Raw genomic sequence first — 115,343 nt, 5'->3', positions numbered from 1 at the left:
CAGAACGAGACCGGCAGCGCTTCCGCCTGGGTGCCCCAGCCATTCTCCGGCGCGGTGCTGCCCAAGGCGAAGGCGATGGTGCCGCCGCGCTGCAGCTGCGCCCAGTCCAGCCACACCGGCGCATGCGCGCGGCCATCGACCTGGACGTTCTGGACGTACTGCAGCTGACGGCCATCGGCGCCCGGCGCCTTCAGGGTCAGGGTCTTGCCCTGGCCCAGGTCGATCTCGGCGCGGGCGAAGCGCGGCGTGTGCAGCAGGAACTCGCCACTGCCGGGCACCGCCGGGTACAGGCCCAGCGCACTGAACAGGTACCAGGCGGACATCGTGCCCAGGTCATCGTTGCCGGTGACGCCGTTGGGCGCGTTGGTGAACAGCTGCTGCGCGGCGCGCACCACGGTGGCGGTCTTCCACGGCTGGCCGATCAGCGTGTACATCCACGGCGCGTGCAGGTCCGGCTCGTTGTTGGGGTTGTAGCGGAACTGGTTGTAATAGCTGTACGGCCCGACCACCCATTCCTTGCGCGCGGCGGTCAGCGGCGATGTCAGCAGGGCGTCGTAAGCGAAGAAGGTGTCCAGGCGGCGCGCGGCCTGTTCGCGGCCGTGCATGGCCTGGACCAGGCCCGGCACGTCCTGCTGCGCCAGCCACTGGTACTGCCACGCGGTGCCTTCATGGAACCCGTGGTGCGAGCGCGGGCTGTACTTGCCATCGGCCGGCAGGTACCACGCACCATCCTCCATGCGCGGCCGCGGGAAGCCGTTGAAGTCGCCCTCCTCGTCACGCACCGACGGGTCCCACACCTTGTGCCAGTTGCGGCCGCGCTCGCGCAGCACACCGGCATCGGCAGCATGACCCAGGCCATCGGCCATCTGCGCCAGCGCGCAGTCGGCCAGTGCGTACTCCAGCGTTGCCGAGCCCCCGTGGTGCGGGTCCACGTCCATGCCCTTGGAGGGGAACGCACGGTCGTACTGCACATAGCCGTTGGCCAGGTAGTTCGGGTTGCCCGAACGGCCGGCATGACGCGAGTTCATCGGCGGCACGTCGAAGGCGTTCTTGCGCAGCGCGGTGTAGGCCTCACCCTCACGGCCGGCCAGTGCGCCGAAGCGCCACAGGTCCACCAGGAATGGCGTGACCGGGTCGCCGGTCATGATGTTGGTTTCGAAATTGGCGTAGCCCCAGCGCGGCAGCCAGCCGCCCTGCGCCTCGATGGCCAGCAGGGTCCGGCCGATGTCGCGCGCGACTTCGGGCTTGGTCAGTGCCAGCCACTGGTTCTGCGCACGGTAGGTGTCCCACAGCGAGAAATACTCGTAGTAGGTCCAGCCATCGGCGCGATGGATGTTGTCGTCGTAGCCACGGTAGCGGCCATCGGCGTCGCTGCCGGTCAGCGGCTGCAGCAGCGCGTGGTACAGCGCGGTGTACAGCACGGTGCGGTCGTCATTGCTGCCGCCCTGCACGCGCACGGCCGCCAATTCCTTGCGCCACTGCTGCTGGGCCATCTGGCGCATCTGATCGAAGCCGAGCAGGCGATCGCCCTGCATGCCATCGCTGCGCAGGTTGGCGCGCGCGCCTTCGGCATCCACGTGCGAAATCGCGGTGACCGCGGTCACCGCGCGGCCCTTGGCCAGATCGAAGCTGAGCCAGGCACCGCTGGGCTTGAGCTCGCCTTCCATGCCGTGCCGTGCACCGGGCAGGCCACCGCCCTCGCCCCAGGTGCCGAACGCCTTGAACGGACGGTCGAATTCGATGCGGAACCAGGTGGTGTACTGATGCCCACCGCAGAAGCTCTTGGTGACCAGCTTGCCTTCGACGGCACGGTCGCCGACCACGTCGACCACGCTGCCGATCACCGAATGGCGCTCGTTGGCCTGGCCGAGGTTGACCAGCACATGCCCGGTGCCGGCATCGGCGGCAAAGGTGTAGCGCTCGGCGGCCGCGCGGGTCCGCGCGGTGGCCTCGGCATCGATGCCGCCGTAGTTGGTCAGGCGCACCTTGTAATAGCCCGCCTGACCGACTTCGCCGTCGTGGGTGTAGCTGGAGGCGTAGCGCTTGTGGTCGAAGCTCTTGGCATCGTCGGTATTGAAGTCACCGCCCGGGCCGATGCTGCCGGTCACCGGCAGGACCGAGACCTGGCCGCCCTGTTCCCAGCAGCCGGCACCGGACAGGAACGAATGCCCGAAACCGCGGATCTTGGGGTCGTCATAGCGCCAGCCGGCGTAGTGCTCGCCGATCGGGCTGACCTGGATCAGGCCGAACGGGGCCGAGGCGCCCGGGAACGTATTGCCATCATCCTTGCTGCCGATGAAGGTGTTGACCTCGCGCTCCAGCGCGGCGGGCGCGGCCTGCAGCAACAGGGGTGCACAGCTCAGCGCCAGCAGGCAGGCCAGACCAGCGAGCGGGCGGCGGCGGACCGGACGAGCGCCGGCAGTAGCAACAACAGCAACATGGTGGGAAAAACGGGTCACGGACACGGGCTCCTTGTCGGACGTGGCGGCAGCGAGAACCAACGGCGACGGGGGCCGACGGCTCCTTGTACTGGGGTACCCAATCCACACCCCGGTGAATTTAGATCGATTTAAGTAAAGCACGGAGATTTCGCGGGATGCATTCTGCGCTGCAACATGGCTCGTGCTGCCTCCTGCCCACGCCTCTGGAGCCGTGCTGCGCACTCTCCCTCCCCCGATGCGCTCCCGCGTCAGCGGTCACTGCAGTTGCGGCGACGCCTGGTTCCGAGGCGATGCCGCGCCGCACCGCGCTCACGCGCAGGCCCTGAGGACGTTCGGCCCCGTTCCATATTGCGGAGCAGCATGCTTCCCGGCGCGGGGCGTGTTAAAAATTCGCCGCCAATCGTTTAGATCGATCCAACTAAAAACGGTCACGATTGCCGGAAGTGGGGAGCCGGGGGACTGCCCCACGCGATGCATGCGGGACGCGCCAGGCAACTCGACGCCCGAGATGATTCGCCTTCAACATTAGATCGATTCAAAGAATTCGTATCGCCACCGTGTCAATCCAGGAGAGGGAGAGAGTGGAATGAAGATGTCACGCATGCACCGCCGCGTCAGGTTGTCCGCGGCCATTGCCAGTGCCTTGGCCACCGCTGTTGTGCCGGCCAGCGCCTTCGCGCAGCAGGCCAGCCCGGCAACCGGCACCCCCGATGCAACCACGCTGGACAGCGTGACCGTCACCGGCTACCGCTACGCCATCGAAAAGAGCCTGCAGCAGAAGCGCGATGCCAATGCGGTGGTCGAAGTGATCACCGCCGAGGACGTCGGCAAGTTCCCCGACAAGAACGTCGCCGATGCGCTGCAGCGCGTGCCCGGCGTGGTGATCACGCGCAGCGGCGGCGAAGGCAAGAGCGTCAGCGTGCGCGGTCTCGCGCCTGACCTCACCCTCACCCAGTTGAACGGCAACTACGTCGCCACCTCGGAAACCAACAACGAGGCCTCGCGTTCGTTCAATTACACCCTGCTGCCGTCGAACATGCTGTCCAGTGCGGAGCTGTTCAAATCTCCCGAAGCGCGCATCGACGAAGGCGGCATCGGCGGCACGGTGATCCTGCATACCCGTCGTCCGCTCGACATGGAAGCCAACTCGGGTTACGTGAACCTGGAAGGCACCTCATCGGACACCAGCCACGACATCGATCCGCAGGCCTCGGCGCTCTACTCCTGGCACAGCAAGGACGAACGCTTCGGCGTGCTGGTGGGCGTGACGCAGCAGAAGCGCACCAGCCGCACCATGGAAGCCAGTACCGAGGATTACCAGTGGTATGGCGCCGGTGACGCGCGCGATGCCAACGGCAATGTACTGGCGCAGGATGGCATCCACTACTGGTGGGGGCAGTCCGGTTTCAACAACCAGACCGGCGGCAACTACAGCGATTTCTTCATGCCGACCTCGGTCAACTTCGCGGTGAAGGAAGAAAAGCGCGAGCGCAAGGGCGGCCAGCTGACCTTCCAGTTCAAGCCGCTCGACAACCTGACCCTGACCGCCAACTACTTCCGCTTCGAGCTGCAGGGTGATTACACCCAGAACATGCTCAAGGTGCCGGAGTGGAGCATGGCCCGCTTCAACGGCGACGGTAACTGGGCCGGCGGCCGGCTGCTCAACGGGCTCGATTTCGATCCCAGCGGCACCATCGTGACCGGCGCGCAGTTCGAGAAGCTGCCGGGCAAGGCCTACATCTGCAGCGAAGAACAGGCCGCAGCGGCCGGCCTTGCGCCGGGCGGCTGGGGTCCGGACGACTGCACCCTGCCCACTCCGCAGCTGACCGGTGGCTACAGCAAGGAGAAAGCGCTTTCCCAGACCGCCGATCTGGCCGTCGAATGGGACATCAGCCCGCTGTGGAAGGCGTCCTTCACCGGTGGCCGTACGTGGTCCGAAGGTGGCCCGTCGATGAACTTCCGGATGTCGGCCAAGCCGCGCCGCAAGGTCGGCGCGGACTATCTGTCGGGCAACCAGTACACCGCGTGGGACCTGACCGGTACGCCGTCGGTGCAGTTCTCCCCGGACCTGCAGGACCAGTTGATGGCCGGCATTGCCGAGGTCGACACCGGCTCGACCGACTCGTCGTGGATGCAGACCGAGGTTGAACAGAACTACTTCCAGGCCGACTTCACCAAGCTGTTCGAAGCCGGCTGGCTGGACTCAATCCAGTTCGGCACCAAGTACCGTGACGGCAAGGTCCACCGCAACACCGGCAACACCTACTGGGTCTGCCAGGGCCTGGATCCGGCCGACTATGACAACAATCGTTACCAGGCAGGCTGCGATTCCACCGCCGGTGATGCCCAGCCGGGCTTCTTCCTGTCCAGCCCGATCAGCAACATCGCCGGCGGCTTCAACGCCAACGTGTTCCCGGGCGTCAACTACCCGGCCTACATCAATTACCTCAACCAGACCTACGGCGGCTCGCACAACCGGACCGAAGAAGACTTCGTCTACGACGTCAACGAGAAGATCTACTCCGGTTACTTCCAGGCCAACTTCCGCACCGAACGCGTCCGCGGCAACGTCGGCGTGCGTGTGGTGCGCACGCAGCAGTTCGCCCAGTCCAGCGATTCTGTCGAGCGTTTCAACGACTACTTCGTGGACAACGCCAACGGCTCGCCGATGAGCTGCGATGATCCGGCGGCCGATCCGACCCTGCGCTGCCAGGGCGGCTTCGTGCGCCTGCCGGACAACCAGGTCCGCGACAAGGTGTATACCCTCAGCTCGCTGGACAAGACCTATACCGATTTCCTGCCGAGCTTCAACATTGCCTGGGACATCACCGACAGCCTGGTGCTGCGCGGCGCCGCATCGAAGGTCATCGCACGTCCGGGCTACACCAGCATCGCCTACCCGGGTGGTCTGAGCTACATCAGCGAGGAGTACAGCAACGACCGCCGTGTCGCTGGCGGTACCGACACCCCCGGCTGGTACGGCTCGGGCAGCAACAAGAACCTGGAACCGTTCGAAGCCGTCCAGTTCGACCTGGGCCTGGAGTGGTACTTCAAGCCGGGCTCCGCCGCAGGCGTGGCCCTGTTCCGCAAGAACGTGGACAACTTCACGGTGCCGGTGGTGCGCGATCAGCAGATGACGGTCGGCGGCCAGACGGTCACCGTGCAGAAGTACGCCACGGAAGCCAACGGCCGTGACGGCGTTTCGCAGGGCGTGGAGGTGTACGGTCAGTACACGTTCGACATGGGCTTTGGCGTCCAGGCCAACTACACCTACAACGACACCAACCTCGCCTCGATCGTGCTGGATGGCGAAGAAATCGGTGCCTCGCCGCTGGTGGGCAGCGCCAAGAACCAGGCCAACGTCACGATCTTCTACGAGAACGACAAGATCCTGGCCCGCGCCTCGTACAACCGCCGTGGCGAAGTGGTCGGTGGCCTGAACAACGGCCTGACCACCTACACCAAGCCGTACGACCAGCTCGACCTCAACGTGGCCTACAACATCACCCCGGACTGGACGGTGACCGCTTCGGTGCTCAACGCCACCAAGTCCGAACTGAAGAGCTACATCGGCGGTGACAGCGAAGCCCGCCTGCTGTCCAACATCTATGCCGGCCGCCAGCTGTACTTCGGCGTGAACTGGAAGTTCTAAGCCTCACCCGTCCCCGCCTTCGGGCGGGGCAATGGTCCTCCACGGCAGCTGCGCTTCTACAGGCGGCTGCCGTTTCTTTTAACGTTATCCCAGCGCCGCGCGAAGTGCGCTGACCTGCGCCACGTCGGTGGCGGTCCAGTCCGGTGACAGTCCAAGCAGGGCCGGATTGTGGTGGCGCATTGCCGAACGCTGCGTCGCCTTTGCCGAGGCGTGCAGTTCGATGCACCCACTGCGTTCGGCGACCTCCATGATGTTGGCTGCCGTGATTCCCGCACCGGCCATCATCGCGATCCGATCGCCTGCCTGCGCCACCAGTGCGGCCAGCGTATCGGCCCCGGCCAGCGCGCTGGCCTGCCCGCCCGAACTCAGGATGCGCTGGCAGCCAAGCGCCACGATCTGCTCCAGCGCCTCCGGCAGATCACGTGCGGCATCGAACGCGCGATGGAAGGTGATGCCCAGCGGGCCTGCGGCGGACACCAGTTCCCCGCACAACACCGTGTCGATACCGCCGTCGGCCTCCAGAGCACCGATGACCACGCCATCGCAGCCAAGCGCACGGCAGTACGCGATATCGCGCAGCATGACCTCGGTCTCCAGCGCGGTGTACAGGAAATCGCCCGGACGCGGCCGGATCAGCACGAACAGCGGAATCTGCAGGCGATCACGGGCGACCGCAATGCTGCCCTGCGATGGCGTGGTGCCGCCCTCGGCCAGGTTGTCGAACAGTTCGATCCGGTCCGCACCGCCCTGCTGCGCGGCCAAGGCAGAGGCTACCGAATTCGATGCAATCTCCAACACCCGGCGCGGGGTACTCACGTCTGCTCGCTCGTATACACCGAGACGGAATCGCGTAGCTCGTCCTGCCGGTCCTTGTCGCAGACCGCGTAAACGAAGCCGCGATGCAACGCATACGCCCCGACCTCACCGTGCTTGTTCAACGCGAGGAAACACACCTGCAGGGTCTTGCTTGCCTCGGGACGCTTGCGCACCACCCGCGCGATCGCCTCGCGGCAGGCGTCGGCAGGTGAGCGGCCCTGACGCATCAGCTCGACCACCAGGAACGAGGCCGCATTGCGGATCATTTCCTCGCCAACACCCGAGGCGGTTGCTGCCCCGACCTCGTTGTCCACGTACAGGCCGGCCCCGATGATCGGGCTGTCGCCGACGCGGCCATGCATCTTCCAGGCCATGCCACTGGTGGTGCAGGCACCGGCCAGACGCCCCTGGGCATCGATGGCGAGCATGCCCAGCGTGTCATGGTTGCTGCTGTCGCCGGGGCGGCTGCGCCGTTCGGCATTGATCTCGGGCGTGTACTGCGCGGTCTTGAGCCACTCGCGCCAGGCTTTTTCAGCTTCCGGTGTAAGCAGCTTCCTGCGTTCGAAGCCCTGCTGCACCGCGAACTGCTGCGCGCCCTCCCCGACCAGCATCACGTGCGGGGTCTTTTCCATCACCTGCCGCGCCACCGAGACCGGATGCGCGATATCGCTCAGTGCGGCCACCGACCCACAGCGGCCATCGCCGTCCATGATGCTGGCGTCCAGGCTCAGCACGCCATCACGGTCCGGATTGCCGCAGCGCCCGACCGTGGGATTGCATAGATCACTCTCGGCCCAGCGCGCACCGGCCTCGACCGCGTCAAGCGCGGAGCCACCAGCCGACAGGGTTTTCCACGCGACCTGGTTGGCACCCGCGCCGAAATCCCAGGTGGACACGACCCGTGCGCCGGGTGCGCTCCGCGCGTGCAGCGTTGGCAATGCCAGCGCACCGGCGGCCAACGCGCTCGCCTGAAGGAATCGTCTGCGGTCATTCATCGGTGCACCTCCAGAGGATCGACAACGAAGGAACTACGCAGCGGACCGGCGATGCTCCACATGCCAGACCGCTGCCCCAAGCACGCCGAGCTCGCCATGGTCCACGCGCCAGATCGGCACCTGGCGCAGCACGTCGCGCATCACCCCCTTGGCCAGGAAGCGATCGCGGAAGCGGCCGTCGCGCAGGAAGCGGTCCACCCGCGTGGAGATGCCGCCGGCCAGATAGACCGAGCGCGCACCAAACGTCGTGGCCAGGTCGCCGGCCAGACTGCCGAGCCAGGCGCAGAACACCTCCAGCGTCTCCACTGCCAGCGGATCGTCGCCCTCATGCGCGGCCGCTATCAGTGCTTCGGTGCTGGTCCACTGCGGCGCAACTCCCCGGATCTCGCACAGGGAGGGATAGAGGTTCATCAGGCCGCCGCCGGACAGCACGCGTTCGTTGTCCACGTGCTCCCAACGCTGCAGCAGGCGTGACAGCACGTCCAGCTCCAACACATTGCAGGCAGTCAACGCCGCATGACCGGCTTCGCTGGCCAACACCGGCCGCTCGCCACCTTCAAAGCGCAGGGCCGCCCCCAGTCCGGTGCCCGGGCCGAGCACCAGCGCCGGCCAGCGCGGGGCAGCATCCGTATCTCCGTTGAGGGCCACCAGCGTGTCCGGCGCCACATGCGGAATCGCATAGGCAACCGCTTCGAAATCATTGATCAGCGCCAGCGATGCCAGCCCGGAATCCTGACGGGTCTGCGCGACCGAGACCGGCCACGGCAGGTTGGTGTTGACCAGATGGTCGCCGTCGAGCAGCCCCGCGATGGCGACCACCGCATTGGCCGGCGGCGCGGGCAAGGTGCGCACGAAATCGGCCAGGATCGCGGCCAGGCTGGCGTGGTCGGCGCAGGCATAGCGACGCAGGCCGCTCAGCACCGGCGCAATGCCCAGCTGCACGGTGGCAAGCGCAACGCGCGCGAAGGTGCCGCCCACATCGGCCACGATCAGCGTTTCTTTCTCAGTATCCCGGTGGGCCGCATAGGGCGACATCTCAGGTTGGGCCGGAACCGGTACCGCTGCGCTCACTCGCTTGCCTTGATTGAATCAATTGAATCCCGGCGATTCTCAGGCATCACCGGGGGATTGCAAAGCCGCGCCCGCCATACAGTGGCGTACTGAAGGGCGCGCAGGCAGATCAGGGCTTGGCGGTCTGCAGACGGTAGCTCGTGCTGGCCGTCGCGGTCGGGCCATCGCCATGCACCGCACGCACCTCCACCTTGTGCTCACCCACCGCCAGGTTGGTTGGCAGTGCGCCGCGCCACAGGTGCGGCGACGGCGTGGCTTCCGGCGAGCGGTCGAAACCGCGCAGGCGCTCGGCGGTGTCATCGGCGACGTTCTCCAGCAGCAGGCGCGGGTCCGGCTGTTCGACACGCTTCATCGGCTGCCAGGCACCGTCGTCCACGCGATATTCCACCAGCGAATCGGCCTGACCCATGAACACGTTGGCGTACACGCCCCAGGCCGGGTACGCGCCCTGCCGCAGCACCTTCGGCGCATGCAGAGCGATCTGGTAGTCGTCCGGCGCACGCGCCACGTAATAGCGCAGCCCGTACTCGCCGCCGGGCTTGACCGACAGCACCGCGTAGCCGTTCGGCGTGCCGTCACTCATGGTCGCGTCCGGAATGCCGTTGCTGTCCTTCACCCCCGACCAGAACGCGCCGCAGGCCGCGCCCACGTTGTATTCGTGCAGCGGCTTGCTGCCCTGCCAACCTTCGGCGGCACCGTGGTAGTAGTGCTGCTGGGTGTGGCTGTGGCCGCTCAGCACCAGCACGTTCGGGAAGTCCTTGAGCAGCGCGAACAGGCGGGTGCGGTCCGCATGGCGGAAGGTCTCCCGGCCCGGCGCGGCATCGAACAGGGGAATGTGCATGCCCAGCACGATCAGGCGATCACGCTGCAGGCCCTTGAGGTAGTTGGCGAGAAAGGTGAACTGATCCGCACGCAGGCCGCCGACGTAGCTCGGCTTGGCCTTGGGGTCGTAGACCACGTCATCGAGGAACACGAAGCTCGCCCCGCCCTCTTCCACCGCATAGGTATCCGGGCCGTACACGGCGCGCCAGCTGTCGAGCGAGTGCGCATCGTTGCCGGCGTCCATATCCAGGTCGTGGTTGCCCGGCACGTGGAACCACGGCACCTGCAGCTGCGCGGTGACCTTGTTGATGTCCGGATACAGGCTCAGGTCGTCATTGACGATGTCGCCCAGGGTGGTGCCCAGCCGCGCCGGGTGCTTGCCGATGATCGGCTCGACGATGGCGCGCTGGTAATAGCCGATGTCCTGACGGCTGGCGGTCTGCGAGTCACTGAACACCAGCATCTCGAAACCGTTGCGTGCGGCATCGGTGCCCTTGGCCGGTTCCAGCGCGAAATCCCAGTTGCGGGTGGCGCCGCCGGTGGCGCGGATGCCGTCGTATTTCAGCTTCGGCGACCCCTGCGGCGCGTAGTGGCGCCAGTAGGAGGGCAGCCCATTGGCGGCGGCCGGGAAACGGTACTCGTCCGGCTTGATCACGAAGACGGTCTGGCCCTCGCGCACCGGCAGGCTGTAGCTGCCATCGGCGGCGGTGCGCACGATCACATCCCCGTTGGAGACCTGCACGCCGGCCAAGCCGGGATCGGTCGGGCCACGCCCCGGCTTGCCGTCGCGCTCCTGATACACCTTGCCGGTGACCGTCGTTTCAGCAGCCCAGGCAGGCGAAATCATCAACAGCAGGCAAGCCAGCCAGGCGGCAGTACGGGTCATCGGGGGCGGTCCGGTCGGGGGTGGGGAAGTGTAGAGCCGCACATCATCGCCTGCACCGCGTTTCACCGACGTTAAACGATGTGCAGCCCGTGCTTACCCGGCGTGGCGCGCCGCCAACACCGCGACCGCATCGTCCAGCGACAGCCCACGCGCACGCAGCAGTACGGTCAGATGGAACAGCAGATCGGCCGACTCGCCCAGCAGCGCGTCATCGTCCTGCACCACCCCTGCCAGCGCGGTCTCCACGCCCTCCTCGCCCACTTTCTGCGCGATGCGGCGGATGTCGCCGTCGAACAGCGACGTGGTGTAGCTGCCGGCCGGGCGCTGCTGCTCGCGTTCGCGCACCACGGTATCCAGCCGGCCCAGGAAGTTGCCCGGTGCCTGCGGGAAGCAGCTCTCGCTGCCGGTATGGCAGGTCGGCCCGGCCGGGCGGGCGCTCACCAACAGGGTGTCGTTATCGCAATCGATCCGCACGGCGGTCACCGCCAGCACGTTGCCGGAGGACTCGCCCTTGGTCCACAAGCGCTGCTTGCTGCGGCTGTAGAAAGTCATGTGGCCCGTGGCCAGGGTGTGCTCCAGCGACGCCGCATTGGCATAGCCCAGCATCAGCACGCGCAGCGTGTCCGCGTCCTGGACCACCACCGGCAACAGGCCATCGCCCTTGCCCCAGTCCAGCTGCGCCAGCGCTTCGCGCGACGGCTGCACGTCAATGGAACTTACCTCAATAGACATCTCGAACCTCGATCTGCTGCTCGCGCAGGAACTGCTTGAGCGCGGGAATGGCAATGGCGCCACTGTGGAACACGCTGGCGGCCAGCGCACCGTCAACGTCGGCCTGGTCGAACACATCGGCAAAGTGCTGCATCTCGCCCGCACCGCCGGATGCGATCAGCGGCACCTGGCACAGCGCACGCGCCTGGCGCAGCTGGGCCACGTCGTAGCCGCGGCGCACGCCATCGCTGTCCATGCAGTTGAGCACGATCTCGCCGGCACCCCGGCGCTGCGCCTCCACCACCCAGTCCAGCGTGCGTACCGCCACTGCCTGGGTCTTGTCTGGATCGCCGCTGAAGCGGCGCACGCGCCATTCGCCGTCCGCTTCGCGCACCGAGTCGATACCGACCACGACGCACTGGACGCCGAAGGCATCGGCAAGTTCTTCAATCAGCTCGGGCCGACCCAAGGCGGGCGAGTTGATCGAAATCTTGTCGGCACCGGCATGCAGCACCCGCCGCGCGGTCTCGACATCGCTGATGCCACCGGCCACGCAGAACGGAATGTCGATCAGGCGCGCAATGCGCTCGATCCAGGCCACGTCCACGGCGCGCCCTTCCGGGCTGGCACCGATGTCGTAGAACACGAGTTCATCCGCACCCTGGTCGCGGTAGCGCATCGCCAGTTCGGCGATATCGCCCATGTCCACGTGATCGCGGAAGCGCACGCCCTTGACCACGCGGCCATCGCGCACATCCAGGCACGGAATCAGGCGGCGGCTCAGCATGCCAGCGCTCCTTCCAGGGTCATGCGCCCTTCCAGCAATGCCTTGCCAAGGATCGCCCCGCCACAGCCAACGGCCTTGGCCTGGGCCACATCGTCGGCATCGCGCACGCCACCGGAGGCCTGCACCGCCACGCCGGGAAGCAGTGCGGCCAGATGCTGGTAGAGGTCGATGTTCGGCCCGGACAGCATGCCGTCGCGCGCGATATCGGTGCACAGCAGGTGCTGCATGCCGGCCTCGGCGTAGCGCTGGGCCAGTACGTCCAGCGTGTCCTCGGCGGTCTCGGTCCAGCCATGCACCGGCAACAGCCAGCGGCCATCCTCGGCCTGGCGCGCGTCCAGCGCGATGGTCAGCCGGTCCGGACCGAACTCGCGCAGCCAGCGGATCACCGTCTCCGGTTCGCGCACCGACACCGAGCCGACCACCACACGGGTGGCACCGGCGTCGAGGATGCGCGCGACGTCATCGCGCGAGCGCACGCCGCCGCCGGTCTGCACCTTCAGGCTGGTCTGAGATGCGATTGAGGAGAGCAGCGGTGCCAGCGTGTAACCGCCGGCACGGGCTGCGTCCAGATCCACGAGGTGCATCCAGCTCGCGCCCGCCGCGGCAAACGCCTGCGCGCGCGGCAGCGGGTCATCGCCATAGGTGGTCTGCTGCGCGTAGTCGCCCTGCAGCAGCCGCACCACGCGGCCTTCGCGGATATCCAGGGCGGGATAGACGATGAAACTCATGTCGGTTCGTTCTCGATGAAATTACGCAGGATGCGCGCGCCGGTATCGGCCGAACGCTCCGGGTGGAACTGGGCGCCACTGTGCCGGCCGCGCTGCACGACGGCCGCGAACAGCCCGCCGTGATCGCAGGCCGCGACAGTGTCTTCGCCCAGGGGGGCGGCGTAGCTGTGGACGAAGTACGCGCTGGCCCGGGCCGGCACGCCGGCCAGCAGCGGCGACTCGCGCAGCGGCAGCAGCCGGTTCCAGCCCATGTGCGGCACACGGATGCCGGTGGCGGGACGCAGGTGGCGCACGACCCCGGGCAACAGGCCCAGGCATTCGACGTGGCCTTCTTCAGAACCATCGAACAGCAGCTGCATGCCCAGGCAGATCCCGAGCAGCGGCACCTGCAGCTCGCGCAGCGGCTGCACCAGACCCTGCGCATGCAGACGTGCCATGCCGTGCGGGGCCGCGCCGACGCCGGGCAGGATCACCCGCGACACGCCCTCCAGCCCCTGCGCATCGCGCACCAGCCGCACCTGCACGCCCAGCCGTTCCAGCGCATAGCGGACCGAGCCGAGGTTGGCGCCACCCGCATCGATCAGCGCAACCTCGGTCACAGCGCCCCCTTGGTGCTTGGCAGCGCGGTGCCCTGCCGCGGCAAGGCCTGGCGCAGCGCGCGCGCCAGCGCCTTGAAGCAGGCCTCGACCTTGTGGTGGTCGTTGTCGCCGCGCACGCTCAGGTGCAGATTCAACCCGGCCGCATCGCACAGCGAGCGGAAGAAGTGCGGCACCAGCTCGGTCGGCATGTCGCCCACGCGCTCGCGTTTGAACTCACCTTCGAAGACGAAGTACGGGCGGCCGCTGAAATCCAGCGCGGCACTGGCCAGCGTTTCGTCCATCGGCAGAGTGAAACCGTAGCGACCGATGCCGCGCTTGTCGCCGAGTGCCTCACGCAGGGCCTGCCCCAGCGCCAGGCCGGTGTCTTCAATGGTGTGGTGCTCATCAATGTGCAGGTCGCCCTCGGCCTGCACGCTCAGCGCGAAACCGCCGTGCTTGCCGATCTGCTCCAGCATGTGATCGAAGAACGGCAGCCCGGTGTGGGTCTGCGGCTCGGCGGTGCGATCCAGATCAACCTCGACCCGGATCTTCGTTTCCTTGGTATTGCGCTGCACGGTGGCCCGGCGCGGCGCATCGGCCAGCTCATGCGCGATCGAGATCCACTCCCAGTCGCCGCCGAACTGCTCTGTGCGCAGCTGGAAGCCGCGGATCTTCATGTTCTCGGCGAACTGGATATCGGTCAGGCGGTCACCCACCATCGCCGAGCGCGACCAGTCGATGCTGCGGTCCTGCAGGTACGGCAACATCAGGCCGATACCCGGCTTGCGCGTCGGCGCGTTGTCCTGCGGCCAGGTGCCGTCGATCAGCACGTCACGGAAGGTGATGCCCTGGCTGGCGAAGATCTGCAGCATCAGGTCGTTGGGGCCATCGAAGCTGGCCTGCGGATAGCCTTCGGTGCCCAGGCCATCCTGGTTGCTGACGATCACGAACTGATAGCCCGCATCGCGCAGCTTGAGCATCGCCGGGATCACATCGCGCACGAAGCGCAGCTTCTCGTAGGCGTCGATCTGGAAATCGGCGGGCTCTTCGATGAGGGTGCCGTCGCGGTCGACGAACAGAATCGGGGTCATGCGGCAGCCCTCCGGGCCATCAGGGCGGCGAGTACGCGGTCGTTCTGGTCCGGGCTGCCGAGGGTGATGCGCAGTGCATCCCCCAGTTGCGGCGCGGCACGCTGGTCACGCACCACCACACCGGCGGCGAGCAGCGCATCGAATGCGCCCTGTGCGTCGGCAAAGCGGGCCAACAGGTAGTTGCCCTGCGAGGGATAGACACGCACCACGCCGGGCAGCGCGGCCAGGCCGGACTGCAGCCGGGCACGTTCGGCCTTGATCTGCGCGATGCGCTGGGTGGTCACGGCCAGGCTCTCCGCGCCGAGACCGGCCAACGCCAACTCGGCACAGGGCGCGGGCACCGGGTACGGCGCCTGGCAGCGGCGCAGCAGCTGGATCAGGGCAGCATCGGCGATCAGACTGCCAATGCGGGCGGCGGCCAGCGCATGCGCCTTGGACAGCGTGCGCAGCACGGCGATGTTCTCATAACGGCTCAACAACGTGGTCGCGGACGGCTGCTCGGCATATTCGCCGTAGGCCTCATCCACCACCACCAGCGCCCTGCCCTGCAACGCGATGGCCACCCGCTCGATCTCGGCCAACGGGATCACGCTGCCGGCGGGATTGGACGGCGAGCACAGGAACACCAGCTTGGCATTACCACCCAGCGCAGCGGCGATCACCGCATCGATATCGGCGGCCAGCGCATCGCCCTGATCGACCAGCGGTACCTCGATCAACGGCGCGTTCTGCAGGCGGGCGCAGACGGCGTACATGCCGAATACCGGCGGCGTGGTCAGCACCGCATCACGGCCCGGCTCGCACAGCGCGCGCACCAGCAGATCGATGGCCTCGTCACTGCCACGGCCGATCAGCAGTTGTTCGGCGGAGCAGCCGTACAGCTCGGCCAGCCGATCGCGCAGTGCTGCCGGCTGCGGGTCGGGATAGCGGCGCGCGCCACCGGCAACGTCGGCCGGATTGGCCCAGGCCGATTCATTCGCGTTGAGCCAGACATCACCGGTCAGCGCGCTGCTGCGCGCCGAGGAATACCCGGCAAACGCCTGCAGGTCGGCACGGGCCAGGGAGAGGATGGAGGCAGCACTCATGCGGCCGCCTCCATGCGCAGCGTCACCGCGTTCTCGTGGGCGTCCAGGCCCTCAGCGCGCGCCAGCACGCGGGCACATTCGCCGATCGCCGCGATACCGGCGGCCGTGGCCGACTGCACGCTGATCAGGTTCTGGAAGCTGGCCACGCTGACGCCGCTGTAGGCGCGGGCGGCACCGGCGGTGGGCAGCACATGGTTGGTGCCACTGCAGTAATCGCCCAGCGCTTCGGGGGTGTAGTCGCCAAGGAATACCGAACCGGCCGCTTCCACCTTGTCCAACCACGCGCGCGGCTCGCGCAGCGCCAGAATCAAGTGCTCCGGCGCATACCGGTTGCTGATCGCGAAGGCGTCGTCCAGCGACTCGACCAGGATCAAGCGCGAGGACGCCAGCGCCTGCGCCGCAATTTCCGCACGCGACAACTGCGCCAGCTGCGCCTCCACCGCCGCTTCAACCTGATCCACCATCCGCGCATCGTCGGTCAGCAGCAGCACCTGCGAGTCCGGGCCGTGCTCGGCCTGCGAGAGCAGATCGGCGGCAACGAATGCCGGAGTGGCACCGGCATCGGCAATCACCAGCACTTCGGACGGCCCGGCCGGCATGTCGATCGCCGCGGCACCGTCCTGGGCAACCTGTTGCTTGGCTTCGGTCACGTAACTATTGCCCGGGCCATACAGCTTGTCGCAGGCCGGCACGCTGTCAGTGCCATAGGCCATCGCCGCGATCGCCTGGGCGCCGCCCAGCTTGAACACGCGGTGCACGCCGGTCAGGCGCGCGGCCACCAGCACGGCAGGATCGGCGCTGCCGTCCTTGCGCGGCGGCGTGCACAGTACGACTTCCCGGCAGCCGGCCAGCTGTGCGGGCACGCCCAGCATCAACGCGGTGGACGGCAACGGCGCACTGCCAGCCGGCACATACAGACCCACCCGACCGATCGGGCGCACCACGCGTTCGCAACGCACGCCGGGCGCGGTCTCGACCGCATAGCCCTGGCTCATGCCGGCCTGGTGGAAGGTACGGATACGTGCGGCGGCATCGATCATCGCCTGGCGCAGTTCGGCCGAGACGGCCTGCTCGGCGGCGGCGAACTCCGCCTCGCTGACCTCGAAGGTCTCCGGTGCCACCCCGTCGAAGCGCAGGGTGATCTCGCGCAGTGCGGCATCACCGCCCTCGCGCACCGCTGCGATCAATGCGGCGACGGACTCGCGGGTACGCGCCGCCACGGCCTGGACGGGGCGTTGCAGCGCCTGCGTCTGGGCACCGGCATCCAATTGGGACCACGTCAAACGATTCATGCCAGCGACCGCTCCACACTCAGCACCATCAATCCCTGCGCGCCCGCGCGCTCCAGGTCCTCCAACCGCTGCCAGGTCAATGCACCGTGGCACATGGTCTGCAAACGCAGGTGGCCGCCATCATCGGGCAGCTGCACCAGCGGATCGGCATCGGGCAGCAGGCGGGTCAACTCGGAGACGCGGTCCAGCGCGGCGCGGAACATCAGCAGCTTGCTGTCCTGCACCTTCACCACGCCATCAAGACGACGCAGCAGCATGGCCATCAGACCGGCGCGAGCGTCATCGGGTGTACGGACCGGGCCAGCCAGCACCGCTTCGCTTTCCAGCAGGGTTTCGACCGGCTTGAGCTGGTTGGCGGCCAAGGTGGCGCCGCTGGACACCAGATCGCAGATCAGATCGGCGGTGCCCAGGCGCGGGGCGATTTCGACCGAGCCGGACAGTTCGACCACCTGGGCATCCACGCCGCGCTCGGCCAGCCAGTCGGCCAGGATCGCGGGATAGCTGGTGGCGATGCGCTTGCCGGCCAGCTGCTCCACGCCCGTCCATTCCCACTCCTCCGGCACCGCCAGCATCAAGCGGCACTGGCCGAAGTTGAGCCCGCGCAGCGCCTGGTAGGCATCCGGCAGGCCGATCCGGCGGCGGGCGGCGCCCTGTTCGTCGAGCTCGTTGCGGCCGACGATGCCGAAGTCGCACACGCCATCGGCGATCAGGCCGGGGATATCGTCGTCGCGGACCAGCAGCAGATCCACCGGCAGCGATTCGCCGTAGCAGAACAGCTTGTCGCGGCTCTGCCGCCAGCTCAGCCCGCAGGCGGTCAACAGGCTGCGGGCGGGCTCGGCCAGCCGCCCGTTCTTCTGGATGGCGATACGCAGCCGGTCACGTGCCGGGGCGGTCTGGGTTGCACTCATGGGGGAGGTCTCTACTCGGATTCGGGGAAGGTCGGCGTGGCGGCGATGGCGGCGGCGTAACCGCCGTGGCCGTGGTCCAGCGAGCGCGCCACGCGCCCGGTGGTGGTCACGCTGACCCCGGTCAGCTCATGGATCTCGCGATACGGCACGCCCTGCTGCAGCAGCGGCACGACCTTCCAGCGATCGGACAGCGCTTCCAGCTCGGCGGGGGTGCACAGATCGCGCAGGAACGCGGTCACCGCGTCCGGATCGGACAGCGCAGCAAAGGCACGCGCCAACGAGGTCAGATCAGCCTGGGCATCTTTTTCGCGGGGGACGGGACGTAGTTTCATCGTATCAATGTAATAGCGTGCTATTACATTAGCGCAAATGACGGCGCACGGTCAAACCGCCGCCGCAGGTGGACTGGGCCTGTTCAGGGTCTGGAAACGAACAACGCCCGCGTTGGCGGGCGTTGGATGGGTATCCACGGAGAAGCGTGCCGACCAGCGGTCGGCACCTACCGGCAGCGGACCTCGGCACGCAGGGCACCGCTGCGCAGGCATTCGCCCAACAGGCTACCTTGGCGGCTGGGGAGCGACTCCAGGGCTTCCAAAGCCCCAGCGCCACCGGGGCACTGCCGGTCGGCCAGCTCGCCCAGGTCGCGTTCGAGCTGCTGGTGATCGATCACATGGCAGCGGTCTACCGTCAACCAGTAATGCCCGGGGCCGATCCGCTTGCTGTGACGCACCGGATCGCTCTGGCAGGCGGCGAGCAGGAGCACCATCAGCGCCCCTGCCCCGACCCGCTTCATGCCATGGCCTTGGCCTGCTCCAGCTCGACCTGCAGTGCGCTGGCCAGCTCGTCGCGGGCGACCTCGAACTGCTGCTCGCGCAGCAGATCCTTGACCGCCACCACGCCACGCGCCAGCTCATCTTCACCGGCCAGCACGACGAAACGGATGCCGGCCTTGGCGGCGTACTGGAACTGCTTGCCGATCTTCTTCGGCTCCATCTGCACTTCGGCATTGATGCCACCCACGCGCAGGCGACGGGCGATGTCCAGCGACTCGGGCAGGCCGTTGTCGTCCATCAGGGCCACCAGCGCATGCACGCTGCTGTCCTCGATCCCGGCGATCAGGCCCGCTTCGCGCAGCTGCCAGAACAGGCGGGTCAGACCGATGGAGATGCCCACGCCCGGCAGCTTGGATTTGCTGTAGTGGCTGGCCAGGTCTTCGTAACGGCCGCCGGAGCAGATCGAGCCGATCTGCGGATGGTCGGTCAGCGTGGTCTCGTAGACGGTACCGGTGTAGTAATCCAGACCGCGCGCGATCGAGAAGTTCAGGCAGTACGCGGTTTCCGGCACGCCCAGCGCCTTGACCAGCTGCAGCACTTCGCGCAACTCGGCCACGCCCTGCTTGAGCGTCTCGCTGGCGCCGCCGTCGACCAGCAGCGCATCCAGCTGCGCCAGTGCATCGGCATGGCTGCTCGAACGTACCGCCACGAAGGCCAGGATGCGCTCGACCTGCTCGGCCGGAATGGCAAAGCCCTCGCCCACCAGCGTCTCGCGCACGTAGTCGGCGCCGCGCTTGTCGAGCTTGTCCACTTCGCGCAGCACGGCCAGCTGGCGTTCGCCATCGGCCACACCCAGGCTTTCGAAGAAGCCACGCATCAGCTTGCGGTTGTTGAGCTGCACCGAGAAATCACCGATGCGCAGCTCGGCGAACACCGCATGGATGACCGCCAGCACTTCGGCGTCATAGCGGGTGCTCAGCGCGTCCTTGCCGATCACATCGATGTCGCACTGATAGAACTCACGGAAGCGGCCACGCTGGGCACGCTCGCCGCGGTACACGCGCTGCATCTGGTAACGGCGGAACGGGAAGGTCAGGTCGTGTTCGTGCTCGGCCACGTAGCGCGCCAGCGGCACGGTCAGGTCGAAGCGCAGGGCCAGCTCGGGCAGCGCCTTCTCTTCGGCTTCGGCGGCGTTGGCCAGCGCGCCGGTGGACTGCACGAAATACACCTGGCGCTCGGTCTCGCCACCGGATTTGGTCAGCAGCACATCGGACAGCTCGAACACCGGGGTTTCCACCGGCAGGAACCCGAACCGCTCGTAGTTGCGGCGGATGACGTCCAGCATGCGCTGGAACGCGATCTGCTCACGCGGCAGCAATTCCATGATGCCGGGCGGCGTACGGGGCTTGATCACTTGCGGGACTCCTGCGGAAACGGGGGGATGAGCGAGCGGCATATTCTAGCCGCAGCCGGCGCAACGAGCCGCATCCGGGCGTCGGGGCCGGGCCAATGACGGCATGACGTATCATAGGCAGGCCCCTCTTGCTGACCTGACATGACCCGGCCTCACTCCGGTACCGCGCTTTCCGCTGTTGAAGACCCTGCCGCCCCCGGTTGCTCGCCCCTGCGCGACTGCCTGCATTGCTCGGTACGGCACCTGGCGGTCTGCTCGGCGCTGTCGCCGGACGAAGTGCAGGCGCTGGAGCGGGTCACCGTGTCCCAACCGCTGCCGCTGGGGTCCACCTTGGCCCGTGCCGGTGAGCCGCGCCAACATGTCTATACGATTACCGCCGGTGCACTGCGCCTGGTCCGCACATTGGCAGACGGCCGTCGCCAGATCAGCGGGTTCGTGCTGCCTGGCGACTTCCTGGGGTTGAGCGGCAGCGATCATCACCGCTACGACATCGAAGCGATCGCCGACAGTCGCGTCTGCCGCGTCTCCCTGCCGCAGATGAAGGACCTGCGCTCGCGCTTCCCGCACCTGGAACGCAAGCTGCTGCAGCGCGCCTGCCAGGAACTGGACGCCGCGCAGGATGCCGCGATGGCACTGGGCCGGTTGCAGCCGGCCGAGAAGGTCGCCGATTTCCTGCTGCGTCTGGCCGCGCGCGAAGCGTTGCTCGGTGAGCCGGTGCTGCGCGTGACCCTGCCGATGGGCCGCGGTGACATCGCCGACCATCTCGGCCTGACCATGGAAACCGTCAGCCGCACCTTCACCAAGCTGCGCCAGCAGGGCCTGATCGCCCTGCCCCATCTGAACACCGTCGAGATCCTGGACGAAGCGGGCCTGCAGAAGCTCTCGGCCGACGAGTCGTACTGACTCCGCCTCAGCGCCGCAACAACACCTCACGCAGTGCGCCATACGCCGGTGCACAGGCTTCGGCCTGCGCCGGCCGCTCCAGCAGCGCGGCCAAGGCCGGCGGCACCGCCAGCGGCGTCCCGATCAATGGCTCCACCACCGACTCGAATTTGGCCGGATGCGCCGTCGCCGCGACCGCCCAGTGCCCCTGTGCGCCGGCGGCCCGCACGTGCTCCAGGCGCGCCACCGCCGTCGCCGTATGCGGGCAGAACACCTCGCCATGCAGGTCATGGCGCCGCTTGATCAGTTCGCGGATGGCCGCGTCATCCACCGCTTCGGCAGTGAACGCGCCCCGCAGTGCCACGTCATCGTCGTTGTACAGCCAACGCAGCCGCTCGAAATTGCTCGGTGCGCCCACGTCCATCGCATTGGCGATGGTCGCGACGCTGGTCTGTGCCCGGTAGGCCTCGCCGTGGAAATAGCGCGGCAGCACATCGTTGGCATTGGTCGCCAGCGCGATCTGCCCCAGCGGCAGCCCCATCGCCCGCGCCAGGATCGCCGCCATCGCATTGCCCAGGTTGCCGGTCGGAATCACCAGATTCAGCACGTGTCCGGTCTGCGCCTGATGGACCAGCGCGGCATGCGCGTAGTAACTCATCTGCGGCAGCCAGCGGCCCAGACTGATGCTGTTGGCCGAGCTCAACGGCACCGCGTCCTGCAGCTCGCGATCACCCAGCGCCTGCTTCACCATCGCCTGGCAATCGTCAAACGAACCGGCGACGCGCAGGGTGTGGATGTTGTCGCCGAAGCACCCCAACTGATGCGCCTGGCGCGGTGAGACCCGACCGTCCGGGTACAGCACCACCACCCGGATCCCCGGCTGCCGGTGGAAGGCCGCGGCGACGGCCGCCCCGGTGTCGCCCGAGGTGGCGACCACGATCGTCAGCGGACGTTCCCGGCCTTCCTGCAGACGGGCAAGACACGCTGCGAGGAAGCGCGCACCGAAGTCCTTGAACGCAGCCGTCGGCCCATGGAACAGCTCCAGCACATGGTCATCATCGGTCGCCAGGGGGCGCAGTGGCGCATCGAAGTTGAAGGCCTGCTCGCAGAGTTCGGGCAGCACCTGCTCCAGGGCATCGTCATGGAAATACGGCGCCAGCACGGCTGCAGCCGTCTGCGCGAAAGAACCCTGCGCTGACCAGTGCTGCAGGCGCGGGCGGTGTTCGGGAACATACAGGCCGCCATCCGGGGCAAGACCCGCGGCAAGCGCCTGGCTGAGCGAGGTAGCGGGAGCAGCGTGACGCGTGGAAACGAACTTCATCGGACATCCCAGAGTAGAAAGAGTGGACGCGTCACAGCAGGTGCGCGGCAGGCGCATTCAAGGGCGACACCCAGCCCTGGCTGTCAAAGCCCGCGTCGAGAAATGCCTGCTGGACCGACGCCTGCGCGGCAAGGGCGGCATCACGCTGCTCGAACCAGGCAAACACGCTCGGCCCTGCGCCGGAAATACTGGCACCCATCGCACCGGCCGCCAGCGCCGCGTCGCGCGCGGCGGCAAACCCGGTGATCAGACCGGCACGGCGCGGCTCGACCAGCACATCACGCAGCCCGGCACGGACCAACGCGGCATCGCCGGTGTAGCAGCCACTGAGCACCAGCGCCAGATTCGCGCTCTGCGCCACGAACTCGCCCAACGCGTAATGCCCCTGCAGCGCGGCGCGCGCGCGGCGGGTCTCCAGCACCGCCTCGGGATGCACCAGCAAGCTGTGCCACGCGGCGGGCACCGGCACCGGCACCAAGCGGTCTGCCGTACTCAGTACCAGGCCACCCAGCAGCATCGGCCCGAGGTTGTCGCCGTGGCGGCCACCACTGGCCACCGCCTCACCGGTCAACGCGAATGGATACAGCGCCTGGCGGGACAACGGCTGCGGCAACAGCGCATTGGCCGCGACCAGCGCCGCCACGCACGAGGCGGCCGAACCGCCCATGCCCGAGCCCAGCGCGATGCCCTTGTCGATCTCCACCTCGAACCCGAACGGCAGATCCAGCGCGGCACGCAGCGCGATCAACGCCGCACCGGCGGTGTTGTCCTCGGCCACCAATGGCAGGTCCACCGTGGTGCCGCGGATCGCCTGGATGCGCACCGTAGGCGCCTCGATGCGCCGCACCGTCACGGTATCGCCAACGCCCTCGATGGCGTGGCCAAGGATGTCGAACCCGACCCCCACGTTGCCGACCGAGGCCGGTGCGAACGCGCGGGCTTCCGTCATGCTGCCCTCACTCACAGGCGCGCTCCCTCGCCGACCGCCACGCGCAGCACATCGGCGAACACACCGGCGGCCGTCACCTCCGGCCCCGCGCCCGGCCCCTGCACCACCAGCGGGTTGTCGCAGTAGCGGCGGGTGGTGAACTGTACGACGTTGTCGGTCAGGCGCAGGTTGGCGAAGGCATGCCCGGCCGGCAACGCGACCAGACCGACTTCAGCGCCGTCAGGGGTCAGGCGCGCCACGTAACGCAGTACGGCGCCGTCAGCCTTGGCGACTGCCAAACGCTCGGCGAACACCGCATCGATCTGCGGCAAGCCTGTCATGAAGTCGTCCACGCTGGCCTGGCGCAGGGCTTCAGGCACCAGGCTCTCCACGCGCACCTGCTCCAGGCTGAGCTCCCGGCCCGCCTCACGCGCCAGGATCACCAGCTTGCGCGCGACATCCACGCCGGAAAGGTCATCACGCGGGTCCGGCTCGGTATAGCCCATGCCACGTGCCTGGCTGACCAGCTCGGAGAACGGCACCTCGCCGTCGTACTTGTTGAACAGCCACGCCAGCGTGCCGGAGAAAATGCCGTCGATCGCCAGCACCTCATCGCCGGTATCGACCAGGTCGCGCAGCGTGGTGATCACCGGCAGGCCCGCACCGACGGTCGCCTCGTAACGGAAGCGCGCGCCACTGCCTGCCGCTGCCTCGCGGATCGCGTGATAGCGCTCCAGCGGGCCGGCACCGGCCTGTTTGTTCGGGGTGACCACGTGGATGCCTGCGGCCAGCCAACCGGCATAGCGGTCGGCCACGTCCGCGCTGCCACTGCAATCGATGATCAGCGCGTGCGGCAGATGCGCGGACAGCAGATGCTCCGTGAACGCCTCCAGATCGCTCGGCTGCGCCGGACCGGACAACGCCGCGCGCCAGTCACCGTTCAGGCCGCGCTCGTCCAGCACCATGCGCGTGCGCGAGGCGACCGCGCGCAGACGCAGATCCACATTTGCGCGGCCGAGCAGCTGCACCTGGGCGGCCTGCAGCTGGTCCAGCAGCGCCGCACCCACATTGCCCGGGCCGATCACACCGACCGAGAACGTCTGCGGCGACAGCCAGAACCCGGCATGCGCCGCGCGCAGGGCCTTGGTCGCGTGGCGGCTGTCCACCGCCACGGAGATGTTGCGCTCCGACGAGCCCTGCGCGATCGCCAGGATGTTGACCTGCGCGCGGCCCAGCGACTCGAACAGGCGCGCCGCCACGCCGGGTTGCCCGGCCATGCCATCGCCCACCGCGGCCAGCACGCTCACGTTGTCGGTCAGCTGCACGCGCTGCACCTGACCCAGGCTCAGCTCGTGCGCAAAGGCCTGCAGCAGCGATTCGCGCGCCCGCACCGCCTCGGCCTGCTTCACCACGCAGCAGATCGAGTGCTCCGAGGAGCCCTGCGAGATCATCACCACCGACACATGCGCATTGCGCAGCGCCGCGAACACACGCTCAGCCGTGCCGGGCACGCCGATCAGGCCGGTGCCTTCCAGATTGATCACGGCCAGGTCCGGACTCAGGGTCAAGCCCTTGATCGGGCCGGACGCGGTACGCTCGGCGGTGATGCGCGTGCCCGGATGGTCCGGGTGGAAGGTGTTGCGGATGATGATCGGCAGCCCGCGCTCGATTGCCGGCGACATCGTCTGCGGGTGGACCACTTTCGCGCCGAAGTAGGCCAGCTCGCAGGCCTCGTCGTAGCTCAACGCTTCCAGCTGCACCGCCTCAGGCACCACCCGCGGATCGGCCGAGAGCACGCCGTCCACATCCGTCCAGATATGCAGCTCATCGGCATTGAACAAGGCGGCGAAGATCGCGCCGGAGTAGTCGCTGCCGTTGCGACCCAGCGTGGTGATGCGGTCCTGGCGATCGCGGGCGACAAAACCCGTTGCCACGATGCGCGATTGCGGATGCTGCAGGCGCCACTGGGCCAGACGCTCGGCGCTGCGCACCCAGTCCACGTCCACGCCCAGTTCGCCGCGCTCGATCACCAGCACATCGCGCGCGTCCAGCACCGCGCAGTCTTCGCCCAGCGTCTGCAGGTACTTGCCCAGCAACTGAGCCGAGTACACCTCCCCCATGCCCTGCACGCGATCCAGCACTTCGGTGGGCAGGCCGCCGATCACCGCCAGCGCACCCAGCACCTCGGCCAACTGGTCGAAGCGCTGGTCCAGCCACTCCACCGTTGCCCCGGCGTGTTCGCCCAACAAGGCAACCGCCGCACCGCGGTGGCGTGCCCGCAACGCGTGCCACTGCTCGCGCCAGGCCGAGCCATCTTCCGCCGCCAACGTGGCCACGCCGATCAGCGCATCGGTGACGCCCTTCATGGCCGAGACCACGGTGACCTGCATTGCTTCCTCGCGCGCCAGCAGCAACTGCGCGACATGGCGATAACGCTCGGCATCGGCCACCGAGGTGCCGCCGAACTTATGGACCACGGTGGTCACGCCGGCCCGCGCGGCGACGGAGACGGCGGGCTGGGCGGAGGGTGGAGCGGAAGCGGCGACAGAAGACATGCTGACCTCGATGGGAGGCCCCGCGTCACATCAGGTTTGAGAGTTTCCCCCGCCACCTGATCTGGGTGCGGGGCCGTGGTTTTCGGAAATTACGCGAAGACGACGGGCCGCACCGGGCGAGTGGTGGCGGTGGTAATGATGGTGGTACCGGTCGACGCGGCCTGGCCGCCCGCGGAGGCGGGAAGGAGCAGGCTGACGTGGGCGGCGGGGGTGACCATGGGCCAAGAAAACTACGCCACCGCCCTGCTTGTCAAGTGCTGCGCTGCAAAAGATGGCGGCACGTAAACCGCTGCGATCGTCGGCCAAAAAGTTGCGAATGACACCATCCAGACAGCACAACGCCTCCCCTACCCCACATGCTCGGCCACCGCCGCAGGTGGCCGATGCGCGTGCGCACACATCAGCACGCCCGACACCAGGCACACGATGGCAACCGTCTCCATCAGCGTCGGCCAGCGCTGCTGCCAGGCAAAGCCGTACAACAGCGCGAACAGCGTTTCGAAAACAATCATCTGGCCGGTCAGGGTCAGCGGCAGGTTGCGGCTGGCCCGGTTCCAGCACGCGTTGCCGAGCACCGAGGCGACTACCGCCACACCCGCACTGATCAGCCAGAAATTGAGCCAGTCGCCCGGCGGATGCACGGTCGCACTGGTCAGGAACGCACTCGGCACCAGTACGAGGGCGAGCGCGCCGGTGGTGATGCCGGTCAGCATCGACCAGTCATGGCCGGACAGATCCGGGCGGCGTGCCAGCCAGCGGCTGTTGCCGATGGAATACACCGCCCAGGACAACAGTGCACCGACCGCGCACAGCAGCCCGAGCAAGCGGCGCCCGGCCGAGCCCTGCGCGTGTTCGGCCATCAAGGCTTCATAGCCCACCAACGCCACGCCGAGCAGGCACAGCAGCAGCGCCGGGGCCAGGCGTCGCAGTGGCACCGCCCCTTCCTCGCGTACACCCGCCAGGGTCACCACGACCGGGATCAACCCCACGATCAGCGAGGCGGCCGCACCACCGGCCCACTGCACCGCATTGGCCAGCAGCAGGAAGTACACCAGGTTGCCGGCCAGGCTCAGCCATAACAGGCCACGCCACTCAGGCCAGCCGAGCCGATCCTTGAGCTGGCGCCAGCGCGGTGCCAGCAGCACGACAGCAATCAGGCCGTAGACCAGATAGCGCCCCGCCGAGAGCTGCACCGCATTGAAGCTGTGCAGCATCGCCGGGGCCAGGAACACCACGCCCCATAGCGCGCCGGCGGCAACGCCGTTGGCGATGCCCACTCCCATCGATCGTTTCATTGCGGCTCGTGCGTGTGTATTGGCCGCGCAGTGTAGGAGCAGCGCGCCACGACGTCTTGACCGAGGCTACTGCCTGCGGAAGGCCTGCGGGGTCAGCCCGGTTTCCCGGCGCAGGGCACGGGTCAGCGCACTGTGCTCGGAGTACCCGGCATCCAGCGCGATGGCAGCGATGCTGTCCGTGCTGGTGAGCAGCCGGTGCTTGGCCCAGCGCAACCGGCAGGCACTCAGCCAGGCCTGCGGTGGCACCCCGAATTCCTGGACGAAGGCCGCGTGCAGGCGACTGCCACTGATGCCGACCAGTGCCGCCATGCGGGCCACGTTCCAGTCCGCCCCCGGATTGGCCGACAGCCGGGTGCACAGTGCATGCAGGCGTGCCGCGCTGCCGGCAGGTGCGTATTGCTGAAGCAGGGTCGCCAGCAGATCGTCACTGCCGTGCGCGGGCGCACCGGCCAGGCGCTGGCGCAACCCCTTCGGCAATGCCAGCCAGCGTTGGCGACGCAGATGTTCGAGGGTGTGGTCATCAATCACGCCCGCCGGGCAATCGACGATCAACATCAGATGATCGCCATCGCCGGTCTGGGCATGTCCTTCGCCGGGCGCGACGAAGGCCCCCTGCAGCACATCCAGGCGGCCGCCCACTGCGTCGAGCTCGACATCCAGATCGCCGCGCAGCGGCAGGATCCATTGCGCAAAGTCATGCCGGTCCACATCGCTGGACGTTCCGTAACACCGCAGGTGGCAGGCGCTGGCGTGCATGCCGATAGTCTGCGCGCAGGGCGAAGGGCGCTGCAAGCTGCGCATCCGCGTACCATGGCAGCCGACCCGTACAACATGGAGCGTTCGCCGTGGCCTGCAGCATCGTCCCCTTGAGTGATCGCCCCGACCTGTTGCCGGTCATCGCCGCATGGTATTTCCAGGAATGGGGCAGCCATGTTGCTGGACTCACCCTGCTGGACGAGCAGCAACGGTTGGAGATCTTCCTCCAGGACGATGAGCTGCCCCTGCTGCTTGTGGCACTGGAGGGCGAGGTCCCCGTCGCTGCCGCGCAGCTCAAATTCCATGAGCGCACGGAGCGCCCCGAACGCCTGCATTGGCTGGGGGGCGTCTATGTCCACCCGGACCATCGCGGCCGCGGCTTGGCCGAGACGGTCATTGCGGAACTGCTGGCGCGCGGCAGGGCCCTTGGCGTGCGGGACATCTACCTGCAGACCGAAGCCGATGATGGCGGCCTGTATCGCCGGCTGGGTTGGGCGCCGCTGGAATCGCTGCAGCATGCCGCGGGCATGCCGGTCCGGATCATGGTCCGCAGCGTGGCCGCCGACCGCGTCGACTGAACACGCGGTCGCAGGACGTTGGATCGAGAATGAATGCGATGCCGTTGAACGGCGTCAGCGGAAGCGCACCGGCTGCGGCGCCGGGCGGTCGGCCAGCGATCCCAGCGTAAACGTGTAGCCAGCCTCTTCCAGCAGCTTGCGCATGCGCAGTTCCGCACGCTTGGGATAGGCCAGCGACGTCGGTGCGTGCAGCGCGTAGGAGGTGGACTTGCCGGGCAGCGTTTCGCGCGTCACCGAGGACTGATTGGTCTCGCACGCGTTGGCCCACAGGTCCATCAGCACCTTCGGGCCGATGGATTGATTGTTGCTGAGACGAAGCGTCAGCCAACGCATGTGTTCCATGTCAAATCCAAGCGGCTCTTTGTCCCGAGTATGCACCAATTTCCCGGTGACCGTTCGCTGCCGTCTGGATGCGACTCCACCTGGCTATTGGCCCCTACAAACGAACAGCCCCGGCGCGGGCCGGGGCTGTTCTGTGTACCGCTTCAGGAAGCGACGCGGTGGCGACCGTGGGGAATCGCCGCCGCCTCGCAGGTCTGAACTCAGTGCTTCATGGCGTGCTTGCGGTCGCGCATCACGGCATGGCATTCCTGCACCTGCGGCAGCAGACGCTGGACTTCCTGGCGCGCAGCCGGCGAGGTGTCGGCATCGGTCAGAGTGTCCTTGAACGCCTTCAGCAGGCGATCTTCGGATTCTTCCAGTTCGGCCACATAGCCGTACTGCTTGTCGCCCAGGGTGGCGCGCACCTTGCCGTAGAACTGCTGCATGGAACCGACGGAGGTGCCATGCTCGGCCGGCTTGCCACCGGCGGCGACAACGGTGGCGCTCAGCGAGCGGACGATCTCATTCTTGACACCGGCGATACGGGTGAAGAGCGCCGCCAACTCGGCATCTTCGACCTTGCCTGCGGCCTCGGTGTAGAACTCCTGGCCATCGCGGGCGATTTCGATCAGGTCGTTCAAGTTATGCGCGGTCTTCGATTCGGTATTCACTGCGATGTACTCCTGTTGGTCCGGTTTGACCCGTGTGTTGTTGTCGGGGTGAGTCGACTTTTCCGCATCGGCCATGAAGTCGGCGTGACACTCAAATCCCAGTGTTCAGCGACCTCAACGCGCTGCGCGATAGATGTGCACGGCGCGTCGTCGAGGTGCGAAATGCGTGTTACTTCCTTCAGCGCGCCAGCAACGAAATGGGGACGATGTCGCTCACCACATCGTCCGCCACGAAGCCCACACGCTGTTCCAGGCGGCGCAGGAAGTCACTGAAACCATGCGGTGCACGCGCGTGCCGGCGTGCGCTGGTCATCACGCGTGGACTGGCGAGCCGGGCCACCCGCATGCCGGCCCCGTGCATCGCCTGGATGAGCGCGACGTCCTCACCCGTGACCAGCGGCGCGAAGCCGCCGGACTGCCGATACGCCACCGCGCTGAAGCCCATGTTCGCGCCGTGTACGTGCGGGTGCCCGTCCACCGCATGCTCCCCCTGCAGGAACTGCTCGCGCACGGCCTGCGGGTAGTCCAACCAGTCGCCCACCGCCACCACGCCACAAAAAGCGCTCGCACCACACTGCAGCTGGCGCGCAAGCCAATCCGGCGGGACCACGCTGTCTGCGTCGGTGCAGCCGATCCAGCGCGCACCCAGCGCCAACGCGCGCTCACTCGCTGCCGCACGCGCGACACCCACACACCCGGCGTCAACGCTGACCATCTCTACGCCCATGCGCTGGCAGATCCAGGCCGTCGCATCACTGCAGCGATCCAGCGCCACCACGATCACCACGGGCTCATCGCGCAGGGCCGGATGCAGCGCCGCCACCTGCAGCGACTGCAGGCAGGCCGCGATCAGCTGTTCTTCGTTGTGCGCGGGAATAGTCACGGCGATCATCGCAGGCCCTCGCGTTCGGCTACGGAGGTGGTGTCGGCCGACCAGCCTTCCAGCAGCATGTCCTCGTCGCGGTACGAGAACAGGCGTGGCAGGCTGTCATCAAACTGCGCGTGTACGAACGCGGCACTGCAGCGCGCCTGCTCGAACGGCACGCGCCAATGGCAGGCGATCACCACGCCCTGCGGCGTGAGCGATTGGACCACCTGCGCCGCCAGCTGACGCATATCGTCTTGTGAGAGGTAGTAACCCATTTCTCCGAGCACGATCAGATCGAACACGCCTGCTGGCCAGTCCTGTGGATGACGGGCCTGCTCGATGGAGACGTGCGCGTGGCGTCGGGTGATCGCGCGCGCCGCGGCGACGGCGCCTTCGCTCAGATCAGTGGCGAGCAAGTGATCGCAGCGCTCGGCCAAGGCCGCTGTCAGCACACCGTTGGAACAGCCCAACTCCCAGCAACGGGCAACGCGCTCGCGCGGCAGACTGGCCAGGGTGAGCGCACGCTTGCGCTGCTCATACCAGCGGGTGCGGTACTGGAAGGGATCCTCTTCCTCGTACAGCGCATTGAAATAGGCGACATCGCTCATCCGATCACTACCTCGTAATTGCGTTCGAACCGCTGCAGCACCGCGGCAGGCAAAATGGGTTCGCACTGCAAGCCCTCCACCGCACCGGTCTGGGTCACGAATTGCTGGATCGCATCACGCTTGCGGTCCACCAGGGCGTCATCCAGCGCATAGCGCCTGGCCGATGCCCAGGCCGTCGCTGCCGCCGCCGGATCCAGCCAATGCCAGCCCCACACCGGGTATTCCTTCACTGCGGCGCCACGCGCGGTGCAGGCCTGCACGCAGGCACGCGCGACTGCCTCATGGTCCGGATGTCCATCAAAGCGCCACGGTGCCAACACCAGATCATCCGGCTGCAGCAGGCCCGCCAACTGCTCGCCAATCCATGCCTCGCTGGCGGTCACCGCGCCATCGCCGATGTGCCAGGCGATCCGCGTTGCGCTCGCCAAGCCCAGGCAACGCAGCGCATCGTCCAGCTCAGCCGCACGAGCCACGCGCAGCCGCTCGGGCGACCACGCGGGTTGATCGGGATAGCAGGCTTCGCCGTCCGTCACCGAGACCACCGTGACCGCCAGGCCTCCCTGGCGTGCAAGCGCCATCAGGCCGCCGCACGCCAATACTTCATCGTCGGGATGCGGCGACACCACCACCAGCCGCTGCGCATCGCCAAACAGCGTCGCGGCGGACGCAAGCGGCAGCGACTGCAACCACGGCGAAGCCGCCCACTGCGCTTCGGTTACACCGCCGCCTTCAATCTGACGATTCACAGCGTCCACGTACGCCCCTCGCGGTGCATCAGGTTGCCAAGATGCTGCCAATCGCGGTCCGCGTGGCTCTGGCGGATGAAGACCGTCAGGTCGGCCCAGCGCAGCGCGTGTGCCGGGTCCATGCACATCGGCCCTGGCCCAAGCGCCCTGCCCACCCGATCCAGCGTCAGGGTGGCGGCGCGCTCCACCGCGCTGCGCGCCCGCACGATCTCGCGCTGATGGGGTTGGTCGGGCTGTGCATCGATCAGCGCGGCGAGCTCGCGCAGCAGGGAGGCGCATGGCGACAGCGCCAGATCAATCTCACCGAGCAGGCCAGATGCCGTACCCGGTTCGTCGGCACGCGCGTTCTGCAGCAGCGGCTCGGCCAAGGCACTGGCCCCGCCAAACCAACAGGCCGCGATACCCGCGCCACCATGCCAGAAGCCGGGGCGCTGCAGATAAGCGTCCGCCGCACCGACCTCCACGGCCGGCACCTGGTCGAAGCGTGCCGTCCCACTCGGGACCCGCCCCATGCCCGTCGCTTGCCATGTCTGCGGCAAGAAGCTCACGTTGGCGCGGCGTACCGGCACCAGAAACAGCCGCGAGCGCCCGTCATCGCGCACCGTCACCAGTGCATGGTCAACCCAGCCTGCGCCGGAGCACCACGGCTTGTCACCGGAGAGCGTGCCGCTGGCCCGATCAAAGCGCAGGGTCGCTGCCGGCCCTTCGGCTGCCCATACCGCACCCAGTCGATCGCGATCCGGTCTGGCGGCGCCCAGTTCCTCCAGGATCGCCTGCGCGTCGTAATGTGCTTCGAGCACCTTGGCCAGGCACAGGTCGCGCGCCGCGATATGCGCCAGTGCCTGCCAGCGCGGCAGCGTGTCGCCGCTGCCGGGGCCCGGTAACGACGGTTGATGTTCGATCCAAGCGCGCGCCTGCGTCTGCAGGTCGTCCAGTTCGGCCACCGGCTGTGGGTGCGTAACCGGGGGTGTCGCGGGGACTACAGCGTTCATATCAGGGCGTCAGGATCACCTTGCGGCAATCCTCCTCTTTGCGGTCGAAGATCTCGTAGCCACGCACCGCGTCTTCAAGCGACAGCCGGTGGGTCACGATCACACCCGGATCCAGCCGGCCTTCGCCGATATGGTCGAGCAGCTCGGGCATCAGCTTCTGCACATGGGTCTGGCCCATCTTGAAGGTCAGGCCCTTGTCGAACGCGTCGCCGAGCAGGAAGCCGTGGATGAAACCGGCATAGACACCCGGGATGCTGACCGTGCCGCCGCGACGCGTGGCCGCGATGCACTGCCGGATTGCCACGCCGCTGCTGCCCTCCACCTTGAGCGTGGTCAGCGCCGACTCCAGCGCACTGCCCTCCGCCTCGAATCCAACCGCTTCGATCGTGGCATCGACACCGCGGCCATTGGTCTGGGTGATGATGTACTCCGCCGCATCCTCCACCTGGGTGAAATCGATCGGCGTCACGCCGTAGGTCTGCTGCGCGAACGCCAAGCGATACGGCAGGTGATCGACCATGAAGATGGTCTCCGCGCCGAGCAGGCGGCAGCACGCCGCGCTCATCAGGCCGACCGGACCCGCGCCAAAGATCGCCACCGTGGAGCCCGGTTTGACGCCTGCATTGATCGCGGCCTGGTACCCGGTCGGCAGGATGTCGGATAGGAACAGCACCTGCTCATCGGTCAGCGCGTCGGGAATGCGCAACGGCCCGACGTTGGCCTTGGGCACGCGCACGAACTCCGCCTGCCCGCCCGAGACGCCACCATAGAGATGGCTGTAGCCGAACAGCGCGGCCGGCGGGCGAATGCCTTTCTGATTTACTGCCGCGCCCTTGCCGGTATTGGTAGTCTCGCAGGCCGCGAACTCGGTGAGCCGGCAGTGGAAGCACTCGCCACACGCGATCACGAACGGGATGACCACGCGGTCGCCCGGGCGCAGATCCATCACGCCTGCGCCCACTTCCTCCACCACGCCCATGAATTCGTGGCCCAGCACGTCGCCGGTGTGCAGATTCGGGATCTTGCCGCGGTACAGATGCAGATCAGAGCCGCAGATCGCCGTGGCGGTGACGCGCAGAATGATGTCGTCCGGGGCGGCCAGCGCGGGATCCGGCACGGTGTCGACCCGTACGTCCTTGCTGCCGTGGTAAGTCAGTGCGCGCATAGCCAACTCCGTGTCCAAGTACCTCTGTGGTACGTGGTACGGCGTAGCAGTGTCGTGACCGCATTGTGTGCGGGGCCTTCATCCCGCCACTTGGCAGACGCACAGTTCCGCCACGCGGGCCCCCTGCCCTTGCGTGACAGATAAATCATTCATTCTGTAGGCACCGTATCGAGTGCGCTGCCCTTACTCGACCGTGGGCGCAGAGGGCGTTTCCGGATCCGTCGGCAGCTCCTGCGGCGGCGATGCGGGGACCGGATCGCCCTCTGGCGGGACTTCCTGCGGCGGCTCCTGCGCCGGCGGATCGCCTCGGCCGGGTTCTTCCACCGGCGGCGCGGGCGGCATGGGGTCCGGGGTCGGGTCTGGCACCTGGGAGATCACATCGTCGAATGTCGCCGCCGTTTCGGCGTTGATGGTCGTATACATGGTGCGTCTTCCTATGCTGAGGTTGCGCTCGACGCTACGCGGCAGTCTGTCAACATCCAGCGAGGGGCACGCAGATTCAATCGTCATTCGTGGAAGGACTCTTGTGCACCGTGATCTCGCCCGAGGTTTCCAGCACGGCCAGCTCGACCTGCCCAAAGCCTTCGCAGCCGTTGGCACGCATCGCAACCTCCAGATCCGCCGGGCTGACGTTGCAGCGTTTCACCTGCTCCCAGTAGATCGTTCCGTGGCGCGCCAGCACCACCGGCACCCCCTCCACGATTTCGTTCAGGCGTTTACTGCGCGCCCCCAGGAAGCCGACGAACCAGTTCAGGCCGATCAGTGTGGCCGCCAGGATCAGCCCGCCCGGCAGCGAGGTGTCCTCACCGATCAACGAGTTCTGCACGGCCGTACCCAGCAGTACGATCACCAGGATGTCGAACGGCGTGGATTGGCCCATGGACCGCTTGCCGCTCATCCGGGTCAGCACCAGGACCACCACATAGACCGCGACCGCGCGGAACACGAACTCCCACCATTCCATCCCCAACTCGAACATCTCATGCATCGCGGCAGCCTCCGTGTGGCGAGGTCTGGACGATAGGAACTCCCAGGTGAAGCCGGTGGGAGCACCCGCCCTTCACGGCACCCCCGCCCCTTCGTAACAGCGGCAGGACTAGCGTCGAGGCATAACCGCCCTACCCGTTCGCGCAGGAGACACACCATGCAGCACGACAAGACCACGCCCGCCTCCGCCGAAGACGCCCACGCCACGCACAACTGCCCGCCGGCGGAAGGCGCCGTCGACAAGAAACGCACGTCGGAGAACCATGACGAAGCGCTGGAAGAGACGTTCCCGGCCAGCGATCCGATTTCGCCTTTCGTTGCGGCCAAGCCGCCGAAGGACGACGAGGACGCGAAAGATCCGGATGCGGCGCGGCTGGAGACTGAGAACGAGGGCTACAACCAGCACGGCCACGGCAAGGGTGGCAAGGCCGGTGAAGGCGAGCCGGATGGCGTCCGCGAGGATGACGGCATCACCCAGCCGAACTTTGGCCAGGGTGGGACGTCTGGCAAGCAGATCCCGGAACGTTGATCTAACGAGGAGATGTCATGACTACTGCACCGCGAGCACCGGCTACGAAAGAAGACGACCAGCAGAAAAGCCATACGCCGGACAAGCTAAGGAACGACGACGCCCGGTGGAAAGACAAGGACATGCCGGAGGCGGAGCATGGGGCTACGCCTGAGGATTATGAGCGGCTTGGGGAGGTGTGACGCGCAGCGCTTGTGCCGACTTGGGTAACGCGCTAGAACGAGAACCGTTGTCTCCCTGTCGAAGACGACGCATCGCATCCTTCGCACGTGTCAGCACAAGAGGCTCAATAGACCTCACCAACTCCGTCATCTTGCCAGTGCGCATGCCAAACACACACTCCCGCCTCCACGTGAAGCTTCCCATCAGGTTCCTCTGGCACGGCCCCGTTGTCTACAGAAGAGCGACGTCTTGACCGCTACTTGAAGTTGATGAACAACCGGCACCGCAGCATGATGGTTCTCTAGGCTTATGGCAGCTGCGATGCCGCTACACTGTCCAAAGCCACGAGTGGACGGGTAGGTCAACGGCTGCCGCTCTTTAAACGCTTGCCGTTCGAAGCAAGCAATGCCTGTGGGCCGCAGTCATCGCGGTGATTCCATTTGCAGACTTCACCACAGGAGCTACTATTCATTCCGCCAGGTAATTCATCTCTGGCCAAATTTTTCGAGCGCAAGGAGATTTTTATGTCAGATGGATTCAAAGACAGCCCCGAGTATGACGACTGGATTGAGTCGGGGGGACGCGACGAAGACTACAGTCACTATTACAACAAGTGGCATCGGCGAGTTAATCGATAGCCTCTAACCTCTCCAAAGAGCCTACCCACCTAGTTGGTGAGGTAGGCTCTTTGGGCTTTGGGGCCGCAACGGCCGTCTCAGTCTGATAGCTAACAGCACCGACAGACAGCTGCAGGGTAACGCTCGGCATGCTACGGGATGCGTATCTCGCATACCCTACGCCAAATGGCGTGGGCGACCAGGATCGACTGGTCTGACTCATTGTCTTTGACAACATGCCAAAGGTCCGGGCCGCTGCCGGCAGGTTTTAGCACCTCGCAGACCCTACGAGGGAGGACAAGGACCACATTACTTCGTGCCTGAAAATGACGAGGCAGCTGAGGCCAAGCAGGATCTCCGGCTGGCCGTGGGCAATCAGCAAACACGAAGCTAGCATCAGCACTTGAAAACATGGTGACCCCGGCCCGATTCGAACGGGCGACCTTCCCCTTAGGAGGGGGACGCTCTATCCAGCTGAGCTACGGGGCCACGGAGGGCGTAAAGGATACAGGCAAACGAGGGGCCTCATCCATGCCCGGCCGGTTGCCCGCCACTCATCCCCGGCGGCGCCAACTGCCCTATGCTCCTCCGTCCCCTGCGACGAGTGACATGGATGCATCCTCTGTGGGTCACCCTCTCCCAACTGGGCGACAGCCGCTGGCTGTTGCCACTGAGCTTGGTGCTGATCGTCTTCGGCCCCGCGGAGAGCCGCGCCCTCCGCCTTCGCTGGGCTGTCGGCCTGGCCGTGGCCGGCGGCCTGACGCTGGCCTCCAAGCTGGCGTTCCTGGGCTGGGGCATTGGTTGGGCCCGGCTGGACTTCACTGGATTCAGCGGCCACGCCACGATGACGGCCGCCGTATATCCGGTCGCCCTGTATCTGGCTACTCACGGCCGACTGCGACACCCCATGCTCTGGGCACTCCTCGGATCGATACTTGCCGCGGCAATCGCGTACTCCCGCCTTCCGCTCAATGCTCACTCGGTCTCCGAAGTGGTCAGCGGGTGGTTGCTGGGCACTGCGGCAAGCGCCTTCGCCCTGTCATCGCATCGCGGAAAATGGCGCACGCCGCTGCCCATCCTCGCCACGTCGATGGCAGTAGGAATCGCCCTGCCATTGCTGATGCCCACCGTACGCACCCACGACATCGTGATGCGCATCGCCACAGGATTATCGGGGCGCGAACAGGCCTTCAACCGACATCACTTTGTGCGATAGGCGTCAAATATTCGGCGCGCGAATCCCACTTCTAAAGGTGAAACTGGCTTGACACTGAATAGCCTTCAACGCGAAGATAACGGCGAAAATTTACCTCACGGAGTAGGAAACCCCGTTATGAAGAAGATCTTTGCTGCTCTTGCCCTCGTGGCTCTCTCCCCGATGGCACTGGCTCAGGAAGCCCAGGTTGAGCAGGCTACTGCTGGCGTTGACGGCACTGCCGCAGCCACCAGCGCTGAAGTTGCCGGCGCCGGCACCGCCACCGGCGTCGCCACCGGCACCATCACCACTCTTGCAACGATCGGCGCCGGTGTCGCGGTCGCTTCGGTCGTCTACGCCGCCAGCTCGAGCAGCAGCAGCAGCGACGACGCCGGCAACAACAATGGTGGCGGCACCACTCCGCCGCCGACCGGCACCACCGGTACGACGGGCACCACCGGCACCACCGGCACCAACTGATCCGTTAGTCGGCATCAGGTCATTTCGCCCTCGCCGGGCGCAGGTCCGGCGGGGGTTTTGTTTTGCCCGACAGGGCCAGGAAGAATCATCGATGGACTGCAAACGTCTTGGCGCCACTCTGGCGTTCGCCCTTACCCTGTCTGGCTGCGTGTTCGCTCCCGGCCAACACATGCGCTCCGGCGCTCTGGCCCGTGATGATCAGCCGGTCGGCAACGACAACATCGAGCTGATCCATATCACACCGAAGCTGATTGCCATGGATCGCGCCTCGCGCGACGTTCCTTCGCTTCCGAACGCACTCACCGCCTATCAGCCCGGTCCGTATCAGATCGGCGCAGGCGACATCCTGTACATCACTGTCTGGGACCACCCTGAACTCACCGTACCAGCGGGTCCCCAGCAGCAGCTCAATGCAGCTGGTCGTCTGGTCCAGTCCGACGGCACGCTGTTCTACCCCTACATCGGCAAGATTGCCGCCGCCGGCAAAACGCCAGGCGCGCTCCGCGATGAGATCACCTCGAAGCTGGCACGCTACATCGAGGCGCCGCAGGTCGATGTCTCCATGCTCACCTATGCAAGCCAGCGCGTGTGGGTGACGGGCGCGTCCCGCCAGGCCGCCACCGTGCCCTTGACCGTGACGCCCTTGACCCTCGGCGATGCCATCAGCCAATCCGGACTTGATCCGACGCAGGCCGATCTCTCGGGTGTCCGACTCACCCGCGAAGGTGTCACCTACACCATCGACCTCGACCGCCTCGGCCGTCAGGGCGGTGGCGCAACCAACGTGTTCCTCAAAGCAAACGATCACCTCTACGTGCCCTATCTGGACCGCAAAGAGATTTTCGTTGTCGGCGAAGTGAACCAGCCCGGCGCCATGAGCTTCAAGACCAGCGATATCTCACTGAGCCAGGCGCTCGGTCGTGCACGCGGCCTGCAGCAGTCGACCTCCAACGGCAACGCCGTGTACGTGATCCGGGGATCGAGCGATCTGCAGAGCGCGCCTTCCAGCGTGTTCCAGCTGGAAGCGAAGTCGCCTGCGGCATTTGCTGTGGCCAGCCAATTCGAGCTCCTGCCCGGCGACGTGGTCTTCGTTGGCGCAGCCGGCGTGACCCGCTGGAGTCGCTTCGTGAATCAGCTGCTGCCGTTCACCTCGATCATCAGCAACGCCGCAAGCGCCCGCAACGATCTCGACAATTGACGGCGGGCCAATGATGAGCAGGACCGCTCTCGTTGCGTCGCAACGGATCTCGGGTATGCGCGGCGTGGCCGCGCTCATGTTGATGGCGATCGCCCTGTCAGGCTGCGGCGTAGTCGGGCGAACCAGCGTCAAGGCCGTGCAGATGTCGATGCAGGGCAAGCCGGACGTGCAGCCATCGCCGGCGGATGTCGCTGCCAACCGATATCCGCAGATCAAGGTCACCACCTCCCGGGGCGGCGCCGTGCTGGTCCTGGGCAACATCGATGGCGGTCGCCAAGCTTGGTACAGCAACGATCGCGGCATCGTGTTCCTCGCCGATGGCCTGCTTGTGGGCACGCACGGCGGCACACCAGAGCTGCAGGACATGCGCATCGAGGGTGAGAATCCCTTCCACGCCCTCCACCTGATCGACGCACCTGTTACCACGCAGCGTCGGTACGACGTCATGCCCGGCTATCGCTTTGGCATGGCCGTGAGCGGAAGACTGGAACGCCTCGGCACTGAGAACATCGAGATTCTCGGCACAACGCGTGCGTTGCTGCATGTTCGCGAGCGGCTGAGAGGCCAAGGCTGGAAACGCGACAACCATTACTGGGTCGACCCTGCAAACGGATTCATCTGGAAAAGTGTGCAAGCCGTTGCGCCCGATGCCAGCTTGGAGATCATCCAGCTCAAACCTTATTCCCTGGATCTGAAGCGTTGATCATCTTGCGCCTGGCCACCGTCGCCTTTGGCGTGGCTGCCTCTGCCTCCCTGCACGCCGCGCCGCCAGTCACTGTCGAGGTGAGTGGCAGTGTCCGTAATCCCGGCACACTCACGCTCGCCAGCGGTGCCCTCCTGTCCGATGCTGCGCTTGCAAGCGCGCCCGACGAACGCAGCTACATGCTGGGGGCCGCCTTGCTCAGGCACGGCGAACTCATCGCTCAGACCCGACTGAAGACGGGGCTTCTGTTCGATCTGGAGATGATCGAAAGCCGCGAGGCCACCGACCCACTCGGCGCGGCCGCCGCAATACGCATTGCGAGAGAACTTTCGGCCATGCCGGTGACGGGGCGAGTTCGCCAGATATTGGCGCCGCGCTCCCTTGAGGTGGACCTCAAGGGCAATCGCCCCTTGGAAGATGGCGACAAGCTGTATTACCCGACCCGACCCGGTACGGTCAGCGTGATTGGTGCTGTCGAGCAGACCTGCTCCATCGAACATCGTCCTCTTCAGCAACCGCTCGAGTACGCGCAGCAGTGCCCAGCCCTTGCTTCTGCCAGCAAGGATGATCTGTTTGTCATTCAGCCGGACGGCGAAGTCGAGAAACTTGGCATTGCTCTTTGGAACCGCAGCGCCGAATCGACGCTCGCCCCAGGCGCCATCGTCTTTGTGCCGCTCAACGCTCACCTCCTTCGCGACGTGAATCCCGCTTTCAACGAGGAGGCTGCGCGCTTCCTCGCCACCCAGGTGCTGGACGCGCCCGGAGCGCCGAAGTGATCCGCTTTGCCAGCACACCGACTGCTCGCTTGGGCCTTGCCCTCCTCAGCTTGAGCATCAGCTCCGCCCTGTACGCCCAGAGCGCACCGGCTCCCACTGCCAGTGATTGGGGCGGCATCGGCCTGCTGCAAACGCCAACGGCGCGCATGGCGGAAGAGGGCGAACTCGCCTTCACCGCCAGCCACACTTCGCCTTACAGCCGCTACAACGTGGTGTTGCAGCCTCTGCCCTGGCTGGAGGGTGCATTCCGCTATGTCTCGGTGGCCAACCGCCGCTATGGCCCAGAATGGCTGAGCGGTGGCCAGAACTACAAGGACAAGTCGATCGACTTGAAGATCCGCCTGCTTGAGGAAAGCCGATGGGTTCCCGAAGTAGCCGCGGGCTTCCGTGATCTGGGCGGCACCGGGTTGTTCTCCAGTGAATACCTGGTCGCCAGCAAACGGATGGGCGCCTTTGACGCGAGCCTGGGCTTGGCTACCGGCTACATCGGCAACCGAGGCGACTTCAAGAATCCACTGACTGCCATCGACGATCGCTTCGAGACCCGCCCGCGCGCCCAGGGCACCGGGTCATTGAACAGTGACGGAATGTTCCGAGGCCCAGTCGGCGTATTCGGCGGCGTTGCATACCAGACGCCATGGGAGCCGTTACAGCTGAAGCTGGAGTACGACGGCAACGACTACAAGCGCGAGCCGCAGAACAACAAGCAGCGCCAGAACAGCCCCTTCAACTTCGGCGCATCGTATGCGGTGAACAAGAATGTGCATCTGCACCTGGGCTGGGAACGCGGCGACCTGGCGATGTTCGGCGTCACGTTGCGTACGAACCTCGCTCAGGCCAGTTCCATGCCGAAGTTGCTGGACCCGTTGCCCGTCCCTTTGGATCAGCGCACCTCCCCATCTGGAACTGAGCGCACCGACGGTGCCGAGCACATAGCCGAGCCGCTCGACTGGGCCGCCTTGGCTCGCCAACTGGAGCAGAACGCAGGTTTGCGCGTGCAGAGCATCAGCCAACGCGGCGCGGAAGTAATTGTTTCCGGCGAACAGCGACGCTTCTACTACCCAGCACAGGGAATTGGCCGCACCGCCCGGATTCTGGACGGCAAGCTCCCCACTGACGTCGATTGGTTCACCGTGCAGAACACCCGCTTGGGTGTTCCGATTGTCGAGACCAGCATCGAGCGAAAGACCTTCGTCGACTACGTCGAGCACCGGAGCGATCTGAGCACCCTCGCCGGGCACATCGAAATGGCGCCACCCGCGACGCAGCGCAGGGAAACGCTTTACCAAGCACCGCTGCGCCGTTTCGACGGCGGATTCAACATCGGCTACCAGCAATCGCTCGGCGGTCCAGACGGCTTCGTGCTGTTCCAGGTAGCTGGCACGTATAGCGCCAGCGCTTATCTGGCCCGCAACCTGTGGCTCAGCGGCACCGTCAGCTACAACGCATATAACAACTACGACAAGTTCCGCTACGACGCCCCCAGTCGCTTGCCGCGGGTGCGCACCAACATCCGCCGGTACATGACGGCAGAGGATCTGACGCTACCCAACCTGCAGCTGACCAGCACCCACAAGCTCGGGCAGGACACATACGGGATGGTCTACGCCGGACTACTTGAGTCGATGTACGCCGGTGCCGGCGGCGAAGTGCTGTATCGACCACTCAACGAGCGCTGGGCGGTGGGCGTGGAAGCCAACTGGATCAAGCAGCGCGATTTCGATCAGCGCTTCAGCTTTCGGGACTACAGCGTGGCCACCGGCCACGCCAGCTTCTACTACATGTGGGGCGAGGAACGGCGCGTAGTGACTGCGCTGAGCGCAGGACGATATCTGGCTAAGGACTGGGGCGCCACTCTCGCAGTCTCACGCGCGTTCAATAACGGCGTCACCATGGGCGCCTACGCGACAAAAACGGACGTGTCATCCAAGGATTTCGGCGAAGGTAGTTTCGACAAGGGCATTTATGTGTCGGTCCCCTTCGACTTCCTGCTTCCGCGCTCCACACGCGCGCGCGCAAATTTTGCTTGGAACCCGCTCTACCGGGACGGTGGCGCTCGTCTCGCACGCAGTTACGGGCTGTACCAGATGACTTCGGAGCGGGATCCGGAGTTCTTTTTCGACAACCTTAAAATGATCGACGACTGAACCTCGCGGTCCCACGCCACCTCGTGCTGCAGGCACAAAAAAGGCCAGAAGCATGCTTCCGGCCTTTTTTGCATCCGCACCCTGCCCCGGAATCCCACAGGCAGAGCGCGCGGCCAGAGCCGCGCCTCATCGCTGTCACTTCTCGTTAGAGGCGTACTCGTAGTAGCCGTAGCTGTAGTAGCCGGTCGCGCGCTTTTCAACCGCGTTGAAGATGGCGCCCTTGACCTGTATGCCGTTCTGTTCAAACCGCTTCATCGACAACAGGATCTCCTTGGCTTGGTTAACGCCAAAGCGCGTCACCATCAGGGTCGAGCCCGCATGGCTCGACACAATAGCCGCATCTGTCACCGCAAGAATAGGAGGCGTATCCACGATCACCAGATCGTACTGCCGGGACAGCTCTTCAAGTAGGCGACCAAACCGCGGATGCATAAGCAGTTCCGACGGATTTGGCGGGATGTCGCCACGCGTCATATAGTGCATCATCTCAAGACCCTGTACCGGATGAATGGCGTCTTTTGACTCCACTTTTCCAGCCAGAACATCGGACAGACCATCCGTATGGCTCACGCCCAACACCTTGTGCAACGTCCCCTTGCGCATGTCGACGTCGATGACGAGCACCTTTTGCCCTGCTTGCGCGACGACCGCTCCCAAGTTTGCCGAAATGAACGTCTTTCCGACCCCTGGACGAGGTCCGGAGATGGCAATGATGTTGTTCTTCGCTTCGATCATCGCGAAATGTAGACTCGTGCGCAGGCTGCGGAGCGCCTCTACGGCCAGATCCGCCGGCTCCGCCGCAGCCAACAAGTGAGGGCGACCATCGCCAACGATACGCCCCTTCCCTCGTCTGCCTTTCTGGATCTTCAGCAGGTTGCTGGAGACACTCAATGGAATGGCCGCATAAACCGGCAAGCCCAACTCTTCAATCTCAGCCGGATCTTCAACACCTGGATTAAGCATGCGCAGCAGGAAAGCTGCAGCAGTGGAAATGAACACACCTAGCAGCATTGAGATCAGTACCGTCAGAGCCTTACGAGGCTTGACGGGCTTGCTAGTGTCAGCAACCGCCGCATCAACAATCCGGACGTTACCAACTGTTCCCGCGCGAGCGACATCCAGCTGCTGCGCCTGATTGAGCAGCGCCGTGTACAGCTCGTTGCTGACTTGAAGGTCTCGCGTCAACCGTAACAGTTCCTGCTGCGTATCTGGCAGCTGGCTTACCTCTCGGCGGAAACCGTCCTTTCGAGCCTGCAGATCACTAATCTGCTTGAGCATTGCGCGGTATGCCGGATGCTCACGAGTAAAGCTCCGATCCATCTCCGCCTGCTTCAGACGAAGCTGCTGGATACTGCCCTCAACGGCCACTTCTTGCTCAAGTAAGCCCTTCGTCTGCATCGTGATGTCAACGGAGTTCGCCCGCGACTGATAGGTAGACATTGCTACCTGCGCTTCTTCCACCTGCTTCCGAACAGTGGGAAGCTGATCCTTCACGAACTGAAGCTGGGATGCAGCTTCAGCCGATCCACGATCCACATTCTGCCGAACGTATGCCTCTGCGACATTCTGCACAAACGACTCGGCGCGCAGCGGGTCGCTATCCTCATAGCTGATCCTCAGGATGCCGGACTCCTTTCCCTGCTCACTGACATTAATCTCCTCCTGAAGGCCCACGATGACATCAAGCCGCCGCAGCTTCACCACCTCGAAGCGAGCGCCATCATTGGCTGAGATCTTTGCGACCTCCAAAGTAAGGCCGCCCTTGGAAGAAGAAATGCCCACTCGGCCTTGCAGAAGCTCGTTCCCGTCATCATCCATCAAACGGTACCCACCATCGGCACCTGCAACCACAAGGACAAGATGCTGATCAAGTAACTTGGGCGGCACGTCAAGACGCTGTATCACGAGGGTCTCGCCTCCCCAACTGTATCGCGACAGGCCGAGAAACGGGGGCGCCAGTTCACCCGGCGAACGCCCCTCGAAGCGGCGCGCAAGAAATCCGCCAACCAACGGAAAGCGATATGGCTCGACAGTCGTGTCAAGCTGCATCCGGTCAACAGCCGTGCCGACAACGGTGCGCGAGGTCAACAGCGCTACCTCAGTCGTGGCTGCAGCGCTTCCGCCACCGGCCAGACTTGTCAAATCTGCAAGACCTGGCATTGCGGGCATCTTAGATTCCACCTGCACCATCGCCTGAGCGCGGTATACCGGCGAGGTCAACAGTGCATACGCAGCGCCAATGAGAGTGAACAGAACGGTGGTGCCCAGAATCCACCACTTCCGATCAATCAAGACTCCCAACAGGTCGCGCAGGTCGATTTCGTCGTTTTCGCGGGCGGGCCGCACACTGGTTTCCTTGCTCATGGCTTCCATTTCTGTTGAAAACACCGCACCTGCGCGGTAGTTACTTGATGTGTGGGGCCCAACGGGAAACGCCCTGCTCGATCACGCCAAACACATGCTCGAAGGCAATCCGCTGCTGTCTGTAAGGGTCAGCGACCTCGGCCTTGCCATCCCAATGCCCTAACAGGAACGTCTTGCCGCTCACCTGCGGCACATCGCGGATAATTTTGGCGATGTGCGCCTGCTCCATGACCAAGATCAGGTCAGCAGCCGTAAGAACGGATGGAGTAGCTTGGCGCGCCTGATGGCCATTGGGGTCCAACCCATGCTCACGCAACAGGTCGGCCGCCGTCTGATCTATCGGCTTTCCAACCATGGCCTGAAGACCTGCCGAGGAAATTTCAAGCCCATGGCGTTCCCGCAGCTGATGACGCATCAGCACTTCAGCGGTGGGGCTGCGGCAGATGTTGCCAATGCAGACAAACAAAACTCTCTTAAACACGTAGTCCCCGGGTATCCATTCATTTCAAGCAACAGCGAGCGTCCTGAATCCCTGAAGGCGCGTTTACTGCGCGGCGCAGTCTACATCAACAAGACACGCCTCCACAGGCACCAGCGGCCAGCGCCCCATCTCCTTCGACCGTCCAGCGGATGCTGGGCTGCGCATCACCGCTACTAAGCTGCAATGAACCCATTGTGGCGCCATATGTTACGGCAATGTAGCCCCCAGATGCACGCCAAGTGAACACTCTGTTACCATTGGAAGGCGAACTGCAATGTCCAGTCATAGAACTGGCGGCGAGCACCCCATCTCGGCTTAAAGCCAGTCTCTCAATGGCCGTGCGCATGCCGGACTCACACATGGAAGTGGAAAAATGGCGTATCTGCCCGCCCGGCACCGATCCAGCATCTGGAGCGCTACCAGCAAGCTGACCGCAATCCTGGGCCTCGCACTGAAGGCTGGCGACCCCCTCATCGTGGTGGGAGGAGCGCTACTGGCCTACGACCTTCGGTTTGGCGAGCTAGCCCTGCCGATCAACTATGCTCGACTGGTCTCCATCACGGTCCTTTTTGCCCTTTTAGTATTGGGTACCTCATCCCTCTATGCCAGTTGGCGCGGTCGAGGCCTCTTGGCTGAAGGCGCACAGTTGACGCTGAAATGGCTGATCATTTTCGGTAGTTTGCTGGCGTACGCCACCGCTGTTCAGGTTACCGATGAGATCTCTAGGCTGTGGCTTTCCCTTTGGTTCGGGCTCAGCCTTGGCGGAGTAATCGCGCTTCGTGTCGTGATTCGCGCTGCCGCCGCCTGGGCAAGAGCTCGCGGCATGGATGTTCGAAGTGCGGTCATCGTGGGCGCTAACTCGGATTCAAAGCGAATTGCCGATACCTTTCGAAAGGACCCATGGGTAGGAATCCAAGTACGTGGCTGGTTCTCTACGCCAGCCGATCGCGGCAAGATGGATGACAGCTCCCACCTCGGAGCCCTTTCCAAGCTGGGCGCCTACGTAGAAGGCAATAGCATCGACCAGGTCTGGATTGCCCTGCCCATGCGGGACGAGGCACACATCTCAGCAGCTCTCGACCAGTTGCAGCACTCTACGGCAGACATCAAGTTCGTTCCGGACATGTTTGGCATGCATCTCCTCAATCACTCCGTGGAGCAGATCTCGGGACTGCCTGTAATCAACCTTCAGCAGACCCCTCTCCAGGGCGGCGCCAGAATACTCAAGGCCATAGAAGATCGCGTTTTGGCAGCGATGATTCTGCTCGCAATTCTCCCGCTGATGCTCGTGATTGCCATTGCCGTAAAGCTGAGTTCTCCCGGCCCGGTTTTCTACAGGCAGGAGCGAATGAGCTGGAACAACAAGACCTTCTGGATGCTCAAGTTCCGCTCCATGCCCACCGATGCGGAAACGAACTCCGGGGCGGTCTGGGCCAAGGCAGGCGAGAGTCGTGCGACCCGTACAGGCGCATTCCTGCGCAAGACGAGCCTGGATGAGCTTCCCCAGTTCATCAACGTGCTGAAGGGCGACATGTCCATCGTGGGACCACGACCCGAGCGACCTGTGTTTGTTCACAAGTTCAAGAATGAAATTCCGGCGTACATGAAGAAGCACATGGTGAAAGCCGGCATAACAGGCTGGGCTCAGATCAACGGCTGGCGTGGATCTACCGATCTTCACAAGCGCATTGAGTGCGACCTCTTTTACATCGAGAACTGGTCCATTCTGTTCGACCTGAAGATCGTTTTCCTGACACTATTCAAGGGTTTTGTACACAAACACGCGTATTAGCAGCGCCGGGATTGCCAACCCCAGCCATCAAGACACCTCGAAGAATGCCCTCCATCGGCAGGTTTACCGAGCGCTCCAGGGGAGTCGGCCGCCCCGCCATCACCAGCTTGGAAATGATCAGCAGCTTGGTTGTGAATTGAGAATGAAAGGAATAGCCCTAAAGAAGATATCGGGAAATGCGGGCGCGCTTTTGCTCATACAAGCCGCCAACGCGCTTCTTCCCTTGATTCTTGCGCCCTACCTGACTCGCGTCCTGGGAAAAGAAGGCTACGGACTATTCGCTTTCGGCGTCGCATTCATCCAGGTGGCCAGCATCTTCACGGATTATGGGTTTGGCCTATCTGCGGTCTACCAGATAGCGCGTGCCGGCAAGCACCGCGCCCGTGTGCGCCGCATCGCGGGTGCCGTCTATGCGAGCAAGGCGGCAATATGCCTGCTCGCTACAGGCGTCTTGCTCGCCTACCCCTTCCTACAAGACAGTTACGCAGCGCATCGCGACTATTTTTGGCTCCTCGCGCTGTCAGTGATTGGCCTTGCTGTCCAACCGGTATGGCTGTTCCAGGGGATCGAGCGCATGGGTCTGATCACCATCTATGTTCTGATCTCGCGGTTGTCATTCGTCGCCCTGACCATCCTGTTCGTGAGTGGACCCGGCGATCTTGAACGCGCAGCCCTGTTCAATGGCGTGACTCATATTGCTTCTGGGATCATCGCCCTTGCCTTCGTCCGACGCACTGGCTATTGGCCTGCTTGGCCCGGCCTTGGCTACACACTTGGCGTACTGCGCGCCTCCACCGGCTACTTCTGGTCGCGACTGGCGGTCGTGACATACGGCGCGGGTGCAATCCTGTTTCTGGGAACCTTCTCCACGCCTAGCCAAGTAGCGCTGTACTCGGTTGCAGAGCAGTTCTATCGCGGCGCACTGGCCGTTTATGCACCCGTAACCCAAGCTCTTTATCCGCATATGGCACGCTATCGAGACGTGGCCCTGTTCAAGAAGCTTTTCAAACTCGCGATTGCCCTGGCAATCGTAGGAATTCTCATCGGGTTAATGGCCGGGCAATGGCTGATCGGCTTCATCTTCGGTCATGACTATGAGCAGAGTTACTCTGTGTTTCTGGTCTTCATGCTGGCGCTGGCTGCAGCGGTCCCATCCATTCTTCTCGGCTACCCATTCCTTGGTGCAATGGGTAACCCGACAGCAGCAAACCGAAGTGTGCTTTTCGCTGGCCTTGTACAACTCCTCGCCCTTGGGGCATTGCTTGCACTGGGCTGGACGTCGGCATTGGCCGTGGTATCGGCCGTACTGATTGCCGAAATCAGCGCACTTGTGTGGCGCATCAGATGCGCAGCGCCGTATTTCAAATCCACCAATTCTCAGCGAATCCAGAATGAAGCAGGTTAAGAACGTAGCAGTCATCCTTGCCGGTGGCCGCGGAACCCGAAGTGGGTTCAGCAAACCCAAGCAAATGATGAAGCTGGCCGGCAGGCCGGTCCTGGAGCACGTCGCCAGGGCATTCCAGACCAATGCAGCAATCGATGAAATCCTTATAGTTGCAAATTCGGACTGCATTGCCGATATCGAGCAGACGGTGATGACCAGTCGCCTCAGCAAGGTCAAGTCCGTGATAAGCGGCGGAGCGGAGCGCTACGACTCGTCGATTGCTGCGATCAATGCTACGAAACACTACTGCGCGGATTTCAACGTGCAGCTTATATTCCACGATGCCGTTCGTCCGCTGCTAAGCCAGAAGATCATTGACGACGTGATCCATGCACTGGAGCGCTACAACGCCGTGGATGTTGTGATTCGCACTACCGACACAATCATCATGGCCGACCCCGTCACCAACACGATTTCGAGCATCCCCAATCGTTCGCTGTTGCGCAACGGGCAAACCCCGCAGGCGTTCTCCCACGAGACAATTGAGCGCGCTTACAACATCGCATTGCGGGATCCTGGATTCGTAACGACAGATGATTGCGGCGTTGTTCTCAAGTATCTCCCCGAGGAGAAGATCTACCTTGTAGACGGCGACACAAGCAACATGAAGCTCACCTACGAGGAAGACCTGCACGTTCTGGACAAGCTCTGCCAACTGCGCTCCACGCTTGTTGAATCCAAAGAGAAGATTCATTTCGCCTTGTCCGAACTTAAGGGGAAGGTGCTGGTCATCTTTGGAGGCACCAGCGGAATTGGCGCTAAAATGGCGCAAGTAGCTGAGGCATACCAGGCAATCGCGGTTATCGCCGGCAAGAGCAACGGCGCAGACATTACGAGCGTCGACAGTATTCGCCGCGTTCTGGATGACACCCATGCCAAGTACGGCCATATCGACTTCGTCGTCAACTCGGCTGGCGTTCTGCACCGCCAGCCGCTGATCGACATGCGCCCTGAAGACATCAGTAGCGCCATCCACGTCAACTACATTGGCGCGGTCAACGTGGCCCTCGTAGCATTCGATCACCTTCGCGCATCAAAGGGGCAGCTACTCAACTTTACGTCAAGTTCATACACGTATGGGCGCGCGATGTACAGCCTCTACAGTTCGTCGAAGGCAGCAATCGTGAACTTGACCCAAGCCCTCGCAGACGAGTGGCATTCGCAGGGTGTACAAGTGAACTGCATTAATCCAGAACGCACGGCTACTCCCATGCGTACAAGGGCTTTTGGACTGGAACCTGCAGATTCACTGCTGACGGCGCGGGATGTCGCGGAGAAGTCGCTCCTGGTGCTGCTATCCGAGCATACCGGGCAGATCTTCGATATCAAGAAAACCCGATGAATACAGGTACAGACATCAGCATTCAAGCGACACAGGACAGAATCCTCGCTATCTTCAAGTGCTTTGATCGGTTCTGCAGCGACAACAAAATTCCCTACTTTTCCTTGGGTGGCACGCTGCTGGGTGCTGTTCGTCACGGGGGATTCATTCCCTGGGATGACGACATAGATGTCGGTATTCCCCGCGAACACTATGACCGATTCATCACCCTCGCCGCAGAGATGCCCACCCCCTATCGCGTCGAGTCGCGAGAGCTCGACAGACAGTATATCTATCCCTATGCAAAGGTCTACGACACCAACAGCATAGTGACGGAGGACTACATTGAGCCCTTCACACGCGGACTTTGGATAGACGTCTTTCCGATTGACGGCACTTATGAAAGCTCAACATTGCAGCGGGCGCACTTTACATCCGTGAAAATCATCAACGCGATGGCGTTCATAAAGGCGCGACGTTACAGTCCAGACCCGTCGCATCCCATGAAGACCAACGCCAAGCGACTGTTGTCATTAGGCCTTTCCATCGTGCCTGAGCGAATGCTGCATTCGACACTGGAATGGCTTCTCCGTAGACGCTCACCACAGAACTCGACAGCGGCAGGGAACCTGCTCGGGCGCTGGGGTAAGCGTGAGATTGTCTGCTCTAAAATGTTCACAACAGGAAGCACCGTCGAGTTCTGCAATATGCATATTCAGGCACCCGCCTCCGCTGCAGCTTACCTTGTCGCCATCTACGGCGACTACATGAGGCTGCCCCCAGAGCATCAGCGGGTCTCTGGGCATAAGTTCACAAGAGTTGACTTCGTCAGTTCTTACATGAACCCGGGACACGTGGCGACATAAAAAAATAACCGCTACGCAGGGCCTCTGAGAAAGAAACCCCAGGCCTGAAGTTGGCAGGTCAACTTCCTGGCCACCCCAGATGATGACGCAACACTCGGAGTAACGATGCAGAACCCGGCAGTCTCGGTGGTAATGGCCGAATTCAATACCGACCCCCTCTATCTGGAAGAGTCGATTGAGAGTCTGGTCAATCAGACCTTCCGCGATATTGAGATCATCATCGTAGATGATGGTGGTAGCACCGATCTTGCTGGTATCTCAGCGCGCTTCAGCGACCCTCGAATCCGCATCTTGGATAGCGTGGGCAACCGGGGCCTTGTCTACTCCCTGAACAGAGGCATCCAGAGTGCCCGCGGGGAGTACATCGTGAGGATGGACACGGATGATGTCGCTACCCCGAATCGAATTGAGAAGATCCATGCGTTCGCCGTCGCAAATCCGCAATTCACAGTCGTCGGATCGCTTGCAGTCGAGTTCTCGGACACACACGGGACTGGTCGAATTCTCGGGCGCCCTGGCGAGAAGATCGCCAGAAACATCATGCGCGGGGATGCCCCCATACATCCTTCCGTGATCTTCCGCCGCAAGGACATCATTGACTCGGGACTTTACGACGAATTTCACCGGGCGGAGGACCTGGCGCTTTGGTGCAAGCTTGTGCTCGCAGGTAGGCGCATTTTTGTCATGAACGAAGTGCTGCTTAACTACCGCGTAAATCCAGCCGACTACAAGAAACGAACGCTCAAGCACCGTCGCGGTGAGATCAAGGCGCGCGCATTTTACTATCCAAAGCTGGGAGCGGGCCTGCATGAGTATCTATTCGTCATCAAGCCAATCATCGCTGGTGCGCTTCCCCGCAAGCTTGTGATCGCCTTCCGGAATCGATTCATCCTTGGGCAGACGAAGGATCCAATCCCGTGATTGACCTTGGCTTGAAGGGCGTGGCCGCCACCGACCGCCTCGCATCGGGATTTCAACGTCGCGGCTCACACAGCTTGACGGGACGGCGAGTCGATACCAACTGATGAAGACGATTATTCACATAGTTGAAGCGACAGCGACCGGCACGCTGTCCATGGTTTGCGTGTGCGCAAACCTGCTTGCCAGCCAAGGCCATACGGTTCATGTCATCTATTCACCACGTGCGGAGACACCTGACAACCTCGGCACCCTCTTCCACTCGAGCATTCAGCTTCACCGCGTGGAGATGGCCGGCAAGTCGATCATGGCGGCCTTCGTCCATGTGCGACGCCTGCTCCGAAAGACGAACCCGGACATCGTTCACCTACATTCCTCTTTTGCCGGATTCATCGGCCGGATCGCCAGCATCGGACTAGCCGGCCCTACCCGCCTGTTCTACAGCCCTCACTGCATCTCGGTAATGCGAGAGGACATCAGGTACAAGAAGTATGTATTCGCACTGCTTGAGCGCGTTGCCAGCATAAAGTCCTGTACGTACTTGGCCTGTTCAAACAGTGAACGGGTAGCAATCAGGAAGTGGGTTGGTGTCGAGGCAGTTTTGCTTGAGAACGCGGTTGATTTCGCCGACTGCGCAGCCTCACCCGGCTTGGGAATGAACCTTGCAGCATCCGAGCCCCTGACAGTGGTTTCAGTGGGCGGCATCAGACCGCAGAAGGATCCGGCACTGTTGGCCGAGATCGCGCGAGGATGCTTCAGTGCTGGATTGAACATTCGATTCGTCTGGGCGGGTGACGGCGATCCCGAGACGGCGTCTGTTCTCATTCATTCCGGCGTTGAAGTGACGGGATGGCTGGAAAAGAAGGACGTCCATGATCTACTTTCGCGCAGCAGCGTGTACATTTCGACTGCAAGATGGGAGGGCCTCCCCGTTTCGGTCATTGAAGCCATGGCAAGCGGCATGCTCGTAATGGCAACGCGTTGCGCAGGGAACGTTGATGCAGTTGAGCATGGTCGCACGGGCTTGTTGTTCAACACCGCCGAAGAAGCTGTTGAGCTTCTGGCATGTTTGTCGACGGGGCGGCTGGATCCCGCAGCGATGATCGAAGCGGGCACCCAGGAAGCTGGCACCCGCTTCTCGCTCCAGCAATTCTCCAAGCGACTTGCTGCGGCATACGGCACCACGTCCTCTTTAACAACACAAATAATTTACTGACAATGGGCATTGAGACGCTTCTTCTTCTGTCGCTCCCGATACTGTTCGGAACGATGCTCATGTGCATCTCCGCTGGAGACCGACCTGCCTACGCAGCCACCAATCGATCTAGCAGTCATCTGCTCAAGCTTGTTCTGTTGGTCCTTCCGATTTTTGCCTACGGCTTCTATCTGGTCGCCCTCCGGCCTCTGGATGCTGGAAACGACACTGCACGGTACGTCCGCACCTATAACCAGCTAAATGGGATAGTGAACTCCGTAGCCGTGGGAGCGCGTTTCTTTGGAAACACTGAGTTCCTCTGGTGGCCGCTGCAGAGTCTGCTCAAGTTGTTTCTATCCTCCAGGGGCTGGCTGATTGCCAACTACTTGCTCGTTTTCGCCTTCACCGCCCTGTACTACAAGAGAGCCGCGAGACCACTGAAACTGGCCCCGGAGATCTTTGCTCTTGTGTTCCTCACCTTCTTCCTGGTGTATTCCGGAAACATCATGAGGCAGGCACTAGCCGCGCCAATTGGCGCGATTGGATTCTACCTTGCATTGGAACGTCGATTCCTTCGGGCCGCAGTTCTGATCGCGGTATCAGTCGGGCTGCACTGGTCCTCCATTGTATTTGTGGCGGCGCCGCTCCTGCTCCTGCGGGTTTTTGATCGCGATGGAATCTATTTCGCCCTTCCACCGATGGCACTTGCATTTTCCGCGCTTTCATCGACGGTTATTGGCGACCTGGTCAGCGCACTGAACATCCCGGGCATATCGGAGAAGTTCAATTTGTATTTCTCATTGGATCATCAGTCGCACGTGGGCGCAGTCTGGAAGACCGCGAATTTCTGGATATGCTCCGTATCATCCATTGCATTTCTCATCATTTCCCGCGCCAGCAAGCAAGAAGACAAGCGACTTCACAAGTACACGCTACTTTTCATCTCACTGGTGTTGTTCGGCATCAATACTGCGGATTTTTCGGAGCGCTACATTCCGCTGCTGCTACTCGTGTTGCCGCTCCAGATCGCAGTTCTAGTGGAGCGCTTCAGTGTTCCTAGCGCGGTGAAGAACATGATTGTATTCGGCTCATTCGTTTTGCTTGCAACCTTGGTCTTTTTCGCCGAGAGCTCTCAGCACACATTGGGATACACCGTTTGAAAACGCTGCAGATATGCCTAGAGCAACCTGACAGTCAATAAAGATCAGGAATGAACTAAAGGAGTAATGGCGTGAAACAGGAACGCAACATCCTAATTTGTGGCGGCGCTGGCTATATCGGCAGCCACATGGCGCAATGGCTTGCCGAGCACGGCCACCAGGTGACAGTTTTAGACAACCTATCAACCGGGCACCGCGAGGCCGTGCGTTGGGGGGGGCTGATTGAGGCCGATCTAATGGATCCAGCCAGCCTCGAACGAGCCTTCGGCGGACAGCGGTTCGACGCCGTAATGCACTTCTGCGCCCGTTCGCTAGTAGGCGAGTCGGTCAGTCAGCCCTATGCGTATTATGCCAATAACGTCACTGGGACACTAAACCTTCTGGAGGCAATGAAGCAGCATGGCGTGGATAAGCTGGTATTTTCTTCAACCGCAGCGGTGTTCGGCAATCCCATCGCAGACGCAATTGACGAAGGCCATCCCAAGTCCCCGATTAATCCTTACGGCGCCAGCAAATTGATGGCTGAGCGCTTCCTTGCAGATGCTGCCGAAGCCTATGGGCTGCGGTCAGTAGCGCTGCGCTATTTCAACGCTGCTGGAGCCCTACCTGACCATGGCATCGGTGAAGCTCACGCATGTGAGACCCATCTGATACCTAACGTGTTGCGGGCGGCATTAGGTCAGGGCCCGTCACTGAAGGTCTTCGGCAACGACTACGATACGGCCGATGGCACTTGCGTGCGTGACTATGTGCATGTTCAGGACCTTGCCCAGGCCCACGCACTTGCGTTGAATTTCATGGACAGGAAAGAAGGAGCCCACACGTTCAACCTGGGCAATGGGCAAGGATTCTCCGTTCACGATGTGATCGCCACCGCAGCCAACGTCGCTGGCCTTCCAATCCCTTATGAGGTAAGTGCAAGGCGCGAAGGCGATCCAGCGCGACTGGTCGCAACCAGCGGCAAGGCACGCGAGCAGCTCGGTTGGGCGCCGCAGTGGACCGAACTTGCAGCGATCATTGAGAGCGCATGGCTCTGGCATCGTGACCAGCCAGCGTGGTCGACACACCATGCCCACAAGAAACCTCTTGTTCAGGCTGCCTGAGCGGCTGAAGAAGACTGCAGCGTGAGCCATCGACGGGCGGCCGCAGACGCCCCCTCCTGAAACACTGCAAGTATGAATTCGGGGCCCCGGCCGCCCCGAGGCTCACCCGCGCCCAAACTACGCCGCACCGCCAGATGAGTCATCGCGCCCCTCTGTTACCATTCCGGGTTCAGCTTGCCGCCCCCCACCCTGCCAGCGGCCAGCGCCTTACAAACGCAACGCAACAGGAGTTTGCATGTCCTCTGACCTGCTCAAGGCCCTCGGCCTCGACGCGACCAACGCTGGCACCTACCTTGGCAACGGCGAGTGGTCTTCGGCCACCGATGCCGGTGTGATCACCCCGGTGAACCCCACCACCGGCGAAGCCATCGCCCAGGTCTACGCGACCACCGACGCCGACTACGAAACCATCGTGGCCCGCGCCCAGGAGGCCTTCAAGGTCTGGCGCACCACCCCGGCCCCGCGCCGTGGCGAAGCCGTGCGCCTGTGTGGCGAAGCCCTGCGCGCCAACAAGGACGCCCTGGGCTCCCTGGTCGCGCTGGAAATGGGCAAGAGCAAGCCCGAGGGCGATGGCGAAGTGCAGGAGATGATCGACATCGCCGATTTCGCCGTGGGCCAGAGCCGCATGCTCTACGGCTACACGATGCATTCCGAGCGCCCGGGCCACCGCATGTATGAGCAGTACCAGCCGCTGGGCCTGGTCGGCATCATCAGTGCGTTCAACTTCCCGGTCGCGGTGTGGGCCTGGAACTCGTTCCTGGCCACGATCTGCGGCGATATCTGCCTGTGGAAGCCGTCCAACAAGACCCCGCTGACCGCGATCGCCTCCATGCGCATCTGCAATGAAGCGCTGCGTGACGGCGGGTTCCCGGACCTGTTCTTCCTGATCAACGATGCCGGCACCGAGCTGTCGCAGAAGATGGTGGCCGACAAGCGCGTGCCGCTGATCAGCTTCACCGGCTCGACCCAGGTCGGCCGCCAGGTCGCCGAGAAGGTCGCGCACCGCCTGGGCCGCTGCCTGCTGGAACTGGGCGGCAACAACGCCATCATCCTGGATGAAACCGCTGATCTGAAGCTGGCGATCCCGGGCATCGTGTTCGGCGCCGTCGGTACTGCCGGCCAGCGCTGCACCACCACGCGCCGGCTGATCGTGCACGAATCCATCCATGACGACGTGCTGGCCACGCTGATCAAGGCGTACAAGCAGGTGGAAGGCAAGATCGGCGATCCCACCGACCCGGCCAACCTGATGGGCCCGCTCAACAGCGACGGCGCCGTGCAGCAGTTCCTGGCCTCGATCGAGAAGGCCAAGGCCAGCGGCGGTACTGTGCAGACCGGTGGCACCCGCATCGACCGCGCCGGCAACTTCGTGCTGCCGGCCATCGTGACCGGCCTGAAGAACAGCGACGAGGTCGTCCAGCACGAGACCTTTGCCCCGATCCTGTACGTGATGAAGTACAGCACGCTGGATGAAGCGATCGACATGCAGAACGGCGTGCCGCAGGGCCTGTCCTCCTCGATCTTCACCACCAACCTGAAGACCGCCGAGCGCTTCCTCTCGGCCGCGGGTTCGGACTGTGGCATCGCCAACGTCAACATCGGCACCTCGGGTGCGGAGATCGGCGGTGCGTTCGGTGGCGAGAAGGACACCGGCGGTGGCCGTGAGTCCGGTTCGGATGCCTGGAAGGTCTACATGCGCCGCCAGACCAACACCATCAACTACTCCGATTCGCTGCCGCTGGCCCAGGGCATCAAGTTCGACCTGTGATGGAACCCGCGCCCCATCTGCCGGCCGGCCCGCGCCTCGATTTCACCGGGCGCCGGGTGCTGATTGCCGGTGGCAGCAAGGGCATCGGGCGCGCGATGGCGCTGGCGTTTGCTTCGGCAGGCGCCTGCGTCTCGGTCTGCGCACGCGGTGAGGCCGGTCTGGCCGCCCTGCGTGCGGATGCCGCGGAACTTGGCTTGGCCGTGCACACGGCCAGTGCCGACCTCTCCCAGCTGGACCACATCGACCGCTGGCTGGCCGATGCCGCGCAGGCGCTGGGCGGCATCGATGTGCTGGTCAACAACGCCACCGGCTACGGCATGGCCGACGACGAGGCGGGCTGGGAAGCCAGCTTGAACGTCGACCTGATGTCGGCGGTACGCGCCTCGCGGCTGGCCCTGCCCTGGCTGCAGCAGTCCAGCGATGCCTGCATTCTCAATCTGGCGTCGATCGCTGCCCAACAGCCGCGCCCGGGTGGCGCGCCATACGCGGCAGCCAAGGCCGCGCTGATGCACTACACCACCTCGCAGGCCTTGGCCCTGGCGCCGCAGCGGATCCGCGTCAATGCCATCGCCCCGGGCTCGATCGAGTTCGAGGATGGCTTGTGGGCGCGCCGGCGCGAGCAGGACCCGGAGCTGTATCGAAATACCCTGGCGAAGATTCCGTTCGGCCGCTTCGGCGAGCCGGCGGCCATCGCCAACGCCGCGCTGTTCCTGTGCTCGCCGCTGGCGGGTTGGATCACCGGGCACACCTTGAATGTGGATGGTGGCCAGGTCCTGATGGGATAAACCCGCCGCTGGCCCTATCATCGAACCACCCCACCGCGACCAGGACCTGCATGAGCCTTCCGCCCCGACAAACCAGTGCCATGGCCGTGGTCAGCCTGATCATGGGCATCCTCGGCTGGACCGCCCTGCCCTTCATCGGCAGCATCGCGGCGATCGTCACCGGCCACCTGGCCCGCGCCGAGATCCGCCGCCGCCCGCTGGAACTGGAAGGCGACGGCATGGCCCTGGCCGGCCTGATCCTGGGCTGGATCATCGTGATCGGCAGCCTGCTCGCGCTGGTGGTGATCCTGTTGTTCTTCGGCGGACTGGCCTGGTTTGCCGCTACCCAATCGTGAGGTGCACATGAGCCGCTCGGATTCGACCGAACGCTTCAGCAGTCGGGTTGCCGACTACGTCCGCTACCGTCCCGACTATCCCCCGGCACTGCTGGACTGGCTGCACCACGACATCGGCGTGCCCACCGAAACGCTGGTCGCCGACATCGGCGCCGGCACCGGCATTTCCACCCGGCTGTTCCTGGCCGCTGGCCACCCGGTCATCGCGGTGGAGCCAAATGCCGCGATGCGCGAGGCCGCCGAGCAGTTGCTCGCACCGGACTACCTGCGCCTGAAGGTCGCCGACGGCACCGCCGAGGTCACCGGCCTTGCCGATGACAGCGTCGGTCTCGTCGCCGCCGCACAGGCCTTCCACTGGTTCGACACCACGGCCGTGCGCCACGAATGGGCGCGGATCCTGCAGCCCGAGAGCATGGCCCTGGTGTTCTGGAACTCGCGCCTGCTCGATGCCTCCCCGTTCCTGATCGGCTACGAACAGTTGCTGCTGGAATTCGGCACCGACTACACCGAGGTGGCCGAGCGCTACCAGGACGACGACACCATGCGCGCGTGGTTCGGCGACGGCCTGCGTGGCATGGCCCGGCTGCCGAACGTGCAGCGCATGGACCTGGATGGCCTTCGCGGCCGCCTGCTGTCCTCCTCGTACGCACCGCAGGCCGGGCACGCGCGCCATGCGCCGATGCTGGAGGCGCTGCAGCAGCTGTTCGACGCCCACGCGGTGGACGGCCAAATCGCTTTTGAATACCAAACCCGTGCCTTTGTCGGCACGCTGGACTGATTGAACGCCATGTACTCGTTTGCCCGCCCCTTCCTGTTCGCCCTTGATGCAGAACGCGCCCACGGCCTTGGCCTGAGCGCGCTGGACCTGGCCTATCGCACCGGCACCACGCCGCTGATGGGCCGCCGCATCGACCCGCTGCCGACCAACGCGTTCGGATTGAGTTTCCCGAATCCGGTGGGCCTGGCGGCCGGCCTGGACAAGAACGGCGAGCACATCGACGCCCTGTTGGCACTGGGCTTCGGCTACGTGGAGATCGGCACGATCACCCCGCGCCCGCAGGCGGGCAACCCGAAGCCGCGTCTGTTCCGGCTGCCGGACCACCAGGCCATCATCAACCGCATGGGCTTCAACAACCTGGGCGTGGATGCGCTGGTTCGCAATGTCGAGCGCGCCAAGCGCCGCACCGGTCTGCTGGGCATCAACATCGGCAAGAACAAGGACACCCCCAACGAGCAGGCGTTCGACGATTATCAGCACTGCCTGCAGAAGGTGTATCCGCTGGCCGACTACATCACCGTCAACATCTCTTCGCCGAACACGGCCGGCCTGCGCGAGCTGCAGGAAGAGACCGCGCTGCGCCAGCTGATCTCGCAGCTGCGCGACAGCCAGGAAAGCCTGGCGGCCAAGCATGGCAAGCGCGTGCCGATGCTGGTCAAGGTCGCCCCGGATCTGAGCGACCGCGATATCGACGCCGCCGCGCGCGTGCTCGGCGAACTCAAGGTGGACGGCGTGATCGCCACCAACACCACCATCGACCGCAGTGCGGTGGCCGGTGACCCGCGCGCGAACGAAGCCGGCGGCCTGTCCGGTGCGCCGCTTCTGGGCCAGTCGACCCTGGTGCTGCGCCGCCTGCGTGCGCGCCTGCCCGAGTCGATGCCGCTGATCGGCGTGGGCGGCATTCAATCCGGTGCGGATGCGGTGGCCAAGATGGCGGCCGGTGCGGCGCTGGTGCAGTGCTACAGCGGCCTGATCTTCCGTGGCCCGGAGCTGGTGCACGAGTGCGTGGAAGCAATCCGCCGCCGCAGAGAGGCGCCGAGCCGCGGCGCGGTGGCACCGCTGTGAACGACGCCATGACTGCCTGGACCATTACCGAGAACGCCTCTCTGAAGGCGCTCAACACCTTCCACGTCGACGCCACTGCCGCACAGCTGCTGGAGGTGTTCGATCCTTCCGTGCTGCCGGAGGTGCTGGCGTTGCCGCGCGTCGCCGACCAACCGCTGCTGGTACTCGGCAGCGGCAGCAACGTGCTGATCGCCGACAACGTGGACGGCACCGTACTGGTGTTCGCCAATCGCGGCATCGAGATTCTGGAGCACCGCGCCGACCACACCATCGTGCGCGCCGGTGCCGGCGTGAACTGGCATGGCCTGGTGATGTGGTCGCTGCAGAACGGTCTCTCCGGGCTGGAGAACCTGGCCCTGATCCCCGGCACTGCTGGCGCCTCGCCGATCCAGAACATCGGCGCCTATGGCGCGCAGGTCGGTGAGTTCATCCAGGCCGTGGATGCCTGGGACCGACACGAAAACGACTGGGTGCGCTTCGATGCCGAAGGCTGCCAGTTCGGTTACCGCGACAGCATCTTCAAGCACGACCCCGACCGCTACCTGATCACCGCGATCGAACTGCGCCTGCCGCTGCTGCATGGCCTGCGCCTGGGCTATGCCGGGATCGCCGAGGAAATGGAGGCGATGGGTGTGGAACTGCCGGTGGCCGCCGACGTGGCCAACGCGGTGATCAACATCCGCCGCCGCAAGCTGCCGGATCCGGACGTGCTGGGCAACGCGGGCAGCTTCTTCAAGAACCCGATCCTGCCCTTGGAACAGGTGGAAGTAGTGCTGCAGCACTTCCCCGAGCTGCCGGTGTTCCCGGCCGACGACGACAGCCGCCGCAAGATCTCCGCGGCCTGGATGATCGAGAGCTGCGGCTGGAAGGGCTACCGCGATGGCGATGCCGGCGTGGCCCCGAGCCATGCGCTGGTGCTGGTCAATTACGGCCAGGCCACCGGTGAAGAACTGCTCGCGTTGGCGCGGCGGATCTCTGCCTCGGTCCTGGAGAAGTTCGGCGTGCCGATTGAACCGGAGCCCAGGCTGATCGGCGCACAGTGGTGAACCCCGCCCCCGCGTTACCGGTGGCCACGCCGTTGCGGGCCGCCCTGCTGATGCTCGGCAGCACCTTGGCCTTTGGCCTGATGGCGATCGCGATCCGTTACGCCACCCGCTACGTGCCGACCCAGGAAGTGGCGTTCTTCCGCAACGCCTTCGGCCTGCTGGCGCTGCTGCCGATGCTGATCCGCCCCGGCAGCGCACCGCTGAAGACACAGCAGCTGCCGCGCTACTTCCTGCGCAGTGCGATCGGGCTGGCCTCGATGCTGTGCGCGTTCTGGGCGATCGGGCATCTGCCGATCTCCCAGGCGATCTCGCTCTCCTACTCCACGCCGCTGTTCGTCACCATCGCTGCCGTGCTGTGGCTGGGCGAGACGGTGCGCATGCGCCGCTGGGCGGCGGTGATCATCGGCTTCATCGGCGTGCTGATCATCGTGCGCCCGGGCTCGACCAGCTTCACCCCCGGCACCCTGGTCGCCGTGGGCGCCGCGGTGCTGAGCTCGCTGGTGGCGATCCAGATCAAGCAGCTCACCCGCGTGGACAGCGCCGATACCGTGGTGTTCTACACCTATGTGTTCTGGGTGCCGCTGTCGCTGGTGCCCGCGCTGTTCGTGTGGGTCTGGCCGACCGGCCTGGTGTGGGTCTGGCTGGTCGCGACCGGCGTGCTCGGCACGCTGGGCCAGCTGCTGTGGACGCGCGCCCTGCGCCTGGGCGAGGTCTCCGCACTGACCCCGATCAGCTTCATGCAGCTGCCGCTGGTGAGCCTGCTGGGCTGGCTGCTGTTCAATGAGACGCTGGACCGCTGGACCGTGATCGGCGCCGGCATCATTCTCGGCGCCAATGCCTACATCGCCCACCGCGAAGCGGTGCTGGCACGGCGGGCGAAATCGCAGGCCGTCACCGCAGCCGCCAAGCCGGGGGAATAGACCCCGGGCATCAATCCGACCCGAACAAATCCCGCGTGTACACCTTGTTCGCCACGTTCTCCAGCTCCGGCGTCAGCCGGTTGACGACGATGATGTCGGCCTCGGCAAGGAACGCGGCGAAATCGTTGACCACGCGGGACCGGTAGAAGGTCGGCTCGGTCAGCACCGGCTCGTACACGATGACCTCGATGCCCTTCGCCTTGATCCGCTTCATCACGCCCTGCACCGCCGAAGCGCGGAAGTTGTCCGAGCCGGCCTTCATCACCAACCGGTAGATGCCCACCACCTTTGGGTTGCGCGCCACGATGTCATCGGCGATGAAATCCTTGCGCGTGCGGTTGGCCTCGACGATGGCGTGGATCAGGTTCTGCGGCACCTTGCTGTAGTTCGCCAGCAACTGCTTGGTGTCCTTGGGCAGGCAGTAACCGCCGTAGCCGAAGGACGGATTGTTGTAATGGCCGCCGATGCGCGGATCCAGGCTGACGCCTTCGATCATCTGGCGCGTATCCAGCCCGTGCGCGCTGGCGTAGGTATCCAGTTCGTTGAAGTAGGCCACCCGCATTGCCAGGTAGGTATTGGAGAACAGCTTGATCGCCTCCGCTTCGGTCGCGTCGGTGAACAGCACCGGCACGTCCTTTTTGATCGCGCCTTCTTTCAGCAGCTCGGCAAACACCGCGGCGCGCTCGGAGCGCTCGCCTACGATGATCCGGCTCGGATGCAGGTTGTCGTGCAGCGCGCGGCCCTCGCGGAGGAATTCCGGCGAGAACAGAATGTTGTCGGTGTTGAACTTGGCCCGCAACGCGGCTGTGCAACCGACCGGCACGGTCGACTTGATCACGATGACGGCCGACGGATGGATCCGCACTACATCAGCGATCACTGCCTCGACGGAGCCGGTGTTGAAATAGTTCGACGTGGGATCGTAATCGGTCGGCGTGGCGACGATGACGAAATCCGCACCTTCATAGGCCTGCGCAGGGTCCAGCGTGGCGGTGAGGCTCAAGGTGCGATTGGCGAGGAAATCCTCGATCTCGGCATCCTCGATGGGCGACTGGCGGGCATTGATCATCGCCACCTTGGCCGGATCGATGTCCAGCGCGACCACGTCGTGATGCTGCGCGAGCAGCACCGCGTTGGAGAGGCCCACGTAGCCGGTACCGGCGACGGCAATCTTCATTCGAGGTCCTTCTTCTACAGCGTCCAGAGTGAACCGGGAATTTTAGCAAACGCCCTGCGCTGAGCGCCCGCGCAGGGGCACGGAAGGCGGCAGTATTCCTGTAAATGCTGCTGGCTGGGGAGGCCGGCTGCCCGCCACAGCTTCGCGCATCAGCCACCCGACTCGCAGAACAACGTTCCGTTACGCGCCACCCTTGACGCTTTATAAAAGATTTTCTGCACAAGACGCCATGTTTGACGCTTTATATTGAATGATTTCAATAGGCCTAAAGCGTCAAACTTGACGTCTTATCAAACTTATGGGATACAAAGCGCCAGGAGGGTCACTTTATGACGATCACAGATCTGATGACGGACGAGGCGGTCCTGGTTGAGCTGGGGCAACGCCTCGCCCGCGCGCGGCTTTCGCAGGGCATCACCCAGGAGCAGCTGGCCGATGCTGCCGGCGTCTCCAAGCGCACCGTACAGCGGCTGGAAGACGGCACGCCCGCCCAGCTGGCGAATCTGATCCGATGCCTGCGCGCCCTCGGCAGGCTGGATGCGCTGGACGTGATGCTGCCCAGCGACAGCCCCAATCCGATCGATCTGCTCGAGCGCCGCGGCCACCCGCGCCAGCGCGCGCGACCCGGGGTGGCAGAGCCCGCGCCGGCCAAACCCTGGACCTGGGGCGATGAGCAATGAGCACCACGGCCGAGGTGCGCCTGTGGGGCAGCCGGATCGGCGCGGTGACGCTGGCCGACGGCGAGCGGATCGCGCAGTTTGCCTACGACCCGGCCTTCGCACGTTCCAGCATTGAAGTCGCCCCGCTGACCATGCCGCTCGCGGCGGATCGGGTCTTCAATTTTCCCTCCCTCAACCCGGCAGGCTTCCATGGTTTGCCCGGCCTGCTCGCCGACGCCCTGCCGGACAAGTACGGCAACACCCTCATCAACGCGTGGCTGGCCACCCAGGGCCGCACGCCGGACAGCTTCAATGCGGTGGAGCGGCTGTGCTACACCGGCACGCGCGGCATGGGGGCGCTGGAGTTCTCGCCTGTGCATGGTCCGCGCGTGCGCACGGCACACAAAATTCAGATCGATGCGCTGGTCGCACTGGCCACCGAGGTTCTGAGCAATCGCGACAACCTGCGCGCCTCGTTCGGCGATGAAGAACGCGCCGATGCGCTGCGCGACATTCTGCGCGTGGGCACCTCGGCCGGTGGCGCACGCGCCAAGGCCGTGATCGCCTGGAACGAAGACACTGGTGAGGTCCGATCGGGCCAGGCCGCGGCGGCGCCAGGCTTCAGCTACTGGCTGCTCAAGTTCGATGGCGTGCAGAACAACCGCGACAAGGAACTGGCGGACCCCAAGGGCTACGGCGTGGTCGAGTATGCGTACGCGCTGATGGCACGCGAGGCGGGCATCCAGATCAGCGAGTGCCGGCTGCTGGAGGAAGGCGGCCGCCGCCACTTCATGACCCAGCGCTTCGATCGCACCGATGCCGGGGGCAAGCGCCATATGCAGTCGTTGGCGGCGATGGCCCACTTCGACTTCAATGATCCTACGGCGTACTCCTACGAACAGGCCCTCCTGGTCATGCGCCAGTTGCGCCTGCCCATGGCGCAGCTGGAGGAACAGTTCCGGCGAATGGTGTTCAACGTGATCGCGCGCAACCAGGACGACCACGTCAAGAACATCGCCTACCTGATGGACCGCCAGGGCCAATGGTCGCTGTCACCTGCGTTCGATATCACCTGGGCGTACAACCCGGACGGCGACTGGACGGCCCGGCACCAGATGTCGATCAACGGAAAGCGCGAGGGGTTCGATCTGGCCGACCTGGCCGCATGTGCTGCGACGGCCTCGATCAACGCCCGCCGCGCCCGCGACATCATTGAGCAGGTCCGGCAAAGCGTGCTGCGTTGGCCACAGTTTGCCGATCAGGCCGGCGTCGCCGAGGTATGGCGCGACCAGATCCGCGGCAGCCTGCGCACGGACATCCGCTGAGCTGCGCATTTAGATCGCCAACGCGGCCACCTGAGGGCGCGCTCCATATTGCGACGCGTCATGTAAACGGTTACAGCCCCTGCTAGCGTGGGCTCCATCCCGATGTCGGGGTGGTTCCAGATCAGGAGCACGTTGATGGGGCTGCATGCTGACCGTTCGACTGTTGTGTACCGGCCGCGCCGCGCCCTGGCCGCCACCCTGCTCGTCTCCGCCCTCGCGCTGAGCCTGTCCGCGACTGCACAGACCCTGCCGCCGCGCAGCCAGTGGCAGGCCAGCAGTTCCTCGCAGCAGGTCCCGGCAATGGCGGTCAGCCACCTCATCGATGGCGATGCGAAGACGGTGACGGGCGGCGCTTTCAGCCCGGGACACTGGTTCCAGGTGGACCTGGGCAGGCCGAGCACCCTCAGCGGCGCGCAGATCACCTGGGATGTCTCAAATCCTGAGGGTTACACCGTGCAGACCTCGCTGGACGGCCAGCAGTGGCAGCCGGCCTACACCATGCGCGATTCACTCGGCGGTATCGAAACGCTCTACTTCGCGCCACGCCAGGCCCGCTATCTTCGCCTGGTCAGCCCGGCGCGCACCTCGGACTGGGGCGTGTCGATCTTTGAACTCGAACCACTGGACGGCACCACCAGCGCGCGCGTGGCCGGCGTGGATGCCACCCGGGCCGCAGCGCTGTGGCAAGGCGGCAGTGCGGTCCCCGTTCCGCGCGGCAGCCACGGTACGTATACGCTTGAGATCACACTGCCGCGTGCGGTCGCCACCACCGGCCTGGCCGTGGACTGGTCAGGGTCCCATGGCGCCGCACGGCTGCAGGCACGCGATGCACAGGGCCACTGGATGGACCTTGCGCACGACCCGCAGGCCGGCACACGGCAACAGAGCTGGCTGGCCGGCACTGCCGCGGTGACCGCCACAGCGCTGCGGCTGACGGTGGAGGGCGATGCGCCACAGGTTGACCGCCTGCGCCTGCTCGGCCCGAAAGCCGTGATGACGCCAATGAAGCGCTATCAGATCGCCGCCAGCGGCACCCAGCGTGCGTTGTTCCCGGCCTCGCTGCACATGCAGCAGACCTATTGGACCGCGGTCGGCATCCACGCCGGCCGGCAGAAATCGATCTTCGACGAATACGGCAACCTTGAGGCCTTCAAGGGCGCGCCGCTGGTGCAGCCGATCTGGCGCAACGCAGACGGTGTTGCCACAGGCGCCGCAGACCAGCCACTGCAACACGCGCTGCGCGATGGCTGGAAGCCGATGCCCTCGGCGACGTGGTCGCCGCAACCCGGGCTTCAACTCCAGAGCGAGGCGTTCGCGGTCGAGGTCCATGGCCAGCCGGTCACCTTCGTACGGCATCGCCTGCGCAATACCGGCAGCACCACCGTCGACGGCACCCTGACCCTGGCGGTGCGGCCGATGCAGATGAATCCGCCGTGGCAGAACGGTGGCCTCTCACCGATCCGCGAGGTCGCCATCGAGGGTCAACGCGTGCGCGTCAATGGGCGCGCCCTGCTGCAGTCGCTGACGCCGGTGGATGCTGCCGGTGCGGCACCGTTCGGCCCGGAGGGCAGCACCGAGATCACCGCGGCGATCGCTGGTGGCACGTTGCCTGCCGCGATGCAGGCAAGAGACCCCGAGGGTCTCGCCTCCGCCGCCCTGGCCTACCGCATCCAGCTCGCGCCGGGTGCCAGCCGTTCGGTGGTGATCGCGTTCCCGCTTGGCACCGCGGCAACAGCCAAAGACGGCTCCCTGCCGGATGCGCCAGCGCTGGATTTGTCCGGCACACCCCGTGCGCCCGATGCCGCGTACGACGCGTTGGCCAAGCGTGCATCGGACGATTGGCAGGCGCGCCTGGGCCAGGTTGGCCTGCGCCTCCCCGACCCCTCGCTGGTGGACATGCTGCGCGCACAGGCTGCCTACATGCTGATCAACCAGACCGGCCCGGCGATGCAGCCCGGCCCACGCAACTACAACCGCTCCTTCATCCGCGACGGCATGGCCACCTCGGCGGTGTTGCTGCGCATGGGCGAATCCAAGGTCGCGCGCGACTACCTGGCCTGGTACAGCGAGCACGGCGTGCATGCCAACGGCCTGGTCTCCCCCATCCTCAACGACGATGGCAGCGTCAACACCGGGTTCGGCTCGGACATCGAATACGACAGCCAGGGCCAGTACATCAGCCTGGTCGCCGACGTCGCGCGCCTGGATGGGGGGCCGGAGTCGGTGCGCGCCTATCTGCCCAAGGTGAAGGCGGCGATGCGCTTCCTGCAGGAACTGCGCGAGCGCACGCTGGTGCCCGGCTACATGGCCACCCAGCCCGCCCCCGAGCGCTTCGCTGGCATCCTGGCACCGTCGATCAGCCATGAAGGCTATCCCTCGCCCACGCACAGTTACTGGGACGACTACTGGGGCCTGAAGGGCTGGCATGACGGCGCATGGCTGGCCGAGTCGCTGGGCGATCACGAAACCGCCGCGTGGGCGCGCGAACAGTACACCGCCCTGCACGATGCGCTGGCGGCCTCGATCCGCGCCACGATGGCGTGGAAGGGCATCGACTTCATCCCCTCTTCGGCCGACCTTGGCGATGGCGACCCGACCGGCGTGTCGATCGCGCTCGACCCCACCGGCGCGCAGGATGTGCTGCCGGCCGAGGCGCTGCGCACCACGTTCGCGCGCTATCTGGACGATGTCCGCAAGCGCAGCCAGCCGGACGCGCTGTATGCCTATACCCCGTACGAAATCCGCAACGTGCTGAGCTACGTGCACCTGGACCAGCCCGAAGCGGCCGATGAACTGCTGCAGGGATTGCTGCATGACCGGCGCCCGCTGGAGTGGCAGGTGTTGGCCGAGGTCGTGCATTCCCGGCTGCGCTTCCCGCGCTATCTCGGTGACATGCCACATACGTGGATCGGCGCCGAGTACGGGCGCACGCTGTTCGGGATGCTGATGCGCGAAGACGATGACGCGCTGTCGCTGCTGCCGGGCACCCCGCCGTCCTGGGTGGCCGGCGATGGCTTGGCGGTGGATCGACTACCGACCGCCTACGGCACTCTGGCGGTGCAGGCGCAGCAGCGCGACAGCACGCTGCAGGTCACGCTGGGCAAGGGGTTGCGCAGGGACACCGCAGTACGCGTGTGGTGGCCGAGCCGCACGCGCCCATCCTCCGTGCGGATCGATGGGCGCAGCGTGCGTGACTACGATGCACGGGGCGTGTTGATCAACGCGCCGTTCCGCACATTGGTGGCGACGTGGTGAGCGTCAGACACTCCCCTCATGCTCATGCAGGGTGATCAGCGACTCCATCAGATCCTCGTCCGCACTCGCGCACACGGCCAGCAGCACCGCTTCCTCGCAGCCGGTATCGACGATGTAGGCGTGGCCCATCTGGCTGTCGATGTAGATGCCCTGCCCGGTCTCCAGCACCACCGGATCGTAGAACTCGGTGTGCACCTGGATGCGGCCTTCCATCACGTGCACATACTCCTCGCCCGGGTGGCGGACCAGGTCGCCGAACTCGGCGGTAGTCTTGGCGCGCACCTTGGTCAGGATCGGGATCATCCGCTTGCGGCGCAGTTCGGTGCACAGATAGTAGTAATCGTAGTTGTCGGTCTGCACCCGCAGCGCCTTGTCCAGCGAGCCGAGGCTGCGCCGGGCGGTGACCGGCTTGGGCGCGCTGTCGGCATCGGGCTCGGAGAACAGATCGGACATGCGCAGGTTCAGGCGCTGGGCCAGGTGCTGGAGCTTGTCGTAGGTCAAGGTCAGGCGGTCGTGCTCGATCTTGGACAGCGTGGACAGGGGGATTTCGGTGTGCTCGCTCATTTCCTTGAGCGTCCAACCCTGGCGGGTGCGAAGACCGCGCAGCAGGGTTCCGAGCGTCGGGCTTTTGGGGCTCATCGACAGGACCTTTGGGCTATTGCTGGTGAAGTAGTGGATACGATACTACGTAGAGATGAATGCCATCCTGATCAGGATGGTTTCTTGTCGCGTTCGTCTCTCATTTCGCCTTTCAAGGCGCTGAAAACGTTCCCAATAGCGGAGGAACGCCGCCTGTAGTCCTCGCAAGCCCCCCGATGTGCGTACAAGGCGACGGCCCCAAAGGATCACGCGCATTTGACATTTCTCTGATCAGGAATATTGTTGTCTGATTGAGATGGTTTTGGGCCCTCTGACGCAATTGCCTAGGGTGCCCCGTCTTCCAGTTCGCAAGGGGATCGTCACATGCGTGCGTTGTCAGGCTTTGTCGCGTTGTGTTGTGGGCTGTTGTTGACCTTCCAGGCGGATGCCCAGCAGCCGCCGCCCTCTCCCCCGGCCGCGCCGGTACTGCAGGCCGATTCCGTTGCCCGGCTGACCGCCGACGATGCGACCACCTGGCTGGATGGCTTCATGCCGTATGCGATCGCACGTGGCGATATCGCCGGTGCGGTGGTCACCGTGGTCAAGGACGGCCAGATCCTGGTCCGTCGCGGCTACGGCGTCTCCGATGTGGCCAAGCAGACGCCGGTGGACCCTGACCGCACGCTGTTCCGGATGGCCTCGGTCTCCAAGTTGATGACCTGGACCGCGGTGATGCAGCTGGTGGAAGCGGGCAAGCTGGATCTGGACGCGGACATCAACCAGTACCTGGACTTCAAGGTGCCCGAACGCGGCCTGCCGATCACGCTGCGCCAGCTGATGACGCATACCGGTGGCTTCGAGGCCAACATCAAGTACATGTGGACCAGCGAGGCGGTTGCCGAAGCCGGTGGCATTGCACTGGGGCCGTACCTCAAGCGCCGCGTGCCGGCGCAGATTTTCCCGCCGGGCACCGTGCCGGCGTATTCGAACTACGGCACCAGCCTGGCCGGCTACATCGTCGAGCGCGTGTCGGGCCAGCCGTTCGCCGAGTATGTCGAGCAGCACATCTTCGTGCCGCTGCAGATGCAGCACGCCAGCTTCCGCCAGCCGCTGCCGCCGGCGTTGCGTGCGCTGGTCACCCAGGGCTATGCACTGGGCTCGGGCAAGCCGCGTGCGTTCGAAGTCACCCCGTCCGCCCCGGCGGGTGCGCTGTCGGCCACCGGCAGCGACATGGCGCGCTTCATGATCGCGCACCTGAGCGCGGCGGGCGGTCATGACACGGCCATCCTGAAGGCGGCGACCAGCCAGCTCATGCTGACGCCGCAGACGCGCTTCGCGCCGCCGCTCAACACCATGGCGCTCGGGTTCTATGAGATCGACGTCAACGGCCAGCGCGTGGTGTCCCACGCCGGTGACACCTATTCCTTCCACTCGCAGCTGTTCCTGTTCCGCGACCACGATGTCGGCCTGTTCGTCTCGCTCAACAGCGCCGGCGCCAATGGGATCACCGGCCCGATCCGGCGTGAGCTGCTGGAGAACTTTGCCGATCGCTATTTCCCGGCCGCCGCCCCGGCCCCGTCTTTGGCCGCCGACGCCGGCCTGGCCAAGCAGCAGGCACGCCAGCTGGCGGCACCGAGCTACCTCGATTCGCGCCGTGCCGAAACCGGCATCGGCCGCACCGGCATCCTCACCCAGACGCGCCTTGAAGCCCTCGACGATGGCAGCCTGCGTCTGCCGCGCCTGAAGCAGCCCAACGGGCAGCCCACCACCTTCAAGCCGGTCGCTCCGTGGCTGTGGCAGGCGACCAACAGCGAGCTGCGCCTGGCCGCCATCCTCAAGGACGGCAAGCCGGTCGGCTTCGCGGTGGATTCGTCCTCCCCGTTCAACGTGTTCCTGGCCGCGGAAGGCTACCGCTCGGCGCTGTGGCTCAAGCCGTTGCTGACGGCTGCCGTGAGCGTGCTGGCGCTGTCCGCACTGGCCTGGCCCATCGCGGCGTTCGTGCGGCGTCGTCATGGCCGTGTGCTCGGCTGGCCGCGCAGCACCCTGCTGGCCTATCGCCTGAGCCGCGCCGCCTGCTGGTTCATGCTGCTGGTGCCGGCCGTGGCCATCGCCGTGATGGCCTGGGCGTCGGCGGATTTCGCCCGCCTCGACGATCGTCTGGATCCGGCGGTGATCGGGCTGGGCATCGGCTCGGTGATCGCCATCGTCGGCGGCATCGGCGCAACGGCCTGGAATCTGGTGCAGACCTTCCGTGCCGGGCGCAGCTGGCTGGCGCGCGTGTGGGCGGTGCTGCTGCTGATCGCCGCCTGCGTACTCGCTTACGCCCTGGTCCTGATGGGCCTGGCCGACTTCGCACTCAACTACTGACCCGTAGCCCCACCACGGGGCTGGAGACATCCTGTGAAACTGACCCTGCAGATCGACTCGCTTGCGTTGCTGGCCCCGTTCCGGATCAGCGGCTACGTGTTCGAACACGCCCCGGTGCTGCGCGTGGAACTGGAAGACGGCGGCCATCGCGGCCGTGGCGAAGCCAGCGGCGTGTATTACTTCGATGACACGCCCGAGCAGATGCTGGCCACGCTGGAACTGCTGCGTGCGCGGATCGAAGCCGGCATCACCCGCGCAGAGCTGCAGCAGCTGCTGCCGCGCGGTGGCGCGCGCAACGCGCTGGACTGCGCACTGTGGGACTTGGAAGCAAGCCGCACCGGCAAACCGGCCTGGGCGCTGGCCGGCCTGTCGCAGACACGGCCGCTGCTGACCACCTGGACCCTTGGCGCCGATGACCCGGCGACCATGCAATCGATCGCAACCGGACGCTATGCGTCTGCCAAAGCGCTCAAGCTCAAGCTCAGTGGCGATCTGGAGATCGATATCGAACGCGTGCGCGCCGTGCGCAAGGTGCGGCCGGATGTCTGGATGGGCGTGGATGCCAACCAGGGCTACACCGTGGACGTGCTCGATGCCCTGATTCCGGTGCTGCTGGAGAACGACATCCAGCTGCTGGAGCAGCCGCTGCAGCGTGGCCGCGAAGCCGAGCTCAAGGGCTTTGCGCGCCCGCTGCCGTTCGCGGCGGATGAAAGCGTGCAGGACGCCGCCGAGATCGAGGCGCTGGCGGGTCTGTTCGATGTCATCAACATCAAGCTCGACAAGGCCGGCGGCCTCACCGAAGGCCTGGCGATGGTCGGCAAGGCCCGCGCGCTGGGCATGCAGGTGATGGTCGGCAACATGATCGGCAGCAGCTGGGCGATGGGCCCGGCGTTCATCGTGGGCCAGCACTGCGACGTAGTCGATCTGGATGGTCCGCTGTTCCTGAGCGATGACCGCGTACCGGGCCTGCGCTACGACGAGGGCCTGGTGCACTGCGACGACGCCGTATGGGGCAAGGGAGTTCACGCATGAACACGACATCGCATCGTCCGCGCGCGACCCAGTGGCGCACGTTGATCTCCGGCATGCTGCTGGCATCGACCGCAGCGTTCTCGCCGCTGCATGCGCAGGCGCCGACGCCGGCTGCTGCACCAGTGCCCGCGACCACCGAGTCGCCTGACAGCATCACACCCGCGCAGTCCCCCACCGGCACGCTGGATGCGGCGCGCGTGGACACCTTCCTCGATGGTCTGGTGCCGTACCTGATGGCGCAGGGCGATCTTGCCGGCGCCGTGGTCACCGTGGTCGAGAACGGCAAGGTCGTCACCGAGCGCGGCTTTGGTTTCTCCGATGTCGAGAAGCGCACACCGGTGGACCCCAGGACCACCCTGTTCCGCCCGGGCTCGATCTCCAAGCTGTTCGTCTGGACCGCGGTGATGCAGCTGGTCGAACAGGGCAAGCTGGACCTGGATACCGACATCAACACCTACCTGGACATCAAGGTCCCGGCCAAGGGTGAGCCGGTCACGCTGCGCCAGATCATGACCCACACCAGTGGCCTGGAAGAGCGCATGCGCTACCTGATCGTGCTGGGCCCGGACCACCCGGCCAACCGCGACAACTTCCTCAAGGACTGGGTGCCCAACCAGATCTCCGCACCCGGCACCAAGCCGGCGTACTCCAACTACGCCACCGGCATCGCCTCGTACATCGTCGAGCGCGTCAGCGGCCAGCGCTTCGAGGATTACGCCCGCCAGCACATCCTGCAGCCGCTGGACATGCAGTACGCCAGCTTCGAGCAGAAGCTGCCGGCCGAGCTGCTGCCGCATGCCGCCAAGGGCTATCTGCTGGGCTCGGGCAAAAGCTATCCGGCCGAGAAGAACACCGCGCCGGGCGTGGGCGGTCTGTACGCCTCCGGGTCGGCGATGTCACGCTTCATGATGGCCACGCTCAATCATGGTGAGCTTGATGGGCAGCGCATCATGCGTGCCGAAACCAACGCGCAGATGCTGACCCCGCAGGCGGCGATCCTGCCGCATCTGCCGCGCATGACCCTGGGCTGGATGGCCTCGGACACCGGCGGCTACGAGACCCGCTCGCACGGCGGCACGATGCTGTTCTTCTATTCGTGGCTGTGGATGATCCCCGAACGCAACATCGGTGTGTTCGTCTCCACCAACAGCGTGGGGCGTGATGCGGCCGGCTCGGCCCTGCGCGCCCAGGTCTGGGAGCGCTTCGTGGAGAACTTCCTGCCGACGCTGCCGATCCAGGCAGCCGGCCCGGGCGTGGATGCCGCCGTCGCGCGCGAACATGCCGCAGCATTGGCCGGCGTGACCTGGCAGAGCACGCGCCGTTCGGACAGTTCGTATCTGCGCATGCTGTCGCTGTTCGCACCGACCCGCGTGCACCCGCAGGAAGACGGCACGATCACCGTCGATGGCCAGAAGGGCCTGAACGGTCAACTGCTGCGCTGGCGCGAAGTATCGCCGTGGTTGTGGCAGCAGGAGAACGGTCGCGGCCTGTTGGAAGTGAAGGTCGAGGATGGCCGGCCGGTGTACTTCTCCGGCGGCCCGTTCGCCTCGGTGTTCGGCTTTGAACCGATTCCGGGCTGGCGTTCACCGGCGTGGCTGCGCCCTGCGCTGTTTGTCGCACTGGGGTTGCTGACGCTGTCGGCCGTGCTGCGCATCGGTGGCGTGTTCGTGCGCCGCTACTATCGTGTCAGCGCACCAGCAGAAGGCCGCGGGCTACGCTGGCTGCAGACGCTGTCGATCACCACGCAGCTGGGCACCGTGGTCGCCTGGGTGCTGTACGTGAAGTCGATCGCTGCACCGGGCGGGATTTCCGGTTACAGCAATGGTCCGCTGATCCTGATGCAGGCGCTGTCCTGGCTGAGCGTGTTCGCAGCCGTGGCCCTGGTGTGGGTGGCGGTCCGCGCGCCGGCCAGCTGGCCCCGCGTGCGCCGCTACGGCGCCTGGGTCGTCGCACTGGCCGGCGTGGTGGTGGCGTTCGTCGCCATCACCCAGCGCCTGATCAGTACCGGCCTGCAGCTCTGACCGACGGACGCCCCGCCCGATGACGATCGATGCACGGCGCAAGGCCTGGTTCGGGCAACCGCCAGGCCTGACCATCCTGTTCCTCACCGAGATGTGGGAGAAGTTCTCCTACTACGGCATGCGGGCGCTGCTGGTCTATTACATGACCAAGCAGCTGCTGTTCTCACAGGAACAGGCCTCGATGGTCTATGGCCTGTACACCGCGCTGGCCTACCTGAGCCCGGTGTTCGGGGGGATGCTCGCCGACCGCTGGCTGGGCAAGCGGCGTGCGGTGATCCTGGGCGGAGCGATCATGGCGTTCGGCCATTTCCTGATGGCCTTCGATGCGCTGCTGTATCCGGCCCTGCTGGCGATCGTGCTGGGCAACGGCCTGTTCCTGCCGACCCTGCCCGGCCAGGTCGGCGATCTGTACCAGCGCGATGATCCGCGTCGTGGCTCGGCGTTCAACGTGTACTACGTGGGCATCAACCTCGGCGCGTTTCTCGCCCCGCTGATCTGCGGCACGCTGGGGGAGGTGTATGGCTGGCACGTCGGCTTCTCCGCCGCCGGCATCGGCATGCTGCTGGGCCTGGTGATCTACATCAGCGGGCGCCGCCACCTGCCGCCGGACCCGCCGCGCAGCGAGCGGGCGACGCTGCCCTTCTCGGCGCTCTGGCAACCGGCCTACCGTCCCCTGCTGCAGCTGATGGCGATGATTGCCGGGCTCATCGTGGTGTTCCGGCTGGCTTACGAGCAGATCGGCAACACCATCGCGATCTGGCTCGACACCGGCGTGGACCGCGTACTCACTGCGGACTTCACGATTCCGATGACGTGGTTCTTCTCGCTCAATCCGCTGCTGGTGTTCTTGATCACCCCGCTGCTGGTGGGCCGCTGGACGCGGCAGGCGCGCGGCGGTCGTGAACCTGCGGCGCTGACCAAGATGGCGATCGGCGCCGCCGTGGTCGGCCTGTCGTTCGTGCTGGTGGCGATCCTTGGCGGGGAACCGTCGGCCAAGGTCGGCTGGCTGTGGGCCGCGCTGTTCTTTGCGATTTTCACCTTCGGCGAGCTGTTCATCCTGCCGGTGGGGTTGGGTCTGTTCGCGCGTCTAGCCCCCGCAGGCTTCGGTGCGACGATCATCGCGTTCTGGTTCCTCGCGTCCTTCGGCGGCAACCTGCTGGCCGGCGCGGTCGGCATGCTGTGGTCAACGCTGTCCAGCACCGTGTTCTTCTCGCTGATGGGTGGGACCTGCATGCTCGTCGCGGTGCTTCTGATTCAACTTGAACGACGCGCTCGGCCCTTGTTGGCGGGCACTGGCGCGGCGGCGAAGGGCCAGTAACACAGCCCGCGATTGTTGCAGCGCACTAGCTCCAGATGGAATGATGTTTTCTGATTGCGCTTGACATATGCCCGATCAGGCGAAATATTCCCTACTCAGGATTTGTAGGGATATCGTAATGCCCGATCAGTTTCCGCAGTCCCCCGGCCGTCGCCGCCTGCTCGGCCACGCGGTCGCCTTAAGTGCTGGCGCCCTCGCCTTCCCCGCGATTGCACGCGGTCGCCACCAGGCGTTGCCGGACGTCCCCACCGCCTATTCGACACGCGCGATCGATCTGGTCAGGGAGTCGCTGGTGATCGACATGCTGGGCGTGATCAAGATCGACTTCCGCCCCGAGTACTACGCCAGCCGCATGAGCGAACAGGATGCGGCCGACATGCGTGCCAGCGGCATCACCGGCTTCCACCATGCGATCGGCATCGGCGGTCCGGATGCCTACCAGGACACGCTCGCCTACCTCGCCGCCTGGAACGGTTTCGTCGGCCGCAACAGCCACGTTTTCACCCTGGTTGGCGAGGCCGAGGACCTGGATCGGGCCAAAGCGGACGGCAAGGCGGCGATCATCATGGGCGTGCAGAACGCAGAACAGTTCCGCACGCCGGCCGACGTCCGGATGTTCTATCTGCTGGGCATGCGCTGTGCGCAGTTGACCTACAACGCACAGAACCTCATCGGCGCCGGCGCCACCGATCGCATCGATGGTGGCGTCAGCGACTTCGGCGTGCAGATCATCCAGGCGATGCACGAGACCGGCATGCTCATCGATGTCTCGCATTGCGGCGACCGCACCACGCTGGATGCGATCGACCTCGCGCCTGGCCCGATCGCCATCACCCATTCCAACTGCCGCGCGCTCAACAACCACCCGCGGGTGAAGACCGATGAGGCCATCCGCAGGCTGGCGGCCAAGGGTGGCGTGATGGGCGTGACCGGCGTGCGGATGTTCGTGCGCGACCGCGAGCCGACCACGGTTGAACACATGGTCGACCACATCGATCACGTGGTGAAACTGGTCGGCATCGACCACATCGGGATCGGCTCGGATGCCGATCTGCAGGGCTATGACCACATGCCCGCCGAGCAGAACAAAGCGCTGCGTGCCGGCTACAAATCCAGCTACGCGTTCCGCGACAAGATCGATACCGATGGTTTCAATCATCCCCGCAAGACGTATGACCTGACCGAAGTGCTGATACGGCGCGGCTACAGCGACGAGCACATCCGCAAGATCCTCGGCGGAAATTTCAGGCGGCTGCTCGGCCAGACCTGGAAGCCGGTCGTCCTTCCCGCCTGACCCCGTTCCTGATTCCGGAGAGTCCGCCGCATGCGCAAGACGATGACACGTTCGATCCTCGCCACCACCATTTCCCTGTGCTGCATGGGCCTTGCCACCTCGGCCCTGGCCCAGGACGCCGATGCCGACGCCGATGGCAACCGCAGCACCCCCGATGTGGTGGAGCTCGATCGCGTGGTGGCCACCGCACAGAAGCGCAGCGAGAACGTCATGGAGGTGGCGGCCGGCGTCAGTGTGATCAGCGAAGAGCGCCTTGAAGCCTTTGGTGCGACACGGCTCAACGACTTCGCCGCGTATGTGCCCGGGTTCCAGGTGGACAGCGGCGGCGCGCCCGGACAGACCACGATGGCCCTGCGCGGCGTTGCGCCGCTGGGTGGCGGCTCGATCATCGGGACCTACATCGATGATACGCCGATCGGCCCGAGCAGCAACAAACAACGCGCGACCACCTACGCACTGGACCTGCTGCCGTATGACATCCAGAGTGTTGAAGTGCTTCGCGGCCCGCAGGGCACGCTGTACGGCGCCAGTTCGATGGGCGGCCTGTTCAAGTACATCACCAAGGCGGCCGATCCGGATGCGTTCGAGTTCCGCGCCGGCACGGACGTGAACACGACCAAGGACGCCGGCGATACCGGCATCGGCGTGCGCACTGCGTTCAACGTGCCGCTCATCGAAGGCAAGCTGGCCATGCGCGCCAGCCTGTCGCGCCAGAGCACGCCCGGCTACGTCGACCAGCCTGACCTCACCGGGGAGGATGCCAAGGACAGCAACGGCTACTACCAGCTGGCCTCCCGCCTGGCGCTTACCTGGCGCATCAGCGACACCGCCAACCTGCGCGTGCAGGCGCTCTCGCAGATCGTGGATGCCGACAACTCCAGCGCAGTGGGGCTGACCTACCCCACGCTGGAGCCAATACGCGGGCCGCTGGAAGGCATCCTGCAGCGCGCGACGCCGTACCGGATGGAAACGGATTACTACTCGGCGATTCTAGACTGGGACCTGGGCAATGTGGATTTCGTGTCCGCCACCAGCTTCTCCGAAACCCGCATGGATGAAGTGCAGGACTCCTCGCTTGTCTATGGCGTGGCATGGCCGTATCTGACCCCCTACCCCGCCGGCCAGGCGCAGTTCGATGTCTTCCTCGGCACGCGCAAATGGACGCAGGAGTTCCGCCTGAGTTCCAAGGAAAGCGAGCGCTTCGAGTGGCTGCTCGGTACCTTCTTCACCGGCGAGAAGAACGCCAACCGCCAGCAGGTCAGTGCCTACGATGCAAACGGCATCCCGCTGCCGTTCAATCCCGGCACCGCGAGCCTGCCGGGCACCTACGACGAGCAGGCGATCTTCGCCGATGTCACCTACAAGTTCAGCCCCCGCTTCGATGTATCCGCCGGTGTGCGGCATGCGCGCAATCAGCAGGACTTCGAGCAGCACAGCATCGGCCTGCTGTACGGACCGCGGCCGATCGATCTGGCCGATTCCGCCGACGACAACGTGACGACGTGGAAGCTGGCCTCGCGCTGGCACCTCAACGACAGCTCGATGATCTACGCCCGTTACGCCACCGGCTACCGCCCGGGTGGACCCAACGTATCGACCTCCGGCGTGGTGCCGATGACCAAGGCCGACACGCTGGACAACGTCGAACTCGGCTTCAAATCGCACTTCTGGGACCGCCGCGCGATGATCGATCTGGCGCTGTTCCGGATCGACTGGGACGACATCCAGGTGCGCGTGTCCGAGAACGGCCTGAGCTGGATGGGCAACGCCGGCAGCGCGCGCAGCCAGGGGGCGGAGCTGAGCATGATGGTGCGCCCAGCCGAGCGCCTGACCGTTGGCCTCAACGCGGCCTACATCGATTCGAAGATCGGGGATGTGCCGACGTCGAGCGGCCTGGTCGCAGGTGGCCGCATGCCCATGACGCCGCGCCTGAGCTGGTCGAGCACCATCGATTACGACTTCGATGTCAGCGACCAGTGGCAGGGCCGGGTCGGTGCGGGTTACCGCGTCACCGGCGAGCGCGTGGCCGGCGCCTATGAGATCGACAGCTACAACGCGCTGGACCTGCATGCCGAGCTGACCAACATGACGTGGACGGTCCGCCTGTATGCCCGCAATGCCACCGATGAGCGTGCCTACGTCTCGACCGGCTCCGTGCGCGACGCACTCAACCGCTATGTGGCGGTGACCGGCGTGCCCCTGCAGCCGCGCACCATCGGCATGTCGATCGACTATCGCTACTGAATCCGGTGCCTCGCGCCCGGCGGCAGGCCTGTCGCCGGGCGTCTTGGTCAGGCGAGCATGATGACAATCCTAATTGGGTTGCATATTCTCTGATTAGGACTTATACAGGTCTAACGAGGCCAACGACTGCTACCGTCGCTGTCGTGGGTGCTCACCCTCTGCCGCTCGCCTACTGGATTCCGTCATGACGTCGACCCCGACCGCTGAAGTGCTCGCACTTGCCGCCCTCCCCCAGCCCTACCTGCTGTTCCTGGGTGATACCACCGAAGCGGGCTTCGCCAAGACCGCGATCGGCCTGAAGGACTGGGCGCCGGAGGTGTGCGTGGCCGAGTGGAGCCTGCCCGGCTGCCCGATCACCACCGGCCTGCCGACGATGACGCCCGCCCAGGCGCGTGCCGCCGGTGCCCGTGCGATGGTGATCGGCGTGGCCAACGGTGGCGGCGTGATTCCGGCGCAGTGGCTGCCGGCACTGGTCGAGGCGCTGGAGGAAGGCCTGGACCTGATCAGCGGCATGCACCACAAACTCGGTGATATCCCGGAACTGGCCGCCGCCGCCGAACGCACTGGTCGCCAGCTGATCAACGTGCGCGTGCCGCCACGCGGCATTCCGGTCGGCAATGGCCGCAAGCGTACCGGCAAGCGCGTGCTGACCGTCGGCACCGACTGTGCGCTGGGCAAGAAGTACACCGCGCTGGCCCTGGTCCGCGGTCTTCGCGAACGTGGTGTGGATGCCGACTTCCGCGCCAGCGGCCAGACCGGCATCCTGATCGCCGGCAGCGGCATTCCGATGGACGCGGTGGTCGCCGATTTCTCGGCCGGCGCCGCCGAACTGCTCAGCCCGGATGCGGCCGCCGATCACTGGGATGTCATCGAAGGCCAGGGCTCGTTGTTCCACCCCGCCTATGCCGGCGTCAGCCTGGGCCTGTTGCATGGCAGCCAACCGGACGTGTTCGTGGTCTGCCACCAGCCCGGTCGCCAGCATGTGCTCGGTTACCCCGACTACCCGCTGCCCTCCATCGAAGACGTGATCGCGTTGACCGTGCAGCTCGGCCGCCGCACCAATCCGGATATCCGCTGTGTCGGCGTCAGTCTCAACACCCACGGCATGACCGACGCAGCGGCATCGGCCGCCTGTGCCGAGGTCAGCGCGCGTCTTGGCCTGCCTGCGGCCGACCCGATGCGGCAAGATGGGGAATTCAACCGTTTGCTCGAGGCCTGCATCGCATGAAGATGACCACCCGTACCCTGAGTCTGTGCGTTGCGGCGCTGCTGGGCCTGAGCCCGCTCGCCGCCTTCAGCGCGAGCAAGCCCACGCCGGTCGAAACGGAAGTCGCACGGCTTTCCACCCTGATCGATGGCAAGGTCGGTGTCTCGGCGTGGCGCCTGGATGGCAAGGGCGCGCAGGTCCATCTGAATCCGGACGAAGGGTTCCCGATGGCCAGCACGTTCAAGGTCGCCGTTGCGGCGGTGATCCTGAGCAAGGTGGATGCCGGCGAGCTGGCACTGACCACGATGGTGCCGGTACCGAAGGCCTTCTACGTCGATTCGGAAGTGATCGCGGACCGATTCATCCACGACGGTGTGAGCCTGTCGGTGCACAACCTGCTGGAAGTGATGCTGACCCAGAGCGACAACACCGCCACCGATGTGCTGGTGGCGCAGGCTGGCGGGCCGGCCGCAGTTACCGCCTGGCTGCGCGCGCAGGGCATTGAAGGCCAGCGCCTGGATCGCAACACGCGCCAGCTGCTGAGCGACATCTTCGGCCTGGGCGATGAACCGCTGACCAAGGAGCGCGTCGCCGAGCTGACCCTCGATCCGGAGGTGGTCAAGCGCACGAAATCCGGCAACGAGGCCTTCGATAAGGATCCACGCGACACCTCCACGCCGCGCGCCATGTCGACCCTGCTGACCAAGCTGTTCACCGGCAAAGCGCTGAGCCCGGCCAGCACCGAGGTACTGGTGCAGATCATGGAACGCTGCCGCACCTGCAGCGCACGCCTGCGCGGCAGCCTGCCGCCGGGCACCAAGGTGGCCGACAAGAGCGGCACCGTGGCCGGCACCGTCAACGATGTGGGCGTGGTCACCCTGCCCGATGGCAGCCAGTTCGCCATCTCGGTGTTCGTCAAAGCCAGCAATGCCCCGCGCAGCGAACGTGAGCGTGTGATCGCCGAGATCGCCCGCACCGTGCGTGACTTCTACCTGCTGCAGCCTGCGGCCGCCCGCAAGTGACCGCCGCCGCCAGCCGGTTCCAGCGGTATCTGTTGCCCGGTCTGGCGTTCAAGTCGGCCGTGATCGGCGGCGGCTACGCGACCGGCCGTGAGCTGGCGGAGTTTTTCCTGCCATCGGGCCCCTGGGGCGGCCTGGCGGCCATGGTGTTGTCGATGCTGATCTGGAGTGTGATCTGCATCCTGACGTTCCTGTTGGCACGGGCGATCCGTGCCAACGACTACCGCACCTTCTTCCGGCACCTGCTGGGCCGCGGCTGGTGGACGTTCGAAGTGGCCTACCTGGCGCTGATCGTGGTGGTGCTGGCGGTGTTCGGGGCGGCCGCCGGCGAGCTGGCCGCGACCATGTTCGGCTGGCCTCGGCTCGTCGGCACGCTGGTGCTGGTGGCGATCATCACCGGCGTGGTGCAGGCCGGGACCAACGCCGTCGAACGCATGTTCAAGTTGATGTCCGCCTTCATGTACCTGGTCTACGCGATCGCTGCCTGCCTGATCCTGTACCGCTTCGGTGGCGGCGCGATGGCACAGCTCTCCAACACCCATGAACTGGGCCAGGACTGGGTGCTCAACGGCGTGACCTACGCCGGCTACAACATGTTCGCCGCGGTCTCGATCCTGCTGGTCGTGCGCCACCTGCTGTGCCGCCGCGATGCGGTGATTGCCGGTGCGCTGGCCGGCCCCTTGGCGATCCTGCCGGCGATCGTGTTCTACGTCTGCATGATCGCATTCCTGCCGGACATCGCCGACGCGCCACTGCCATCCGACCTCATGCTCGGCCAGCTCGGCCTGCCGTGGTTCCAGTGGCTGTTCCGCTTGATGATCATGGTGGCACTGGTGGAAACCGGGGTCACGCTGATGGCCTCGGTGGACGGCCGCATCAGCGTCAACTGGACAGAACGCACCGGCGCCGCTCCCTCGCGCGGCGTGCGGGTGGCGATCATCGTGGCGATCCTGCTGATGGCCGTGTTCCTGGCCGATGGCATCGGCCTGGTGGCACTCATCGCCAAGGGCTACCGGCTGCTGGCTTACGCCATCCTGGCCACCTATGTGGTGCCGCTGCTGGCGTACTCGGCGTGGCAGATCTGGTCACGTCGCGGGCAGGCGTTCGAGGTCATCACCACTCATCCGCCACAGGCGAAGACCAGGAACTGATGCAGTGCGCGTGCCGGCGCGGACAGGTCTTCGTCCGGGCGCCAGACCAGGCCGACTTCCATCGGCGGCACCGCATCGGTGAGGGTGCGTACGTCGATCCGGCGCCCCTCCAGCGACCACGGCCGATAGACCATGTCCGACAGGATGCTGACCCCGAACCCATAGGCGACCATGCCGCGCAGCGCCTCCAGCGACGAGGTGCGGAACACGACGTTGGGTTCGCGACCGACCGAGCGCCAGTAGCGCATCGCCGACTCCTGCCCTTCGTCGACCATCAGCATGATGTACGGGTACGGCTCCACGTCGGCCGGGCTGATCACCGGCAGCTGCAGCAGCGGATGCGACTCGGCCAGCCACAGCTGGCGGCGCGACCGGATCAGCACCTGGCGCCGCAGCACGTAGGGCTCGGCCATGTTGGAAATGATGCACAGGCCGAAGTCGAGGTCGCCGCTGCTGACGCCCTGCTCGATCGCGGCGCGGTCCATGTCGACCAGATCAACCTCCACCTGCGGGTAGGAGCGCTTGAAGCGCGCCAGCAGGCTCGGCAGGAAGTAGCCCAGCACCGTGTAGGACGCGCCGATCCGCACCCGCCCCGGCAGCGTGTTGGCCAGGAACATCGGCTCGCTGAGCGCGTCCTGCAACGTATCCAGGATGTGCCGCACATGCTGGTGGAAGCGGTGCCCCTCGGCGGTCAGCCCGACCCCGTGCGGCATGCGGTCGAACAGCTTCAGCCCGAGCGAGGCTTCCAGCTGCGCGACCGCGGTGGTGATGACCGACTGGGAGACGTGCAGCTTGCGTGCGGCCTGCGAGAACTGCCCCAACTCGGCCGCCTCGGCAAAGTACCGCAGCTGGCGCAGGGTCATGTTGGCCGGGATTTGCATGCGCGGGCTCCCACAGAATGAAGATATCTGAATAAACAATACCTCATACTCAATTAAACAAATTTACGATAAGCCGCTGTGCCTCTAGACTTCACACTGGGTGCAATGCGCCATGGCCCCAGCCGCCTTGAAAGCGCTGGTCCTTACCCGCTTCGCGACGAGATCCAGCCCGGATGTCGGCGCGTCAACATCGCCATTACCGTTGCCCCCCGCCTGCGGTATGCCTGTAGCTCCATGACCCAAGCCCAGCGAGGCCCCTGACATGTCATCACCCCAGATTCCCGCCACGAGCGAGCCGTTGCGTCTGCACGTGCCCGAGCCCAGCGCCCGTCCCGGCCAGGCCACCGACTTTTCCTATCTGAAGCTGAGCCCCGCCGGCGCGGTCGACAAGCCGCCCGTGGACGTGAGCGCCAGCCAGACCGCGCCGCTGACCGGCCAGCTGATCCGCGTGCTGGACGACAACGGCGACGCCGTGGGCCCGTGGGCCGCCGACATCGACGACGCGGTGCTGTTGCGTGCCATGCACGCCATGCTCAAGACGCGCGCCTATGACGCGCGCATGCTGATCGCCCAGCGCCAGAAGAAGACCTCGTTCTATATCCAGTGCCTGGGCGAGGAAGCCATCGCCGTCGGCCAGACGCTGGCACTGCGCGATGACGACATGCAGTTCCCGACCTACCGCCAGCAGGGCATCCTGGTCACCAAGGAAGTGCCGATGGTGGACATGATGTGCCAGGTGCTGTCCAACGCGGCCGACCCGCTGAAGGGCCGCCAGCTGCCGATCATGTACTCGTACAAGGATTACGGCTTCTTCTCGATCTCCGGCAACCTGACCACCCAGTACATCCAGGCGGTGGGCTGGGCAATGGCCTCGGCGATCAAGGGCGACACCCGCATCGCCACCGCATGGGTGGGTGATGGCGCGACCGCCGAAGGCGACTTCCACGCCGCGCTGACCTTCGCGCACGTGTACCGCGCACCGGTCGTGCTCAACGTGGTCAACAACCAGTGGGCGATCTCCACCTTCCAGGCGATTGCCGGCGGTGAGAACACCACCTTCGCCGCGCGCGGCGTGGGCTACGGCATTCCGTCGCTGCGTGTGGACGGCAACGATCTGCTGGCGGTGTACGCCGCCTCGCGCTGGGCCGCCGAACGCGCCCGCAGCAATCTCGGCCCCACCCTCATCGAGTGGGTGACCTACCGCGCCGGGCCGCATTCGACCTCGGATGATCCGTCCAAGTACCGCCCCGCCGATGATGCCCAGCAGTTCCCGCTCGGCGATCCGATCGACCGCCTGAAGCAGCACCTGATCAAGCGCGGCCTGTGGAGCGAGCAGCAGCACGACGAACTGCGCACCGAACTGGATGCCGAGATCCTGCGTGCCCTCAAGGAAGCCGAGACCCACGGGTTGCTCGGCAGCGACAACCGTCCCGGCGCGGCCCTCATGTTCGAAGACGTCTACAAGGACATGCCCGAACACCTCCGTCGCCAGCGTCAGCAGTTGGGAGTCTGAACACATGAGCGGGATTGAACAGAACAACACCGGCGGCACGCCGATGACCATGATCCAGGCGCTGCGCTCGGCGATGGACGTGATGCTGGAACGCGACGACAACGTGGTGGTCTTCGGCCAGGACGTGGGCTACTTCGGCGGCGTGTTCCGCTGCACCGACGGCCTGCAGACGAAGTACGGCAAGCAGCGCGTGTTCGATGCGCCGATTTCCGAGAACGGCATCGCCGGTGCGGCGATCGGCATGGCCGCCTACGGCCTGCGCCCGGTCGCTGAAATCCAGTTCGCCGATTACATCTACCCGGCCTACGACCAGATCGTCTCCGAAGCGGCGCGCATGCGCTATCGCTCCGGCGGCAGCTTCACCTCCTCGCTGGTGTTCCGTACCCCGTGCGGCGGTGGCATCTACGGTGGCCAGACCCACAGCCAGAGCCCGGAGGCGATCTTCGCCCACGCCACCGGCCTGCGCACGGTCATGCCGTCCAACCCGTACGACGCCAAGGGCCTGCTGATCGCCTCGATCGAGAACGACGATCCGGTGATCTTCCTGGAGCCCAAGCGCCTGTACAACGGCCCGTTCGACGGCCACCACGACCGCCCGGTCACCGCGTGGTCCAAGTACCCGGACAACCTGGTGCCGGAGGGCTACTACAACGTGCCGCTGGACAAGGCCGCCATCGCCCGCGAAGGCAAGGCCCTGACGATCGTCACCTACGGCACCACCGTGTGGGTGGCCAAGGCCGCCGCCGAAGATGCCGGGATCGATGCCGAAGTGATCGACCTGCGCAGCCTGTGGCCGCTGGATCTGGAGGCCATCGTCAACTCGGTCAAGAAGACCGGCCGCTGCATCGTGCTGCACGAAGCCACCCGCACCTGCGGCTTCGGCGCCGAGCTGGTCGCGCTGGTGCAGGAGCACTGCTTCTACCACCTGCAGGCACCGGTGGAACGCGTTACCGGCTGGGACACCCCGTATCCGCACGCGCAGGAATGGGACTACTTCCCGGGTCCGTCCCGGGTCATCGATGCAATGCAGCGCGTGCTGGAGGACTGAACCATGGGACATCACGTCATCAAGATGCCGGACATCGGTGAAGGTATCGCCGAAGTCGAACTGATCACCTGGAAGGTCGAGGTCGGTGGCCCGGTCGCCGAAGACCAGGTCGTGGCCGAGGTCATGACCGACAAGGCCATGGTCGAGATCCCCTCGCCCGTGTCAGGCACCGTGGTCTCGCTGGGCGGCAAGCCCGGCCAGATGATGGCCGTCGGCAGCGAGCTGATCCGCCTGGAAGTGGAAGGCGCCGGCAATGCCAGTGCCGCCAGTGCACCGGCCGCTGTCGCGGCGGCCGAACCGGTGGCTGCGCCCAAGGCGGCTGCACCGGCAGCTGCACCTGCGGCCGCCGCCGAGGCTGCACCGGCCACGGCACCGGCCAAGGCTGCCGCTGCATCCGCACCCGCCTGTGCCGCAAAGCAGGACGCGCGTGGCGCGGTCACCAACGGCGTGCTCAACGCCGGTGAAGCCCCGCTGGCCTCGCCGGCCGTGCGTCGCCGCGCCTGGGACCTGGGCATCGAGCTGCGCTATGTGCCGGCCACCGGCCCGGGCGGCCGCATCCTGCAGGCCGATCTGGATGCCTACGCCGCCGCCGGTGGCAAGGCGCAGCCGGTCGGTGGCAGTGCCGGCGGCAGCAGCTACGCGCGCCGTACCGGCGAGCAGCAGGTGCCGATCATCGGCCTGCGTCGCAAGATCGCGCAGAAGATGCAGCAGTCCTGGACGACCATTCCGCACATCACCTATGTGGAAGAAATCGACGTCACGGAAGTGGAGGCCCTGCGCGCCAAGCTCAACGAGCGCTGGGCCAAGGAGCGCGGCAAGCTGACCCTGCTGCCGCTGCTGGCACGCGCGGTGGTGTTGGCCGCACGCGACTTCCCGCAGATGAACGCCCGCTTCGATGACCAGGCCAACATCGTGACCCGCTACGAGGGTGTGCAGCTGGGCATCGCGACCCAGAGCGAGGTCGGCCTGTCGGTCCCGGTGGTCGCGCATGCCGAGTCGCTGGATCTGTGGCAGACCGCCACCGAGATCGCGCGCCTGGCCAATGCCGTGCGTGTGGGCAAGGCGACCCGTGAGGAGCTGTCCGGCTCCACCATCACCATCAGCAGCCTTGGTGCCGTTGGCGGTGTGGTCTCCACGCCGATCATCAACCATCCGGAAGTCGCGATCGTCGGTGTGAACCGCATCATCGAACGCCCGATGTTCCGCGAGGGCCAGGTGGTGGCGCGCAAGCTGATGAATCTGTCGTCCTCGTTCGACCATCGCATCGTCGATGGCATGGATGCGGCCGAGTTCGTGCAGGCGATCCGTACGCGCCTGGAAACCCCGGCCCTGCTGTTCGTGGAGTAAGCGATGTCCAATACCCTTCAAACCCAGTTGCTGATCATCGGCGGCGGTCCCGGCGGTTACATCGCCGGCATCCGCGCCGGCCAGCTCGGCGTCAAGACCATCGTGGTCGAGGGCGTCAATCCGGGTGGCACCTGCCTCAACATCGGCTGCATTCCGTCCAAGGCGCTGATCCATGCCGCCGAGGAATTCACCAAGGTCACCGCCTATGCGGCAGGCACCTCGCCGCTGGGCATCAGCGTGCAGGCACCGTCACTGGACCTGGCCAAGACCGTCGCGTGGAAGGCCGGCATCGTCAAGAAGCTGACCGGTGGCGTCAGTGCACTGCTGAAGAAAAACGGCGCGCAGCTGATCAAGGGCTGGGCCACGATCGTCGACGGCAAGACCGTCGAGATCGCCGGTGCCGCCGAAGACGGCGGCACGCTGCGCATCACCTGCGAGCACCTGCTGCTGGCGACCGGCTCGGTGCCGGTGGAACTGCCGTTCCTGCCGTTCGGTGGCAAGGTCATCTCCTCCACCGAAGCCCTCTCGCCGACCTCGCTGCCCAAGCAGCTGATCGTCGTCGGTGGCGGTTACATCGGCCTGGAGCTGGGCACGGTGTACCGCAAGCTCGGCTGCGAAGTCACGGTGGTGGAGGCCCAGGAACGCATCCTGCCGGCCTACGACGCCGAGCTGACCAAGCCGGTGGCCACGCAGCTGGAGAAGTCCGGCGTGAAGCTGCTGACCGGCCACAGCGTGCTCGGCCTGGCCGACAACGGCCAGCTGCGCGTGCGTGACAAGGACGGTAACGAAATTGCGCTGGACGCCGACCAGATCCTGGTCGCGGTGGGCCGTCGCCCGAAGACCGACGGCTTCAATCTCGAATCGCTGCAGCTGGATCTGACCGGCAAGGCGATCAAGATCGACGACCAGTGCAAGACCTCGATGCGCAACGTGTGGGCGATCGGCGATGTCGCCGGTGAGCCGATGCTCGCGCACCGGGCGATGGCACAGGGCGAACTGGTGGCCGAGATCGTCAGCGGCAAGAAGCGCCACTTCGTGCCGGCCGCGATTCCGGCGGTGTGCTTCACCGATCCGGAAATCGTGGTGGTCGGGCTGTCGCCGGACGAAGCCAAGGCACAGGGCATCGAGACCAAGGTCGCGCTGTTCCCGTTCGCGGCCAATGGCCGTGCGATGTCGCTGGAATCCACCGATGGCTTCGTGCGCGTGGTCGCACGCAGCAGTGACCACCGAATCCTGGGCTGGCAGGCCGTGGGCGTGCAGGTGTCGGAGCTGTCGATTGCTTTCGTGCAGTCGATTGAGATGGGCGCCACGCTGGAGGACATCGCCGGTACGATCCATCCGCACCCGACGCTGGGTGAGGCGGTTCAGGAAGCGGCGCTGCGTGCGTTGGGGCATGCGTTGCATATCTGAGGCATCTGCACGGCGCTGCTGAGGAATCGGCAGCGCTGGATGTCCAGTCAGTAAAAGAAACGGCCCGCACTGCGGGCCGTTTCTTTGTGTTGCTTCCAGTACGCCGCCGCCGGGCGTATTACCTCCCGTCCTGGGGCGCTCCGCCCGCCTGGCTTACGCGCGTCGCGCCAAGAATCCAGGTCATGTCCGAGGTCGACCACGGCACGATGTGTGGCGACCGCGCCGGCAAGGGAGCCGCATCCCTCGGCCAGCCATCGATCCCGGCCGCGGCCTGCACCTCCACCGGGCCACTGTCCGCCGGCCAGCGCAGCTCGATTCCGTCCGGACCCGGTGCCTGCCAACGCAACCGCGACCAGCGGTCCGCCTCGTCCAGCAGGGGCGCGTCCTCGCCCTGCAGCTGCACATTGCGAACGACGGCCCCGCTCTTGAGCCGTACGCGGAGTTCGCGTGTGCCTGCCGGTGCCAGCACGCGCAGTATCGACTGGCCGGTATCGGCATCGTAGGAACGCTCGAAACGCACCGGCCCCGGCACCGCAATGGCCTCGGCCCTGGTCGCCCAGACAGCCGTCAGATCCATTGCAGGGATCGGCAGGCGGACAGGCTCACCCTGCGCGCCGCCCAACGCACGCCGGCTCCAGTCAGACAACTGCGGCAGTGAACTGACGCGGTGGTAGTACTGGTTGTCTGGATCCGCGACGAACAGCACCTGGGACAGTTCGGGATAGCGCGTGCGGTCCGCCTGGATGAATGACGCGGCAGCCAGCAGACCCGCAGCCGCCAGCAGCGTCACCAGCGCAGCAATCGCCAAGCCGCGCCCACCCTCGGCCACACGTACCCACGGCAGCAGCAGTACAGCCAGCCACGCGAACGGCAATGCCAACACCTCCGGCGTTCCGAAGCCGATGGCCTCGAACAGTTGCAACGCGAAATGGAAGACGTGCGCCAAAGCAAACGCGGTGATCACTGCCGCGGCAAGGACACGCAATGCGGTCACCGGCGCATGCGCCGGCAGCAGCCACACCACCGCAGCCACCGCCAACAGCGGCCACAGCAGCAACGGCGCCAGCTCGGGCGCCAGCACCTGCACGGCCGCACCGACGATCCAGGCCACCAGCAAGGCACCCAGCCGCACGCTTTCACCGCGCGCAGCGGTCCCCGCGCTGGTCCAGGCCAGCAGTGCCACCAGCACGCCGAGCACCAGCCCGATCACATCGACCCCACCCCGCAGCGAGGCTGCCGCACCGGCCAGCAGCGCCAGTGCGGCAGCCGGTTTGCGTGCCGCCTTGCAGGCCAGCAGTGCGCCCAACGCCAGCACCACGCCGATTGCCAACAGCCCCTCGCCTGCCGCCAGCGTGGAGAATGCCGCCAGCAGATCCCGGTTGTTCACCAGCGTGGCATCGCCGCCGCCCAGCAACCGGTACGACACACGTACGGCCAGCGCGACGGACAGCAGCGCCAGCGGCCACCCCGCCACGCCACTGACCACGCCGCGCCATCCACCCTGGTTGAACGTGGCACGGCGTGCGACCACGACAATGACCAGCAACCCGAACGCCAGCACGCACCAGCCTGACCACGTCGGCACACTGATCATCCAGCCGCCGGGAAGATCGCTGTAGATTGCATCGTGGGTAGCAGTCGGCAGGGTTGCCGAGCTGGCCAACGGCGCACCAGCGGCAGCACCTGGGCGCCCATGTGCTGCACGCTGCCCGGGTCGAGATTGGCCACGCTCGCGGTCGCGGCGTGATAGTCGATCTGGCTGCCGATGATCGCGAAATTGAGGCCGGGAATACCTTTCTGCGCCGGCACCGTGAAGTCGGTGCCGTTGGGCATGTAGCGGTAGACGAAGCCGGTCAGCGAGTTGCCCAGCGGCTGCGGCGCGAGTTTGGCGAACGTGCTGAGCAGCGCCGCGTTGCCCGGCCCGGTTTCAAACAGCACCGCACGGCCACTGCTGCCGCGGGCTTCCAGATTGATGACCGTGCCGATACGCGACGACAGCGGATGCGAGGCGAAGAACGCACGCGCGCCGAGCAGGCCGGCCTCCTCCGCATCGGTGAACAGGAAGACCACGTCACGCTGTCGCACGTCCCCTTGCAGCGCACGCGAGATCTCCAGCATCACCGCCACCCCGAGGCCATCGTCGGCTGCGCCGGGCGAATGGGGAACGGTATCGTAGTGCGCCATCAGCAGCACCGCCGGCAGGCTGCGATCGCGGCCCGGCAATACCGCAACCACGTTCTCGACATTGGCCGCCCGCACACCGCGACCGTCGCCCTTGCCGTACTCGGCAGCCGCCTGGCCACGCTGCACGGATACCTGGAGTCCGGCCTGCTGCAGGTGATGCACCAACTGGTCGCGAACCTTCGCGGCCGCCACCGAGCCGGTGGGATGCGGTTCGGCCGCGATCCAACCCAGATGCTGCATCGCGCGTGCCGCCGAGAACTCGGTGGTGGCGATGCTGGCCGGCTGCGCGGGCGGAGTCTTCTGGGCGCTCCAGGCGGACCATGCGGCGATGACGATGCTGAGGAGCAGCAGTGGCAGCGTGTAGCGTGCGGCGCCGCGGGATGAGCGGAGCGCGCTCATGCGCGCACCCCGTGGTCCAGGTCATTCGCCAGGCTGCAGAAGAGCGGGAAAACGAGCACAGGGGCAATCCAGCAAGGGTGTCCTTCACAGGATTACAAAGCAATTTCCGATCTGTCAAACAATTTTCTGATCAGCCAAGATGCGGGTTCCCCTCGTGATTCACCGCGGAACTGGGAACGCCGAAGCAACGGTCGAACGCCCAGTTGTAGGCTAACGTATAGAAAGGGATGTAGACGATGAACACCAGGTCCAGGACAAATGCCTGGATCAGCGTAATGCCCAGCCACCACGCGATGAGCGGGACCAGAAAACACACCAGGGTGAGCTGGAACGCTACGGCATGCAGGACGCGTCGGCGTACCGTCCGCGTCCGGTCGCGTTGCCGTCGCTCCCATGCCTCGAACAGGTAGTTGAAGCTCACGTTCCATACCGTGGCGATCCCCGTGATCATCAGCGCCAGCAGCCCTGTCGTCGCCGGTGACTTGCCCGTCAGCACGGTCATGACCATCGTCCCCACCACCAGTCCCAGAAGCTCATAGCCCCCGACGTAGATCACCTTGCGTTTTACTCCCTGCATCACATCCTCCTGCTTGGTCACTGGCGAAGGGTGTGGATGCTATATTCAGAAAGGTTGATTGAAAAAGTCATCTCCTTTCAGAAGCACTGACAGATATATGTCCCTGTCCAGCGACGACATCGATCTCTTCCTCGCGGTGGTCGACCACGGCTCTTTCTCCGGCGCGGCCCGGGCGTTGCGCCGGGTGCCGTCCGCCGTGAGCATGGGCATCGCCAACATCGAGGCCGGATTGGGCTACCCCCTGTTCGACCGCTCGCGCCGCGAGGCGTTGCCGACCGCACAAGCGCTGGCCCTGGTGCCCCACGCACGTTCCGTCGCCAGCAGGCTGCGGTTGCTGCAGATCCATGCCGTGGAGCTGTCGCAGGATCTGGAGAGCACCCTGACGGTCGCCGTCGCCGCCGGTGTTCCAGACGAGGCGATGTTGGCGGCACTGGCGCAGGTAGGCTCCCGGTACCCGCTGCTGCGGGTGAACCTGCTGCGACTGCCCCAGGACCAGGTCCGGGAGAGGCTGCACCAGGAACAGGCCGATCTGGCCCTGCTGCCCGTCTCTACAGAGGTGGATCGGGAAGAAGCCTTTACCCATGTCGCCGACATGCTTTTCGTCGCCGTCGCTTCGGCCACGGCGGATACGCCCGGCCTCCCGGCAGACCTGCGGCGCTTGGAGGATCTCAGCGGCAGCCGCCAGATCGTCATCGCTGGACCCGACGACGCTGTCGCAGACCGGCGGCTGCTGGTCTCCGATGCCCGATGGCACGTGGACTCGGTTGAAGCGGCGTTGGGCCTGGTGGCGTGCGGCGCCGGCTGGGCGAACCTGCCTATGGATGTTGTTGAGGTCGCCGTTGCTGCTGGTCGCGTGAGAGTGCTCGCGTTCGACAACCTGGCCAACGGCGTCACGATGCCGGTGCATCTGGTGTGGCTGCGCAGAAAGCCGGTGCGACGGGCCGCTGGCGACGTGATCGCGCTGATGCGCCAGGACCCCCACTGACGTGAGGCGGAAACGCAGCGGAGCGGAATGCCGACTGCCGTGCTCTTGCATGCCATGTAAGCAGAAAGAAACGAAAAAGCCCGCATTTCTGCGGGCTTCCTTGTAGGTCAGGACATCTGGATACCAGCCAACGCTGGACCCGGACTCACTCCCATTCGATCGTCGCCGGCGGCTTCCCCGAGATGTCATAAACCACCCGCGACACCCCCCGCAGCTCATTGATGATCCGGTTGCTCACCGTGCCCAGGAAGTCATACGGCAGGTGCGCCCAATGCGCCGTCATGAAATCGATGGTCTCCACCGCACGCAGCGCGATCACCCACTCATACGCACGCGCATCACCGACCACGCCCACCGACTTCACCGGCAGGAACACCGCGAACGCCTGGCTGGTCTTGTCGTACAGATCGGCCTTGCGCAGTTCGTCGATGAAGATCGCATCGGCCTTGGCCAGCAGTTCGGCGTATTCGCGTTTCACTTCGCCGAGGATGCGCACGCCCAGGCCCGGGCCCGGGAACGGATGGCGGTAGACCATGCTGCGCGGCAGGCCGAGTTCGACGCCGAGGCGACGCACCTCGTCCTTGAACAGCTCGCGCAGCGGCTCGACCAGGCCCAGCTTCATGTGCTCGGGCAGGCCGCCGACGTTGTGGTGGCTCTTGATCACGTGCGCCTTGCCGGTCTTGCTGCCGGCCGACTCGATCACGTCGGGGTAGATGGTGCCCTGCGCCAGCCACTTGGCGTTCTTCAGCTTGGTGGATTCTTCATCGAAGATGTCCACGAACAGGTTGCCGATGATCTTGCGCTTGGCTTCCGGGTCGCTGACGCCTTCCAGCTTGGCGAAGTAACGGTCGGCCGCGTTGACGCGGATCACCTTGACGCCCATGTGCTCGGCGAACATCGCCATCACCTGGTCGCCTTCCTGCCAGCGCAGCAGACCGGTATCGACGAACACGCAGGTCAGCTTGTCGCCGATCGCCTTGTGCAGCAGCGCGGCCACGACGGACGAATCGACGCCGCCGGACAGGCCCAGAATCACTTCGTCATCGCCGACCTGCTCGCGCACGCGGGCGATCTGGTCGTCGATGATGTTGGCCGCGGTCCACAGGGTCTCGCAGCCGCACACGTCCACCACGAAGCGGCGCAGCAGCGCCTGGCCCTGCAGGGTGTGGGTCACTTCCGGGTGGAACTGCACGCCGTACCAGCGCTTCTCTTCGTTGGCCATCGCGGCCACCGGGATGCGATCGGTCACGGCGGTGACGGTGAAGCCCGGGGGCGCGACGGAGACGTGGTCGCCGTGGCTCATCCAGACATTCAACTTCGGCTCGCCGCCGTGGTCGCTCAGGCCCTTGAACAGCGCATCCGGGGCGACGACGTTGACTTCGGCATGGCCGAACTCACGCTGGTCGGCCGCTTCGGTGGCACCGCCGAGCTGGGCGGCCAGGGTCTGCATGCCGTAGCAGATGCCGAAAATCGGCAGGCCGCTGTCGAACACTTCCTGCGGCGCGGCAGGCGCGCCCGGCAGCGTGGTCGATTCCGGGCCACCGGACAGGATGATGCCCTTGGCGCCGAACGCGGCGATGTCAGCCGGGTTGTGGTCCCATGCCGAGATCTCGCAGTACACGCCGAGCTCGCGGATGCGACGCGCGATCAGCTGGGTGTACTGGGCGCCGAAATCGAGGATGAGGATCTTGTCGTTATGGATGTTGGTCATGGTGCCCGGGCAATGCAGGAGTAAATACGGGAAACACAGCGTCGTTACCGGCGGCGGATAGAGAAAGAGGAACGGGAATCAGCTTCCTCGTTCCTCTCTGCTCATGCCGCGTCAGGCGCGGTAGTTCGGCGGCTCTTTGGTGATCTGCACGTCGTGGACGTGGCTCTCACGTTGGCCGGCGCCGCTGATCTTGACGAACTTCGGCTTGCTGCGCATGTCTTCGACGGTGCCGCAGCCCACATAGCCCATGGTGGCGCGCAGGCCGCCCATCAGCTGGTGGATGATGCCGCCGACCGGGCCGCGATACGGGACGCGGCCTTCGATACCTTCGGGCACCAGCTTGTCGGCGCTGGAGGCATCCTGGAAGTAGCGGTCCTTGGACCCCTTCTCCATCGCGGCCAGCGAGCCCATGCCGCGGTAGCTCTTGTAGGAGCGGCCCTGGAACAGTTCGGTCTCGCCGGGCGATTCCTCGGTACCGGCCAGCAGGCCACCGATCATGATGGTGGAGGCACCGGCGGCGAGCGCCTTGCCGATATCACCGGAGTAACGGATGCCACCGTCGGCGATCAGCGGGATGCGGTCCTGCAGCGCCTCGGCGACCAGGTCGATCGCAGTGATCTGCGGCACGCCGACGCCAGCGACGACGCGCGTGGTGCAGATCGAACCCGGGCCGATGCCGACCTTGACCGCGTCCGCGCCGCTGTCCAGCAGCGCCAGTGCGGCTTCACCGGTGCAGATGTTGCCACCGACGACCTGCACCTGCGGGAAGTGCTTCTTGACCCAGCTGACGCGGTCCAGCACGCCCTGCGAGTGGCCGTGCGCGGTGTCGACCACCAGCACGTCCACCCCGGCGGCGACCAGCGCCTCGACCCGGCGGTCGGTATCGCCACCGACGCCGACGGCCGCGCCGACCAGCAGGCGGGTGGCGGTGTCCTTGGCGGCGTTCGGGTAATCGGTGTTCTTCTGGATGTCCTTGACGGTGATCAGGCCGCGCAGCGCGAAATCATCGTTGACGACCAGGATCTTCTCGATGCGGTTGCGGTGCAGCAGCTGCAGCACTTCATCGGAGGCCGCGCCTTCCTTGACCGTGATCAGGCGATCCTTCTTGGTCATGATGTGGCGGACCGGATCGTCCAGCTCGGTCTCGAAGCGCATGTCACGATGGGTGACGATGCCGACCAGCTGGCCGCCGCCGTCCACCACCGGCACGCCGGAGATGTTGCGCGCCTGGGTCAGGGCCAACACGTCGCGGATGGTGGTTTCCGGGCCGACGGTGATCGGGTCGCGGATGACGCCGGCCTCGAACTTCTTGACCTTGGCGACTTCGGCAGCCTGCTGCTCGACGCTCAGATTCTTGTGGATGATGCCCATGCCGCCGAGCTGGGCCATGGCGATCGCCAGGCGGGCTTCGGTGACGGTATCCATGGCGGCCGAGAGGATCGGAAGCTTCAGCCGCAGGTCGCGCGTCAGGCGCGTTTCCAGACTGACATCCTTGGGCAGGATGATGGAATGAGCGGGGACGAGGGAGACGTCGTCGTAGGTGAGAGCTTCAGCCTGGATGCGCAGCATCGGCATACCCGAGATGTGGGGAAGCGCGACATTTTACCCTGATTCGGGCGTCTTTGGCAGGGGGCGGATGCGACGCTGTGTCGCGTGCCCAGCCCTGCGGTTCAGCCATGGGCCGCCCGCCGTCCCGGAAGGGGGAGAGCCCCCGAAGTTCGGGGGCGGCCGCGAAGCGGCGGGGGCGTGGGTGCTGGTAAGTGGGGGCCCAAGGTTTGCGCAGCAAATCTTGGGAGCGTCAGCGCGAATGCGCGGACGCGTACCCTTCTGCCGCCTCGATGGTGTTCTGCATCAACGTGGCCACGGTCATCGGCCCTACCCCACCCGGTACAGGCGTGATCCAGCTGGCGCGCTGGGCGGCAGCCTCGAAGCCGACATCGCCGACCAGGCGGCCATCGTCCAGGCGGTTGATGCCCACGTCGATCACCACGGCGCCCGGCTTGACCCACTCCCCCGGGACGATGCCAGGGCGGCCGACGGCGACCACCAGGATGTCGGCGTTGCGGACCGACTGCTCCAGCACGTCCTTGGGGGTGAATTTGTGGCAACTGGTCACGGTGCAACCGGCGATCAGCAGCTCCAGCCCCATCGGGCGGCCGACGTGGTTGCTGACGCCGACGATGGTGGCGTTGCGACCGCGCACCGGCTGGTCGGTGTGGCCCAGCAGGGTCACGATGCCGCGCGGGGTGCACGGGCGCAGGCCGAACTCACGCAGGGCCAGATGGCCGACGTTTTCCGGGTGGAAGCCGTCCACATCCTTGCGCGGGTCGATGCGGTGGATCAGGCGATTGGCATCCGGAATGCCCGGCAGCGGCAGCTGGACCAGGATGCCGTGGATCTTCGAATCGGCGTTGAGCTGATCGATCAGGGTCAGCAGCTCGGCCTCGGTGGTGCCGGCCGGCAGATCGTAATCGAAGGCTTCGATACCCACTTTCTCGGCCGCACGGCGCTTGTTGCGCACGTACACGGTCGAGGCCGGGTCGCCACCGACCAGCACCACGGCCAGGCCCGGACGGCTGCCACCGGCAGCCAGGCGGGCATCGACCCGGACCTTGAGGCTGTCCAGCAGGTCTTCGGCGATGCGGCGGCCGTCGAGAATGCGGGCGGAAGAGACGGTGTCGGGGGTCGGTGAGCTCATCGAGGGCGGCAGGCGTGGGGGCGACGGTCGTCTATTGTCCCCGATTCGGCCTGCGGCGGACACCGGTCGTGCAGGCCGCTGGCCGGCAGCCACGCTCGCCCGGGCAGCGCCACCTGGGTGCCGGCCAGCGGCCGGCACTACCATCCTCACTCTTCTTCGGGCACCTGGTCCGCATTGAGCGTGCGCGCCTTGCGCTTGGGTGCAGTAAACGGCGTAGGCGTGGGCACGCCCGGCAACGCGCTGCCGAACACCATGTGCGCGCCTGCGCGCAGGCTGCCACCGGCCATTTCCAGCTCGAAGCGCTCGGCATCGCGCACGCGGATCTGCTCGGCGATCTCGCGTGCATCATCCGGGTCTGCGCCCAGCTCCATCAGCGCAGCCTGGCCGAACTGAAGCGCCGACTCGAAGGTCTCGCGGATCTGGAAGTCCACGCCGGCGTGGATCAGGCGCAGCGAATGCTCGCGATCGAACGAGCGCACCAGCAGCTTGGCCTGGGGGAATTCGTGGGTGACCAGCTCCACGATGCGATCAGCATCCTGGTCGTTGTTGACGCACACCGCGATCGCCCGCGCCGACGCCGCACCGGAGGCATGCAGCACGTCCAGGCGCGTGCCATCTCCGTAGTAGATCTTGAACCCGAAGCGCTCGGCGTTGTGGATCATGTCCACGTCGTTGTCGATGATGGTGACATCCACATCGCGCGCCAGCAGCGACTGACTGGCCACCTGGCCGAAGCGCCCGAAGCCGATCAGCAGCACGCTGCCGGACAGGCCGTCAGCTTCTTCCACCCCATCCAGCGACACCTCGCGGTCCGGCATCAGCTTGTCGTGCAGCAGCACGAACAGCGGGGTCAGCGCCATCGAAAGCACGACGATCGCGGTGAAGTTAGCGTTGACCTGCACGTCGATCACACCCGCCACCGCCGCAGCGGAAAACAGCACGAAGGCGAACTCGCCGCCCTGCGCCATCACCACGCCACGGTCCAGCGCCTGGCGATGATCGCTGCCGAGGATGCGCGCGACCACGTAGATGCAGATCGCCTTGGCGAACATCAGCGCGAACACGCCCGAGACGATCAGCGGCCAGTTGTTGGCGACGACCGTGAGGTCCAGCGCCATGCCGACGCTGAGGAAGAACAACCCGAGCAGAATGCCGCGGAACGGCTCGATGTCCGCTTCGATCTGGTGGCGGAAGGTGGATTCGCTGAGCAGCACGCCCGCGAGGAATGCGCCCATCGCCATCGACAATCCGCCCAGTTGCATCAGCAGCGCGGCGCCAAGCACGACCAGCAGCGCGGCTGCGGTCATCACTTCACGTGCCTTGGCGGCGGCAAGGATGCGGAACAGCGGATTGAGCAGGAAGCGGCCGACCAGCACGAGGCCGACAATCGCACCCGCGGCGATGCCGACGGTGACCCAGCGCGAACTCTCGCCGGCATCACTGTGCACCGGCGCCATGAAGGCGACCACTGCCAGCAACGGGACGATCAGTAGATCTTCGAACAGCAGGATCGAGACGATTTTCTGGCCGCTCGGCAGGGCAATGTCACCGCGCTCGGCCAGCAACTGCATCACCACCGCGGTGGAGGTCAGCACGAACCCGGCGGCGCCGATGAAGGCGACCGGCAACGGGAAGCCGAGCAGCATGCACACACCGGTCAGCAGCGCGCCGCAGACCACGATCTGCAGCGTGCCCAGACCAAAGATCTCGTTGCGCAGGCTCCACAGATGCGAGGGCCGCATCTCCAGGCCGATCACGAACAGGAACATCACCACGCCGAGCTCGGCGGTATGCAGGATCGCCTGGGGATCGGAGAACCAACCAAACCCGAACGGGCCGATGGCCAGGCCGGCGGCGAAATAGCCCAACACGGAGCCCAACCCCAGCCGGCGGAACAGCGGCACCATGACCACTGCCGCACCGAGCAGGGCGACCACTTTCACCAATTCACTGGCACCTGCTTCCACCGCCATGCGGTTGTTTCCCCGGACTACAAAAAGATGCATCAACGATAGGGCAAAGGGTTGAAGGGCAACAGCGCGGATGATGCGTTTTATCGTGCTGAATTCAGAACGATATTGAACCTGGATGCCAGATCGTCCCGAAATCGCGACTGAACCCAGCGCTAGAGCCACGCCCTGCGTGGCTGACCTCACCCGGCCCCCTCGCGAACCGCATCCACGCAGGGCGTGGATCTACGCCCTACCTGTCAGGCGCTGCAGAAGGCGGCGTAATCGATGTACCCGGGGAAGTCGCGCCCGGGGGCACAGAGCGGACAGGCCGGATCCGGACGCAGCCGCGTCTCGCGGAAGCGCATGCCCAGCGCATCGAAGGTCAGCAGGCGACCGATCAGTGGCTCGCCGATGCCGAGCAGGAGCTTGAGCACTTCGGTGGCCTGCAGCAGGCCGACCATGCCCGGCAAGACGCCAAGGACCCCCGCCTCCGAGCAGTTGGGCGCGAACTCGGGCGGCGGCGGCTCGGGGAACAGGCAGCGGTAGCACGGCGCGGTGCCACGCTGGCGACCGGCATCGAACACGCTGACCTGGCCGGTAAAGCGCTCCACCGCGCCATACACCAGCGGAATGCCATGCTGGAGGCAGGCATCGTTGAGCAGATAACGCAGCGGGAAGTTGTCCGAGCCATCCAGGACCACATCGACACCCTCGAGCAGCGTATCGATGTTGTCGGAGGTGACCCGTGCCTGCACGGCCTCCACGTCCAGCGAGGGATTGAGCGCGAGCAGGCGGGCACGCGCGGAGCGCACCTTGGGCTCACCTACGCTGGCATCGGTGTGGATGATCTGCCGATGCAGGTTGCTGCGGTCCACCACGTCGTCATCGGCGATGCGCAGGTGCCCTACCCCGGCCGCGGCCAGGTAGAAGCTGGCCGGTGCACCCAGACCGCCGGCGCCGAGCACCAGCACGCGTGAGGCGAGCAGCGTCTTCTGGCCTTCGATACCGACCTGCGGCAGGAGCAGGTGACGCGAGTACCGTTCGTTGAAGTCACGCTCGGCATCACTCTGCATCGGCTGCACCAATGGCAGCCCGTCAGCGCGCCAGGCGGTCGTGCCGCCGTGGACGGAGGCGATTTGCGTGTAGCCGAGACCGGCCAGGACGTTTGCGGCCTCCATCGAACGCTTGCCGCTCTGGCAGATCAGGACGACCTCGCGCTCGGCTGACGGCAGGTTCGTGCCGGGTTCTGCCAGGAGATCGCCCTTGGCGATGCCGAGCGCACCTTCGGCCATGCCGGTGGCACGCTCGTGCGCCTCACGAATGTCGATCAGCAGTGCGCCATGGGCGAGGCGTTCCCGGGCCTGCGCCGGGGTGAGTTCGGGGATCGTGCTCATGCGGGGATTATCGCGCACGGGCGCTCCGGCCGCCCCAACGAAAAGAGCCGGCTTGCGCCGGCTCTTCGTTGGATCACTTACCCTTGACGTGCTTGATCAAGCGGCGCTTGCGCTTGAGCTGACGTTCGGTGAGCACGTTCTTCTTGCCTTCGTAGGGATTCACACCCTCGCGGAAGATGAACTGCACGGGCGTGCCGACCAGCTTGAAGCGCTTGCGGAAAAAGTTCTCCAGGTAGCGCTTGTACGACTCCGGCAGGTCTTTGAGACGGGTGCCGTGGACGATGAAGGTCGGCGGGTTGGAACCGCCCGGATGCACGTAACGCAGCTTGGATACGTGACCACGGATCGCCGGCGGCGGGTTGGTCTCGTAGGCCGTTTCCAGCGCCTTGTTGACTTCGCTGGTACTGAACTCATGCGTTGCCGAGGCATGCGCGGCGTGGATGCAGCGGAACAGCTCACGCAGGCCGGAGCCGTGCTTGGCCGAGATGCGCACCACTTCCGCCCACGGCACGAAGCCGAGCTTGCGCGAGACCAGCGCTTCAGCCTGCTCGCGCTGGTAATCGGTCAGGCCATCCCACTTGTTGATCGCCACCACCAACGCACGGCCGGCATCGAGCACCGCACCCAGCACGCTGGCGTCCTGATCGGTGACGCCTTCAGAGGCATCGAGCATCAGCACCGCAACCTGGCATTGCTCGATGGCCTGCAGGGTCTTGATGACGCTGAACTTCTCGACCACTTCCTCGACGCGCGCCTTGCGACGCAGGCCAGCGGTATCGATCAGGCGGTACTCACGCCCGTCGCGCTCCATGTCCACCGCGATCGAATCGCGGGTGGTACCGGGCACTTCGGAGGCGATCATCCGCTCTTCGCCGAGCAGACGATTGACCAGCGTCGACTTGCCCACGTTGGGGCGGCCGACGAAGGCGATGCGAATGCGGTTCGGGTCAGTGTCCAGGGTCTCGGTGGTGCCCTCTTCCGGCAACCGTTCCACGACCTCGTCCAGCAGATCATCCAGGCCCTGACGGTGCGCGGCCGAGACGGTCAGCATTTCGCTGAAGCCGTAACGGGCAAATTCCGAACGCACGGTGTCTTCGTTCATGCCGTCGATCTTGTTGATCAGCAGCAGGGTCGGACGGGCCAGTTTGCGCAGCCAGGACAGGATCTCGTCGTCCATCGGGCCCTCACGGGCATCGACCACGAACAGAATCAGATCCGCTTCCGCGGCGGCGGCGCGGGCCTGGCGGGCGGTAGCGCCGGCCAGACCTTCTTCTTCACCGGCGATACCACCGGTATCGACCACCAGGAACGGGTGATCTTCATCAAGACGACAAACACCGTAATTACGGTCCCGGGTCACGCCGGGCTGGTCGTGGACCAGCGCGTCGCGCGTACGGGTAAACGCATTGAACAGCGTGGACTTGCCGACATTCGGCCGTCCAACCAGGGCGACCAAGGGCAGCATCGCGGTAACTCCTTATTGTGCCAACCGGAATGCGGTCAGCTTTCCATCAACGTTCTGCACCAGCAGAATCCCATCAGCGACCACCGGCTGTGCCAGGAGGGCGTCGCCGCCACTCTTGGCGCGCGCCGCGAACTCACCGTTATCGGTCCGCAACCAGTGCAGATACCCCTTGTAATCACCGACCACAACGTAATCGCCGTGGATGACCGGACCGGTCAGCGAACGACGGGCCAGGCCCGTCTGCGACCACATGGCCGAACCGCTGGTCTTGTCCAGGCCGAACACGCCGCCCTTGTTGTCGGTGACGAACACATTGCTCGAGGTCAGGGCCACGCCACCGGCGCCGCCATGATCACGCGCCCACAGCGGACGGCCGGTCGGGCCTTCGATCGCCATGGTCTGGTTCTTGAAACTGCTGACGTACAGCGTATTGCCTTCCAGGACCGGTGCGCCGTCGATATCGGCCATGCGCTCCAGCTCGGTGCGGCCTTCGCCGGTGCCGACCATCTGGTCCCACAGCGTGCGGCCGTCCTGCATGGCCAGCGCGGCGATCGAGCCATCGTCGTTGCCGATGAACAGCACGCCCGGGCCGGTCACGACCGGGGCATTGCCACGCACGGTCAGCGCCGGCAGCTCACGCGGGTTGAACCAGCGCTGGGTGCCGTTCTCGACATCCAGACCGGTCACGCGACCGTCGTTGCTGCGCACGAACACCATGCCCTGGCCGACGGCCGGGGCGGAAATCACTTCACCCGGCACCTTGGCACGCCACTTTTCCGTGCCGTCGGCCGCGTTCAGGGCGATGACCTGACCATCCAGCGTACCGATGACGACCAGGCCTTCACCGACGCCCGGGCCACCGGACAAGCGAAGCTTGGGCTTCTTCTTTTCCTTGGCCGGCTCGTAGGTCCAGACCTTCTTGCCGGTCTGCAGGTCGATAGCATGCACGCCACCGTAGATCGCGGCGGCATAGACGCGACCATCGGCGACCACCGGACCCTGACGGACGCCGATGCGCTTTTCGCCCTTGCCCACGTTGGCCGACCAGATCCGGTCCACCTTGGTGGTGGCATCGAACTTGACCAGCTCGGCCGGTTCCAGCGCCTTCTTGGCCGCGGCATCTTTGCCGGCGAACCAGCCCTTCATCGTGCTGCAGCCGGTCAGGGCCATGCCCAACAGGGCAACCGTGGCAACGCGCTTGATCATGAGCATCTGATTCATTACACCGACTCCGCAGGATCGGTGACGGTGCCACCGGCATCCGTCAACTTGGTTTCCAGCAGGCGCCGCTGGGGCGCTGCCACGTCCAGCGTCTTGAGCGCCTTCTCATACTGTTCGCGGGCCGCATCACGCTTGCCCTGCGCCATCAGCGCATCGCCATGGATTTCCAGGCTGGTGCTGTCGGTTGCGGTGCCGAGCTGCTTGATCGCATCCTCGGTCTTGCCGGTGGCCACCAGCAGGCGCGCGACGCGCTGCTCGATCACCGGCTTGAATTCGGGGTCGGCCTTGATCGCGCGCAGGGTCGCCAGCGCGTCTTCGTTCTTGCCGGCATCGACCTGGGCCTTGGCCAGCTGCAGCGCAGCCAGATCGGCATAGATGTTGGCCTTGCCGCTTTCGAGCGCCTTCACGCCCTTGGCCGCCTGCTCCAGATCCTTGTCTTCCAGGCTCTTGAGCACGACCTGGTACTGGACGTTGGCACCGGCCAGGCTGTTGCTGTGCCGGGTCTGCCATTCCTTCCAGCCCCAGATGCCACCGATCGCGATGGCGACACCGGCCAGGATGCTGACACCGTTCTTCCGCAGCCAGCTGCGGACGCGTTCACTTTGTTCGTGCTCGTCGAGCAGGTCGTCGATCGCCATGCGTACTCTCGCCCCGCCCGTAAGGAGGAGCTATTTGAATTGGATTGGGGAAACGCGGCTCAGTGCGAAACTGGGGCCACGGAGCCGTCAGAGGATACCGTAAAGCGTGCCACGTTGGCTCGCTGGTACGGCGAAAGGTCGACGATAGTGCCGCCCTGCTGAACCTCGACCGCCGATGCATTGCCCAGCACCATGCGGGCCACCTGCCCCGGTGCGAAGCTGCGGGTTTCGCCCGACTTCAGCAACGCCTTCTCGACCGTCGTGCCATCGGGCGCGGTGATGTCGATCCAGCTGTCGCCATTGAACTGCAGGGTGAGACCGCCGCCCACGGCCGCCGGTGCGGCGGCAGGACGCGGGACCGGCGTCAACGACGCCAGATACGGTGCGGACGGTGCCGAAGGCTTGGCGCTTTCGGCCGTCGCTGGCGCCGGGGCGGGCGGCGTGTCGCCACCGGCCACCGGTACCGCCGCCGGGATGACATCCAGCGACGCGGTATTGGGGGTATTGGCCGTGCCATCGAAATGGCCCCGGGTCGCAAACCAGACCGGCACGGCCAGCACGGCGGTGATGCCGACATACAGCACGCGGCGGCCCAGGCTTTCGGCGATGCGACGCGCGCGCGGCGTATGCGTATGGCTCACCAGCTGCGGCGGCACGATCGGACCGATGTGCGCCTGTTCGAGGACGTCGCCGATATCCACCTTCAGCAGGCGGGCGTAGCTTCGGAGCTGGCCGCGGACGAAGACCGGCGCGCCCAGGCGCTGCCATTGCTCTTCTTCCAGCGATTTGACTACCTGAACCGGCATGCGCAGCTGCTGCCCCACCGCTTCCAGGGTCAGGCCGGCCGCTTCACGGGCCTGGCGAAGACGGGCTCCGCAACCGGCCGCAGTATCAAAAGCGTTCACAGTCTGGTCATCAATCACAGTGCTTCAACCCCGGGGATTAGGTGCCGCATCCTGCGGAAATTCATCATGAATTCGCTGCAGATAGCGACCGGATGCCACGTTGTCGCCAAGCCGCGCCTCGATTTGAGAGGCAAGTTGTAACACGGAACGTGTGGCCGGTGCAGCCGCCAGACGCCGTTGCGCAAAGGCGCGGGCCTCGAAATAACGCCCTTGGGCATACTCGCTGCGGGCCATCGACTCCAGTGCATAGGCATTGACGGGATCTATCTCAAGCGCTCGACGCAGGTCCGGCGTAGCCCGTTCGGACTGGCCTGCCTCCAGCGCACAGCCGCCGGCATTGGCCAGTGCGGAGGCCGGCGTGGTGTAGCCCGGCGCCTGGAGGGCGCGATCAAACCAGACCAGCGACTCGGCCGGCCGGCCATGAGCACATAGCCAAGCACCATAATTATTGAGGACGTCACCCCGATCCGGGGCCAGCTCGGCGGCCTTGGCATACAGCGGGCCGGCGTCGGCCTCATTGCCACGCTGGCTGGCGATGGCCGCCAGCATCATGTAGGCCTCGGGCCGACGCGCATCGATCTTCATCGCAGCGCGGACCCGCTTCTGGGCTGCATCCAGTGCGCCTGCGCGCAGCGACTCACCGGCCAGGACCATCTGGTCCTGGTAGTTCACACGCTTGCGGATCTCGGGGTTGTCACGGGCCTCATAGGTCGGGGCGACCTCGAGCGGACCGGACGGCGGTTTGACACCTGGTTTGCCACAGCCGGCCAATGCCAGCGCGAAGAAAACAACGGCTGGCAATCGGCGATCAGGCAGCGGCATTCCGGTCTTTCCCGTCCTGCAGCGTTTTGTTGAACTCGGCCTGACGACGCGTGCGATCCATCACCTGGCCCTTGAGCTGGCCACAGGCGGCATCGATGTCGTCACCGCGGGTCCGCCGCACCATCGTCAGCACCTTCGCATCGAGAAGGATTTTCTGGAAGGCGCGGATCTCCGTTTCGCCGGAGCGCTCATAGCGCGTACCGGGGAACGGGTTGAACGGAATCAGGTTGACCTTGCCCGAGTTCGAGGCCTGCACGGCATTGTCGAACTGGCGCATCAGCCGCGCCAGCTGGCGGGCGTGCTCGGGCTGGTCGTTGATCCCCTTCATCAGGGTGTATTCGAAGGTGACCGATTCGCGGCGCTTGTTGGCGCGCAGGTAGCGTGCGCACGAGGCCATCAGCTCGACGATCGGGTACTTCTTGTTGAGCGGGACCAGGGTCTCGCGCAGCGCATCGTTGGGGGCATGCAGCGATACCGCCAGCGACACGTCGCTCTCGGTGGACAGCCGGTCGATCTGCGGCACCAGGCCGGAGGTGGACAGCGTCACCCGCTTGTTGGCCAGGCCGTAGCCCAGATCGTCGCGCATCACGCTCATGGCGCGCACGACGTTGTCGAAATTCATCAACGGCTCGCCCATGCCCATCATCACCACATTGGTGAGACGACGCTGCTTGTGCGGGATGTTGCCCAGATGGCGCGCCGCGACCCACACCTGGCCGATGATCTCGGCAGTGGAGAGGTTGCGGTTGAAGCCCTGGGTGGCGGTCGAACAGAACGTGCAGTTCAGCGCGCAGCCGACCTGCGAAGACACGCACAGCGTGCCGCGGTTCTTGTCCGGGATATAGACCGCTTCGATCGCGTTCTTGCCATCGGTGCCCATGGCCAGCAGCCACTTGTGGGTGCCATCGGCGGAGGGCTTGTCGAACACGATGTTGGGAACCAGCACCTCGGCATGCTGCTTGAGCTTGGCGCGCAAGGCCTTGCCGAGGTCGGTCATGTCATCGAAATCGGTGACGTAGTGATGGTGGATCCACTTCATCACCTGATGGGCACGGTAGCGCGCTTCGCCGAGTGTCTCGGCGAAGAAGCGCTCCAGACCCTCGCGATCGAGGTCGAGCAGGTTCTGCTTGGCCACAGCCGGGCCCGGAACGAGCACGGATGGGATGGCGGTTGGCTGTACGACCTCGTTCACGGCATCACTCTCAGCGCGAGACGACTTCAGTCGCGGCGAAGAAGTAGGCGATTTCGATCGCGGCATTCTCAACCGAGTCCGAGCCGTGGGCGGCATTGGCATCGATGGATTCAGCGAAGTCGGCGCGGATGGTGCCTGCGGCGGCTTCCTTCGGGTTGGTGGCGCCCAGCAGGTCGCGGTGGGCCAGCACGGCGTTCTCGCCTTCCAGCGCCTGGATCATCACCGGGCCGGAGATCATGAACTCGACCAGCGCGTTGAAGAACGGACGCTCGCGGTGCACGGCGTAGAAGCCTTCGGCTTCACGGCGCGACAGCTGCTTGTACTTGGCGGCGACGACCTTCAGGCCGGCCTTTTCGAAGCGGGCGTAGATTTCACCGATGACGTTCTTGGCGACGGCGTCCGGCTTGATGATGGAAAGGGTGCGCTCCAGCGCCATGGGAATACTCCGTTGGGCGGGCCACTTGATCGGCCCGAGGTTAACATGAAAAAAACCCGCGTCAAAACGCGGGCTTAGCCTGATATACGTGCGCTAATTCTAACGTGTAACCCCGCCGTACGGTAGTGCCGGCCGCTGGCCGGCAACGCCTTGTGTGCCGTGGGTGATCGGCCTGTTCAGGCAATGGCGTGGTTGCCGGCCAGCGGCCGGCACTACCGGGAGGGCGGATGAACGAATGCCCATTCCTGCTGCGCCGCACAATGCGGTAGCGCACCCGCAGGTCTAGTATCAAACAATCGTTTGATTGAACTGCCCCGCCCTATGGCCAAACCTGCCCACTTCTCCACCAAGGACCGCATCCTCGGCGCCGCCGAAGAACTGTTCGCCCTGCACGGGTTCGCGGGCACCTCGCTGCGCCAGGTCACCAGCCAGGCCGATGTGAACATCGCCGCGGTCAACTACCACTTCGGCTCCAAGGAGAACCTGGTCAACGAGGTCTTCCGCCGCCGCATGGACGAGATGACCTCGGCACGCCTGTCCCAGCTGGAAGCGGCCCGCCGCGAGCATCCCGGTGAACTACGCCCGGTGCTGGCGGCCTTCGTCGAACCGGCACTGGCCATGGCCCAGGATCGACAGACCGGCGGCGCGTTCGTGCGCGTCATCGCGCGTGCCTACGCGGAAAAGAACGACAACCTGCGCAAATTCCTCTCCGACCATTACGGCCACGTTCTGCGCGACTTCGGCAAGGCGATCTCCGCCTGCGTGCCGGAGCTGAGCAAGGAAGAGCTGTACTGGCGCCTGGATTTCCTCGCCGGCTCGCTGACCTATGCCATGGCCGACTTCGGCCTGATCAAGCGACCCGCCGGTGTCACCGAAGCGGCGCATCGTGCGCATGCCGCCCAGGAACTGATTCATTTCGCCGAAGCCGGATTCCGCGCCAGCGCGGCTTCGAGCGCTTCGACGACCTCCCTTTCCACCCCGTAGAGCCGGGCGCTGACCGGCTTCCAGACAACAAAGGCTTATCGACATGTCCAATTCCCTGCTAGTCCGCCGTGCCGCCGTGCTGGGTGCCGGCGTCATGGGTGCCCAGATCGCCGCCCACCTGACCAACGCCGGCGTCGACACGGTGCTGTTCGACCTGCCCGCCAAGGAAGGTCCGGCCGATGGCATCGTGCTCAAGGCCATCGCCAACCTGGGCAAGCTCAGCCCGGCCCCGCTCGCCAGCAAGTCTTACGCCGAGGCGATCACGCCGGCCAACTATGAAACCGGCCTGGAGCAGCTGCGCGACTGCGACCTGATCATCGAAGCCATCGCCGAACGGATGGACTGGAAGCAGGACCTGTACAAGAAGATCGCCCCGTTCGTGGCCGATCACGCCGTGCTCGCCTCCAACACCTCGGGCCTGGGCATCAACAAGCTCGCCGACGTGCTGCCTGAGCAGCTGCGCCACCGCTTCTGCGGCGTGCACTTCTTCAACCCGCCGCGTTACATGCACCTGGCCGAGCTGATCCCGGCCACCACCACCGATGCCGCGGTGCTGGAAGGCCTGGAAGCCTTCCTGGTCACCACCCTGGGCAAGGGCGTGGTGTACGCCAAGGACACGCCGAACTTCATCGGCAACCGCATCGGCGTGTTCTCGATCCTGTCCACCATCCACCACACGCAGGAATTCGGCCTGGGCTTCGACGAAGTGGACGGCCTGACCGGCCCGCTGGTCGGCCGCCCGAAGTCGGCGACCTACCGCACCTCCGACGTGGTCGGCCTGGACACCATGGCGCACGTGATCAAGACCATGGGCGACACCCTGCCCAACGATCCGTGGCATGAATTCTTCAAATCGCCCAAGTGGCTGGACGCACTGATCGCCAAGGGCGCCCTGGGCCAGAAGACCAGTGCCGGCATCTTCCGCAAGGTCGGCAAGGACATCATGGTGCTGGACCTGGAGAAGCAGGACTACCGCCCTGCCGACCGAGCCGCCGCGCCGGAAGTGGTCGAAATCCTGAAGATCAAGAACCCGGCCGAGAAGTTCGCCAAGCTGCGCGAAAGCCAGCATCCGCAGGCGCAGTTCCTGTGGGCGACCTTCCGTGACCTGTTCCATTACAGCGCCTACCACCTGGCCGACATCGCCGAGACCGCGCGCGACGTGGATCTGGCCATCCGCTGGGGTTACGGCTGGTCGCTGGGCCCGTTCGAAACCTGGCAGGCCGCCGGCTGGAAGCAGGTCGCCCAGTGGATCGCCGATGACATCGTCGCCGGGAAGAGCATGAGCAACGCCCCGCTGCCGGATTGGGTGTTCGATGGCCGCGATGGCGTGCACGCCGCCGAAGGCAGCTACAGCCCGTCGCGCAATGCCAAGCTGCCGCGCTCGGCACTGCCGGTGTACCAGCGTCAGCGCTTCCCGGATCCGCTGCTGGGCGAGACCTTCAGCCCGGGCGAGACCGTGTTCGAAAACGACGGCGTGCGCATGTGGCACGACGGCGACGGCATCGCCGTGGTCAGCTTCAAGACCAAGATGAACACCGTGTCCGACCACGTGCTCAATGGCCTGCAGGAAGCGATCAGGCGCGCCGAGCAGGACTACAAGGGCCTGGTGATCTGGCAGCAGAAGGAGCCCTTCTCCGCCGGTGCCGATCTGGCCGGCGCACTCGGCCTGCTGCAGGCCGGCAAGGTCGACCAGTTCGAAGAGATGGTCCACAACTTCCAGCGCACCAGCCAGGCGATCAAGTATTCGCTGGTGCCCGTGGTGACGGCCGTGCGCGGTCTGGCCCTGGGCGGCGGCTGTGAATTCCAGATGCACAGCGCCAAGAGCGTGGCCGCACTGGAAAGCTACATCGGTCTGGTGGAAGCGGGCGTGGGCCTGCTGCCGGCCGGCGGTGGCCTGAAGGAACTGGCCGTGCGCGCCTCGCAGGCCGCCGGTCCGGGCGGTGACGTGTTCGCCGAGCTGAAGAAGACCTTCGAAACCGTCGCGATGGCCAAGGTCTCCAACTCGGCCGTCAACGCCAAGGAACTGGGTCTGATGCGCGCGACCGACAAGGTGGTGTTCAACAGCTTCGAGACGCTGCACATCGCCAAGGCCGAAGTGCTGGCGCTGGCCGAAGGTGGCTACCGTCCGCCGATGCCGGCCCGCCGCATCCAGGTCGCCGGCGACGTCGGCATCGCCACGTTCAAGATGATGCTGGTCAACATGCTGGAAGGCCGCTTCATCAGCCCGTACGACTACGAGATCGCCGTGCGCATCGCCACCGTGCTGTGCGGCGGCGAAGTGGATCGCGGCACGCTGGTGGACGAAGAGTGGCTACTGACGCTGGAGCGCAAGCACTTCGTCGAACTGGCCCAGCAGGAAAAGACCCAGGCCCGCATCGCGCACATGCTCAAGACCGGCAAGCCGCTGCGTAACTGACCCTTTCAGAGAGATCACTGCAATGACCAAGCAAATCCAGGACGCCTACATCGTCGCCGCCACCCGCACCCCGGTGGGCAAGGCGCCCAAGGGCGTGTTCCGCAACACCCGTCCCGACGACATGCTGGCCCATGTGCTCCGCTCCGTCGTGGCGCAGGCGCCGGGCGTGGACGTCAACCGCATCGATGACGCGATCATCGGCTGCGCGATGCCCGAAGCCGAGCAGGGCATGAACGTGGCACGCATCGGCGTGCTGCTGGCCGGCCTGCCGGACACCATCGCCGCGCAGACGGTCAACCGCTTCTGCTCTTCCGGCCTGCAGGCCGTGGCGATGGCTGCCGATCAGATCCGCCTGGGCAACTCGGACCTGATGCTGGCCGGTGGCACCGAGTCGATGTCGATGGTGCCGATGATGGGCAACAAGATTGCCATGGCGCCGAGCGTGTTCGACAACGACCACGTCGCCATCGCCTACGGCATGGGCATCACCGCCGAGAAGGTCGCCGAGGAATGGAAAGTCTCGCGTGAGGAGCAGGACGCCTTCGCCCTCGCTTCCCACCAGAAGGCCATCGCCGCGATCCAGAACGGCGAGTTCAAGGACGAGATCAGTCCCTACGACGTGCGCACCCGCCAGCCTGACCTGGCCGATGGCCGCCGCATCATCACCCGCGACAAGATCGTCGACACCGACGAAGGCCCGCGTCTGGATTCGTCCGCTGAAGGCCTGGCCAAGCTGCGCCCGGTGTTCCGCAACGGCCAGTTCGGCGGCACCGTCACCGCCGGCAACTCTTCGCAGATGAGCGATGGCGCCGGTGCGGTGCTGCTGGCCTCCGAACAGGCGATCAAGGACTACGGCCTGACCCCGCTGGCCCGCTTCGTCAGCTTCTCCGTCGCCGGCGTGCGCCCGGAAGTGATGGGCATCGGCCCGATCGCGGCGATTCCCAAGGCGCTCAAGCAGGCCGGCCTGACCCAGGACCAGCTGGACTGGATCGAGCTCAACGAAGCCTTCGCCGCGCAGTCGCTCGCCGTGATCCGCGATTGCGGCCTGGATCCGTCCAAGGTCAACCCGCTCGGCGGCGCGATCGCCCTGGGCCATCCGCTGGGTGCGACCGGTGCGATCCGCACCGCGACCCTGCTGCACGGCCTGCGCCGTCGCCAGCAGAAGTACGGCATGGTGACCATGTGCATCGGCACCGGCATGGGCGCAGCGGGCATCTTCGAATCGCTGTAAGACACTGATCGGTGCCGGCCTGCGGGTCGGTACCGATGGATGCGACAGGTGCGCACCGACCGTTGGTCGGTGCACAGTCGAAAACGAAAAGGGCAGCCTCTCGGCTGCCCTTTGCTGTTGTGCAGGAGGAGCCGGCCAGCGGCCGGCACTACACGCCGCGACGGCGTTGCCCTCAGCCTTCGGCCAGCATCTTCTGCAGCACTTCGCGTGCCGGACCAGCCAGCTTCTCGTTGTCGAGCGCAAAGCGGATCGTGGCTTCGACCAGGCCCAGATGGGTACCGCAGTCGAAACGACGGCCTTCGAAGCGGAACGCATCCACGCGCTCGCTCTTGAGCAGCTCGGCAATCGCATCGGTCAGCTGGATCTCGCCACCTGCACCGGTGCCGGTCGCTTCGAGCAGTTCGAAGATCTTCGGGCTCAGCACGTAGCGGCCGACCACGGCCAGATCGCTCGGGGCGTCTTCCGGCTTGGGCTTCTCGACGATGGCGCTGATCTTGCCCTGCCGGCCATCGAAGGCCTCCGTGGCCACGATGCCGTAGCTGCCGGTCTTGTCATGCGGCACGTCTTCGACCGCGATGATGCTGGCGCCGGTGGCTTCGTTGGCATCGGCCATCTGCTTGAGCGCACCGTTGCCGCGGTTCCAGATCAGATCGTCCGGCAGCAGCACGGCGAACGGCTCGTCGCCAACAATCGCCTTGGCACACAGCACCGCATGGCCCAGTCCCAGTGCTTCGGCCTGCGTCACGAACACCGCACGAACGCCGTTGGGCAGGACGTGGCGAACCAGCTCAAGCTGCTCCGTCTTGCCGGCGCGCTCGAGCTTCTGTTCCAGCTCGTAGGCCTTGTCGAAGTAATCGGCAACGGCATGCTTGTAGCGGTTGGTGATGAAGATCAGAGTGTCGCAACCCGCTTCGATTGCCTCATCCACCGCGTACTGGATCAGCGGCCGATCAATGATCGGCAGCATTTCCTTCGGAACGGTCTTGGTGGCCGGAAGGAATCGCGTGCCCAAGCCTGCGACAGGAAATACCGCCTTGCGAATACGCTTGCTCATCAGAACCTATTGGCCTCACGCGCCGGAAAGGCGAGAACTTTAGCAGAGCTGACGTGATCGTCCTGTTGCAGCGGAGAGAACTCCGGCATGGTCGAGAACAGGATGCTGTTGATCGCATCAGTGTCGTAGGTGGCGATCGCCTCACGCAGTTTCGGCACGTTGGCCAGCACCTGCTCGCGGGCGAAGGTACGCACACCGGCTTCCAGAATCTTGGGGTGCGCGGTCGGGCGATAGTCCTCGTCCGAATAGAACAGCGTCTCGTGCAGTTTCTCGCCCGGGCGCAGGCCGGTATAGACGATGGCAATGTCTTTATAGGGCTGCTTGCCGGCCAGCCGGATCATCTGCTCGGCCAGCACGCGGATCGGCACCGGCTCGCCCATGTCCAGCGTATAGATCGCACCGTGCGAGGCCGAGGCGGCCGCCTGCAGGATCAGCTGGCAGGCCTCGGGGATCGTCATGAAGTAACGGGTCACTTCCGGGTCGGTCACGGTGACCGGCCCCCCCTTGAGGATCTGTTCGCGGAAGACCGGCACCACGCTGCCCGCCGAGGCCAGCACATTGCCGAAGCGCACGGTCACGAAACGGGTGTGGCTGGTCTTCTGGTCCAGGCTCTGGCAGATCATTTCCGCGTAGCGCTTGCTGGCGCCCAGCGCGTTGACCGGATCGACCGCCTTGTCGGTGGAGATGAAGACGAAGTGCTCGATCTTCGCCTCGACACAGGCACGGGCGACGGTCTCGGTGGAGAGGATGTTGTTGCGCACCGCTTCGCGCAGCTGGCGCTCCAGCACCGGCACCTGCTTGTAGGCTGCGGCGTGGAAGACGGAGTCCACGCGAGAGAGCGACAGTGCATGACGGATCACTGCCGGATCACCGCAGTCACCCAGCACGGCTTCCACTTCCAGATCCGGGAAGCTGCGCTGCAGTTCGGCCTCGATGGTCAGCAACAGCAGCTCGCTCATCTCGACCAGGACGATGCGCCCTGCCCCATGGCGGGCACACTGGCGGCACAGTTCCGAACCGATCGAACCGCCGGCACCAGTGACGAGCACGGTACGCCCGCCCAGCCAGCCGCGGATCAACGCCCAATCCGGCAGGATCGGCTTGCGACCCAGCAGATCTTCGATCGCCACTTCCTTGAGCACACCCGGCAACGAATGACCCAGCAGGATGTCATTGAGCTTGGGGACCATGCGGAACGGCACACCGGTGCTTTCGCACAGGGCCACCACCCGCTGCATGCCTACGGCATCCAGCGACGGAATGGCGATCACCAGCAGCTTGGCGGCGGTCTCGCGGACCACGGCGGGCGCATCTTCCAGCGTCCCGAGGATCGGCAGGCCCTGCAGCTTTGCGCCCTGCAGATGAGGGGCATCGTCGAGCAGACCGACCGGTTCGAAGTCACCGGAGCGGCGCAGATCGCGGACCAGGGCTTCGGCCGCCTGGCCGGCGCCGAGGATCAGCACGCGGCGGGCGGTGACGTCCGATTGCAGCGCCTGGTAGTCCTTCCATGCGCGGTAGAGCAGGCGCGGCGCGCCCAGCAGCGCAGACAGCGCGAACGGGTAGATGACCAGCACCGACATCGGCACGCCTTCAAAGCGCTTGTACGCCAAGGCCACCACGATGGCGAGCAGGCCGATGAAGCTGGCTTTGAAGATGTTGAGCAGATCGGCAACGCTGGCAAAACGCCACAGACCGCGATACAGGCCCACCCGCCAGAACACCACGGCCTGGATGACCAGGACCAGCGAAGTATCAATGTTCCAGAGCGGCAATGCCGGCGCATCGGCCAACATCGAGTAGCGTCCGGCGTGCAGCAGCTGCCAGCACGCCCAGACCATGAACAGGTCGTGGGCGACGATGGCCGCTCGGGGCATCAAGCCGGTGATTCGGTCCTGCCAAGGCGTCATAAACCGCGTAATCCTTCTAGTTGCGCATTCCCTTGCGCAGGAGCAGCCAAAGGCCGGTCGCGAAGATCAACCACGCGACGGCCACGGCAGCCTCCCACCTCGGCTGCAAATTCGTGCATGCATTAAACACTGCCGCACTGAATATTCCAAAAACAAGATACATTCCGGTGACCAAAGTGTGGCTTGCGCCACCTTTTACCGCGCGCTGATAGAGATGCTGCGTGTGGGGTTCCATCCAGCGCTGTCCGGACAGGATGCGCGAAAGCAATGTGAAGCCTGCGTCCACAAGAAAGGCTGAAAGCGGCACCAGCAGCAGCAAGCAGTGGATATCCGTGCGCACGCTGACCAGACACACCAGGGCGGCGATCGCATAGCCGAGCGCCCCGCTCCCCACGTCACCCATGAAGATGCGCGCGCGCGGGTAGTTGAATGGCAGGAAGCCCAGACAGGCCAG

At 65.2% G+C, this 115,343-nt stretch carries 99 protein-coding genes and 1 tRNA gene (2 of these 100 cut by a window edge); 46 read left to right on the top strand and 54 right to left on the bottom strand.

The window, feature by feature from the left end; translation table 11 throughout:
* Positions 1-2,372: the 5' portion of a GH92 family glycosyl hydrolase gene (locus tag ABE464_RS02135; protein ID WP_346470689.1), read on the bottom strand. It extends 28 nt beyond the left edge of the window; 2,372 of the gene's 2,400 nt are visible here — the first part of the coding sequence; its start codon is at positions 2,370-2,372; the stop codon falls past the left edge of the window.
* 655 nt (positions 2,373-3,027) lie between these two features.
* Between ABE464_RS02135 and ABE464_RS02130 the strand changes: the two genes are divergently transcribed.
* Complete coding sequence (locus ABE464_RS02130; RefSeq protein ID WP_346470532.1) at positions 3,028-6,093, top strand: TonB-dependent receptor; 3,066 nt, start codon at positions 3,028-3,030, stop codon at positions 6,091-6,093.
* Between the two features lie 84 nt (positions 6,094-6,177).
* Here ABE464_RS02130 and ABE464_RS02125 read toward each other — a convergent pair whose 3' ends face one another.
* The 15 genes from ABE464_RS02125 to hisS all read right to left on the bottom strand — a co-directional run bounded on the left by ABE464_RS02125 (position 6,178) and on the right by hisS (position 20,050).
* Positions 6,178-6,909 carry a copper homeostasis protein CutC gene (locus tag ABE464_RS02125; protein WP_346470531.1) on the bottom strand — a complete coding sequence of 244 codons (732 nt, stop codon included), beginning with the start codon at positions 6,907-6,909 and terminating at the stop codon, positions 6,178-6,180.
* The gene (locus tag ABE464_RS02120) at positions 6,906-7,904 is read right to left on the bottom strand and encodes a N(4)-(beta-N-acetylglucosaminyl)-L-asparaginase (protein WP_346470530.1); all 999 of its coding nucleotides are present in this window, start codon (positions 7,902-7,904) and stop codon (positions 6,906-6,908) included. The genes ABE464_RS02125 and ABE464_RS02120 overlap by 4 nt, the downstream gene beginning before the upstream one ends.
* Positions 7,905-7,937: 33 nt before the next feature.
* Positions 7,938-8,939 carry a glucokinase gene (locus ABE464_RS02115; RefSeq protein ID WP_346470529.1) on the bottom strand — a complete coding sequence of 334 codons (1,002 nt, stop codon included), beginning with the start codon at positions 8,937-8,939 and terminating at the stop codon, positions 7,938-7,940.
* A gap of 145 nt (positions 8,940-9,084) precedes the next feature.
* Positions 9,085-10,683: a calcineurin-like phosphoesterase family protein gene (locus tag ABE464_RS02110; RefSeq protein WP_346470528.1), complete on the bottom strand. Its 1,599-nt coding sequence runs from the start codon at positions 10,681-10,683 to the stop codon at positions 9,085-9,087.
* A gap of 93 nt (positions 10,684-10,776) precedes the next feature.
* Positions 10,777-11,415, bottom strand: a complete 639-nt coding sequence (hisIE, locus tag ABE464_RS02105; protein WP_346470527.1) for a bifunctional phosphoribosyl-AMP cyclohydrolase/phosphoribosyl-ATP diphosphatase HisIE — start codon at positions 11,413-11,415, stop codon at positions 10,777-10,779.
* Positions 11,405-12,181: an imidazole glycerol phosphate synthase subunit HisF gene (gene hisF / locus ABE464_RS02100; RefSeq protein WP_152150670.1), complete on the bottom strand. Its 777-nt coding sequence runs from the start codon at positions 12,179-12,181 to the stop codon at positions 11,405-11,407. Before hisF ends, hisIE begins: the two co-directional genes overlap by 11 nt.
* Positions 12,175-12,909 (bottom strand): 1-(5-phosphoribosyl)-5-[(5-phosphoribosylamino)methylideneamino]imidazole-4-carboxamide isomerase, encoded by a 735-nt coding sequence (hisA, locus tag ABE464_RS02095; RefSeq protein ID WP_346470526.1) that lies wholly within the window; start codon positions 12,907-12,909, stop codon positions 12,175-12,177. The genes hisF and hisA overlap by 7 nt, the downstream gene beginning before the upstream one ends.
* Positions 12,906-13,508, bottom strand: a complete 603-nt coding sequence (gene hisH / locus ABE464_RS02090; RefSeq protein WP_070472962.1) for an imidazole glycerol phosphate synthase subunit HisH — start codon at positions 13,506-13,508, stop codon at positions 12,906-12,908. Before hisH ends, hisA begins: the two co-directional genes overlap by 4 nt.
* On the bottom strand, positions 13,505-14,578 hold the full coding sequence (gene hisB / locus ABE464_RS02085) for a bifunctional histidinol-phosphatase/imidazoleglycerol-phosphate dehydratase HisB (RefSeq protein ID WP_346470525.1): 1,074 nt from the start codon (positions 14,576-14,578) through the stop codon (positions 13,505-13,507). The genes hisH and hisB overlap by 4 nt, the downstream gene beginning before the upstream one ends.
* A complete protein-coding gene (hisC, locus tag ABE464_RS02080; RefSeq protein ID WP_346470524.1) occupies positions 14,575-15,663 on the bottom strand; it encodes a histidinol-phosphate transaminase in 1,089 nt (362 codons plus the stop codon). The genes hisB and hisC overlap by 4 nt, the downstream gene beginning before the upstream one ends.
* Positions 15,660-16,955 (bottom strand): histidinol dehydrogenase, encoded by a 1,296-nt coding sequence (gene hisD / locus ABE464_RS02075; protein WP_346470523.1) that lies wholly within the window; start codon positions 16,953-16,955, stop codon positions 15,660-15,662. The genes hisC and hisD overlap by 4 nt, the downstream gene beginning before the upstream one ends.
* Positions 16,952-17,863: an ATP phosphoribosyltransferase gene (gene hisG / locus ABE464_RS02070; RefSeq protein WP_121036643.1), complete on the bottom strand. Its 912-nt coding sequence runs from the start codon at positions 17,861-17,863 to the stop codon at positions 16,952-16,954. The genes hisD and hisG overlap by 4 nt, the downstream gene beginning before the upstream one ends.
* 11 nt (positions 17,864-17,874) lie before the next feature.
* Positions 17,875-18,195: a YerC/YecD family TrpR-related protein gene (locus tag ABE464_RS02065; protein ID WP_346470522.1), complete on the bottom strand. Its 321-nt coding sequence runs from the start codon at positions 18,193-18,195 to the stop codon at positions 17,875-17,877.
* 167 nt (positions 18,196-18,362) lie between these two features.
* Entirely contained in the window at positions 18,363-18,629 is a 267-nt protein-coding gene (locus ABE464_RS02060; protein WP_346470521.1) for a hypothetical protein, read from the bottom strand.
* Positions 18,630-18,652: 23 nt separating this feature from the next.
* On the bottom strand, positions 18,653-20,050 hold the full coding sequence (gene hisS / locus ABE464_RS02055) for a histidine--tRNA ligase (RefSeq protein WP_123729110.1): 1,398 nt from the start codon (positions 20,048-20,050) through the stop codon (positions 18,653-18,655).
* A 141-nt stretch (positions 20,051-20,191) separates the two neighbouring features.
* Between hisS and ABE464_RS02050 the strand changes: the two genes are divergently transcribed.
* Entirely contained in the window at positions 20,192-20,953 is a 762-nt protein-coding gene (locus ABE464_RS02050; protein WP_346470520.1) for a helix-turn-helix domain-containing protein, read from the top strand.
* A 7-nt stretch (positions 20,954-20,960) separates the two neighbouring features.
* Here ABE464_RS02050 and thrC read toward each other — a convergent pair whose 3' ends face one another.
* The 5 genes from thrC to ABE464_RS02025 all read right to left on the bottom strand — a co-directional run bounded on the left by thrC (position 20,961) and on the right by ABE464_RS02025 (position 27,787).
* A complete protein-coding gene (thrC, locus tag ABE464_RS02045; RefSeq protein ID WP_346470519.1) occupies positions 20,961-22,253 on the bottom strand; it encodes a threonine synthase in 1,293 nt (430 codons plus the stop codon).
* 31 nt (positions 22,254-22,284) lie between these two features.
* On the bottom strand, positions 22,285-23,202 hold the full coding sequence (locus tag ABE464_RS02040; RefSeq protein ID WP_346470518.1) for a homoserine kinase: 918 nt from the start codon (positions 23,200-23,202) through the stop codon (positions 22,285-22,287).
* Positions 23,203-23,213: 11 nt separating this feature from the next.
* On the bottom strand, positions 23,214-25,736 hold the full coding sequence (gene thrA, locus ABE464_RS02035; protein ID WP_346470517.1) for a bifunctional aspartate kinase/homoserine dehydrogenase I: 2,523 nt from the start codon (positions 25,734-25,736) through the stop codon (positions 23,214-23,216).
* A 347-nt stretch (positions 25,737-26,083) separates the two neighbouring features.
* Complete coding sequence (locus ABE464_RS02030) at positions 26,084-27,031, bottom strand: DMT family transporter (protein WP_346470516.1); 948 nt, start codon at positions 27,029-27,031, stop codon at positions 26,084-26,086.
* A gap of 66 nt (positions 27,032-27,097) precedes the next feature.
* Positions 27,098-27,787, bottom strand: coding sequence for an AraC family transcriptional regulator (locus ABE464_RS02025; protein ID WP_346470515.1), 690 nt, complete (start codon positions 27,785-27,787; stop codon positions 27,098-27,100).
* Positions 27,788-27,897: 110 nt separating this feature from the next.
* On the opposite strand from ABE464_RS02025, the gene ABE464_RS02020 reads away from it, so the two are divergent.
* The gene (locus ABE464_RS02020; RefSeq protein WP_346470514.1) at positions 27,898-28,365 is read left to right on the top strand and encodes a GNAT family N-acetyltransferase; all 468 of its coding nucleotides are present in this window, start codon (positions 27,898-27,900) and stop codon (positions 28,363-28,365) included.
* 54 nt (positions 28,366-28,419) lie between these two features.
* Here ABE464_RS02020 and ABE464_RS02015 read toward each other — a convergent pair whose 3' ends face one another.
* The 9 genes from ABE464_RS02015 to ABE464_RS01975 all read right to left on the bottom strand — a co-directional run bounded on the left by ABE464_RS02015 (position 28,420) and on the right by ABE464_RS01975 (position 34,724).
* A complete protein-coding gene (locus ABE464_RS02015; protein ID WP_046272599.1) occupies positions 28,420-28,707 on the bottom strand; it encodes a hypothetical protein in 288 nt (95 codons plus the stop codon).
* A gap of 200 nt (positions 28,708-28,907) precedes the next feature.
* On the bottom strand, positions 28,908-29,357 hold the full coding sequence (locus tag ABE464_RS02010) for a PA2169 family four-helix-bundle protein (RefSeq protein ID WP_346470513.1): 450 nt from the start codon (positions 29,355-29,357) through the stop codon (positions 28,908-28,910).
* A 178-nt stretch (positions 29,358-29,535) separates the two neighbouring features.
* On the bottom strand, positions 29,536-30,249 hold the full coding sequence (locus ABE464_RS02005; RefSeq protein ID WP_346470512.1) for a glycosyltransferase: 714 nt from the start codon (positions 30,247-30,249) through the stop codon (positions 29,536-29,538).
* Positions 30,246-30,833 carry a class I SAM-dependent methyltransferase gene (locus ABE464_RS02000; RefSeq protein ID WP_346470511.1) on the bottom strand — a complete coding sequence of 196 codons (588 nt, stop codon included), beginning with the start codon at positions 30,831-30,833 and terminating at the stop codon, positions 30,246-30,248. Before ABE464_RS02000 ends, ABE464_RS02005 begins: the two co-directional genes overlap by 4 nt.
* A complete protein-coding gene (locus ABE464_RS01995) occupies positions 30,830-31,579 on the bottom strand; it encodes a PIG-L family deacetylase (protein ID WP_346470510.1) in 750 nt (249 codons plus the stop codon). Before ABE464_RS01995 ends, ABE464_RS02000 begins: the two co-directional genes overlap by 4 nt.
* A complete protein-coding gene (locus ABE464_RS01990; protein ID WP_346470509.1) occupies positions 31,576-32,571 on the bottom strand; it encodes an acyl-CoA dehydrogenase in 996 nt (331 codons plus the stop codon). The genes ABE464_RS01995 and ABE464_RS01990 overlap by 4 nt, the downstream gene beginning before the upstream one ends.
* Before the next feature lies 1 nt (position 32,572).
* The gene (locus tag ABE464_RS01985; protein ID WP_346470508.1) at positions 32,573-33,736 is read right to left on the bottom strand and encodes a zinc-dependent alcohol dehydrogenase; all 1,164 of its coding nucleotides are present in this window, start codon (positions 33,734-33,736) and stop codon (positions 32,573-32,575) included.
* A gap of 183 nt (positions 33,737-33,919) precedes the next feature.
* Positions 33,920-34,159 (bottom strand): hypothetical protein, encoded by a 240-nt coding sequence (locus ABE464_RS01980; protein WP_346470507.1) that lies wholly within the window; start codon positions 34,157-34,159, stop codon positions 33,920-33,922.
* 76 nt (positions 34,160-34,235) lie between these two features.
* Complete coding sequence (locus ABE464_RS01975) at positions 34,236-34,724, bottom strand: YetF domain-containing protein (RefSeq protein ID WP_346470506.1); 489 nt, start codon at positions 34,722-34,724, stop codon at positions 34,236-34,238.
* A 156-nt stretch (positions 34,725-34,880) separates the two neighbouring features.
* Here ABE464_RS01975 and ABE464_RS01970 point away from each other — a divergent pair, with 156 nt between their 5' ends.
* Complete coding sequence (locus ABE464_RS01970) at positions 34,881-35,252, top strand: hypothetical protein (protein WP_346470505.1); 372 nt, start codon at positions 34,881-34,883, stop codon at positions 35,250-35,252.
* Between the two features lie 17 nt (positions 35,253-35,269).
* Positions 35,270-35,434, top strand: coding sequence for a hypothetical protein (locus ABE464_RS01965; RefSeq protein WP_346470504.1), 165 nt, complete (start codon positions 35,270-35,272; stop codon positions 35,432-35,434).
* A gap of 1,009 nt (positions 35,435-36,443) precedes the next feature.
* On the opposite strand, the gene ABE464_RS01960 is transcribed toward ABE464_RS01965, so the two are convergent.
* Positions 36,444-36,520, bottom strand: a tRNA-Arg gene (locus ABE464_RS01960).
* Positions 36,521-36,644: 124 nt separating this feature from the next.
* Here ABE464_RS01960 and ABE464_RS01955 point away from each other — a divergent pair.
* The 6 genes from ABE464_RS01955 (at position 36,645) to ABE464_RS01930 (ending at position 42,530) form a co-directional block, all read left to right on the top strand.
* A complete protein-coding gene (locus ABE464_RS01955) occupies positions 36,645-37,247 on the top strand; it encodes a phosphatase PAP2 family protein (protein ID WP_346470503.1) in 603 nt (200 codons plus the stop codon).
* A gap of 117 nt (positions 37,248-37,364) precedes the next feature.
* On the top strand, positions 37,365-37,706 hold the full coding sequence (locus ABE464_RS01950) for a hypothetical protein (protein WP_346470502.1): 342 nt from the start codon (positions 37,365-37,367) through the stop codon (positions 37,704-37,706).
* Positions 37,707-37,797: 91 nt separating this feature from the next.
* Positions 37,798-38,904 (top strand): polysaccharide biosynthesis/export family protein, encoded by a 1,107-nt coding sequence (locus tag ABE464_RS01945; RefSeq protein WP_346470501.1) that lies wholly within the window; start codon positions 37,798-37,800, stop codon positions 38,902-38,904.
* Positions 38,905-38,917: 13 nt separating this feature from the next.
* Positions 38,918-39,607, top strand: coding sequence for a YjbF family lipoprotein (locus ABE464_RS01940; RefSeq protein WP_346470500.1), 690 nt, complete (start codon positions 38,918-38,920; stop codon positions 39,605-39,607).
* Positions 39,604-40,383 carry a capsule biosynthesis GfcC family protein gene (locus ABE464_RS01935; RefSeq protein ID WP_346470499.1) on the top strand — a complete coding sequence of 260 codons (780 nt, stop codon included), beginning with the start codon at positions 39,604-39,606 and terminating at the stop codon, positions 40,381-40,383. The genes ABE464_RS01940 and ABE464_RS01935 overlap by 4 nt, the downstream gene beginning before the upstream one ends.
* The gene (locus ABE464_RS01930; protein WP_346470498.1) at positions 40,380-42,530 is read left to right on the top strand and encodes a YjbH domain-containing protein; all 2,151 of its coding nucleotides are present in this window, start codon (positions 40,380-40,382) and stop codon (positions 42,528-42,530) included. Before ABE464_RS01935 ends, ABE464_RS01930 begins: the two co-directional genes overlap by 4 nt.
* A gap of 135 nt (positions 42,531-42,665) precedes the next feature.
* On the opposite strand, the gene ABE464_RS01925 is transcribed toward ABE464_RS01930, so the two are convergent.
* Both ABE464_RS01925 and ABE464_RS01920 read right to left on the bottom strand, forming a co-directional pair.
* On the bottom strand, positions 42,666-44,894 hold the full coding sequence (locus ABE464_RS01925; protein WP_346470497.1) for a polysaccharide biosynthesis tyrosine autokinase: 2,229 nt from the start codon (positions 44,892-44,894) through the stop codon (positions 42,666-42,668).
* 40 nt (positions 44,895-44,934) lie between these two features.
* Positions 44,935-45,375 carry a low molecular weight protein-tyrosine-phosphatase gene (locus tag ABE464_RS01920; RefSeq protein ID WP_346470496.1) on the bottom strand — a complete coding sequence of 147 codons (441 nt, stop codon included), beginning with the start codon at positions 45,373-45,375 and terminating at the stop codon, positions 44,935-44,937.
* A gap of 373 nt (positions 45,376-45,748) precedes the next feature.
* On the opposite strand from ABE464_RS01920, the gene ABE464_RS01915 reads away from it, so the two are divergent.
* The 15 genes from ABE464_RS01915 to ABE464_RS01845 all read left to right on the top strand — a co-directional run bounded on the left by ABE464_RS01915 (position 45,749) and on the right by ABE464_RS01845 (position 61,871).
* Positions 45,749-47,167 (top strand): undecaprenyl-phosphate glucose phosphotransferase, encoded by a 1,419-nt coding sequence (locus ABE464_RS01915; protein ID WP_346470495.1) that lies wholly within the window; start codon positions 45,749-45,751, stop codon positions 47,165-47,167.
* A 142-nt stretch (positions 47,168-47,309) separates the two neighbouring features.
* The gene (locus tag ABE464_RS01910) at positions 47,310-48,572 is read left to right on the top strand and encodes an oligosaccharide flippase family protein (RefSeq protein WP_346470494.1); all 1,263 of its coding nucleotides are present in this window, start codon (positions 47,310-47,312) and stop codon (positions 48,570-48,572) included.
* On the top strand, positions 48,559-49,953 hold the full coding sequence (locus ABE464_RS01905; protein ID WP_346470493.1) for a bifunctional cytidylyltransferase/SDR family oxidoreductase: 1,395 nt from the start codon (positions 48,559-48,561) through the stop codon (positions 49,951-49,953). Before ABE464_RS01910 ends, ABE464_RS01905 begins: the two co-directional genes overlap by 14 nt.
* Positions 49,950-50,798, top strand: coding sequence for a LicD family protein (locus ABE464_RS01900; protein WP_346470492.1), 849 nt, complete (start codon positions 49,950-49,952; stop codon positions 50,796-50,798). Before ABE464_RS01905 ends, ABE464_RS01900 begins: the two co-directional genes overlap by 4 nt.
* 105 nt (positions 50,799-50,903) lie before the next feature.
* Positions 50,904-51,719, top strand: coding sequence for a glycosyltransferase (locus tag ABE464_RS01895; protein ID WP_346470491.1), 816 nt, complete (start codon positions 50,904-50,906; stop codon positions 51,717-51,719).
* Between the two features lie 103 nt (positions 51,720-51,822).
* Positions 51,823-52,932, top strand: coding sequence for a glycosyltransferase (locus ABE464_RS01890; protein ID WP_346470490.1), 1,110 nt, complete (start codon positions 51,823-51,825; stop codon positions 52,930-52,932).
* A 2-nt stretch (positions 52,933-52,934) separates the two neighbouring features.
* Positions 52,935-54,071 (top strand): EpsG family protein, encoded by a 1,137-nt coding sequence (locus tag ABE464_RS01885; protein WP_346470489.1) that lies wholly within the window; start codon positions 52,935-52,937, stop codon positions 54,069-54,071.
* A gap of 71 nt (positions 54,072-54,142) precedes the next feature.
* On the top strand, positions 54,143-55,174 hold the full coding sequence (gene galE, locus ABE464_RS01880; protein ID WP_346470488.1) for a UDP-glucose 4-epimerase GalE: 1,032 nt from the start codon (positions 54,143-54,145) through the stop codon (positions 55,172-55,174).
* 235 nt (positions 55,175-55,409) lie between these two features.
* A complete protein-coding gene (locus ABE464_RS01875) occupies positions 55,410-56,942 on the top strand; it encodes an aldehyde dehydrogenase family protein (RefSeq protein ID WP_346470487.1) in 1,533 nt (510 codons plus the stop codon).
* Positions 56,942-57,727, top strand: a complete 786-nt coding sequence (locus ABE464_RS01870; protein WP_346470486.1) for an SDR family oxidoreductase — start codon at positions 56,942-56,944, stop codon at positions 57,725-57,727. Before ABE464_RS01875 ends, ABE464_RS01870 begins: the two co-directional genes overlap by 1 nt.
* Positions 57,728-57,777: 50 nt before the next feature.
* Positions 57,778-58,062 carry a DUF4190 domain-containing protein gene (locus tag ABE464_RS01865; protein ID WP_088434394.1) on the top strand — a complete coding sequence of 95 codons (285 nt, stop codon included), beginning with the start codon at positions 57,778-57,780 and terminating at the stop codon, positions 58,060-58,062.
* A gap of 7 nt (positions 58,063-58,069) precedes the next feature.
* The gene (locus tag ABE464_RS01860) at positions 58,070-58,840 is read left to right on the top strand and encodes a class I SAM-dependent methyltransferase (RefSeq protein WP_346470485.1); all 771 of its coding nucleotides are present in this window, start codon (positions 58,070-58,072) and stop codon (positions 58,838-58,840) included.
* Positions 58,841-58,849: 9 nt separating this feature from the next.
* The gene (locus ABE464_RS01855) at positions 58,850-59,905 is read left to right on the top strand and encodes a quinone-dependent dihydroorotate dehydrogenase (RefSeq protein WP_346470484.1); all 1,056 of its coding nucleotides are present in this window, start codon (positions 58,850-58,852) and stop codon (positions 59,903-59,905) included.
* Positions 59,902-60,951 (top strand): UDP-N-acetylmuramate dehydrogenase, encoded by a 1,050-nt coding sequence (gene murB / locus ABE464_RS01850; RefSeq protein WP_346470483.1) that lies wholly within the window; start codon positions 59,902-59,904, stop codon positions 60,949-60,951. Before ABE464_RS01855 ends, murB begins: the two co-directional genes overlap by 4 nt.
* Positions 60,952-60,983: 32 nt before the next feature.
* Positions 60,984-61,871, top strand: a complete 888-nt coding sequence (locus ABE464_RS01845; protein ID WP_346470688.1) for a DMT family transporter — start codon at positions 60,984-60,986, stop codon at positions 61,869-61,871.
* Between the two features lie 10 nt (positions 61,872-61,881).
* Here ABE464_RS01845 and ABE464_RS01840 read toward each other — a convergent pair whose 3' ends face one another.
* Entirely contained in the window at positions 61,882-63,048 is a 1,167-nt protein-coding gene (locus ABE464_RS01840; protein ID WP_346470482.1) for a nucleotide sugar dehydrogenase, read from the bottom strand.
* 329 nt (positions 63,049-63,377) lie between these two features.
* Here ABE464_RS01840 and ABE464_RS01835 point away from each other — a divergent pair, with 329 nt between their 5' ends.
* The 3 genes from ABE464_RS01835 to ABE464_RS01825 all read left to right on the top strand — a co-directional run bounded on the left by ABE464_RS01835 (position 63,378) and on the right by ABE464_RS01825 (position 68,287).
* Positions 63,378-63,728, top strand: coding sequence for a helix-turn-helix transcriptional regulator (locus ABE464_RS01835; RefSeq protein ID WP_346470481.1), 351 nt, complete (start codon positions 63,378-63,380; stop codon positions 63,726-63,728).
* A complete protein-coding gene (locus ABE464_RS01830) occupies positions 63,725-65,032 on the top strand; it encodes a HipA domain-containing protein (RefSeq protein ID WP_346470480.1) in 1,308 nt (435 codons plus the stop codon). Before ABE464_RS01835 ends, ABE464_RS01830 begins: the two co-directional genes overlap by 4 nt.
* Before the next feature lie 135 nt (positions 65,033-65,167).
* Positions 65,168-68,287 (top strand): discoidin domain-containing protein, encoded by a 3,120-nt coding sequence (locus ABE464_RS01825; RefSeq protein ID WP_346470478.1) that lies wholly within the window; start codon positions 65,168-65,170, stop codon positions 68,285-68,287.
* A gap of 3 nt (positions 68,288-68,290) precedes the next feature.
* Here ABE464_RS01825 and ABE464_RS01820 read toward each other — a convergent pair whose 3' ends face one another.
* Positions 68,291-68,926, bottom strand: a complete 636-nt coding sequence (locus ABE464_RS01820; protein WP_176989825.1) for an XRE family transcriptional regulator — start codon at positions 68,924-68,926, stop codon at positions 68,291-68,293.
* A 324-nt stretch (positions 68,927-69,250) separates the two neighbouring features.
* Between ABE464_RS01820 and ABE464_RS01815 the strand changes: the two genes are divergently transcribed.
* The 9 genes from ABE464_RS01815 to ABE464_RS01775 all read left to right on the top strand — a co-directional run bounded on the left by ABE464_RS01815 (position 69,251) and on the right by ABE464_RS01775 (position 82,519).
* Complete coding sequence (locus ABE464_RS01815) at positions 69,251-71,233, top strand: serine hydrolase domain-containing protein (protein WP_346470477.1); 1,983 nt, start codon at positions 69,251-69,253, stop codon at positions 71,231-71,233.
* 33 nt (positions 71,234-71,266) lie between these two features.
* Positions 71,267-72,265, top strand: a complete 999-nt coding sequence (locus ABE464_RS01810; RefSeq protein ID WP_346470476.1) for a dipeptide epimerase — start codon at positions 71,267-71,269, stop codon at positions 72,263-72,265.
* On the top strand, positions 72,262-74,286 hold the full coding sequence (locus ABE464_RS01805) for a serine hydrolase domain-containing protein (RefSeq protein WP_346470475.1): 2,025 nt from the start codon (positions 72,262-72,264) through the stop codon (positions 74,284-74,286). Before ABE464_RS01810 ends, ABE464_RS01805 begins: the two co-directional genes overlap by 4 nt.
* Before the next feature lie 19 nt (positions 74,287-74,305).
* On the top strand, positions 74,306-75,604 hold the full coding sequence (locus ABE464_RS01800; protein ID WP_346470473.1) for a peptide MFS transporter: 1,299 nt from the start codon (positions 74,306-74,308) through the stop codon (positions 75,602-75,604).
* Positions 75,605-75,722: 118 nt separating this feature from the next.
* Entirely contained in the window at positions 75,723-76,898 is a 1,176-nt protein-coding gene (locus ABE464_RS01795) for a membrane dipeptidase (RefSeq protein WP_346470472.1), read from the top strand.
* Positions 76,899-76,928: 30 nt separating this feature from the next.
* Entirely contained in the window at positions 76,929-79,142 is a 2,214-nt protein-coding gene (locus ABE464_RS01790; RefSeq protein WP_346470471.1) for a TonB-dependent receptor, read from the top strand.
* Positions 79,143-79,326: 184 nt separating this feature from the next.
* On the top strand, positions 79,327-80,370 hold the full coding sequence (locus ABE464_RS01785; protein ID WP_265307805.1) for a DUF1611 domain-containing protein: 1,044 nt from the start codon (positions 79,327-79,329) through the stop codon (positions 80,368-80,370).
* A gap of 2 nt (positions 80,371-80,372) precedes the next feature.
* A complete protein-coding gene (bla, locus tag ABE464_RS01780) occupies positions 80,373-81,371 on the top strand; it encodes a class A beta-lactamase (protein WP_346470470.1) in 999 nt (332 codons plus the stop codon).
* Positions 81,368-82,519 carry a hypothetical protein gene (locus ABE464_RS01775; protein ID WP_346470469.1) on the top strand — a complete coding sequence of 384 codons (1,152 nt, stop codon included), beginning with the start codon at positions 81,368-81,370 and terminating at the stop codon, positions 82,517-82,519. The genes bla and ABE464_RS01775 overlap by 4 nt, the downstream gene beginning before the upstream one ends.
* Here the strand turns inward: ABE464_RS01775 and ABE464_RS01770 are convergent.
* Positions 82,489-83,400, bottom strand: coding sequence for a LysR substrate-binding domain-containing protein (locus ABE464_RS01770; protein WP_176989816.1), 912 nt, complete (start codon positions 83,398-83,400; stop codon positions 82,489-82,491). The genes ABE464_RS01775 and ABE464_RS01770 overlap by 31 nt on opposite strands.
* A gap of 262 nt (positions 83,401-83,662) precedes the next feature.
* Here ABE464_RS01770 and ABE464_RS01765 point away from each other — a divergent pair, with 262 nt between their 5' ends.
* From ABE464_RS01765 to lpdA, 4 genes are read left to right on the top strand one after another with little or no spacing between them, the layout of a single operon-like run.
* Entirely contained in the window at positions 83,663-84,913 is a 1,251-nt protein-coding gene (locus ABE464_RS01765) for a 3-methyl-2-oxobutanoate dehydrogenase (2-methylpropanoyl-transferring) subunit alpha (RefSeq protein WP_346470468.1), read from the top strand.
* 4 nt (positions 84,914-84,917) lie between these two features.
* Entirely contained in the window at positions 84,918-85,961 is a 1,044-nt protein-coding gene (locus tag ABE464_RS01760; RefSeq protein ID WP_346470467.1) for an alpha-ketoacid dehydrogenase subunit beta, read from the top strand.
* Positions 85,962-85,964: 3 nt separating this feature from the next.
* Positions 85,965-87,308: a dihydrolipoamide acetyltransferase family protein gene (locus tag ABE464_RS01755; RefSeq protein WP_346470466.1), complete on the top strand. Its 1,344-nt coding sequence runs from the start codon at positions 85,965-85,967 to the stop codon at positions 87,306-87,308.
* Between the two features lie 3 nt (positions 87,309-87,311).
* Positions 87,312-88,718: a dihydrolipoyl dehydrogenase gene (gene lpdA, locus ABE464_RS01750; protein WP_346470465.1), complete on the top strand. Its 1,407-nt coding sequence runs from the start codon at positions 87,312-87,314 to the stop codon at positions 88,716-88,718.
* A gap of 118 nt (positions 88,719-88,836) precedes the next feature.
* On the opposite strand, the gene ABE464_RS01745 is transcribed toward lpdA, so the two are convergent.
* The 3 genes from ABE464_RS01745 to ABE464_RS01735 all read right to left on the bottom strand — a co-directional run bounded on the left by ABE464_RS01745 (position 88,837) and on the right by ABE464_RS01735 (position 91,899).
* On the bottom strand, positions 88,837-90,381 hold the full coding sequence (locus ABE464_RS01745) for a hypothetical protein (protein WP_346470464.1): 1,545 nt from the start codon (positions 90,379-90,381) through the stop codon (positions 88,837-88,839).
* On the bottom strand, positions 90,309-91,301 hold the full coding sequence (locus ABE464_RS01740) for a M20/M25/M40 family metallo-hydrolase (RefSeq protein WP_346470463.1): 993 nt from the start codon (positions 91,299-91,301) through the stop codon (positions 90,309-90,311). The genes ABE464_RS01745 and ABE464_RS01740 overlap by 73 nt, the downstream gene beginning before the upstream one ends.
* 130 nt (positions 91,302-91,431) lie before the next feature.
* Positions 91,432-91,899 carry a PACE efflux transporter gene (locus ABE464_RS01735; protein WP_346470462.1) on the bottom strand — a complete coding sequence of 156 codons (468 nt, stop codon included), beginning with the start codon at positions 91,897-91,899 and terminating at the stop codon, positions 91,432-91,434.
* A gap of 76 nt (positions 91,900-91,975) precedes the next feature.
* Here ABE464_RS01735 and ABE464_RS01730 point away from each other — a divergent pair, with 76 nt between their 5' ends.
* Positions 91,976-92,863, top strand: a complete 888-nt coding sequence (locus tag ABE464_RS01730; protein WP_346470461.1) for a LysR family transcriptional regulator — start codon at positions 91,976-91,978, stop codon at positions 92,861-92,863.
* A gap of 145 nt (positions 92,864-93,008) precedes the next feature.
* Here the strand turns inward: ABE464_RS01730 and guaA are convergent, their stop codons facing one another.
* The 12 genes from guaA to ndk form a co-directional block, all read right to left on the bottom strand.
* Positions 93,009-94,574: a glutamine-hydrolyzing GMP synthase gene (gene guaA / locus ABE464_RS01725; protein WP_346470460.1), complete on the bottom strand. Its 1,566-nt coding sequence runs from the start codon at positions 94,572-94,574 to the stop codon at positions 93,009-93,011.
* Between the two features lie 111 nt (positions 94,575-94,685).
* Positions 94,686-96,143, bottom strand: a complete 1,458-nt coding sequence (gene guaB, locus ABE464_RS01720; RefSeq protein ID WP_026069766.1) for an IMP dehydrogenase — start codon at positions 96,141-96,143, stop codon at positions 94,686-94,688.
* Between the two features lie 229 nt (positions 96,144-96,372).
* Positions 96,373-97,272 carry a bifunctional methylenetetrahydrofolate dehydrogenase/methenyltetrahydrofolate cyclohydrolase FolD gene (gene folD, locus ABE464_RS01715; RefSeq protein ID WP_346470459.1) on the bottom strand — a complete coding sequence of 300 codons (900 nt, stop codon included), beginning with the start codon at positions 97,270-97,272 and terminating at the stop codon, positions 96,373-96,375.
* A gap of 146 nt (positions 97,273-97,418) precedes the next feature.
* A complete protein-coding gene (locus tag ABE464_RS01710; protein WP_346470458.1) occupies positions 97,419-99,245 on the bottom strand; it encodes a monovalent cation:proton antiporter-2 (CPA2) family protein in 1,827 nt (608 codons plus the stop codon).
* Positions 99,246-99,481: 236 nt separating this feature from the next.
* Entirely contained in the window at positions 99,482-100,618 is a 1,137-nt protein-coding gene (gene moeB, locus ABE464_RS01705; RefSeq protein ID WP_346470457.1) for a molybdopterin-synthase adenylyltransferase MoeB, read from the bottom strand.
* Positions 100,619-100,691: 73 nt separating this feature from the next.
* On the bottom strand, positions 100,692-102,083 hold the full coding sequence (gene der, locus ABE464_RS01700; protein WP_259261070.1) for a ribosome biogenesis GTPase Der: 1,392 nt from the start codon (positions 102,081-102,083) through the stop codon (positions 100,692-100,694).
* A 12-nt stretch (positions 102,084-102,095) separates the two neighbouring features.
* Positions 102,096-103,304 (bottom strand): outer membrane protein assembly factor BamB, encoded by a 1,209-nt coding sequence (gene bamB, locus ABE464_RS01695; RefSeq protein ID WP_346470456.1) that lies wholly within the window; start codon positions 103,302-103,304, stop codon positions 102,096-102,098.
* A complete protein-coding gene (locus tag ABE464_RS01690) occupies positions 103,304-103,942 on the bottom strand; it encodes a tetratricopeptide repeat protein (protein WP_346470455.1) in 639 nt (212 codons plus the stop codon). Before ABE464_RS01690 ends, bamB begins: the two co-directional genes overlap by 1 nt.
* Before the next feature lie 59 nt (positions 103,943-104,001).
* Complete coding sequence (locus ABE464_RS01685; protein WP_346470454.1) at positions 104,002-104,865, bottom strand: RodZ domain-containing protein; 864 nt, start codon at positions 104,863-104,865, stop codon at positions 104,002-104,004.
* A gap of 6 nt (positions 104,866-104,871) precedes the next feature.
* Positions 104,872-105,669 carry a type IV pilus biogenesis/stability protein PilW gene (pilW, locus tag ABE464_RS01680; protein WP_346470453.1) on the bottom strand — a complete coding sequence of 266 codons (798 nt, stop codon included), beginning with the start codon at positions 105,667-105,669 and terminating at the stop codon, positions 104,872-104,874.
* Positions 105,656-106,804 (bottom strand): 23S rRNA (adenine(2503)-C(2))-methyltransferase RlmN, encoded by a 1,149-nt coding sequence (gene rlmN, locus ABE464_RS01675; RefSeq protein WP_346470687.1) that lies wholly within the window; start codon positions 106,802-106,804, stop codon positions 105,656-105,658. The genes pilW and rlmN overlap by 14 nt, the downstream gene beginning before the upstream one ends.
* Positions 106,805-106,871: 67 nt before the next feature.
* Positions 106,872-107,297, bottom strand: a complete 426-nt coding sequence (gene ndk, locus ABE464_RS01670) for a nucleoside-diphosphate kinase (RefSeq protein ID WP_008265389.1) — start codon at positions 107,295-107,297, stop codon at positions 106,872-106,874.
* 321 nt (positions 107,298-107,618) lie between these two features.
* Here ndk and ABE464_RS01665 point away from each other — a divergent pair, with 321 nt between their 5' ends.
* From ABE464_RS01665 to ABE464_RS01655, 3 genes are read left to right on the top strand one after another with little or no spacing between them, the layout of a single operon-like run.
* Positions 107,619-108,281 (top strand): TetR family transcriptional regulator, encoded by a 663-nt coding sequence (locus ABE464_RS01665; protein ID WP_346470452.1) that lies wholly within the window; start codon positions 107,619-107,621, stop codon positions 108,279-108,281.
* 43 nt (positions 108,282-108,324) lie between these two features.
* Positions 108,325-110,697, top strand: a complete 2,373-nt coding sequence (locus ABE464_RS01660; protein WP_346470451.1) for a 3-hydroxyacyl-CoA dehydrogenase/enoyl-CoA hydratase family protein — start codon at positions 108,325-108,327, stop codon at positions 110,695-110,697.
* Between the two features lie 22 nt (positions 110,698-110,719).
* Positions 110,720-111,928: an acetyl-CoA C-acyltransferase gene (locus tag ABE464_RS01655; RefSeq protein ID WP_346470450.1), complete on the top strand. Its 1,209-nt coding sequence runs from the start codon at positions 110,720-110,722 to the stop codon at positions 111,926-111,928.
* A 172-nt stretch (positions 111,929-112,100) separates the two neighbouring features.
* Here the strand turns inward: ABE464_RS01655 and galU are convergent, their stop codons facing one another.
* The 3 genes in view from galU to ABE464_RS01640 are tightly spaced (at most 16 nt apart) and all read right to left on the bottom strand, a layout consistent with a single transcriptional unit that may run on beyond the window.
* On the bottom strand, positions 112,101-112,982 hold the full coding sequence (gene galU, locus ABE464_RS01650; RefSeq protein ID WP_346467423.1) for a UTP--glucose-1-phosphate uridylyltransferase GalU: 882 nt from the start codon (positions 112,980-112,982) through the stop codon (positions 112,101-112,103).
* On the bottom strand, positions 112,982-114,889 hold the full coding sequence (locus ABE464_RS01645; protein WP_346470449.1) for a nucleoside-diphosphate sugar epimerase/dehydratase: 1,908 nt from the start codon (positions 114,887-114,889) through the stop codon (positions 112,982-112,984). The genes galU and ABE464_RS01645 overlap by 1 nt, the downstream gene beginning before the upstream one ends.
* Before the next feature lie 16 nt (positions 114,890-114,905).
* Positions 114,906-115,343: the 3' portion of a glycosyltransferase family 4 protein gene (locus tag ABE464_RS01640; RefSeq protein ID WP_346470448.1), read on the bottom strand. 522 nt of this gene lie beyond the right edge of the window; the window shows 438 of its 960 coding nt (coding positions 523-960); its start codon lies off the right edge, out of view; it ends in the stop codon at positions 114,906-114,908.

The organism is Stenotrophomonas sp. TWI587 (assembly GCF_039674145.1).
Classification (GTDB): domain Bacteria; phylum Pseudomonadota; class Gammaproteobacteria; order Xanthomonadales; family Xanthomonadaceae; genus Stenotrophomonas; species Stenotrophomonas maltophilia_AY.
Note: the sequence above shows the minus strand (reverse complement) of the source record. Positions and strands in the feature narration are given on the sequence as shown.

Coding starts and splice junctions, on each gene's coding strand:
- thrC (WP_346470519.1), bottom strand. CDS start 22,253: ATGAAGTTCGTTTCCACGCGTCACGCTGCTCCCGCTACCTCGCTCAGC.
- galU (WP_346467423.1), bottom strand. CDS start 112,982: ATGAGCAAGCGTATTCGCAAGGCGGTATTTCCTGTCGCAGGCTTGGGC.
- ABE464_RS02005 (WP_346470512.1), bottom strand. CDS start 30,249: ATGATCGCCGTGACTATTCCCGCGCACAACGAAGAACAGCTGATCGCG.
- ABE464_RS01710 (WP_346470458.1), bottom strand. CDS start 99,245: ATGGCGGTGGAAGCAGGTGCCAGTGAATTGGTGAAAGTGGTCGCCCTG.
- ABE464_RS01830 (WP_346470480.1), top strand. CDS start 63,725: ATGAGCACCACGGCCGAGGTGCGCCTGTGGGGCAGCCGGATCGGCGCG.
- ABE464_RS01765 (WP_346470468.1), top strand. CDS start 83,663: ATGTCATCACCCCAGATTCCCGCCACGAGCGAGCCGTTGCGTCTGCAC.
- ABE464_RS01875 (WP_346470487.1), top strand. CDS start 55,410: ATGTCCTCTGACCTGCTCAAGGCCCTCGGCCTCGACGCGACCAACGCT.
- ABE464_RS01910 (WP_346470494.1), top strand. CDS start 47,310: ATGAAAGGAATAGCCCTAAAGAAGATATCGGGAAATGCGGGCGCGCTT.
- ABE464_RS01790 (WP_346470471.1), top strand. CDS start 76,929: ATGCGCAAGACGATGACACGTTCGATCCTCGCCACCACCATTTCCCTG.
- ABE464_RS01945 (WP_346470501.1), top strand. CDS start 37,798: ATGGACTGCAAACGTCTTGGCGCCACTCTGGCGTTCGCCCTTACCCTG.
- ABE464_RS02120 (WP_346470530.1), bottom strand. CDS start 7,904: ATGAATGACCGCAGACGATTCCTTCAGGCGAGCGCGTTGGCCGCCGGT.
- ndk (WP_008265389.1), bottom strand. CDS start 107,297: ATGGCGCTGGAGCGCACCCTTTCCATCATCAAGCCGGACGCCGTCGCC.
- ABE464_RS01955 (WP_346470503.1), top strand. CDS start 36,645: ATGCATCCTCTGTGGGTCACCCTCTCCCAACTGGGCGACAGCCGCTGG.
- ABE464_RS02130 (WP_346470532.1), top strand. CDS start 3,028: ATGAAGATGTCACGCATGCACCGCCGCGTCAGGTTGTCCGCGGCCATT.
- ABE464_RS02115 (WP_346470529.1), bottom strand. CDS start 8,939: ATGTCGCCCTATGCGGCCCACCGGGATACTGAGAAAGAAACGCTGATC.
- hisC (WP_346470524.1), bottom strand. CDS start 15,663: ATGAGTGCTGCCTCCATCCTCTCCCTGGCCCGTGCCGACCTGCAGGCG.
- ABE464_RS01975 (WP_346470506.1), bottom strand. CDS start 34,724: ATGCATGAGATGTTCGAGTTGGGGATGGAATGGTGGGAGTTCGTGTTC.
- ABE464_RS01860 (WP_346470485.1), top strand. CDS start 58,070: ATGAGCCGCTCGGATTCGACCGAACGCTTCAGCAGTCGGGTTGCCGAC.
- ABE464_RS01815 (WP_346470477.1), top strand. CDS start 69,251: ATGCGTGCGTTGTCAGGCTTTGTCGCGTTGTGTTGTGGGCTGTTGTTG.
- ABE464_RS01965 (WP_346470504.1), top strand. CDS start 35,270: ATGACTACTGCACCGCGAGCACCGGCTACGAAAGAAGACGACCAGCAG.
- ABE464_RS01970 (WP_346470505.1), top strand. CDS start 34,881: ATGCAGCACGACAAGACCACGCCCGCCTCCGCCGAAGACGCCCACGCC.
- ABE464_RS02025 (WP_346470515.1), bottom strand. CDS start 27,787: ATGCACGCCAGCGCCTGCCACCTGCGGTGTTACGGAACGTCCAGCGAT.
- ABE464_RS02065 (WP_346470522.1), bottom strand. CDS start 18,195: ATGAAACTACGTCCCGTCCCCCGCGAAAAAGATGCCCAGGCTGATCTG.
- ABE464_RS01840 (WP_346470482.1), bottom strand. CDS start 63,048: ATGAAGATTGCCGTCGCCGGTACCGGCTACGTGGGCCTCTCCAACGCG.
- ABE464_RS01825 (WP_346470478.1), top strand. CDS start 65,168: ATGGGGCTGCATGCTGACCGTTCGACTGTTGTGTACCGGCCGCGCCGC.
- ABE464_RS01785 (WP_265307805.1), top strand. CDS start 79,327: ATGACGTCGACCCCGACCGCTGAAGTGCTCGCACTTGCCGCCCTCCCC.
- moeB (WP_346470457.1), bottom strand. CDS start 100,618: ATGAGCACGATCCCCGAACTCACCCCGGCGCAGGCCCGGGAACGCCTC.
- ABE464_RS01890 (WP_346470490.1), top strand. CDS start 51,823: ATGAAGACGATTATTCACATAGTTGAAGCGACAGCGACCGGCACGCTG.
- hisB (WP_346470525.1), bottom strand. CDS start 14,578: ATGACCCCGATTCTGTTCGTCGACCGCGACGGCACCCTCATCGAAGAG.
- hisF (WP_152150670.1), bottom strand. CDS start 12,181: ATGCTGAGCCGCCGCCTGATTCCGTGCCTGGATGTGCGCGATGGCCGC.
- ABE464_RS01885 (WP_346470489.1), top strand. CDS start 52,935: ATGGGCATTGAGACGCTTCTTCTTCTGTCGCTCCCGATACTGTTCGGA.
- ABE464_RS01760 (WP_346470467.1), top strand. CDS start 84,918: ATGAGCGGGATTGAACAGAACAACACCGGCGGCACGCCGATGACCATG.
- thrA (WP_346470517.1), bottom strand. CDS start 25,736: ATGTCTTCTGTCGCCGCTTCCGCTCCACCCTCCGCCCAGCCCGCCGTC.
- ABE464_RS01990 (WP_346470509.1), bottom strand. CDS start 32,571: ATGAACGCTGTAGTCCCCGCGACACCCCCGGTTACGCACCCACAGCCG.
- ABE464_RS02060 (WP_346470521.1), bottom strand. CDS start 18,629: ATGGTGCTCCTGCTCGCCGCCTGCCAGAGCGATCCGGTGCGTCACAGC.
- ABE464_RS01870 (WP_346470486.1), top strand. CDS start 56,942: ATGGAACCCGCGCCCCATCTGCCGGCCGGCCCGCGCCTCGATTTCACC.
- ABE464_RS01730 (WP_346470461.1), top strand. CDS start 91,976: ATGTCCCTGTCCAGCGACGACATCGATCTCTTCCTCGCGGTGGTCGAC.
- der (WP_259261070.1), bottom strand. CDS start 102,083: ATGCTGCCCTTGGTCGCCCTGGTTGGACGGCCGAATGTCGGCAAGTCC.
- ABE464_RS01835 (WP_346470481.1), top strand. CDS start 63,378: ATGACGATCACAGATCTGATGACGGACGAGGCGGTCCTGGTTGAGCTG.
- ABE464_RS02000 (WP_346470511.1), bottom strand. CDS start 30,833: ATGAGCGATGTCGCCTATTTCAATGCGCTGTACGAGGAAGAGGATCCC.
- ABE464_RS02050 (WP_346470520.1), top strand. CDS start 20,192: ATGACCCGGCCTCACTCCGGTACCGCGCTTTCCGCTGTTGAAGACCCT.
- ABE464_RS01690 (WP_346470455.1), bottom strand. CDS start 103,942: ATGGCGATCGACGACCTGCTCGACGAGCACGAACAAAGTGAACGCGTC.
- pilW (WP_346470453.1), bottom strand. CDS start 105,669: ATGCCGCTGCCTGATCGCCGATTGCCAGCCGTTGTTTTCTTCGCGCTG.
- ABE464_RS02040 (WP_346470518.1), bottom strand. CDS start 23,202: ATGACGGAAGCCCGCGCGTTCGCACCGGCCTCGGTCGGCAACGTGGGG.
- hisG (WP_121036643.1), bottom strand. CDS start 17,863: ATGAGTGCAACCCAGACCGCCCCGGCACGTGACCGGCTGCGTATCGCC.
- ABE464_RS01655 (WP_346470450.1), top strand. CDS start 110,720: ATGACCAAGCAAATCCAGGACGCCTACATCGTCGCCGCCACCCGCACC.
- hisA (WP_346470526.1), bottom strand. CDS start 12,909: ATGAGTTTCATCGTCTATCCCGCCCTGGATATCCGCGAAGGCCGCGTG.
- ABE464_RS01925 (WP_346470497.1), bottom strand. CDS start 44,894: ATGAGCAAGGAAACCAGTGTGCGGCCCGCCCGCGAAAACGACGAAATC.
- ABE464_RS01795 (WP_346470472.1), top strand. CDS start 75,723: ATGCCCGATCAGTTTCCGCAGTCCCCCGGCCGTCGCCGCCTGCTCGGC.
- bamB (WP_346470456.1), bottom strand. CDS start 103,304: ATGAATCAGATGCTCATGATCAAGCGCGTTGCCACGGTTGCCCTGTTG.
- ABE464_RS01940 (WP_346470500.1), top strand. CDS start 38,918: ATGAGCAGGACCGCTCTCGTTGCGTCGCAACGGATCTCGGGTATGCGC.
- ABE464_RS01985 (WP_346470508.1), bottom strand. CDS start 33,736: ATGCGCGCACTGACTTACCACGGCAGCAAGGACGTACGGGTCGACACC.
- guaB (WP_026069766.1), bottom strand. CDS start 96,143: ATGCTGCGCATCCAGGCTGAAGCTCTCACCTACGACGACGTCTCCCTC.
- ABE464_RS01820 (WP_176989825.1), bottom strand. CDS start 68,926: ATGAGCCCCAAAAGCCCGACGCTCGGAACCCTGCTGCGCGGTCTTCGC.
- ABE464_RS01805 (WP_346470475.1), top strand. CDS start 72,262: ATGAACACGACATCGCATCGTCCGCGCGCGACCCAGTGGCGCACGTTG.
- ABE464_RS02015 (WP_046272599.1), bottom strand. CDS start 28,707: ATGGAACACATGCGTTGGCTGACGCTTCGTCTCAGCAACAATCAATCC.
- folD (WP_346470459.1), bottom strand. CDS start 97,272: ATGAGCTCACCGACCCCCGACACCGTCTCTTCCGCCCGCATTCTCGAC.
- ABE464_RS01855 (WP_346470484.1), top strand. CDS start 58,850: ATGTACTCGTTTGCCCGCCCCTTCCTGTTCGCCCTTGATGCAGAACGC.
- ABE464_RS02030 (WP_346470516.1), bottom strand. CDS start 27,031: ATGAAACGATCGATGGGAGTGGGCATCGCCAACGGCGTTGCCGCCGGC.
- ABE464_RS01895 (WP_346470491.1), top strand. CDS start 50,904: ATGCAGAACCCGGCAGTCTCGGTGGTAATGGCCGAATTCAATACCGAC.
- ABE464_RS01950 (WP_346470502.1), top strand. CDS start 37,365: ATGAAGAAGATCTTTGCTGCTCTTGCCCTCGTGGCTCTCTCCCCGATG.
- hisD (WP_346470523.1), bottom strand. CDS start 16,955: ATGAATCGTTTGACGTGGTCCCAATTGGATGCCGGTGCCCAGACGCAG.
- hisIE (WP_346470527.1), bottom strand. CDS start 11,415: ATGTCTATTGAGGTAAGTTCCATTGACGTGCAGCCGTCGCGCGAAGCG.
- guaA (WP_346470460.1), bottom strand. CDS start 94,574: ATGACCAACATCCATAACGACAAGATCCTCATCCTCGATTTCGGCGCC.
- ABE464_RS01900 (WP_346470492.1), top strand. CDS start 49,950: ATGAATACAGGTACAGACATCAGCATTCAAGCGACACAGGACAGAATC.
- ABE464_RS01660 (WP_346470451.1), top strand. CDS start 108,325: ATGTCCAATTCCCTGCTAGTCCGCCGTGCCGCCGTGCTGGGTGCCGGC.
- ABE464_RS01770 (WP_176989816.1), bottom strand. CDS start 83,400: ATGCAAATCCCGGCCAACATGACCCTGCGCCAGCTGCGGTACTTTGCC.
- bla (WP_346470470.1), top strand. CDS start 80,373: ATGACCACCCGTACCCTGAGTCTGTGCGTTGCGGCGCTGCTGGGCCTG.
- ABE464_RS01740 (WP_346470463.1), bottom strand. CDS start 91,301: ATGAGCGCGCTCCGCTCATCCCGCGGCGCCGCACGCTACACGCTGCCA.
- ABE464_RS01800 (WP_346470473.1), top strand. CDS start 74,306: ATGACGATCGATGCACGGCGCAAGGCCTGGTTCGGGCAACCGCCAGGC.
- ABE464_RS01665 (WP_346470452.1), top strand. CDS start 107,619: ATGGCCAAACCTGCCCACTTCTCCACCAAGGACCGCATCCTCGGCGCC.
- ABE464_RS01915 (WP_346470495.1), top strand. CDS start 45,749: ATGGCGTATCTGCCCGCCCGGCACCGATCCAGCATCTGGAGCGCTACC.
- ABE464_RS01755 (WP_346470466.1), top strand. CDS start 85,965: ATGGGACATCACGTCATCAAGATGCCGGACATCGGTGAAGGTATCGCC.
- ABE464_RS02110 (WP_346470528.1), bottom strand. CDS start 10,683: ATGACCCGTACTGCCGCCTGGCTGGCTTGCCTGCTGTTGATGATTTCG.
- ABE464_RS01645 (WP_346470449.1), bottom strand. CDS start 114,889: ATGACGCCTTGGCAGGACCGAATCACCGGCTTGATGCCCCGAGCGGCC.
- ABE464_RS01905 (WP_346470493.1), top strand. CDS start 48,559: ATGAAGCAGGTTAAGAACGTAGCAGTCATCCTTGCCGGTGGCCGCGGA.
- ABE464_RS01865 (WP_088434394.1), top strand. CDS start 57,778: ATGAGCCTTCCGCCCCGACAAACCAGTGCCATGGCCGTGGTCAGCCTG.
- lpdA (WP_346470465.1), top strand. CDS start 87,312: ATGTCCAATACCCTTCAAACCCAGTTGCTGATCATCGGCGGCGGTCCC.
- ABE464_RS01980 (WP_346470507.1), bottom strand. CDS start 34,159: ATGTATACGACCATCAACGCCGAAACGGCGGCGACATTCGACGATGTG.